The following is a 113,413-nucleotide window of genomic DNA, read 5'->3' as shown; positions in this document are numbered from 1 at the left end:
GCCCTTCTCGTTGATCGGGTACATGACGCGGAAACCGGCATAGCCCAGATCCTTGGTGGCTTCCTTGTCGACCTTCACGTCGCCGAAGTCGAAGCGCTCGGGGTCGTACTTGATTTCCTTGACACTGGTGGCGGTCACTTCGTTGATCTTCACCGGGGTCTCGAAGTGCATGCCCTGGTGGTAGAAGCTCAACTTGAAGGGCGTCTTGCCGTCGGCCCATTCGTACTTGTCTTCACGTGCCTTGATCTGCTGGTAATCCTTGAACGACAGGGTGCGCAGTTCGTTGGGCAGGTTGCTGGCGGGGGCGGCGTAAGGTTTGTCCAGCAAACCCTCGGCCTGCGAAGCCACGTCGTCGAGCGAAAAGGCCAGCGCATGAGCGCTGAACAGCGAGGTGGTACAGGCCAGGCACAGCGCAGCTGGCAGCATGCTGTGGCGGACAGATGCCTTGACGGTTTTGAGGATCACGGATCCCTCCAGAAAACAGTAAGAAACAGCGGCACGGTCGGCCGAACACCTCCTTCCGACCGTCGCTATTGCAGATGATTCCTGTGAATTTCCTTCCGTTTTTCTCAGCTTGTGCTACGCCGCACGGGCAACCACTTGAGCAGGCGTTTGCGGGTCGGCACCACGGCGTTCTCCTGGGCCCACACGCAGAGGATGACGGTCAGCAGCAAAAACAGCGGGTAGAAGACGATCGACAGTTCCTGCTCGCCAGCCTGTACGGCGCACTGCGCCCAGTTGGCGAAGCAGTCGCCGGAGGCCACGCCCAGCAGCTTTTCCGAGCGAGAGAACAGCGTGAATGCCGGCACGTGCAGCACGAACAGCGGCAGCGAGGCGGCGCCCAGGCGTTGTGACCAGCGCCTGACCGATTCGCTGCTTGGCGAGGCTGCCAGCGCACAGACGTAGATCAGCATGATCTGCGCCGGCAGCAGCAGGCCGTTGTGCAGCAGGTAGTACCAGAACTGCGGCCCTTCGATCAGCCAGGCGGTGCCGAGGAAACAGGCCAGCACCGCGGCGATCATCAGCCCGACGCCGCCAGCACCCGGCGTGCGGCCGGCGTCCTGCAGGTCGCGGAACAGCCCGTAGGCGAGAATGCCGGCGAGAAACTCGGGCAGGCGCACCAGCGGGTTGCGGTGCAGGATGCCGGTGAACGGCATGCCGTAGTCACCGTTGAGAATCACCAGCACCGGCGGAATCAGGTAGATCAGGGTGATGATGCCCAGCCACAGCACCTTGTGCTTCAAGCGTGCCAGGCGCGGCGCCACGAAGGGAAAGGTGAGGTAGAAGAAGAACAGCGTGGAGATCGACCACAGCGGCGCGTTGAAGGTCAGGTAGAAGGGGTTCCAGGCCTGCAGCATCAGCAATTGCAGCACGCTGTTGAAGGCCAGCTCGCCGTTGCTCATGAAGTGTTCGAGGGTGGCGCGCGAGATATCGGTCATGTCTTCGTTGGTGTCGTACACCACGAAGCGCACGCTGGCCTTGGTGTCGTCCGGCGGAATGCCCAGGTTGCTGATCACGAAGATCACCGAGATAGTCAGCAACAGCGAAAAGATATGCAGCGGGTAGAGGTTGGCGAAGCGGCGGCTCCAGAAACTCACCGCCGGTTCGCGCATCTGGCCGCGCTGGCAGTACACGTGGGCGAGCAGAAAGCCGGAGAGCACGAAGAAGGTACTGGTGGCGAAGAAGCCCGCGCCGCTGAGCTGCTTGATGATCGGCAGCTGCTGTTCGGGGTAGTTGTGCAGGGTGTGGAAGACCACGATGTACAGGCCGAGTATGAAGCGCAGCCACTCGAGCCCGATGAAGTGTTCCTTGTCGGTGCGGGGCATCCCCGTTCTCCTTATATCGACTATCGCCCCGGCACGGATCGACCTGCACAGGCGAGCCTCACGGCAGCCGGGTCAGGTTCTGACAGCAGCATTCGGGTTTCGATCTATCGAATTGCCAGCAGGGCGGCAGCGGAGCAATGACGGGCTACCAGGCCTGGCAACCCGTCATTGGGCGATCAGTCGAACAACACCTTGGCGACATCGCTGAAGCGTTTGGCGAAGTGCACGGTGATGCCCTGCTTGAGGTACTCCGGCAGCTCCTGGTAAGAGCCGCGGTTGGCCTCGGGCAGGATCAGCTCGTGAATCTTCTGCCGGCGCGCGGCGATCACCTTCTCGCGCACGCCACCGATGGCCAGCACCTGGCCGGTCAGGGTCAGCTCGCCGGTCATCGCCACGCCTTTCTTCGGCACCTGGTTGCGGGCCAGGGAGAGCAGGGCGCTGGCGATGGTGACGCCGGCGCTCGGGCCATCCTTGGGCGTGGCGCCTTCCGGCACGTGCATGTGCACGAAGGCCTGGTCGAAGAAGGTCGGGTCGCCCTTGTAGGTCTTCAGGTTGGAGCTGACATAGCTGTAGGCGATCTCCGCGGATTCCTTCATCACCTCACCAAGCTGGCCGGTGAGCTTGAAGCCGCGGTTGAGGGTGTGGATGCGCGTCGCTTCGATCGGCAACGTGGCGCCGCCCATGCTGGTCCAGGCCAGGCCGGTGATCACGCCGACGCCGGACAGCACCTGTTCGCTGCGAAACACCGGCATGCCCAGGTACCCTTCCAGGTCCTTGGCGGCGATCTTGACCTTGCTCTGCGGATCCTCCAGCAGTTGCACCACCGCCTTGCGCACCAGCTTGCCGAGCTGCTTTTCCAGTTGGCGCACGCCGGCTTCGCGGGCATAACCCTCGATCAGCGCACGCAGGGCGCTGTCGCTGATCGACAGCTGCTTGGTCGACACGCCGGCCTTGTCCAGTTGCTTGGGCCACAGGTGGCGCTTGGCGATGGCCAGTTTTTCCTCGGTGATGTAGCCGGACAGGCGAATCACCTCCATGCGGTCGAGCAGCGGGCCTGGGATCGAGTCCAGGGTATTGGCGGTACACACGAACAGCACCTTGGAGAGATCCAGGCGCAGATCCAGGTAGTGGTCGAGGAATTCGACGTTCTGCTCCGGGTCGAGGGTTTCCAGCAGCGCCGAGGCCGGGTCGCCCTGGAAGCTGCTACCCATCTTGTCGATCTCGTCGAGCATGATCACCGGGTTCATCACCTCGACGTCCTTGAGCGCCTGCACCAGCTTGCCGGGCAGGGCGCCGATGTAGGTACGACGGTGGCCCTTGATCTCCGCCTCGTCGCGCATGCCGCCGACCGAGAAGCGGTAGAACGGCCTGCCCAGGGATTCGGCGATGGACTTGCCGATGCTGGTCTTGCCCACGCCGGGCGGGCCGACCAGCAGCACGATGGAACCGGCGATCTCGCCCTTGAAGGCGCCGACGGCGAGGAACTCGGTGATGCGCTGCTTGATGTCGTCCATGCCGGCATGGTGATCGTCGAGTACCCTGCGGGCATGCTTGAGGTCGAGCTTGTCCTTGCCGACCACGCCCCAGGGCACGCTGGTGGCCCAGTCCAGATAGTTGCGGGTGACGGCGTATTCCGGCGAGCCGGTCTCCAGCACGGAGAGTTTGTTCATCTCCTCGTCGATGCGCTTGCGCGCCTGCTCGGGCAGGGTCTTGCCCTCCAGGCGCGCGCTGAACTGCTCGGCGTCGGCGCTGCGGTCGTCCTTGGTGATGCCCAGTTCCTGCTGGATGATCTTCAGCTGTTCCTTGAGGAAGAACTCGCGCTGATGCTCGCCTACCGAGCGGTTCACCTCGTCGGAGAGTTCGTTCTGCAGCCGCGCCACCTCGACTTCCTTGCGCAGCAGCGGCAGCACCTTTTCCATGCGCTTGAGAATCGGCACGGTGTCGAGCACTTCCTGCAGCACCTTCGATTGCGCGGTGGTCAGCGCCGCGGCGAAGTCGGTGAGCGGCGAGGGGTCGTTGGGGCTGAAGCGGTTGAGGTAGTTCTTCAGCTCCTCGTTGTACAGCGGGTTGAGCGGCAGCAGCTCGCGGATCACGTTGATCAGCGCCATGGCGTAGGCCTTGACCTCGTCACGCGAGTCATTGGCATTGCGCGGGTAGTCGACTTCGGCCAGGTAGGGCGGGCGATGATGCTTGAGCCAGCCGCGGATGCGCACCCGGGTCAGGCCCTGGGCGACGAACTGCAGCTTGCCGTCATCATTGCTGATGTGGTGAACGCGCACCACGGTGCCGTGCTCCGGCAGGCTCGAGGTGTCGAAGTGACGCGGGTCGGTAACCGGCTTGTCGACGTAGAACAGCGCCAGGGTCTTGTGCTCGGTCTTGCTGACCAGCTCCAGGGTTTCCGCCCAGTGTTCTTCGTTGACGATGACCGGAAGCACCTGGGCCGGGAAGAAGGGGCGGTTGTGGATCGGAATCACATAGAGTTTGTCCGGCAGGTTCTGGCCGGGCAGCATCAGGCTGTGGCTGGTCTGCTCCGAAGCGATCTCGATATCGTGCGGGTCGTTCATGCGGCACCTGTCCATTGACGTTGAGGGTTAGATGGGGCGTCGCCGGCTTTTTTCAACATTTATTCATGTGTCAGCAGGTGCCTGAGCGGACGATCTCGCCTCTGGTCGTGCCCCGTACAGTTTTTGTTGGCAACGCGGTAGAGTGCGCGCTGCGCCCACTGAGTTGCGAATCATGCTCAACGCCCGCCTCATGCGCCTGGACGATCAGGCCCACGAACATACCCACGACCACCATCAACTGGTGATGTCGGTGTCCGGGCGTGCCGAATTCGAGGTGGTAGGGCGCGGCGGGGAAGTGTGCCGCATGCGCGCCTGCCTGGTGCCGGGGGATGCCGACCACCAGTTCGCCGGTATTGGCGACAACCGCATGCTGATCGTCGACCTCAACGAGCAGGACATGAGCAGCGAAGACCTGCAACTGCTCTGCCACCTGTTCGACACCCCGCGCTACCCGCAGCTCGATGCCGACTTCCAGCACCTGCTCTGCTACGCCGGCGCCGAGCTGGAGCGCTACGGCAGCGATCCCATGCTCGCCCGTTCGCTGGGCGGCGTGCTGCTGCGCGCCCTGCACCTGCGTCTGTTCGGCGAACAGTCCGCACGGGGTCACGGCTCGCTGGACGTGCAGCGCATCGATGGCTACATCGCTGACAACCTGGCGCGGCGCATCAGCGTCGCCGAGCTGGCCCATGTCGCCTGCCTGAGCCCGAGCCACTTCCACGCCCAGTTCAAGGACAGCGTTGGCCTCACGCCCCATCAGTACCTGCTCAAGGCGCGGCTCGATCGCGCGACCCGCTTATTGCGTGGCAGCGGCCTGCCGCTGGTGCGCATCGCCGAGGAGTGTGGTTTCTCCAGCCAGAGCGCATTGACCACCGCCATGCGTCGCTACTTGGGGCTTACCCCCAAACGCCTGCGTGGCAGCGAGTAGGCCCGCGAAGGCCAGAGCCAGCAGCGATTTTCTGGTGTAGTGGCATTTTGCCTGCCTGCTTTGCCATAAAAGCTCGAACTTCTCGCGTAGGGCAGCTAATCTTTCTTCAGTCCTTGTTCACCTGCGCTGGAACCAGTAACGCGGCCAGCAGCCGGTCCGATCGACCTTTGACGAGCTCCCATGACCAAACCCTTGTTCCTCGCCCTACACCTGTATCTGCTCGGGTCGCTGTGCGTCGCCCAGGCCGCCAGCCTGCAAGGCGAAGTCGTGGATGCCGCAGGCGCGCCACTGGCCGATGCCGTGGTAACGCTGCGCGGTGCAGCGAGCACTGGCACGCCGCCGGGCACGGCGATCATGGACCAGCAGGACATGCGTTTCGTACCAGGTGTGCTGGCCGTACGCACCGGTACCGCGGTGACCTTTCCCAACCGCGACGATATCCGTCATCAGGTCTACTCCTTTTCGCCCGCCAAGCGCTTCGAGTTGCGCCTGTACCAGGGCACACCCAGTGCCCCGGTATTATTCGACCGGCCCGGCCTGGTGGTGTTGGGCTGCAACATCCATGACTGGATGGTGGGCTACATCTATGTCACCGATGACCCCTGGTTCGCCGTAAGCGATGCCCAGGGCAAGGTCAGCTTCGACAACCTGCCGGCCGGCGACTACCAGGTCACCCTGTGGCACTCGGCGCTGCCCGATATGCGCCCGCAGCAGGGCGAGGCGCTGAAGGTCGATAATGCCGGCAGGCAATGGCGCGTCGCCTTGCCGGTCCAGGCCTCCGCTGCAACCGAACCGCCTGGGGCACCACCCAGCACTTTCGGGGACGCATTCAAGAAAGCCGTGGAACATGGTTCGCACTAGTTTCCAGGCGCGTATCGCCAGTGTTCTGATCCTGCTGTTGCTGGTGGTGATCGGCGCGCTGTATTTCGCCGTGCAGGCGGCGACCAATGCGTCGATCCGCACCCAGGCGCGTGAGCAGCTCGAGGTGGGTACCGGTGTGTTCGGGCAACTGCTCGACGTGCACGCCCGGCAGCTGCGCGATGCCGTTCAGGTGCTGACCAGCGACTTCGGTTTTCGTGAAGCGGTGGCCAGTGGCGACCAGGCGACCATCCGCTCGGCACTGTTCAATCATGGCGCGCGGATCAACGCCAGCGTGGTGATGATGTTCGACATGGATGGCAAGTTGACCGCCAGCACCTTGGCGCCGCTTCCAGTGGCGCAGGCCGAGCAGATCAACCGGGAGCTGAGCCAGCATGGGCAGAGTCTGCTCATGCCTGTCGATGGCCGCATCTATCTGCTGGTGCAGGCCACCGTCAATGCGCCGGTACCGATTGCGCGGCTGGTGACGGGGTTCGCCATCGATCAGGATTTTGCCCGCGAACTCAATCAGCTGACTCACCTGGATTTGACCCTTACCGGCAGCATGGAAGGCCAGCCCGAGGTGCGCGTGAGCACCTTGCCGGACATGCCGATGATCGTCTTCGACGGTGACAGCGGCGAGGTTCTGCATGGCGACGAGCCATTCCTGGTGCAGCGCCTGGCGCTCGCCAGCGGTGACGGTTTCAGGGTTCAGGCTCTGCTGCAGCGCTCGCTCGAGCAGGCCCGCGGTTCGGTGGCGGCTCTCAACAGGCAGATTCTGCTGATCGCGGTGGCCGCGCTGGTGGCTTCACTGCTGGGCGCGCTGCTGCTGGCGCGCAACCTGTCGCGGCCCATTCGCCATCTGGCCGGTGCAGCCGAACGTGTCGGCCAGGGCGACTACGAGGTGCCGCTGGCGCTCGATCGTTCCGATGAGCTCGGCAGCCTGGCCAAGGCCTTTCAAAGCATGCAGCAGGGGATCGCCGAGCGTGAGCGCCAGCTGGCTCACAATGCACTGCATGACCCCATCACTGGCCTGCCCAATCGCAACCTGGCCCTCGAGCGCCTGAGCAGCGCGATCATGGCCGAACGGCATATCGCCTTGCTGTACCTGGGCATCGGCAACTTCCGCACGGTCAGTGAAAGCTGTGAGGGTGGCGGTGACCGGGTTATGCAGCAGCTGGCCGGTCGCCTGCAGGCTGCGCTGCGTCCGTCCGACAGCCTGGCGCGGCTGCACGGCGACGAGTTCGTGCTACTGCTCGAAGGCGCCGATGTGGACAGCGCGGTAGCCACCGCCGACCGCGTCCAGCAGCTGTCGATGAAGCCCTTTCGGCTCGACAACCTGGACGTCGCCCTGGATTGCCGCATCGGCATTGCCGGCTATCCCAGCGATGGCGTTACGCCTGAAGAGTTGCTGCGCCGCGCCAGCATCGCCATGCAGGACGCCGGCTACCTGGCAGGCCGCATCCAGGTCTATGAGAGTGGCCGCGATGCCGCCCAGCAGCGCCAGGTGCAACTGATCCGCGACCTGCGCCGCGCCGCCCAGCGTGAAGAGCTGTTGCTGCACTACCAACCCAAGCTGGATCTGCGCAACCCCGCGAGCATCCAGGCCGAAGGCCTGCTGCGCTGGCAGCATCCGCAGTTCGGCATGGTGTCACCGGGCGAGTTCATCCCCCTGGCCGAGCGCACCGGCAGCATCCAGATGCTGAGCGCCTGGGTGATCGAGGAGGGCATGCGCCAGCTGCAGGCATGGCGCCAGCGCGGGCAGGTGGTGCTGTTGTCGCTGAATATCTCCACCGAGGACCTGATGGACGTCGACTTGCCGGAGCGGGTGGGCCGGCTGCTGGCCCATTACCAGGTGCCGGCATCGCAGCTGATTTTCGAGATCACCGAGAGCGGCGTGATGCGCAATCCGGCGCAGGCCTTGCAGGTCTTGCAGGGGCTGCGTGAGCAGGGTATCGGCCTGTCGGTGGATGATTTCGGCACCGGCTACTCTTCTCTGGCACAGCTCAAGCGCATGCCGGTGCAGGAGCTGAAGATCGACCAGTCGTTCATCCGGGAACTGCACGAGACCAGCGAAGATGCGGTGATCGTCCGTTCGACCATCGAGATGAGCCATAGCCTGGGACTCAAGGTGGTGGCCGAGGGGGTCGAACTGCAGGATAGCCTGGACCTGCTCAAACGTTGGAACTGCGACAGCGTGCAGGGTTACCTGATCAGCCGGCCCCTGGCGGCGGCAGCTTTCGAGGCCTGGATGCAACGGCCGTTAAATTCCCCTGTTTCTTCGGTGCATTGACCATGTGGCTATCACAACTGACTGGCGCCCTGCTGCTCGGCATGCTCACTTCGGCTGCAGTGGCGGGCGAGGGTCGCCTGCTGGCCACAGGGGGCGCCAGTAGCCTGGAAGGTGCTGCCGGCGGCGGCATCACGCCCTGGGCCGTGCTGGCCGGTTATGGCGAGAAGGGCGAGTGGGGCGCCGACGTGTTCGCCACCCGGGTGGAAACCGGTGATTACCGCCTGGATGTGGCCGGCATGGCCGCGGCCTATGACAACCGCATCGAACTGTCCTACGCGCGCCAGCGCTTCGACCTGGGCAACCTGGCCCGAGGCCTGAGCCTGCCGGAGAACAGCCTCAGTCAGGACATTTTCGGCATCAAGGTGCGCCTGTTCGGCGATCTGATCTACGACCAGTTGCCCCAGGTTTCCCTTGGCATCCAGCACAAGCGCCAAAAGGACTTTCTCATCCCCAGCCTGGTCGGTGCCCAGCGTGACGAGGACACCGAAGGCTACCTGACCGCCAGCCGGCTGATTCTTGGCGGCGCCTTTGGCTACAACCTGCTGCTCAATGGCGGCGTGCGCTACAGCCGGGCCAACGAGCTTGGCCTGCTGGGCTTTGGCGGCGACCGCCGAGACCGTCGCTCGGTACTCAAGGAGGGCTCCCTGGCTGTGCTGCTCAACCGCCAGTGGGCGGTTGGCGTGGAGTACCGGGAAAAACCGGACAACCTCAACTTCGCCGGCGAGAGCGACTGGGCCGACCTGTTCGTCGGCTACTTCCCCAACAAACACCTGGCCATCGTGCTGGCCTACGCGCGCCTTGGCGAGATCGCCACGCTGGACAACCAGAATGGCGCCTACCTGTCCGTGCAGGGGAGCTTCTGAGCATGCTGCGTTCCCTGTGCATTGCCCTGCTGGCGCTGGTATTGATCGGCTGCGCACAGCAGCCGGCCAAGGACGACAGCCTGTACCGCGACCTGGGCGAGAAACCCGGCATCACCCGTATTGTCGAGGGCATGCTGCTCAATGTGGCAGGCGACCCGCGCATCGTGCAGTTCTTTACCAAGGTGGATATCGCCGGCCTGCGCGACAAGCTGGTCGACAAGTTCTGCGTGATCGCCGGCGGGCCCTGCGTCTACACCGGCGATTCACTCGAAGAGAGCCACAAGGGCCAGAACCTGACGCCCAGCCACTTCAATGCGCTGGTCGAGAACCTGCAGACCTCCATGGACAGCCAGGGCGTGCCGACGCCCGTGCAGAACCGCCTGCTGGCCCGCCTGGCCGCCCTGCGTGGGCAGGTGATCGAGAAGTAGAGGTGGCTGCCCTGGCATGACGAAAGCGGGCAAAGCGGGTAGAGTCGCCTGCCGTCCCCGAGTCTCCAGCCGCGAGCCGACCATGTCCGTCACCTGGCACTGCAAACACCACACCGAACTGACCAAGACCGAGCTGTACGCTGCCCTGGTGCTGCGAACCCAGGTGTTCGTGGTCGAGCAGAACTGCCCGTATCTGGAAGTCGATGGCCGCGACCTGGAGGGCGATACCTGCCACCTGCTGGGCTGGCATGGTGAGCAATTGGTCGCCTACCTGCGCCTGCTCGATCCGGCCCTCAATGACGGTGAGGTGGTCATCGGCCGCGTGGTCACCGCGCCCAGCGCGCGGGGCACCGGCCTTGGCCACACCATGATGGAACAGGCGCTGCTGGCCTGCGGGCTGCGCTGGCCGGGCCTGCCCATATATATGTCGGCCCAGGCACACCTGCAGGGTTATTACGGGCGCTATGGGTTCGTGGCAGCCACCGATGAGTATCTGGAAGACGATATTCCCCATATCGGTATGCGCCGCACGTTGTAAGCACTGTTACCCCAATCACCTGTGGGAGCGCGCCATGCGCTCGAAAGCTCACGGGCATGGCCCGTTCCCACAGGACTGTGTGTACGAGGCGTCCCCGCCCGTTCCCACGCCTTACGAAGTCACCACCAGGTAGGATGGGCGAAGCCCATCAAAACCGCCGACCGCTGCATCCCCACTCAGTGAAAATCCCGGCTACGCACATCCAGCCCCACTAGCCAGTCGGTCAGGTCGACCAGTCGCCCGGCGATCACGTGTTGCACGCCTTTGGTCGCTTCCAGGTGACCATCGATACGCAACAGCCGCGACTGCAGCAGCGTCTTGCGCTGGCGCTCGGCCAGCTCCAGGCGCACCAGCACGTTGATCATGCCGAACTCGTCTTCCAGGGTAACGAAGGTTATGCCGCTGGCGGTCTGTGGGCGCTGGCGGCCGATCACCAGGCCGGCCACGCTGACCATTCGCCCAGGCTCCACGGATTCCAGTTCACGGCGGCTGCGGCAGCGGGCGGCCCTGAGCTTGCTGCGCAGCAGCGCCAGCGGATGGGGGCCGAGGGTGGTACCCAGGGTCGCGTAGTCGGTCAGCAGGTTCTCGCCAACGCTGGGGCGCGGCAGGTTGATGGCGGCCTCCTGTTGTGCCGGCAGGCTGGCGAACAACGGCAGCTGCGGCTCGACGCCGGCGATGGCCCAGCGTGCCTGATGGCGATGGCCGGCCAGGGCCTGCAGGGCGCCGGCGTCGGCCAAGCGCGCCCGGGCATGATTGTCCAGGCGGGCGCGCTGGCAGAGGTCGGCGATATCGCTGAACGGTGCCTGTTCGCGGGCGGCGGCGATACGCAACGCCGCGTCCTCTCGAAGGCCCTTGACCAGGCACAGCCCCAGGCGAATGGCCGGTTGCGGCTTGCCGATATCTTCCAGGGTGCACTCCCAGGCACTGTGGCGCACATCCACCGGGTGGATGCGCAGGCCGTGGCGGCGGGCGTCCTGCAGCACCTGGTCGGGGTTGTAGAAGCCCATAGGCCAGCTGTTGATCAGGGCGCAGGCAAAGGCTGCCGGCTCGTGGCATTTGAGCCAGCAGCTGGCGTAGGTGAGCAGGGCGAAGCTGGAGGCATGGGACTCGGGAAAACCGTAGCTGCCAAAGCCCTTGATCTGTTCGAAGATGCGCGCGATGTAGGCGGGCTCGTAGCCCTTCTCGAGCATGCGCTTGGTCAGTCGCTCGCGGTGCGGCTCCAGGCCGCCATGACGCTTCCAGGCGGCCATGGCACGGCGCAGTTCGTCCGCTTCGCCGGGGCTGTAATCGGCGGCGATGATCGCCAGTTCCATCACCTGCTCCTGAAACAGCGGCACGCCCAGGGTGCGCTCGAATACAGGCACCAGTTCTTGGGAGGGGTAGGTGACTTCTTCTTCACCGGTGCGGCGGCGCAGGTAGGGGTGCACCATGTCGCCCTGGATCGGCCCCGGCCGCACGATGGCCACCTGGATCACCAGGTCGTAGAAGGTCTTTGGGCGCAGGCGCGGCAGCATGGCCATCTGCGCACGGGATTCGATCTGGAACACGCCCAGAGTGTCGGCGCGGCTGATCATCTGGTAGGTGGCCTGATCCTCGGCCGGCAGGCTGGCCAGTGTCCAGCGTTCGCCGCGGTAGGCGGCCAACAGGTCGAAGCAGCGGCGCAGGGCGCTGAGCATGCCGAGGGCCAGCACATCGACCTTGAGCAGCCCGACGGCGTCGAGGTCGTCCTTGTCCCACTGGATCACGGTGCGCTCGGCCATGCTGGCATTTTCCACCGGCACCAGGGTGTCGAGGGGCGTCTCGGAAATCACGAAGCCGCCGGGGTGCTGGGAGAGGTGGCGGGGAAAGCCGATCAGCTCGCCGGCCAGCACCAGCACGCGGTGCAGCACCTTGCTTTGCGGGTCGAAGCCGGCCTCACGCAGGCGCTCGGCATCCGGGATGCGATCGCTCCAGCGGCCGCAGCAACCGGCCAGGGCGTTGATCTGGTCGGGCGGCAAGCCCAGGGCCTTGGCCACGTCTCGGATCGCCCCGGCACCGTGGTAGGTGCTGACCACTGCGGTCAACGCCGCGCGCTCACGGCCATAGCGGCGGAACACGTACTGGATGACTTCCTCGCGGCGGTCGTGCTCGAAGTCCACGTCGATATCCGGCGGCTCGTTGCGCTCGCGGGACAGGAAACGTTCGAACAGCAGGCGGCTGCCCTTGGCCATCGGGTTCAGTTCGGTGATGCCCAGGGCGAAGCACACCGACGAGTTGGCCGCCGAGCCACGCCCCTGGCAGAGAATCGACTGCTCGCGGGCGAAGCGCACGATGTCGTGCACGGTGAGGAAATAGCTCTCGTAGTGCAGCTCGCAGATCAGCGCGAGCTCTTTGTCTAGCTGCTTGCGTACTTCCTCGGTAATGCCGTCAGGCCAACGCCAGCGGATACCGTCCTCGACCAGCTGGCGCAGCCAGGAACCGGCGTCATGGCCGGCTGGCACCAGCTCATTGGGGTATTGGTACTTGAGCTCGCTGAGGTCGAACCGACAACGCTCGGCGATGCGCAGGGTTTCGGCAAGCAGCTCGGGCGGATACAGCTCGGCCAATTCCTCATGGCGACGCAGGTGGCGCTCGCCATTGGCGAACAGGTGGGCACCGGCTTCGGCCACCGGAAGGTGGTGGCGGATGGCGGTCATGCAGTCCTGCAGGGCGCGGCGGCCACGGGCGTGCATGTGCACGTCGCCACAGGCCACGGCAGGGATGCCCAGTTGCCGGGCCAGGCCCAGGCCATGCTGCAACAGCGCTGCATCGTCGGCGCCGCGGTGCAGCTCCACACCCAGCCACAGGCGCTCGGCAAAGCGCTCGCGTAACCAGGCGCCGGCCATGGCGTCGTCGTCCGGCCCTGGCAGCCAGATGGCCAGCAGCCCGTCCGGCGCCTCGGGCAGGTCTTCTTCGAGCAGGATGTAGTTGCCCTTTTCCGCACGTCGCCGGGCGCGGGTGATCAGCGCACACAAACGCTGGTAACCAGCAAGGTTCTCGACCAGCACAACCAGCCGGGCGCCGTTCTGCAGCCTCAGCTCGCTGCCGACGATCAGCTTCACCTCATGCTCTTTGGCAGCCTGCCAGGCCCGCACGATGCCGGCCAGGGTGCATTCGTCGGTGATCGCCAGGGCGCGATAGCCAAGCAGCCTGGCGCGCTCGAACAGCTCGGCGGCGCTGGAGGCACCGCGCTGGAAACTGAAGTTCGACAGGCAGTGCAGCTCGGCGTAGCCCGGCAGGCTCATGCGAACCAGCCATGCAGCCACAACGGGCCGTCTTCACCGACGCTGCGAAAGGCCCAGCCGCGCTGGCCGCTGCGGGTCTCGATCAGGTAGTAGTCGCGGCGCACGTCCTCGCCATCCCACCAGCCGGACTCGATGCGCTCCGGGCCCCTGAGAATATGCAGCGGCTCGCGCAGCACCTGCGGCTCCGGCAGCAGCCAACTGGGCCGCACGCCGCTCGGGCGGGGCAGCGCAGCGCGGTTGATATCCGTGCGCCAGGCCTTCTCCGGGCGGTGATCGGCATGGGCGGCCAGGCCTTGCACGGCGTCGTCGCCCAGGCGTGCGCGCAGGCGTTCACGCAGCTGCTCCCAGCCCAGGGTTTGTTGCGGACGATCCTCGAACAGCGCCTGGTGCTGCGGCACGAAGGTCGGCAGGTCGCGGGCCACCAGGCGCAGCGCCAGCACCGGTGACGGCAATTGCAGCTGTTCCAGGCGGCCGCGGGTGAACTCCAGCAGCATGCCTGCTTCTCGCTCGGCACTGAGCAGGCCGACGGGCAGCAGGCTGTCTTCACCATCGCGGTGTTCCAGGTGCAGCACGAAGCGCTGTACGCCGCAGTCACGACCTGCCAGGTAAGCGGCCAGGTCCGCGGTCAGGCGGCGTAACGGAAACAGCAGGGCCTGGGTCGACTCCACCTCGAAATGCAACTCCAGCCGGCTGTCGAACACATCCGGCGGGCGGTAGTAATCGAGCGCCAGCGGGCGCAGGCCCATCAGGGTATCCAGGCCAGTCAGCAACTCGGGCGGGAAGCGCCGCGCCAGGCTGTCGCGGGGCAGTGCCTGCAGCTGGCGTACCTGGCGCAGGCCCATGCGCGCCAATGTCGTGGCCAGCTCCTCGGGCAGGCCGATGCGATCCAGCGGCATGGCCGCCAACCGCTCGCGCAGTGCCTGCTCGTCGCTGATCGCCAGGCCATCGTGCAGGTTGGCGAGCATGCGCGCTGCGGCCGGGTGATGCGCCAGGGTAATGCGATGGCGAAAGCCCAGCGCCGTCAGCTCTTCACGCAAGCGCGCCTCGAAGCGCGGCCAGGGGCCGAACAGGGAAAGGCTCGATTGCACTTCGAGCAGCAGGCAGCGCGGGTAGTGCAGGCTGACCTGGGAGCTGAAGCCGTAGGCCCAGGCGGCCAGGAAACTGCGCCAGCGTTCAATATCGGCGGGCTCGTACTCGGCGCTGGCGAACGCGCAGTTCAGGGATTGCGCCGCCGTCAGCGTCAGCCCCGGGCGCAGGCCAAGCGCTCGCGCGGCCGGGGTGACCGCCTGCAACACGCGTCGCTGGGGTGTCCCGCTGAGCAATACCAATGGTGCGTCGTGGTCCTCACGGCCACGCAGCACGCCGTCCATGGCCAGTTGCGGCAACAGGATGCATGCCCAGCGCATGTCAAAGGCCCCAGCCGCTCAAGGCAAAGGTGCGCGCCGGCGGTTGGCCACCTCGGCACTTGAGCACCCGTACCTGGGCAGGCTGCGCCTGGATGGTCAGGCGCAGGGCCGCCGGCGAAGGGTTACGCGCCTCAAACAGCGGGCGGTAGGCGAAGGCCAGGGTCTGCCCGGTTTCGGCGGCGATCTGCAGGCGGCGCAGGGCACGGTCATCGGCACGCTGCGGCCACAGCACCACCGCCCCGCAACTGCCCGAACGCAGGCACTGCTCGGCCGCCCACAAGGCATCCCGAGCGTTCGCCTGGATCAGCGTCAGCTGCTTCAGCTCCACACCAGCCGCCAGCCAGGCGCTGGGGTAGGGCAGGTAGGGCGGCGCGATCAGCACCACCCGCTCCCCGGCAGCACTCAGGCGCGCCAGCGTCGCCAGCAGCACCCGCAACTCGCCAATACCCGGCGCCTCGACCAGCAACTCGCTCAACGCCGCCTCTGGCCAGCCACCGCCTGGCAGCGAGGCATTCAGCGCCGCGTTGCCGGTGGGCTGGTGGCCATTGGGCGCGACAATGCCCTGGCCACGCCAGATACGGCGTTCATTGAGCAGATGATCGATGGCGACGACAGAGGACATGGCAAACGGATGGCAAGAAATATACTGTTTAAATGTACAGTAATTTGCCTTGCCGGCAATGCAGTATCCGCCGAGCGGATGGCGCCCGGTTCTGCCAGCGTTGCCCTAAGCCGACCGGCAAAGGTGCAGAACCCTTATGCCTCGGGCGGTGGAGCGCGGCATCCCGCGCGCCAATCAGTCAGTGGTAGCGCAGCGATCACCAGCAAATGAGCCAAGCGTTTGATAGCACGCGAAAAAAATTACGCGATGGGCTTCGCCAAACCGATTTCTGCTGATATCATGCGCGCCGCCTGGGAAGATGCCGGAGTGGCCGAACGGGACGGATTCGAAATCCGTTGTATCAGCGATGGTACCTAGGGTTCAAATCCCTATCTTCCCGCCATATCTCAAGCCTAAGCCCCTGAAATTCCTAGAGTTTCGGGGGCTTTTGCTATCTGCGGCATGCAAAGTGTCGAAGAAGTGTCGATTTTTTGGCCTGGCTCTATCAGCCATCGATAAGCTTGGTCTACCAAAATCAACTTTTTGCGGGGGGAAAATGTCGCGACTCAAAGGGGTCACAGAGAACTACTGGAATACTTTGCACGAGGACAAAAAATTCAGATGGAGATTTTTCTCCAGGGTAGTAATGCTGCTAGCAACATTTTCAGTGTCGAAAATTGGTGTTTGGTATCTGGATCTGCTATTGAGTCTACTTGTTTCTAGTGCTATTAATTTTATTATTGATTCGCAGCGCTCTTATACTAAGCACTCTCCGGTGTTTAGAAAAAATATTACAAGAATATTGGTTTTTCTTGGATCGTGGAGTGTGACTGTTGTAGGTGTTTTCTTTTTCGCTTTTATAGCAATACAGGCTTTGGTGTCTACGTTTTCAGAAATGACCTCGTCAAGGATTGACAGTGGATCTGAAAGCCGTGAATTGATTTTTATGGTCACGATTTTTTTAATGATGCTGATAGGGGTTTTGAAAGTTTTTCGAGACTTGAAATTCGAAGAGCTAATTCACGTAGTGCCAAAACAGCAGCTAAAAAGATTGTTGGTTTACAAAGAGTTTAGAGCTGACAGCTTTCCATTTTTTGCCTACTTCGAGATTGCAGTTGTCGCAGTGGCATGCATATATCTAAATGCTGCAACAACTATCCTTGCTATGTTGGTGTCAATATCTAATCTGTGGTTCTAGGTTTGGGCGAGGTGGGCCTAGGTTAATTGCATCTTGCAGGTGGTTTGGGGCTAAGTGTGCGTACCTCATTGTCATAGTTAGCGACTGGTGACCAAGAATCTTTTGCAGGGTAAGGATATTGCCGCCGTTGATGACAAAGTGGCTGGCGAACGTGTGCCGCAGAACGTGGGTAGCCTGAACAAAATCAAGTCGGCTATGGAGTGATAAGTTAGCGATTTTGTAAGAAATTGAAAATTTTATTTGCACAGGGATCAGTAATGAAAGCTAACAAGGAAGATGTTCCTGATTATTTGCGACAACGTAAAAAACAAGGCCCATGGCGTACGCTGGCAATCCTGGGTATTGGCTCCGCAATCTTTTGGAGCTTGGTCACCGTATTTGCAAGGCCCATCGTGATAGACGTGGCACAACTCAAGCAGGCTATCCGCTTTGGCGGTGAACCCATATTCAGCAAGCAGCCTGTACAGCCACAGCAACCACCAGCTGAAGCGCTACAAGGCAACGATCAAGACTGGATCAGATCCAGCCAAGCCCAACAGACAATCCAAGCCAACCGCGAGCTTGAAGAATGGTCACGCCAACGCGCGCAGGAAACTCAAGAGCGGCAGACTTCGTTTAACGATAGCAACTACAAACCGAAGCCAATCGCTAATACCTACGCAGCATCCACCTATCAAAGCCAACAAGTGAGCCAGCCACAACGGCAGCAGCGGAAACAAGTGCGCGAGGTAAGCAGAACCGGTTACTGGTCTTGGGAAAACGGCCACCAGAAAAAGAGGGTAGGCGGAGAGTTTTCGTGGACAGAACGAAACGGAGTAATTGACCACTCCAGCGTGTGCGAAAACTATCAGAAAGGCTCTTTGACTTACCGTGATTGCAGGAAGGGCGCTAAGATCGCATTCAAGAAGATGTGCGGAAGCTACGAACCCGCCTGCAATCCCGGTAATAACATGATGCCTTAAAGTAGCTTACTTGGTGCAATTGCATTCTTTTGCAATAAGCTGCAAGTCTTGTAGGTACTGATTTGTGGCTTTGTCGACGATGGGTTTGTTTGCATTTTGAAAGTGCAACGTGAATTTTTCTAATGCGCTTCGGCCAACCTGGATTTCCTTTTGAGCCAGAGGTGAGGAGTAAAAAGCGATAAGCTGATCGAGTTCCGACTCAGTGAATTCAGGGCCGTAATAATCACCCCAAACAGCCACCATGTCTTCAGCTGTCCAAGGAGTGACTACATTATTAAGGAATTTCTCGCCCGCGTCGTTGAATCGCTTCCTGAACTCCTCATTTGGGGTCAAGTTAGCTGTAACTTTCCCCATAATCTGCTGAGCCATTACATTGTTATATTCTCTACTGCTCTTAAGCTGCTGAGCCCAAGTGTCAACCAAGCCTTGGGCACGAAGCAAAGCCTCAATTTTTTGAGTCTTGGAATCAGCAAAAGCATGCGAGGCAATGAAAATAGAGATGGCTGCTATGAGATAGCGCATTTAGTGACCTTCCTTGGTGGGCGGCAAATTTTAGAGAGGCGATGGTAGCGTGGGGCAATGATCAGGGCCACAGGTAAGGTGTGAGATGTGTCGAAAAAGTGTCGAAAACACTGTGCCGCATAGCCACTAATCGACACGTTGAGGCCCTGTAAAATCACAGATTGGCACGCACTGTGACGCACTGAAACCGCTCAAAAACGGTTCAAATCCCTAGCTTCCCACCATGCCCAATATCACAAAGCCCCTGAATCCTTCGAAAATTTCAGAGGCTTTGTATGGGAAAAGGACTGGAAAAATGGTGCGGGTTATTTCCTAAGCCAAAAATTAAACATTTGTCCTCTTTTGCTGTATCCCCTTTCTGCCGCAGGGGGATCCCGGCTGCCGTGCCTGCTGATGTGCTCCGGCCACCGGGCCAGGGCTGGGGTAAAAGCGCCCGCCATTGCCTGGCAGTGGGTTGGTCTTGCCTCCGCCAATTGGTATCGCCTGGTCGATGCTCCATACTTGGCCATCGTTTCAGTTCGTGGAGTTCACCATGCAAAAGCCCGGGGGCGGTAGCCGAGCTGCTCAGGCCGACCGCACCCGCTCGGCCATTCTCAAGGCGGCGGTCAAGGTGTTCAGCCGGCAAGGCTACGCCGGCGCGCGTACCGAGCAGATCGCCAGCCAGGCGCAGTGCAACGAGCGGATGATCTATTACTACTTCGGCAGCAAGGACGAACTGTTCGTCAGCGTGCTGGAGCATATCTACGCCCAGTTCAACCGCGCTGAAGCACGCCAGCGCTTCGACCTGACGGATCCGCAGCAGGCGATCCGCGACCTGGTGGCCTTTACCTGGAACTACTACCTCAAGCACCCGGAATTCATCACCATCCTGGGCACCGAAAATCTGTTGCAAGGCACCCATGCCCGCAAGTCGAGCAACCTGCGGGCGCTATCCGGAACGGCGGTGGGCATGCTCGAACCCATCGTCAAGGCGGGGCAGCAGCAGGGGCTGTTTCGTGAGGATATCGATATCCGCCACGTGTATCTGATGATCGCCTCGCTCTGCTACTTCTATAACTCGAACCTGCACACCCTGAGCTGCTTTCTCGACGATGCGTTGGCGTCCCCCCAGGAGAAGCAGCACTGGCTGGAATTTATCAGCGACCTGGTGCTGCGCGGGTTGGCGCGAGGGGGCGAGGGCGCCTAGGGTCTGTACGAAAAGTTTCCGAGCGAAGGTCAGGCGAGGCAAAAATCGGTGAGGCCGCGGAGTTTACGAGCTGTAAATGAGCAGGCCGAACCGATTTTTAACGAAGCATCACCAAGCGCAGGTACTTTTCCTACAGAGCCTAACTCGCCTTCGCGTCGTCAGTGACTGCCCGGGTTGGCGCGCACGTGGGCGACCTTTTCCGGCAGGTTTTTCCAGGCCGGTTGCTCGCCGGCGAAACGCTGGCGCAGGTAGCCGGCCAGGTCCGCCACCTGGCGGTCGCTGAGGTGGTCCTTGAAGGCTGGCATGTAGCCCAGATCGGGCGTGGCGGGTTTGTCGATACCATGCAGAATGACGTTCAGCAGGTTGTCGGGGACGGCGCTGTGGACGTTGCTGTTGACCGCCATCGACGGGCTGACACCGAACAGCTGGGGACCGTTGCCGTCGCTGTGACACGCCTGGCAGGCACCTTCGAAGATCCGCTGGCCCCGCGTCAGCGAGAGCGTATCGACCTTATCGCTGACGGCGCTCTTGGCGGCGGGCGCCGTGTTGGTATCCAGTGACACCAGATAATGCGCGATGGCTTCGACGTCGCCCTTCGGCAGCATGGCCAGTTCGCTGACTACCGGCCCCATGGGCCCGGCTGCCACGCCATGCTGACTGGAGAAGCCGCTGCTCAGGTATTCGCTCAGTTCGGCTTCCGTCCAGGGCACGCCACTGCTGCTCAAGGCATTCAGGGCCGGCGCCTCCCAGCCGTCGACCACGCCGCCGGCCAGGAAGGATTTGCCGGTTTTCTCTGCACCCAGCAGGTTGCGCGGCGAGTGGCAGGCGGCGCAGTGGCCCAGGCCGTTGACCAGGTAGGCGCCGCGGTTCCACTGCTCGGAGCGACTGGTGTGGGCCTGGTATTCGCCGCGACCGAGAAACAACGCGTTCCAGCCGGCCATCAACGGGCGGATATTGAACGGGAAGCTCATCTGGTTGGCGGGGGCGGACTGCTTCACCGGTTCCTGGGACATCAGGTAGGCGTAGAGCGACTGCATGTCGGTGTCGCTGATATTGCGAAAGGCGGTGTAGGGAAAGGCTGGATAGAGATGGCGACCGTCGCGGCTGATGCCCTCGCGCATCGCGCGCTCGAAGGCGCCGAACGACCAGGTGCCGATACCGGTTTTCCGATCCGGGGTGATATTGGTGCTGTACAGGGTGCCGAACGGCGTCTCCATGGCCAGGCCGCCGGCGTTGGTCGCGCCCTCCGGCGCGGTATGGCACACCGCGCAATCGCCAGCCGCCGCCAGCAGGCGGCCGCGCTCCAGGGTTGCGGCAGACCAGGTGCCTGGTGCTGCGGGTGCCACCGGGGCGATCTCGGCGCGCCAGGGCATGGCCGTGGCGAGCAGCCCCAGGGCTGTGCCGAACACCCCTGCCAGGCCGCCGAGCCACCACTTGCTGCGTTTCTTGCCGGTTGGGGGGGCTGGCGCGTCTGCGTCGGGCGAGCCGCCGTTGAGGGCGGCGCGCACCCGTTCGGCGGTGATCGGTAATTCGCGAAAGCGCAGGCCGGTGGCGTCGTAGATTGCATTGGCGATGGCTGCGGCGCTGGGCACCGAGGCCGACTCGCCACTGCCCATGGGCGGTTCGCTCTGGCGCGGCATCATCATCACGTCGATGGCCGGCACCTCCGGGAAGGTGAGGATCGGGTAGGTACCCCATTCGCTGCTGGCGACCTTGGACTCCTCGAATTGCACCTGCTCCTTGAGCACCCGGCTGGTGGACTGCACCACGTTGCCGTGGATCTGATGGCGCACGCCGTCGGGGTTGATCATCATGCCGGCGTCGTGGCCGATCACCACGCGGGTCACCGCCACTTCGCCGGTGCGCTTGTCCACTGCCACGTCGGCGACCCAGGCCGCCCAGGCCGCGCCGAAGCCGGGGAACTTGCTGTGGATGTAGCGCGCGTAGGCGAAGCCGCGACCGCGCAACACGTCACCTTCGGGTGGAGTTTGCTGAGGCTGTGTGCGGGGTTGCCAGTCGGCACGCCTGGCCGTGGCTTCGATCAGCTCTTTGGCGCGGGGATCGTCCAGGTGCTGCAGGCGGTATTGCACTGGGTCGACGCCAGCGGCGAAGGCCAGCTCGTCGATGTACGACTCATGGGCGAAGCTGTTGGGCAGCGCCGAGACTCCGCGCATCCACGAGGCGCGCACCAGCGGTGCCATGTCGTTGATGGTCACGCGCATATGTTCGTAGTCGTAGGGCGGTATCGAGGTGCGGTCGCCCATCTCGAACATCATCGGCAGCGGCTCGACCCGACCGGTCAGCAGCAGGGCCAGGGTCGGCGCGCCGTTGGAGGGGTAGCTGGTCTGGAAGTCGTAGGCGCTGATGCTGCCATCGGCGTTCAGCCCGCCGTCCACTTCCATCAACTGCGCCGTGCCCTTGGGCTCCCACACATGTTCCTGTTCGCGGGTCAGCTGCACCCGTACCGGCTTGCCTACGGCACGCGACAGCAGCAGCGCGTCGGCACACACGTCGTCGGCGCAGTTGCGGCCGTAGCAGCCCGAGGCCTCCATGCGGATGATCTCGATATGACGCTCGTCGCACTCCAGCAGCCAGGCCAGGTCGGCGCGCAACAGGTGCGGGTTCTGCGTGCCGGACCAGACCCGCGAATGTTGTTCGCTGTAGTCGGCCACGGCGCAGGACGGGCCGATGGAGGCATGCAGCTGGTAGGGCCACAGGTAGGTGCGGGTCAGGCGTTGGTCGGCATCCTTCAGCGCCTGCTCGACGTCCCCCTTGTCGAGCACGGTGCGGGCGATGCGCGGGTTGTCGCGAATGGCCTGGGCGACATCACGCAGGTCGGGCAACTTCTGCTGCCAGGGTTTCCACTCGATGCGCAGTTGCTGGGCGGCGCGGATGGCTTGTTCCTCGCGCTCGGCGACCACGCCGACGAAGTCGCGGATCACCACCACGGCGACGATGCCGGGTAGGTCGGCGATGGAGCTTTCATCCACCGCGAGCAGGCTGTTGCCGACGAAGTCGCCACTGTCGTAACCGGCATAGGGCGGGCGAATGACGCGTCCGTGGAGCATGCCGGGCAGGCGCATGTCGTGGACGTAGGTGAGCTCGCCGGTGGCCTTGGCCGGAATGTCGACCCGGGCCGCGCCCTGGCCGACCAGGCGGTATTCGCTGGCCGGTTTGAGCGGCGCCTCGCCGCTGATTTGCAGGCGAACATGTCCGCCGGTGATCAGCTCACCGAAACCCAGCTGGCGGCCATCGGGATGGGTGAACACACCGCCCTCAAGGGTCAATTGTTCGCCTGGCGTTTGCCAGCGCTCGCTGGCCTGCTGCCGTAGATGGCGGCGGGCTTCGGCGGCGGCGTTGCGCAAGGGCACGGCGCTGATCTGGATGGTCGCGCTGGCGATGGTCGCGCCCTGGTTGGGCGCGCGCTCGGTATCGCCCAGCACCATCTCGACCTGGTCCAGCTGCAGGTAAAGCTCCTCGGCGACGATCTGTGCCAGGGAGGTGCGAATACCGGTGCCCAGGTCCACGTGCCCATTGAAGGCGTACACCTTGCCGGCTCCGGTGATGGCCAGGAACAGGCCCAGCTCCTTGGGCTTGAGCGTGGCGCTCTGGCCCTTGGGCATGGGGCCGGACGGCGGCTGGATGGTGTCGACGACCAGCAATACGTCGGGCTGGGCCAGCCATTGCTCGAGGGTCAGCTGCATGGGGTGTCTCCGTGCGGGGCGGCCGGGCGGCCAGCAGCGCGCAGGGCGGCGCGCATGATTTCGACGTGGGTGCCGCAGCGGCACAGGTTGGCCGACAGCTCGCGGCGCAGCTGTTCGTCGCTGGGGTTGGGCTCGCGCAGCAACAGGGCCTTGATGGTCATGATCATGCCGTTGAGGCAGTAGCCGCATTGCGCTGCCTGTTCGGTGATGAAGGCTTGCTGCACCGGATCAGGGCATTGCCGACTGCCGAGGCCTTCCAGCGTGGTCACGCTGCGGCCTATGGCGCCGCCGACGGGAAATACGCAGGAACGGGTGGCACGGCCATCGATGATTACCGTGCAGGCGCCACATTCACCGAGGCCGCAGCCGTACTTGGGGCCGTTGAGGGCCAGATCGTTGCGCAGGATGTACAGCAGTGGGGTCTGCGGTTCAGCGTTGAGCTGCACCGCCTGGCCATTCACCTGCAGGGTCAGGGTCTTTTCCATGGATGCCTTGCCGCCTTGTGTGCCTGCTCCCGGCGTTACCGCAATACTCAGGAAATCGGCTTTTTGTTCGTTAAGTGCTTACTTCATGAAAAGTGCTTTTTACTAGGCAAGGAATGGGCCAGGGTGGGCTGTGTAGATTGGGGAGAGGACGCAGCTATCTGCTGATAGCTATCGTGGAAGATGGGTGCGCAGTGGCTGCAAGGTACGGAGCGGTGGTCTGGCTCGCTTTTGTGGGAGTGCGCCATGCGCACGAATCGCGGGCATGGCCCGCTCCCACAGAAATTCGCTGTGTGGCCGCTTGCATATGTTGCCAGCTGTAGGGTGGGGCGGGCGGCGATCCGCTTCAGCCCACCAGAATCGAATGTTCGCTACCGACGCACTGTTTGTCGTAAGCAGGGTGCAGCAATCTGTTAACTACTCGCCGCTGTCGTTCATCTTGCGCAGCAGGTAGAGGATGGCGATGCGTTCGCCGGGGTTGAGGCTGCCCATGGTCAGTTCGCTGATCTGCTGGGCGCAGGGGATCATGTCGGCGAGCAGTGCGCTGCCGGCGGCGGTGAGTTCGACGATGACCTTGCGCTTGTCACTGGGATCCGGCGACAGGGCGACCAGGTCGCGCGCCTTGAGGCGCTCGACGATGCCGCGGATGGTGGCTTGGTCCACTGCCGTGGCCTTGATCAGCTCGGCTTGCGAGCTGGGGCCTTGGTCGCGCAGGGCGCACAGGGTGACGAACTGGATGGAGGTGAGCTGGGCGTCGCAGGCGTTCTGCTGAAAGATCGCGGTATGACGCTGGTAAGCCTTGCGCAGCAAGTGGCCGATCTGTTCGGTGACCTGATAGGTGTTGGCGGACGAGTCGTCGATCGACATGGGCAGGTTTCGCTTCCAGGCGCAGGGCGCCGATTATAACCGCGCAAGCCGGCGAGGTGTTCGCCGCGCCGGCTTGCGGGTATGGAGGATCGGCGGCTGGCGCTGCCTTGTGGTGTCGTCAGCTGGCCTTGGATTCCGGCGGGTAGACCACGTCGCCGGCCAGTACCACGGCCCTGTCATCGAGGTAGATGTCGCAGCCACGCAGCGGAATATCCAGGTGGCACGGCGTCTTGCGCGTGCCGCCGACTTCGGTGTTCGGCCCGGTGGAGAACAGGAAGTTGCCGTAGAAGGCACGGGCGTCCATGCACATGCCGTCGTTGCGGTCGTGCAGGCCCATGGCGGTCCATTGGGCGCGCGGCTGCAGGCCCCAACCGATATGGGAAATGCCGTAGACCTCGGGGTCCTTGAAGTACTTCAGGTAGTCACGCAGGTACTCGGCCTCGAAACCGCCGTGGATGCCGGTGATAAAGCCCTTGTCGATCTCCAGGGTGATGCGCTCGCGGCAGTAGTTCTTGAACGGCAGCACGATGTCGCCGACATCCAGCACCAGGGTGCCCTGGGCGGTTTCCTCGTTGGGCCAGCTGAACAGGAAGCCGCTGGGCCAGTGGTCCCAGCGACCCGGCTCGTCGGCAAAACCGTATTCGGTAACTGCCGGGTACTGCCCCAGCTCGGCGTGGAAGTCGCTGCCCGCCGCCGAGCGCACGTGCAGGCTGCGCGCCTGCTTGAGCAGTGCCTCGCTGGCCAGCACACGGCGCTTGTCGTCCTCGGTCGGCAGCATGCGTGCCAGCACTTCGGGCGGCTCCACGGCCAGCAGGATGCGCGTGCCGGTCTTGAGAATCTGCTCCTGCTCGGGCGAGTGCAGCAGCATCATGGTGTCGACCACCAGGTCGGCGGCTTCCAGCGCGCGCTGCGCCGCCAGATTGCCGGTCAGGGCGGTATCGCCGCAGTAGGCCGTCATGTCATTGCCCATCGCCCGCGGGTGATTGAAGGAGGGCAGCTCGACGGCATACACCTTGGCTTTCAGGCGTTGTGCGGCGTCCATCGCCGCACGCACGGTGCGTGGGTTCGAATAATGGCTCTTGAGAATGGCCACGCTCTGGGTCTCGTCGACCCGCGAGAGGGTCAGCACCTGTTCGAACATCTGGGTCAGTTCACTATCGCTTACCGGCATGGCAGGTCTCCTGATTGCGTTGCTCGCTGTGCGCACCATCGTGGGTCGGGCTGCTGGGTGTTGGTGCGTTTTTGTAGAGTGTTCGCTCTATTTGTTTTTAATAGAACCTCATGTTCAAACGCTTGGCAATCTTTCTGTAGAAGCGTTACCAATCTACACAAATGCCGTTTTATTTGGTTTTTATGAGGTTTTTAGTTCTTTTCAGGTCGTTGAAAAAATACTTTAAGAACCCTCTTCACATTCCAAAAATATAGTGCATACACTGTAATTGTCTTGCGGGCAGGGTCCCGCTTCGTAGCCAAGAAGAGGAGAGATGCCCATGGGCGCTCAGCAGAAAATCGCCATCGTCGGTGCCGGGCTAGGTGGGGCAGCCGCCGCTACCTTGCTGCAGCAGGCTGGCTTCGACGTGACCGTTTACGAGCAGTCGCCGGAGTTCTCACGTCTGGGGGCCGGTATCCATGTCGGCCCGAACGTGATGAAGGTCTTTCGGCGCATGGGCCTGGAGCAGCCGCTGGAGCAGATGGGCTCGCACCCGGATTTCTGGCACAGCCGCGACGGCCTCAGCGGCGACTACCTGTCGCGCATTCCCCTGGGTGAATTCGCGCGCCGCGAGTACGGCGCGGCCTATGTCACCGTGCACCGTGGTGACATGCACGACCTGCAGATCAACAGCATCGCGCCGGGTACGCTGCAGTTCGGCAAGAAGCTGGAAACCATCGTCGACGAGGGCGACCAGGTGCGCCTGACCTTCACAGACGGCAGCCAGGCCACGGCCGATATCGTGATCGGTGCCGACGGTATTCACTCGAAGATCCGCGAAGAGTTGCTGGGCGCCGAAGCGCCGATCTACAGCGGCTGGGTCGCGCACCGGGCGTTGATCCGTGGCGAGAATCTGGTACGCCATGCCGATGTGTTCGAGCCCTGCGTGAAGTGGTGGACCGATGACCGCCACATGATGGTCTATCACACCACCGCCAAGCGTGATGAGTACTACTTCGTCACCGGCGTGCCCCACGAGGCCTGGGATTTCCAGGGCAATTACGTGGACAGCAGCCAGGAAGAAATGCTGGCGGCGTTCGAGGGCTATCACCCGACGGTGCAGAAGCTGATCCGCTCCACCGAGGACATCACCAAGTGGCCGCTACGCAATCGCAACCCCTTGCCGCTGTGGAGCCGTGGCCGGCTGGTGCTGCTGGGCGACGCCTGCCACCCGATGAAGCCGCACATGGCCCAGGGCGCTGGCATGGCCATCGAAGACGCGGCGATGCTCACCCGCTGCCTGCAGGAAACCGGGCTGACCGACTACCGCACCGCGTTCGAACTCTACGAGGCCAACCGCAAGGAGCGGGCGTCGCGCGTGCAGGCAGTGTCCAACGCCAACACTTTCCTGCGTACCCAGGAGGACCCGGCCTGGGTCTACGGCTATGACGTCTATGCCCAGCCGCTGAAAAGCGGGGTAGCGGCATGAGCACGCTGATCGGCGGCGGCAACGTACAGGCCAACGGCATCCGCCAGCACTACCTGCGCTATGGCGGCAAGGGACCGGTGCTGCTGCTGGTGCCCGGCATCACCAGCCCGGCGATCACCTGGGGCTTCGTCGGCGAGGTGCTGGGCCGCCAGTTCGATACCTACATCCTCGATGTGCGCGGCCGTGGCCTGTCTTCCAGCGGGCCACAGCTGGCCTACGACACCGACACCTGCGCTGCGGACATCATCGCCTTCGCAGCCGCCCTGGGCTTCGAGCGCTACAGCCTGCTCGGCCACTCGATGGGCGCGCGTTTCGCCATTCGCGCCGCGGCAATGGGCGCCGCGGGGCTGGAGCGCCTGGTGCTGATCGATCCGCCCGTGTCCGGGCCGGGGCGCCGCGACTATCCGAGCAAGCTGCCCTGGTACGTCGACTCCATCCGCCAGGCGGAGCAGGGCATGGATGCCGAGGCGATGAAAGCCTTCTGCCCGACCTGGACGCCCGAGCAACTGCAGTTGCGCGCCGAGTGGCTGCACACCTGTTACGAGCCGGCCATCGTCCAGGCCTTCGAAGAGTTTCACAGCGTGAATATCCACCAGTACCTGCCAGCCGTGCAGCAGCCAGCGCTGCTGATGGTGGCCGGGCGCGGCGGGGTGATCGAGGCGGTCGACGAGGCCGAGCTGCGCGAACTCAAGGCGGATCTGCAGATCGCCCGGGTCAGCGATGCCGGGCACATGATTCCCTGGGATAACCTGGGCGGCTTCTTCGCTGCCTTCGGCGATTTCCTCGGGCAACCCATTCACCACGAGGTGCTGCCATGAACAGGCTCTATCGCATCGGCCAGATCGTGCCGAGCTCCAACACCACCATGGAAACCGAGATCCCGGCGATGCTCACCGCGCGCCAGGCCATCCGCCCGGAGCGCTTCACCTTTCACTCGGCGCGCATGCGCATGAAGCAGGTGAAGAAGGAAGAGCTGGCGGCCATGGATGCCGAGTCCGATCGCTGCGCGCTGGAGCTGTCCGACGCCAAGGTCGACGTGCTCGGCTATGCCTGCCTGGTGGCGATCATGGCCATGGGCCTGGGCTATCATCGCCAGTCCGAAAAGCGCCTGCGTCAGGTGACCGCCGACAACGACGCCAACTCGCCGGTGATCACCAGCGCCGGTGCCCTGGTCGAGGCGCTCAAGGTGATGAAGGCCAAGCGCATCGCCATCGTCGCGCCCTACATGAAGCCGCTCACCGAACTGGTGGTCGACTACATCCGCGAGGAAGGCTTCGAGGTGGTCGACTGGCGTGCCCTGGAAATCCCCGACAACTTGCAGGTGGCGCGCCACGACCCGGCCAACCTGCCGGATATCGTCGCCGGCATGAACCTGGAGGGCGTCGATGTGGTGGTGCTGTCGGCCTGCGTGCAGATGCAGTCGCTGCCGGCGGTGGCCAAGGTCGAGGCGCTGACCGGCAAGCCGGTGGTCACCGCGGCCATCGCCACCACCTATTGCATGCTCAAGGCATTGAACCTGGAGCCGATCGTGCCCGGTGCCGGTGCGCTGTTGTCCGGCGCTTACTGAGGAGGCGGCCATGAGCGGGCAGAGCCTTAGCGACAACTATCAGGGCGTCTGGGGGCAGCGTATCGGCTTCGGTGCGCGGCCGGCCCTGCTGATGATCGACTTCATGCAGGGCTACACCACGCCGGGCGCGCCGCTGTACGCGCCGGGTGTGGTCAGCGCGGTGGAGCAGTCGGTCGCGTTGCTGGAGACGGCGCGCCGGCTGGGCATCGCGCTGGTGCACAGCAATATCCGCTACCAGGCCGCCGATTGTGCCGACGGCGGCATGTGGGTGCGCAAGGCGCCGGTGATGAAGGACATGGTCGACGGCAACCCGCTGGCCGAGTTCTGTGTGCCGGTTTCGCCGTTGCCGGGGGAGCAGGTGGTCACCAAGCAGTACGCCAGCGTGTTCTTCGGTACCAGCCTGGCTGCACAGTTGCATGCCCAGGGGATCGATACCCTGATCCTGGCGGGCTGCTCGACCAGTGGCTGCATTCGCGCCAGTGCGGTGGATGGGGTGCAGCACGGTTTTCGCACCATCGTCGTGCGCGAGTGCGTCGGTGATCGCCACCAGGCGCCCCACGAGGCCAACCTGTTCGACATCGACAGCAAATACGGCGATGTCGTGAGCCTGGAGGAGACACTCGGTTATCTGCAGCGGATTGCCCGCTGATTCACCCATAAGGAGTTGGCGGTACGCTGCCTGTTCCACTGATCGCGCCGAAGAGGGCGATCGCCATGCATTGCATGGCACTGACGCTGCCTTGGGAAGTCGCCGTTGCGACGCTCAGCGCGTCGACGACTGCTGGCTTCAACAACAATCACAAGTCACCGCCAGGAGACAACGCAATGTCTTACGTACCCGCTACCAGCACCGCCATGGGCAGTGCTGCCGACAGCTCGAAGGAGCTGTACCGCAAAGTGACCTGGAAGCTCATCCCCTTCCTGTGCTTCTGCTACCTCGCGGCCTATCTGGATCGCATCAACGTCGGTTTCGCCAAACTGCAGATGCTCAGCGACCTGCAATTCAGCGAGGCGGCCTATGGCTTCGGAGCGGGGCTGTTCTTCGTCGGTTACATCCTCTTCGAAGTGCCCAGCAACCTGGTGCTGCAGAAGGTCGGTGCCAAGGTGTGGATCGCCCGCATCATGATCACCTGGGGCCTGCTGTCGGCCTGCACCATGTTCGTCACCACCACCACCGAGTTCTACATCATCCGTTTTCTGCTCGGCGCCGCCGAAGCCGGCTTCCTGCCCGGTGTGCTGTACTACCTGACCACCTGGTACCCGACCTACCGACGCGGGCGCATCATTGCGCTGTTCATGATCGGCCTGCCGCTGTCCAGCGTGATCGGCGGGCCGATCTCCGGGTGGATCATGAACCACTTCGACCAGGTCAACGGCCTGCGCGGCTGGCAGTGGCTGTTCCTGCTCGAGGCGATTCCCAGCGTGCTGCTCGGCATCCTCACCTTCTGGGCGTTGCCCAATCACTTCAATCAGGCGAAGTGGCTCAGTGCCGAGGAAAAGGCGCAACTGGCCAGTGACCTGGCGGCCGACGACGCGGAAGGCAAGGACAGCAAGCACAGCTTTCGTGACGGCTTCTTCAACCTCAAGGTGTGGATGCTCGGCGGCATCGACTTCTCGATCCTGCTCAGCGCCTACGCCATGGGCTTCTGGATGCCGACCTTCATCCGCAACACCGGGGTGACCGATACCTTTCATATCGGCCTGCTGACCGCCATTCCCAGCCTGGCGGCCCTGGCCGGCATGCTGCTGATCGGCGCCAGCTCGGATCGTCATCGCGAGCGGCGCTGGCACATCATCGTGCCCTTCATCGTCGGTGCCGCGGCCATGGCCAGCAGCACGCTGTTCAGCCACAACCTGGTGATGACCGTGACGCTGTTCGCCATCGCTTCGGCGGCGATCATCGGTGCCGTGCCGGTGTTCTTCAGCCTGCCGGCGACCTTTCTCAAGGGCACGGCTGCGGCAACCGGTTTTGCGCTGGCCTGCTCGCTAGCCAATATCGCCGGCCTGGTGAGCAACTCGCTGATGGGCCTGGTCACCGACCTGACCGGCACCAGCCACGCGGCGCTGTGGTTCTTCGCCGGGTGCCTGATCCTCAGCTGCCTGCTGGTGATCGCCCTGCCAGCCAAGCTGGTCAACCGCTAGGCCGAGGCGCCCCGCCTGGCCCTGTCGGGCGCGGCACTTCGGGGTTCGGCCCGTTACCACCCCACGACAAAACCAAGCCCCGATGCTGAACGGCATCGGGGCTTGTGTTTGTCCATCCTGCGCACGGCGTTTGCCGGCGTTATCAGCGTCTCAGGCGTTGTCCAGATCCGCCGCCTGATGCCGCTCGGGCACCTGCTCGGCTTCCTCGCCCCAGGTGCGGTTGACGCGGCGGCCGCGTTTTACCGCGTCACGCTCGGCGATCTCGTTGGCCCAGCGTTGTACGTGGGGGTATTCGTGGGCGGCGAGGAATTCGGCGGCGCCATAGACGTTGTTGCGCACCAGTTCGCCATACCAGGGCCACACGGCGATGTCGGCGGTGCTGTAGGTGTCGCCGGCCAGGTAGCGATTCTCCGCGAGGCGCTGGTTGAGCACATCCAGCTGGCGCTTGGCTTCCATGGTGAAGCGGTTGATGGCGTATTCGAACTTCTCCGGGGCGTAGGCGTAGAAGTGCCCGAAGCCGCCGCCCAGGTAGGGCGCCGAGCCCATCTGCCAGAACAGCCAGTTGAGGGTTTCGGTGCGGCCGGCCAGGTCCTTGGGCAGCAACTCGCCGAACTTCTCTGCCAGGTACAGCAGGATCGAGCCGGACTCGAACACGCGGATCGGCGTATCGCCACTGCGGTCGAGCAGGGCCGGAATCTTCGAGTTCGGGTTGACGCCCACGAAGCCGCTGGAGAACTGGTCGCCTTCGCCAATGCGGATCAGCCAGGCGTCGTATTCGGCGTCGCTGTGCCCCAGGGCCAGCAGCTCCTCGAGCAGGATGGTCACCTTCACGCCATTGGGCGTTGCCAGGGAGTAGAGCTGCAGCGGGTGCTGGCCGACCGGCAGTTCCTTGTCATGGGTCGCGCCGGCGGTGGGGCGGTTGATCTTGGAGAACTGGCCACCGGAAGCTTCAAGGTGCTGCCATACCTTTGGCGGAACATAGGTTGATTGGGTCATCGAATCCTCGCTATCGGCGTGATGGGGCAATGCATGTGAACGCGAGGCTAGCCCGATTACGCCGGCTATTCGAGAGGCTCTGGCGCATGGTGGCTATCGACCGGGTTGATAAAGGGGCCGACAAGCCGGCGGGCAAGGCCTGTGCAGAGACGGGCTGCAACGGTGAGCGCCTGGCTCGCCAGCCAATTGCGGCTGAAACCTCATGGGCCGGCAGCGCTCTGACATCAGGTAGGGCAGGTTGGGTAAATGTCGCTCTGGCGTTCCTGCCAGGGTGTGGCGGATGGGCGGGGAGGACATGCATGGCCGAAAAACGCATCAGCGCAGAGCAGCTCGGGCTTGCGGCCGGGCTCGAAAAGGCCGATAAAAAGGCGCTGTTCAAGTGGCTGCTGGCGAGCTTCGTGTTCGGCAAGCCGATCCAGCAGGCGGTGGCTGAACGGGCCTACCGGATCCTCGTCGAGCAGCGCGGGCTGGATACGCCCGCCAGGCTCGCCGGCTGCAGCCAGCAGGAGTTGGTGCGGCTGCTTGGCCAGGCCCGCTACGTGCGTTACGACATTTCCACTGCGGCGCGGCTGCATAAGCTCAGCCGCAAGTTGATGGCCGAATACGACGGCAGCGTCACCGCCATCCGCCGGCAAAGCCCCAGCCGGCATGACTTCGCGCAGCGCTTGCTGGCGTTCGAGGGCATCGGCCCGAAGACGGTGGAGATCTTCATGCGCGAGGCCGAGGCCGGGCTTTATGGAAGCACTGACTAACTAGCGGTCAGGCGCGCGCACCGCCACGGGCATTCTTCTTCTGCAAGATCTCCGAGGCCTGGTTGTAGGCCGTCTGGAAACTTTCGCCGCTGATCCACTGCACGGCGGCATCTTCGTCTTCGCCGTGGAACAGGCTGCGATAGACGATCAGCAGGCCCATCATGAAATCGGTCGCCGCTTGCGGGTCTTCCTCGGCGACCACCAGTTCGAGCACCGGGTACTGCAAGAACACCAGGCACAGGGCGAGCAGGCTGAGGGTTTCGGCCTTGTGCATGGCCTGGAACAGGTCATCGAAGTGCGCCGGGTCGAAGCCGTTTTCCTCGATGTCCTTGAAGTCGAAGGTGCTGAGGTCGATCTCCACGTCATCGAAGGGCTCGTCGATCTGCGGGTTGGCCAGCAGCGGATGCACGACATTGGCCTTGGGCTTGTCCATGCGGTTCTGCCTGGCCTTGGTCTTGGCCCGCTGGGCGCGTTTTTTCTGCTTGTCGGGAGAGGCCATGGCGGCTGGGTCCTTGTGGGGAGCTGAAAGCGGATGGGCATTGTATGCAGTCTTGGCCGCGTCGTTGCGGCAACTTTATGCAAAGCCATCGTGGGCTCGCTCGCCGTTATCAGCCGGGTAATGCGCCTGCCCCTTGGCAAAGCCCCCGCCTGGTTCTAGATTGCCCGCAGCGCAGCCCGCGCTCAGTAAAAGGATTTATCGATCATGCTCGTTCGCCCGACGCTCGCGTTGCTCGTGCTGTGCAGCCTTTCCACCCAGGCGCTGAGCCAGGTGTACAGCTGGGTGGACGGCAATGGCCGGAAGCATTTCGGCAGCCAGCCACCGGCGGCTCAGCAGCAGGTCGAGACGCTGACGATCAAGCCCGGCTACGCTGCTGAGACGCCAGCGCCTGCCGCCGTGGCGCCCGTTCAGGCCGCGACGCAGGAGCCTGCCGCCGGCAAGACCTCGAAACGCGATATGTGCCAGAGCGCCATGCGCTGGACGGTCATCGACCTCAAGAACCTGCGCGAGATTGCCCAGCAACGCCGGGATGCCGGCCGCATTACCGCCGCCGAATTCCAACAGGGCCAACAGAACCTGGCCGGCGCCGAGCAGCGGATCACCTTGCAGGATTGCCTCGGCAGTTCGGCCGATGACCAGCAGCGCTATGAATGCCTTTCCAGGGGCGCCGGTGTGCTGGCCTGCTCCGGGCTGCTGTCCGCCGCCATGCAGGAGGCCGAGCAGCAGGCCCGGAAGCGGATCAGCAAACCCTAGACTGCGCCCGCTGGCCTTTACCCAGGTGATATCCCCAATCATCCGGCTATTTAGACGGCTGGTTATCTAGCTGCAACATATCTGTCATGCAATCTTCATAAGCTCGCCGCACCTTCCTTCCCGTTCGAGAATTCCATGAGCTTTGGTCGTTCGCTGCGTGCCCAATTGGTATTGCTGATTGGCGGTGGCCTGGTGTTGATGTTGCTGATTGCGCTGGCTGGTTTTGCGTTGTTGTCGCGCCAATTGGATGGCTATGGAGCGCTACTGGGAGGCCCGCTGGAAGAAGCACGCCAGGTGGATGGCGCCAACCTGGCCTTCAAGATCCAGGTTCAGGAATGGAAGAACGTGCTCTTGCGCGGCGCTGACGAAGCGCAGCGCAACCGTTACTGGCAGCAGTTCCAGGATGAAGAGCAACGGGTGCAGACGCAGATCGGCACGCTGATCGAAACAGCGGACAGCGCCGAGCTGCGCCAGCGGCTGAGCGAGTTGCGCGCTGCCCACGCCGAGATGGGGCAGGCCTATCGCCGTGGTTATCAGGCCTTTGCCGCAGCAGGGTTTTCCGCCCAGGCTGGCGATGCCGCGGTAAAGGGCATCGACCGAGCCACTACCGAGCAGCTGTCGTTACTGGTCGACGAACTGCACACGCGTAGCCAGGCCAGCGCCGGGCAGTTGAGTGAAAACGCCCAGCGCAGCGTGTTGTTCGGCAGCCTGGCGATGCTCGGTCTCGGCGTGCTGCTGGCGCTGTTCAGCGCGTGGCTGGTCAACCGACGCATTACCACGCCGCTGCTGCAGGCCACCGGGCAGCTCGAACTGCTCAGCCGCGGACAGTTCGGCGAGCGCCTGAGCGAAGGTCGTGAGGATGAGGTCGGGCAGCTGGCCGAGGCCGCCAACCGCCTGCGCGAATTCATGCAGGCGCTGTCCCAGCAACTGCGCCGCGGCACCGGTGAGCTGGACGCCGCCACACAGGAACTGAGCAGCGTAGCCGGGCATATCGGCCAGGGAATTCGCGACCAGTTCACCCGCACCGATCAGGTGGCCACCGCCATGCACGAGATGAGCGCCACGGCCGAAGAGGTGGCGCGCCATGCAGCCAGTGCGGCGCGAGCCGCCGACCAGGCCGATCAGGCGGCCCAGGAGGGTGAAAGCACCATGGCCAGTACCATCGCCACCATCGAGCGCCTGCACGGGGAGATCACCCGCACCGCCGAGGTCATCACCCGGCTCGACAGCGACAGCGAGCGCATCGGCGGTGTGCTGGAAGTGATCCGCGGCATTGCCGACCAGACCAACCTGCTGGCCCTCAATGCCGCCATCGAGGCCGCGCGCGCCGGTGAGGCCGGCCGCGGCTTCGCGGTGGTGGCCGATGAAGTGCGCAACCTGTCTTCGCGCACCGCGAGTTCGATCAGCGAGATTCACCAGCTGATCGCCAATGTTCAGGGCGCCTCCAAGGAAGCCAGCGCGGCGATCGCTACCGGGGCGCAGCAGAGTGCGGCCGGTCGTGCCCAGGTCGGGGTGGCCGGCGAGCGCCTGCACAGCATCACCCAGGCGGTGGAAGCCATCCGTGACATGAACCGGCAGATCGCCACGGCGGCCGAGGAACAGACCTCGGTGGCCGAGGACATCGCCCGCAACCTGGCCGAGATCGTGTCCATCGCCCAAAGCAATGAAGCCGACCTGCAGCGCAGCGAATCGGCGAGCCGCGCCATGCAGGGGCTGTCCGGCGACCTGTCGACACTGGCGGCGCGCTTGCAGCACTGATCAGCCATCGGAAGGAGAGGGCGCTGATCGCCATCATGGGAGGCGCTACACCTTGAACTGATCCATCAGCTTCATTTGCTGGTTGGCCAGGGTGTTGAGCTGGCTGCTGACCTTCGCCGATTCGGTGGCCTGTTCGGTAAGGGTTTCGGTCACGCTGCGGATGGCGGCGACGTTGCGGTTGACCTCTTCGGCCACTGCGCTCTGTTGTTCCGCAGCGCTGGCGATCTGCAGGTTCATGTCGCTGATCACCGACACCGCGTCGCTGATCCGGCCCAGGGCCTGGGCGGCGTGCTGGATCTGCTCGACGTTGCCCTGCGCATGCTGCTGGCTGCTGTGCATGGTAGTGACCACGCCACGGGTGGCGCCCTGGATGCGTTCGATGACCTGGCGGATTTCCTCGACCGAATCCTGGGTGCGCCGGGCCAGATTGCGGACTTCGTCGGCGACTACTGCGAAACCGCGGCCGCTGTCGCCGGCGCGGGCTGCTTCGATGGCGGCGTTCAAGGCCAGCAGGTTGGTCTGCTCGGCGATGCTGCGAATCACTTCGAGCACCGAGCCGATCTGTTCGCTGTTGACCGCCAGGGCTTCGACCTCGGTCACTGCCTTGCTGATCTCATCGGCCAGGGTGCGAATGTCCTTGCTGCTGCGCTCGATGATGGTGCGGCTTTGCTGAGCCGATTCGTCGGCGCCAAGGGCGGCTTCGGCAGCCTTGGAGGCGCTGCTGGCGACTTCCTGGGCGGTGGCGCTCATTTCGTTGGACGCGGTGGCGACCTGATCGACTTCGCGGAACTGGATCTGCATGCCGTCGCTGGTCTGGCTGGCGATATGCGAAGACTGGTCGGCGGTGCTGCGCGCTTCGGTGATGCTCCGCTTGATCTGCGCGATGGTCGGCTGCAGCTTGTCGAGGAAGCGGTTGAACCAGCTCGCCAGCTCGCCCAGTTCGTCGCGCTTGTTATAGCGCAGGCGCTGGGTCAGGTCGCCTTCGCCGCTGGCAATGCCTTCGAGCATGCGGGCCACTTCGTTGATCGGCCGGGTGACGCCGGAGGCGGTCAGCCAGATCAACACCAGGCCCACCAGGCAAGCCACCAGCGCCACGGCCAGGGCCTTGAAGGTGCCGCTGGTCTGGGCCTGGTCGAGCAGGTTCTGCAGTTTTACCGCATCGGCCAGCAGGACCTTTTCGGGCAGGCCGATGGCCACGCCCCAGGGCTTGGTATCGGCGATGGGATTGACCGGGTAGACCGCGTGGATGAAGTCGCCCTGGCTGAACACGCTAGGCGTCTGGTTGCCCAGCGCGGCGAGTAGATTGCTGCCTTGTTCGCCCTGGGCTTCGCCGATGTTCTTGCCGATCTGCTTGTCGTCGGTGCTGTAGGCGGCCAGGGTGCCGCTTGGCGAGACGATCAGTACGCGACCGGCATTGTCGAACAGGCCGCGCTGGGCTTCGCTGGCAGCGGCCTGCAGGGCGGCTAGCTCGAGGTCGACCCCCACTGTGGCAATCACCTTGTCGCCGTCCATCAACGGAATCGACAGCGAAGTCATCATGAACCGGACGCCTTCCAGGGTATCGGCATAGGGCTCCAGCAGGCAGGCGCTCTTGCGCTCACGGGGGCAGGTATACCAGCTGTTGTAGGGCGTGCCGCTGATGCTCAGCTCGGTTTTGCCGAGGTCGCTTTCGGTGATCACGATGTTCACCTGTTGCGCTGTGCTGCGCGTCCAGCCACTGGAGAACCGGCCGCGTTCGTTGGAGCCATGGGCAAGGTCGTCGACGAATTCGGCATCGCGGCCATCCAGCGCATTGGGTTCGAACACCACCCAGACGCCCAGCACCTTGGTGTTGCGCTCGAAGACGGTCCTGACGCTCTGATTGAGCGCCGCGCGCAGCTCGCTGGCCGGCATGCCGACGCTGGTGGCCAGGGCGCGCAGGTCATTGACCTGGTCGGCCAGGCTCTGGGTCACCAGCAGGTTCTCGTTGAAGGTGCGTTGCAGCCTCACCGCCTGTTCGGCCGCCTGGGCCTCAAGCAGGCGCTCGACACTGGCGGTGAGCATCTGCTTGCTCGATGCACGGGTCAGCTGGTTGTTCTCGGCGCTCTGGTAGAGGTTCATGCCCACGATCAGGGCTGTCACACCCAGCAGGCACAGACCGGATAGCAGAACGATTTTCAGCCGGATGGACATCGAATTGAACATGGCGCTCTCTCTTGTTTTTAGCCGCAGTGCAGCAGGGTCTGCTGACTGCACTGCGCGGTGGAATACTGGTTCTATCGGCGCAAGGAGTTCTTCGTGGGGTACGGGTGTTGGAAATGGCGTCGCCAGGCATTCGCCGGTGCTGTCATCTAGGCACGGCCCAAGTTGCCTAGCAGCGTCATGGCGTCATTGGCGAGCCGCCTTGAGTTTCTGCCAGGTGCCATGGAGGGCCACCTTCTGGGCATCGCTCAGGGACTCCAGCAGGTAGCTGCCGCGCCGCTGGGCGGCGCTCATCACCTGCATCGGGTGCGCCTTGGCAAAGCCCTGCATGATCGGCGAGTCGCTCGGCAGTGGCGCGTAGAAGCGCGTGGCGCGAGCATTACGCACGGCGTTATCCGGGGCGATCATGAAGTCGATGAAGCGGTAGGCCAGCGCCGGGTTGGGCGCGTTGGCGGGGATGGCCAGGGTGTCGATGTACATCGCCGCGCCCTCGTCAGGGATCAGGTAGCTCAGCGCCGGGTTCTTCTCGATGGCCATCAGGGCATGGCCACTCCAGCTCATGGCCAGGCACAGCCGCCCCGTGGCCAGGGCGTCGATATAGCTCCAGTTGTTCAGCTCGGCGAACCGCGGCATCAGCGGCTCGAGCGGCTGCAGAGCCTTGCTGATCTGCCGCGGGCTGCTGACCGCCGGGTTGCGGCCCTTGTAGTTGAGCATCAGCGAGGACACTTCCTGGGGCGCGTCGGGCAGGCTCACACCGCAAGCGAACAGGCGCGCCACCTGCTGAGGCTCGAACAGCAGGCTCCAGCTCGACGGCAGTGGCCCCTGATAGGCGGCCTGAGCCTTGGCCCTGTCCACCGCGATACCGACCGAGCCCCACAGGTAGGGCACCACATGCTGCGTGGTTGCCTGCTGGCCGGCGAGCATCGACAGCAGCCAGGGGTCGAGTTGCTTGTAATGGGCCAGGCGGGCGGTGTCCAGCGTTGCCAGCTTGTCGCTGCTGATCAGCTCCTTGAGCATGAAGTGCGACGGCACGATCACGTCATAGGCCGTGCCTGACTGCATGGCCTGCATCAGTTCCTCGGCGGTGGTGAAGCCCTGATACTCGACGCGGATGCCGGTGCTCTGTTGAAAGTCCTCGATTACCGCCGGGTCGAAGTAGTCCTGCCAGCTCAGAAAGCGCAGCACAGGTTGGGCATGAGCGCTGTTGCAGGTGAGCAGGGCGAGAAGGCAGAGCAGGGCTTTCATGGCATCACTCCCGGGAGATCGCGGCGATGCAGCCACTGCTGCCGGCGAACACCGGGATCTCGCCCTGGATCCGTTCCACCACCCGCCGTATCAGGCTGCTGTGTTCGTCGAAGTCCAGGCCGGCGATTTCCCCCGGTGGGCCGGCAACCAGCAGCGCAGCCACCGCCCTCGTGCAGGTGAAGGTCGACCAGCCCGGCCAGGCCGCGGAGATCCACTTCGCCCGCGGCATCCATGGGGCGTGACGATGGCCGCAATGCGTCCCGGATCATGCTCGAGCCCTCGCAGGCCTATTGTTCTTATGGTGGGGCCGGGGCGGCGTGTCGTCACCGCTGTCCCCTCTGGGGGCGATGCTAGAAGCGCGCACCCCGCCGGCGTTATCCCAAATCGGCAGCCTCACGCCATGGCGCTATATGGCCGTGATCCATGTTGGCTACGGGGCGTTTTTTTGGCTGCCAATTTGGGCTAACACAGCGCAGGGGAACGGCCTAGGATCGATTTCGTCAGCGCATAACAACAGCGTTTCGGTCGGCCAGGCGGGCGCGTCGCCTTCTTCCGGCCCCTGAGCAACTGCCTCATAAAATAAGGTCAAGAGAATGAGCGTATCCATGAGTCCGCCCGCCGGCTCGAACGAGCTGCGGCGTGGCGCCCTGAGTGTCGGTTTCATCATCTTCTTCGTGGTCTCGGCAGCCAGTCCGCTGAGCGTGCTGGCCGGCGGTTTCCCGATCGGCATCATGCTCGGCAGCGGCGCCGGCACCCCGGCGCTGCTGGTGCTGGCCCTGCTGGTGCTGCTGTCGTTCGCGGTGGGTTACACCACCATGGCGCGGCATGTGACCAATGCCGGCGGTTTCTACGCCTTCTCCTCGCGGGGCCTGGGTGGGCTGGCGGGTGGGGCGGCCGGGGTGCTGGCGATGTTCGCCTACAACATCCTGCAGGTCGGCCTGTACGGCATGTTCGGCGGCGTGGTGGCCGGCACCATGTCCAGCGTGTTCGCCATCGACCTGCCGTGGTGGGCGTATTCGCTGCTGGCCATGGCCAGCGTGGCGATCCTCGGCTACCGCAATATCGACCTGTCGGCGCGGGTGCTGTCGTTGATCGTGATCGCCGAATACCTGGCGATCCTGGTGCTGGACATCGCCATCCTGCGCAGCGGTGGCGACAGCGGGGTGAATTTCGATTCCTTCAAGGCCGAGCACGTGTTCAGCGGCAATCCGTCGATCGGCCTGCTGTTCTGCTTCGCTGCATTCATCGGCTTCGAGGCGACCACCATCTACGGTGAAGAGGCGAAGAACCCGCAGCGTGCCATCCCCATCGCCACCTATGTGTCGGTGCTGCTGATCGGCTGCTTCTACGCCCTCTCGATCTGGTCGATGGTCATCGGCGTGGGCACCGACAAGATCGTGCCGACCCTGCAGGCGCTGACCGATCCGACCACCTTCATCTACGGCCTGTCCGACCATTACGTCGGCCCCCAGCTGACCCAGGTGATCCGCGTGCTGTTCGTGGTCAGCATCTACGCCGGCCTGCTGGCCTTCCACAACTCGGCGGCGCGCTACTTCTACGCCATCGGCCGTGACGGCATGCTGCCCAAGTCCCTGGGCCTGACCCACCGCATTCACCAGAGCCCGCACATGGGCTCGGCCCTGCAGAGCCTGATCGCCGCGGTGGTGGTGCTGATCTTCGCGGTGATGGAAGCCGACCCGATCCTGCAGCTGTTCGCCTGGTTCTCCAGCCTGGCCACGCTGTGCCTGCTGCTGCTGATGGCGCTGACCTCGGCGGCGGTGCTGATGTACTTCAAGCGCAACCCGCAATTGCAGCTGGGCGTGCTGCGGCGCCTGATCCTGCCGGCGTTCTCCTGCGTGGCCTTGAGCATCGTGCTGGTGATCGCGGTGATCCACTTCGATGTGTTGACCGGCTCCAGCAAGGCGATCTCCTACGCGCTCTGTGCAGTGATTCCGGCGGCCCTGATCGGCGGTGTGCTGCTGGCCATGCGCCTGCGCCGCAAATCGCCGGAATGCTTCGCCAAGCTGGGCAGCCACAAGCTGTAAGCACCGCCTTCCTATCATCGACACGAAACCCACCGTGCAGCGCTGCTGGCGGTGGTGCACGGGAGCTTTTCCATGAACGACTATCGCATGCTGATCGACGGTGCCCGCGTAGCGGGCGAGGGTGGCCACTTCGAGGTGCTCAACCCGGCCACCGAAACCGCCGTCGCCCAGTGCACGGCCGGCTCCCTGGCCCAGCTTGACCTGGCCGTGGCAGCGGCCCGCAGGGCGTTCGCCGGCTGGCAGCTGACAGGCCACGCCGAGCGCAGCGCCTGCCTGCAGCACATCGCCGATGCCATCGAGCAGGACGCCGAGCGCCTGGCACGGCTGATCGTCCGCGAGCAGGGCAAGCCGCTGGCGCTGGCATTTTCCGAGGTCATGGGCGGTGTCGCCTGGACCCGCTACGCGGCCGCCCAGGAAATTCCCGTCGAGCTGATCGAGGACAACGCCACCCAGCGCGTCGAACTGCACCGCAAACCGCTGGGCGTGGTGGCCTCGATCACGCCGTGGAACTGGCCGTTCATGATCGCCATCTGGCACATCATGCCGGCGCTGCGGGCGGGCAACTGCGTGATCAGCAAGCCGTCGAGCCTGACCCCGCTGAGCACCATCGCCCTGGTCGAGATCATCGCCCGGCACGTGCCCAACGGGGTGATCAACATCATCACCGGTGAGCGCGGCTTCGGCAGTGCGATTTCCAGCCACCCGGGCATCGACAAGATCGTCTTCACCGGCTCCACGGCAACCGGCCAGCGGGTCATGCAGGCGGCGGCCGGCAACCTCAAGCGTCTGACTCTGGAGCTGGGCGGCAACGATGCGGCCATCGTGCTGCCCGGCACCGCGGTCGAGGAAACGGCCGAGGCGATCTTCCAGGCCGCGTTCCTCAACATGGGCCAGACCTGCGCGGCGCTCAAGCGCCTGTATGTGCACGAGTCGCAGCAGCAGGCATTCGCCGACGCGCTGGTGGCCATCGCCGGGCGCCAGGTGATCGGCGACGGCCTGGAGGAGGGCGTGACCTTCGGCCCGGTGCAGAACAGCGAGCAACTGGCGCTGGTCACCGAGCTGGTGGAGGACGCCCGCGGCAAGGGCGCCCGGGTGCTGTGTGGTGGCGAGCGCCTGGCGCGCCCGGGGTTCTTCTACCCGCCGACCATCGTCAGCGGCGTGAACAACGGTGACCGCCTGGTGGACGAGGAACAGTTCGGCCCGGTGCTGCCCGTGATCGCCTACCGCGATGTCGAGGAGGTGCTACGCGCCGCCAACGACAGCGACATGGGCCTGGGCGGTTCGGTCTGGGGGCCGGATGCCGAGCAGGCGCTGGCGGTCGCCAAGCGCCTGGAGAGTGGTGTGGCCTGGGTCAACTGCCATGCGCAGATCCAGCCGAATACGCCGTTCGGCGGCAGCAAGATGTCCGGTTTCGGGGTCGAGTTCGGCCTCGAGGGGCTGCTCGAGTTCACCGGCCAGCAATTGCTCTACGTGCGCAAGCCGGGGGCGGCGTGACGCACCCGCGCGGCCCCCGGATCCAGTCGATTCAACGCCAACAACAATAATGCAAGCGAAGTGAAAGGAGCATCACCATGGAGCATCGCAACCGGGTCATCGGCCTTTGCAGCGGCGGCCTGGCCCTGAGCCTGGCCTTCGGGTTGGCGGCGCCAGCGGGTGCCGTGGAGCTGTACAGCGACGAAGACACCCACCTCAACGCCGACGTACTGGCCGTGTTGGGCATGATGAACAGCCGCAAGAACTACGACGGCACCCGCGGCGGCTCGACCTGGCGCGAGGGGTTCATCAAGTACGGCTTGAGCGGCGATCAGGGGCTGGCGGGTGCAGGCACCGCCTATGGCGCCTTCAGCCTGGTCAGCTCGGCGACCTGGGGCGATGGCGACGCCGGCGGCAATACCGATGGCTCCGAGCGCACCACCAAGATCGAGGAGGCCTACCTGGGTTGGCGCTCCGGCGACCTGTTTCCGGCCCTCGGCCAGGATGGCGTGGATTTCTCCGCCGGGCGCCAGGTGATCAAGCTGGGGCGCGGCTTCCTGATCAATGACGACGGCACCAACCTGGGCAACGGCCCCCAGGGGCCGAACGGCGGCAGCCTCAACCGCGGTGGCGCCTATTACGCCGCTGCGCGGCATGCCTTCGACCGTACTGCGGTGTTGCGCCTCGGTGGCCAGGAGGGCGTGCATGGCTCGGTGCTGTGGCTCAAGTCCGACAACCGCGTGCAGGCCGAGACCGAGCTGGCCGCCGGTACCCTGGACTACACCACCGACGCCGGCACCCTGGGCCTGACCTGGATCCATGGCCTGGACGTCAATAAACGCTGGGCCAACCCGATCCAGGCGCAGCGCGACAACATGAACCTGTACAGCATCCGTGGCGAAGGCAGCGCCGGCATCGACAATGCCAACTTCGCCTTCGAATATGCCTGGCAGGACGTCGATACCGGCGTGGAGAAAGGCTGGTACGCCGAGGCCGGTTACACCTTTGCCGATGCGCCCTGGGCGCCGAGCCTGACCTACCGCTACACGCGTTTCTCGGGCGGTTGGGATTCGCTGTTCACCGGCCTCAGCACCGGCTATGGCACCTGGTTCCAGGGCGAGGTGGCGGCCAACTATGCGGGCCCGTTCAACACCAACACCGGTATTCACCACGTGGGGTTGAAAGCCACGCCGATGGAAGGGCTGACCCTGGGCGCGCTGTACTTCGACTTCAGCACGCTGCACGACCGCGACACCATCAACCGCGACGCGCGCGAGCTCGACCTGTATGCCGAATGGGCGGTCAACGACCACCTGACCCTCTCGCCGCTGGTGGGCCTGTATCAGCCGAAGAAGAGTTCGGACAACGGTGGTATCGGCAGCCAGGTTGGCGGCAATGGCACCAACGTCTACAGCCAGCTGATGGTCATCGTGCCGTTCTAAGGACCTGTTCACGATCCCTCTAGGCATGGCGACGGGTAGCTAAAAGGCAGGAGCGGACGGTCGTGTTGCGATTTCAAACCTGCTCATATTGGTGGGCTGAAGCGGATCGCCGCCCGGCCCACCCTATGAGGCCGGCACGATCTGTAGGGTGGGCTTTAGCCCACCACTGCAAATGGCCGCTTTCGCCGCGTTGCAGCCAAATAGCTAAAGCCCAGCATGAAGATCGTGAACGATGCGCCACCCCAGCGGCGTTCACCTGACCCTCTTGGCGGCCTGCTCCACGCACTTGGTCGCACGACTGCCCGCTCGCGGGCAGTCGGTTTTTCCTTTCCCGCAATGACTTTCAGTCGCGTGCTTCAACCGTCGGTATCGAACGCTGCGCGTGCATGTTCTGGGCTATTTGCCTGGTGGTTTCGATCAGCATGTCGAGTACCGTCTCCTGGCGCAGCAGCCGGAAATTGGCCGTGGTGCCCACCGCCGAAATACTGCCTACCACCTCCTTCTCGTCGGCGCTGACGATTGGCGCGGCGATACCGGTGTGCCCGGTGTTGAGCTCGTCGTGGGTGATGCTGTAGCCATCCTTGCGGATTTTCTTGGCCATCCGCGCGAACTCCGACCAGCTGCAGGTGCTGTACGGGTTGCTTGGGTCGCGGGCGATCTCTTCATGGAGTTTCTGCAGGCGTTTGCCTTTCTGCGAGGCGACCAGCACCTTGGACTGCGCACCGCGAAACAGCGGCAGCGGGTGGCCGCGGCCGAAGGCGAAGTGCGAGGCGTCGTGGGATTCGGTGATGTAGGTGTTGATGATATGGCCGTCGTAGAACACGCTGGCGAACACCGCCAGGCCGGTCTTGTCGGCCAGCTCGTGCATCAGCTCGCGGCCGGCGCTGAGGATCGGGTCGTACTGGCGCATCATCCAGTCCAGCTCGATGATCCGCGGCCCCAGGCCGTAGCTGCCGGCGCCGACTCTCGTCAGCAGGCCGGCGTCGCAAAGGTCCTTCACGTAGCGGTACACGGTGGCCCTGGAGAGGCCCATGCGCGCGGCGATGGTCTCCGGGTCCACCTGCAGCTGCTCGGGGCCGAACAGGTCCAGCACACCCAGGGTCTTGCTCAAGCTGCTCATGTCACTCCTCGTGCAGCGGCTGCGTGCCGCCTTCCATTTGCCCAGTCTATCCGTTCAGCACCCTGAACAGCGGTGTGCCCAGGTGCGCGAAACGCGCAGGCGCGGGCAGAGAATCTCGCAGTCTGATATTTGATTGTCAAATTACCCTTAAAAATCTCATTTGTCTCGTATTTTGAGTAAAACAACAAAAATCACTTGTTGGGTTTTTTGTTTGATGGAATAAATCTCAAAACAAAAGATGCCTGCGAGGCCAGACGAATGAATGGTGCCGAATTACTGATCGAGGCCGCTGCCGCCAGCGGAGTCGAATACTGCTTTGCCAACCCTGGAACCACCGAGATTCCCCTGGTGGCGGCCATTGCAAAGCACCCTGCGCTGACGCTCAAACCCGTGCTGTCGCTGTTCGAGGGCGTATGTACCGGCGCCGCCGACGGTTACGGGCGCATCGCCGGCAAGCCGGCCATGACCCTGACCCACCTCGGCCCGGGCTTTGCCAACGGCATTGCAAATCTGCACAACGCCCGTCGCGGCAACACGCCGATCGTCAACGTGATTGGCGATCACGCCTCGTGGCACGTCAACTACGATCCACCCCTGGCCAGCGACATCGAAGCCCTGGCCGGTGCGGTATCCGGTTGGGTACGCACCTCGCGCAGCGCCGAGCGGGTGGGTGAGGATTTCCAGAGCGCCGTGCAGGCCGCCTGGCAGCCGCGCGGGCAGATCGCCAGCCTGATCCTGCCGATGGACCTGCAGGCCAATGCGGTGTCGGCTGCTGCCGCACGTTTCGCACCACTGCAGGCGCCGGTTCGCCGCCTGGCCGGTGACAAGGTCGAGCAGGTGGTGGCCGCCCTCAAGGCTGGCAAGCGCCTGGTGTTCATCGTCGGCGACAGCGGGCTGTCGGCCCAGGGGCTGGAGGCAGCTGGCCGCCTGGCTCAGCTGCCGGGCGTGCGCCTGTTCGCCGAAACCTTCCCGCGGGTCAGCCATCGCGGTGGCGGCCTGCCGGATCTCGACCGCCTGCCGTACTTCCCGGAAGTGGCCATCGAGATTCTCGACCAGTACGACCTGGTGGTGTGCGCCGGTGTGCCGGAGCCGATCAGCTACTTCGGCTACGAAGGCATCGCCTCGCGCCTGGCCGAGCGTGACCGCCTGTTGTCGCTGGCCGAGGTTGGTGACGATGTGGTCGGCGCCATCAGTGCGGTGGCCGATGCCCTGCAGGCGCCGGCTCACGTGCCTGCAGCACAAGGCATCGAGATGCCGCCGGCGGACGACGCACTGTCGCCGCAATCCATCGGCCGGGTGCTGTCCGCGGCGCTGACTCACGACTGCATCGTGTCCATCGAGGGCGGCACCTGCGGCTACCCGTTCTTCACCGCTTCGGCCGGTGCGGCGCGCCACCGGGTGCTGACCAACACTGGCGGCGCCATCGGCCAGGGCATTCCGGCCGGCTTCGGTGCAGCCCTGGCCGAGCGCGGCAACACGGTGTTCTGCCTGCAATCGGACGGCAGCGCCCAGTACACCATCCAGACGCTGTGGAGCATCGCCCGCGAGCAGCTGCCGGTGATCATCCTGATCGCCGCCAACCACCGCTACGCGATCCTGCAGAACGAGCTGCGCCGCTACGGCGTGACCGACTTCGGCCCGCAGGCTCTGGCCCTCACCGAGCTGGACCGCCCGCGGGTGGACTGGAAGGCCCTGGCCAAAGGCTACGGCGTACCGGCCAGCAGCGTGCGCACCAACCTCGAACTGCGTCAGGCCCTGGCGAGTGCCATCGCCAGTGCGGCGCCCTGCCTGATCGAAATGGAGCTCTGAGCCATGAGCGAGATTCAACTGCTACCCGCCGTCCGTGAGTTTCTTGCCACACCCAAGCGCCTGCTCATCGGCGGCCAGTGGGTGGACGCCGCCAGCGGCAAGCGCTTCGGCGTCGAAAACCCGGCCACCGCCACCAGGCTGTGCGAAGTCGCCGAGGGCGAGGAGGCCGATGTCGACGCTGCCGTCGCCGCCGCCCGTGCCGCCTTCGAAGGCCCGTGGCGCTGGGAAACCCCGGCCCGGCGTGGCTACCTGCTGTTCCGCCTGGCCGAGCTGATCGACGCCCACCGCGAGGAGCTGGCGCAACTGATCACCCTGGAGAACGGCAAGACCATCGCCGCCGCCCGTGGTGAAGCCACTGCTGCTGCCAACATCGTGCGCTACTTCGCCGGCTGGCCGACCAAGATCGAAGGCAGCACGCTGCCGGTATCGCCGGCCAGCGGCGCGCCGATGCTCAACTACACCCTGCGCGAGCCGGTGGGCGTGTGCGCCTTGATCGTGCCGTGGAATTTCCCGCTGAACATGTGCGTGTGGAAGCTCGGCCCGGCCCTGGCCACCGGCTGCACCGCGGTGCTCAAGCCCGCCGAGCAGACGCCGCTGGTGGCCGTGCGCCTGGTGCAACTGATCGAAGAGGCAGGCTTTCCCGCTGGCGTGGTCAACCTGCTCACCGGTTTCGGCGCCCGTACCGGTGCGCCGCTGTCCCAGCACGCCGATGTCGACAAGATCGCCTTCACCGGCTCGACCCAGGTCGGCCGGCTGATCGCCCAGGCTGCTACCAGCAACATGAAGAAGGTGTCCCTGGAGCTGGGCGGCAAGTCGCCGAACATCATCCTGCCGGACGCCGACATCGTGCGCGCTGCCAAGGGCGCTGCCGACGGCATCTTCTACAACCAGGGCCAGGTGTGCACCGCCGCCTCGCGCCTGTACGTGCATGAATCGGTGCTCGACCAGGTACTCGAGGAGCTGCGCAAGCACGCCGCCGCCCACGTCATCGGCTCCGGGCTGGACAGCCGCAGCACCCTCGGGCCGCTGGTTTCCGAGCGCCAGCTGAGCACCGTGAGCGGTTACCTGCAGCGCGGCGTGCAGGACGGCGCCGAGCTGATCTGCGGCGGCAAACGCCCGGCGCATCTGGAACAAGGCCACTTCATCGAACCCACGGTGTTCTTCGACCGCGCCGAGCAGGCCTGCGTGGCCCGTGAGGAAATCTTCGGCCCGGTGCTCACCGTGATGAGCTGGACGGATGTCGACGAACTCGCCCAGCGCGCCAACGACTCGCCTTACGGCCTGGCCGCCGGCCTGTGGACCCGCGACCTGCGCTCGGCGCATCGACTGGCGGCGCAGCTCAAGGCCGGCTCGGTATGGATCAACTGTTGGAACGTGGTCGACCCGGCCTCGCCCTTCGGTGGCTACAAGCAGTCCGGCTGGGGCCGGGAAATGAGCAAGAACGTGATCGACGCCTACACCGAGACCAAAAGCGTCTACGTCGATCTCGCCTGACCACACGCTAACAGGAGGAACAATCATGGATCTGCAACTGCAAGACCGCGTCGCCATCGTTACCGGCGGCGGCATGGGCATCGGCAAAGAAGTCGCGCGTTTCCTGTCCGAAGAGGGCTGCAAGGTGGTCATCTGTGCGCGCCGCATGGAGTTCCTGCGCGCCGCCGCCGAGGAAATCAGCGCGCAAACCGGCAATGAAGTGCTGCCGCTGTTCTGCGACACCAATGACATGCAGGCCGTGTCGACCATGGTGCAGCAGGCCAAGGATCACTTCGGCCGTATCGACATCCTGGTCAACGGCGCCGCCGCGCCATCCGGCGTGGTGCGCAACGACATCGAGCACGCCGGCGATGACGAGCTGTTGTCGGACCTCAACACCAAGGTGATCGGCTACTTCCGCTGCGCCAAGGCGGTGACGCCGCACATGAAGGCCGCCGGCTTCGGTCGCATCATCAACATCGGCGGCCTCACCGGGCGTGGCAGCAAGGTGCTGTCGGGCATGCGCAACCTGGCCATCAGCCACATGACCAAGACCCTGTCCGACCAGCTCGGCCCGTCGGGCATCACCGTCAACCTGATCCACCCCGGCGTGGTCGACACCCCGCACATCCACGAGCTGTACGAGCGTGAAGGCGTCAAGCAGGGCAAGACCCCGCAGCAGGTCGAGCAGGCCTATATCGACTCCACGCCGATCCGCCGCACCCTGCAGCCGATCGAAATGGGCTGGTTGATCGGCTTCCTGGCATCCCCCAAAGCGGCCGCCGTTACCGGTGAATCCATCGGTATCGATGGCGGCCTGACCCGCGGCATCTTCATCTGAGGAGGCAATCATGAGCAACGGAACCCTGTTGGTGGCCACCGTCGGCCAGGCGGTGATCCGCAGCGCCGATGACGGCAAGACCTGGCATCGCCTGGGCCTTGGCCAGGACATCGAGTTCGACGCCATCACCCGCTCGCTGAGCGTCAGCCCGCAAGCGCCGGAAGTGATCTACGCCGGCACCGATGTCGGCCTCTGCGTGAGTCACGACACCGGCGGCAAGTGGACGCGCGTCGACTCGCCGTTCAACGGCGAAACCGTGTGGAAGGTGGCGGTCGACCCCAAGGACGCCAAACGCATCTTCGTCGGCACCGGCGCGCCATCGCGGGCCGTGCTGTGGCGCACCCTGGATGCCGGCGCCAGCTGGTACCGCGTGCCGGTGGAGATTCCCGAGTTCTGCGAGGGCGTCAGCAAGCCACGCCTGCTGGCCTTCGCCTACGACCCGACCGACCGCAACCAGGTGTGGTTCGGCCTGGAAGAGGGCGGCCTGTTCCATAGCCGCGATGGCGGCGAAACCTTCACCCGCCTCGATGACCGCCTGCTGTGGGACTACAACTCCGATGTGCACAACATCGTGGTGCTGCCCAACCACGGCAAGAAGGTCATCGTGGTGGTCTGCGTCAACGCCGTGTATCGCAGCTTCGACGAGGGCGCGACCTGGACCGGGATCATCGGCGCCGAAGCCTTTGGCCTGTATTACGTGCGCGTGCTCAATGCACCGGTGGGCAGCGAAGACACCCTGTACCTGAGCATTTCCGATGGCACCCCGGGCACCACCAGCAAGGTGCTGGTCTCCCGCGACGCGGCCGCCACCTGGGAAGTGCTGCCGCTTTCGCAGCAGCCCAACTCCTGCGTCTGGGCCATCGCCTTCAACCCGGCCAACCCGCTGCAGATCGTCGCCGGCACCAAGTACGGCCACCTGTTCACCTCGGTGAACGGCGGCAACGGCTGGCAGAAGCAGTGGCGCGAATTCAGCGAGATCGCCGACGTGCTGTGGACGCCTGCGGTGGCGCAGATCAAGGCCGGGCACACGTCCGTCATCAAGAAGTGAGGGCCACGCGATGAAGATCGACATCCTGCGCACCCATATTTCGCTGTTCGTCACCGACCCGGACGCCTCGGCGCTCTGGTACGCCGATGTGCTGGGCATGCATGAAAGTGCCCGCGGCGAGGCCTGGGTGATGATGGCGTTCGGCAGCAAGCACCACGACATCGCGCTGATCAAGGCCGAGCCCGGTGCCCATCAGGGCGGCCTGGGCCTGCAGCACTACGGGCTGGAAGTGGCCGGAGACATGACCACCCTGCGCGAGCTGTACGGCATGTTGCTGAGCAAGGGCGTGGAGATCGTCAAGATCACCGACCACGAGATCGGCAACGGCCTGTACTTCCACGACCCGGACGGCAACCGCCTGGAATTCTTCTTCGAAACCGAACACGACGACGCGCTGGCCAAGGCGCGTTTCAAGGCGGCCGGGGCACCGAGCCGCAACTTCACCGTCGACCCCCTCTGAGCAAGGAACATGCAGATGAAAGCCAAGAATTTCGCCAGCTACCACATCCGCAAGTGGTACAGCTTCACCGAGGAAACCCATGCCAACGAAACCGGCAAACTGGCCGATGGCGAGCCGCTGTTCAAGTACGTGATCGCCGCGGCCATCCACAACCCCTATGCCGGGCGCTTCAGCGAGAGCCTCGATGAGCTGATCAACGATTCGCCGCTGCTGGGCCAGGAATTCGGCCGACGTATCAACGAACTGGTTGCCGGCCGCACCGTGATCAGCTACGGCAAGGCCTGCCTGGTGGGTAGCGCCAGCGAGTACGAGCACGGCAACGCCTTCCTGACCAACCCGGCCGCCGACCCGATCCGCGTCGCCCTGGGTGGTGGCAAATCGTGGGTGCCGTCGACCGGCAAGCGCGGCGCGCCGGGGGTGACCATCGACATTCCGCTGGCCCACAAGGATGCCCTCTACGTGCGCTCGCACTACGACACCGTGTCGGCCTCCTTTGGTGACGGCCCGGCACCGGACGAAGTGATCATCATCTGGGCCTTTGCCACCCGCGGGCGCCTGCATGCCCGTCTGGGCGGCCTGACCGCCGACGCCATCAAGGGCGATAACGGTCTGACCTGATCACGCCACGCTGGCCGGAGAACCGCCATGTCCACCAGTCACTTTTTCCATAACCGCTCGATGCTGCCGCTGCATTTTCTGCAGTGGGGCCAGCTGGACGCCACGCCGGTGATCCTGCTGCACGGCCTGCGCGCCTATGCGCAGACCTGGCAGTCGCTGGCCGAGTCCCTGGGCGACGAGTTCTGCTGCTATGCCCTCGACCAACGCGGACGCGGGCTGAGTGACTGGGCCGACAGCCGCACCTACCGCACCGAGCACTATGTGCGCGACCTGGAAGACCTGGTCGAGTACCTGCATCTCGGACGCTTCATGCTGGTCGGTCATTCCCTGGGCGGCGCCAATGCCCTGGAGTACGCCCGCCAGCATCCCGGGCGGCTGTCGGCCCTGGTGGTCGAGGACATCGGCCCGGGCTCGTCGAGCATGGGCGATGGGGCGGCGCGCATCCGCCGCGAGATGCAGGAAACACCGCTGTACTTTCCGGACTGGGAGCACGCGCGTGCCTTCTGGCAGCGCTCGCGCCCAGGCCTGTCGGCTGAGGGCCTGGCCTCGCGGCTGGCCCATTCGATGAAGCAAACCGAACAGGGCATCACCTGGCGCCATGACCAGCAGGGCATTGCCGAGGCGCGCCTGAGCATCACCCCGACCGATCTGTGGCCGGCGGTGCATGCACTGGACTGCCCGACGCTGTTCATTCGCGGTGGGCGCTCGGACTTCCTGCCCCTGCAAACCCTCGGCGCGCTGGAAAACGCCAACCGCAACATCGAGACGACCGTGATCGCCGACGCCAGCCACTACGTGCATGACGACCAGAGTGCGCTGTTCAACCAGGTCGTCGGCGACTACCTGCGGGCGCATCGCGCCTAGCCCGATCTACACCGAAACCTACAAGAAACAGGTGAAAGCATGAAACGCGAGACGACTCAGGTAGTCATCGTCGGCGGCGGCCCGAATGGTATCGCCATGGCCCACTACATGGGCCATCACGGCATCGAGTGCGTGGTGCTGGAGTTGGCCGAGGGCATCCTCCCGTACCCGCGTGCGGTGGGCATGGATGATGAGGCGCTGCGTGTGCTGCAGGGCATCGGCATCGCCGACATCGCCATCCGCGACATGATCTGCGACGTGCCGCTGCGCTACTACAACGCCCGTGGCGTGTGCTTCGCCGAGGTCAAACCGACGGTCGCCGAGTATGGCTGGCCGATGCGCAACATCTTCATGCAGCAGCTGCTCGAAGGCACCCTGCGTGAAGCGCTGCCGCGCCACACCAGCGTCGACCTGCGCCTGGGCCACGAGATGCTCGACCTCAGCCAGAACGAGGAGGGCGTGACCCTGCAGGTCAAGGGCGCCGATGGCGAACCCTACGAGCTGCACGCGCAATACGTGGTCGGCGCCGACGGCGGGCGTTCCTGCGTGCGCAAGAAGCTCGGTATCGAATTGCTGGGCATGACCCATCCGCGCAAGTGGGTGGTGGTCGATGTCACCAACGACTCCCTCGACGCCCCTTACACCGCGCTGCATGCCGACCCCGAGCGGCCGTTCGTGTGCATCTACCTGCCGTACCGCCAGCGCCGTTGGGAGTTCATGCTCAAGGAGGGCGAGGACGAGGCGAAGATGTGCGAGGAAGCCACCATTCGCAGACTGATTCGCGGGCATATCGGCGATGCGGTGGACGCGCTGGAGATCGTGCGCATCCGCGCCTACACCCACAACTCACGGGTGGCGGCACGCTTCGTCGAAGGGCGGGTGGCACTGGTCGGCGACGCCGCGCACATCTCACCGCCCTGGGCAGGCCAGGGCCTGAACTCAGGGCTGCGTGACGTCGCCAACCTGGCCTGGAAACTGGTCGCCGTGCTCAAGGGCCGCGCCGCGCCAGAGATCATCGCCAGCTACGACATCGAGCGCCGTGGCCACGCCACCGATCTGATCGGCCTGGCCGACAACATGGGCGCCGTGCTGGGCCTGACCAACCCGCTGATGGCGGGCGTGCGCGACTGGCTGTTCCAGGCAGTGAATACCGTCGACAACCTGCGCTCGCACCTTCTGGAGTTCAAGTTCAAACCCAAGGCCACCATCATCAAGGGGCTGGTCTACCACGAGCGCGAAGAGCTGCGCGAAGGCGATCTGGTCGGCCAGCTGTTCGTGCAGCCCTGTGTCGAAGATGCCGAGCGCAACAAGCGCCGACTCGACGAGGTGCTTGGCGATTCCTATGCGGTACTCGGTTACCGGGTCAACCCGACGGCCGAGCTCAGCGATGCGACCAAGGCCTACTGGGCGCGCTGGAACACCCGGTTCATCCAGGTCAACCGGTCGCGCAGTGGCAGCCGTAACCAGCCGCTCAGTGCTGACGGGGTGATCAGCGTGGAAGACGTCGATAACAAGCTCGGCAACTGGTTTGCCAAGGTGCGTGACTGCGTGGTGATCGTGCGGCCGGACCGTTTCGTCGCCGCGATCACCACGCCCGAGCGCCTGGAAAGCGTGCTGGCCAAGTTGCAGGGGCAGTTGTCATGAGCCAGGCCAATCTGGCCCAGCGCCTGTTGCAGGCCGAGCGCGAGCGCGTGGCATTGCCCAGGGAGCAGGGCGACGGCCTGGGCCTGGCTGCGGGCTATGAGCTGCAGCGCCTCGGCGTGCTGGTGCGCGAGGCGCGCCATGAGCGCCTGAGCGGCTGGAAGGTGGCCTTCGCCGGTACCGCAGCGCAGCGCCGCTTTGGCCTCAGCGAGCCGGTGTATGGCGCGCTGACCGACGCCATGGCGGTTGCCGAGGGCCAGACGGTCGACCTGGCCGGGTTGATCCAACCCAAGCTGGAAATCGAACTGGCAGTGGTAATGGGCCAGGATCTCAATCCCGGTTTCTACAGCGATGAGGAGTTGCTCGCGGCCATCGGCGAGGTGGCCGCCGCCTTCGAGATCGCCGATTGCCGCTGGCAAGGCTGGAGCTTCGAGGCGGGTGCCTTCGTGGCCGATAACTCGGCTGCTGCAGCCTATTGCCTGTCCGCCGGGCAACCCTTCGATGCGCGCCGTCATGCCCAGGTGGAGTATCGCCTGATGCATGACGGCCATGCGCTGGGCGGCGGGGTCAGCAGCCCGGGCGAGGAGTCGCCGCTGAGCAACGCCTGCTGGCTGATCCGCCGGCTGCTGGCCGACGGGCATCGGCTGGCTGCCGGGCAGGTGATCCTGTCGGGCGCCCTGCTGCCGCCGGTCGCCATCGAGCCGGGATGCTATCGGCTGAGCATGCTTGGCATGGAGTTGGCTTTGCAGTTTCAGGCGAGTCAGGGATCAGAGTCGCTGTAGTGGCATATAGCCTGATTTGAGCGGTGTACAAAAAAAACAAAGGCGGCCGGGAAGGGGGAAGCGCGCGTTTCGCTACAGCGCCTTTCACCGCCAGAGCCGCGTGTGGCGAAGCGTTACAGACAAGCCGTGGAGTGCAGCCATCATGTTTGCAGAAGTCCGATCGTTCAACGACCCACAACAGCACGCCGGCTCGATTCTCGGCTGGCGCCAGGTATACGACCAGCTCGGCCGTGGCAGCCTGAGCACGCAGTTGCAGCAAGTCTCGTCCGAGCGCTTCCAGATCTTCCAGGAAGTGCTCGACAAGCGTGTGGTGCAGCACGGCCACGCCCCCAAGGGGCGTCTGTGCCTGGCCCTGGTGCTCAGCTCGGCCTGCGCGCCAGTGGTGCAGAAACACGAGGTGGGTGCCCATAGCGTGGTGCTGTTGCGTGACGGCGAGGAGTTCCTGCTGCACGCCCCGGAGGGCACGCACTTCTTCGCCGTGACGGTGGACACCGTGCGCTTTGCCAGGCTTGCGGCCCTGGAACTGCCTCAGCAGCAGCTCGACCTGCTCAAGAGCGCCTCGCAGATCGACGTACCGGACGCCGCGCTCAAACGCTTCCAGCAACAGGTGTATCCGATGTTCCAGCACCTGCTGCAAGCCTCTGCTGGAATCAGCACGGCCGCCGAGCGGCTGCTCGAGGATGGGCTGATCGACGCGCTGCTGGATCTGTTTGGCAGTGCCCGGAGCGAATGCCGCGGGCGCCATGGCAACCTGGCGGTCAGCTCCTACCTGGTGAAGAAGAGCCAGGAGCTGGCCCTCGACTGCGTCGATGAGCCACTGAGCGTACTGGACCTGTGCGAGCGCCTGCGCGTCAGCCGCCGAACCCTGCAGAACAGCTTTCAGGTGGTGGCCGGCATTCCGCCGGTGGAATACCTGCGCAACCTGCGCCTCAACGCGGTGCGCCGACGCCTGGCCAGCACCACGACCGGGGCCTGTGGGGTGGGCGAAGCGGCGGCGCAGATGGGCTTCTATCACCTGAGCCACTTCTCGCGCAATTACCGCGGCCTGTTTGGCGAGTACCCGTCCGAAACCCGCCGGGCAGCCGGCTGACCGACCCCTTTTCGCCCACCGAGATCGTTCGAATGCCTTCGCAAACCCGGCCACGCTGGCTCGTGTGGCTGCTGGCCACGCTCGCCGCCTTTTCACCGTTGTCCATCGACACCTACCTGCCGAGCCTGCCGGATATCGCTCGGGAACTCGGCACCCGGGATGCCCAGGTGCAACTGACCATCGGCGTGTTCCTCGCCGGGCTGTGTTCGGGCATGCTGCTGTACGGGCCGCTGTCGGATCGCTACGGGCGGCGCCGGCTGCTGCTGGGCAGCCTGGTGCTGTACATCGTCGCGTCGGTGGGCTGCATCTGGGTGGCGAGCGTCGAGCAACTGATCGTGCTGCGCTTCCTGCAGGCGGTCGGCGGCGCCGGAGCGCTGGTGCTGGCTAGGACCGTGGTGCGTGATCTGTATCCGCTGAGCGAGGCGGCGCGGGTGCTGTCGCTGATGCATGTGATCGCCATGGTCGCCACGCTGCTGGCGCCTATCCTGGGCACTTATCTGGTGCTGCTCGGCAGCTGGCGCATCATCTTCGTCATGCTGTCGCTGCTCGGCACCGGCTGCCTGGTGGCGGTCGCGATAGCCCTGCAGGAGAGCTTGCCGGCTGAGGCACGCACCCGCTCGGTACTGGCCTCGTTTCGCCATTACGGCACCGTGCTGCGCGACCCCTTGGCGCTTTGCTACATCCTTGCCATGGGCCTGTCGGTGGGCGGCATGTTCGCCTTCATCACCGCCTCGCCGTTTCTGTTCATCCACCACTTCGGCTTTTCGCCGCGGTCCTTCAGCCTGCTGTTCGGGCTGAACATCGGCGGCATCATCCTGGCGACCGTCATCAATGCCCGCCTGGTTCGCCGTGTCGGCCCCTTGCAGATGCTCGGTTTCGGCAGCCTTGTCGCCGCCTGTGCCGGGGCACTGTTGATCGTCATCGGTCTGACGGGCTGGGGGCAGCCGTTTTCCATCACCGGCGGCGTGCTGCTGTTCATGGGCATCAGCGGCATGATCGGCTCCAACTGCATCGCCAGCCTGATGGGCCTGTTTCCCGGCAATGCCGGGGCTGCCGTGGGCCTGGCTATCTCCCTGCAATTCGCCTGCGGGGCGCTGTTCAGCTGGCTGGTCAGCGTATTGGCCGATGGCACGGCGCGGCCCATGTGCCTGGTGATCGGCTTCGCCGGCCTGGGCAGCCTGGCGTGCTATCGGGCCATCCGCCATCTGCTCGGCAAGCCGCCGCGCGCCAGCCTGTACCGGGCATTGAACGGCGAAGGACGCTGATCCTCAGCTCGCCAGCAACATGACCAGCATGGCTGCCGCCAGGGTGATCAGCACCAGGCCCGAGAGCCGCTCAAGCAGCGGCAGGGCGCGCTGGAAGCCGCCCAGCAGGCGACCGTTGCCGATGGCCAGCGCCACCAGCAGGTCCCAGCCGAGCACCACGGCAAACATCCAGAGGCCATAGAACGCCTTCCAGCCGGCGCTGCTCTGGGCGCCGAGCATGCTCGCCAGGCTGACGTAGAACAGTGCGTTCTTGGGGTTGAGGATGCCGGACAGAAATCCCATGCCGGCTGCCTGCAGCCAGGAGGCGCGCGCGCCTGGCGCCGCCTCGCCCGGGGTTTGCAGCACACTGCTGCCGGCATGGCGAATGAACAGTACGCCCAGGTACAGCAGGTACAGGCAGCCGACCAGTTGCAGGGTGATGAACGGCCAGCTGCCTGGCTGCAGCACCGACACCCCGGTAAACGCTGCGACGATAAACACCCCGTTGGCCAGGGCGATGCCCAGGCAGGCGCCGCTGGCGACTCGCCAACCCGCCGCCAGGGAGGTGCGGGCGACCAGGAAGAAATCCGGGCCGGGGGAAATCAGCGCCAGGAAGTGGGCGGCGGCAATGATCAGAAACTGCTGCATGGCGGGCATCGCTTGTCGAGAGAAGATGCCCGGCAGTCTGCCGCCGTGTGGGCGAGCGGTATTGAAGGAAATTGTCAGCCGTCAGGCCAGCACCGAAATGGCATCCGCAGGCGGCCGTGCCCTTGGGGATGCCAGGCTGGGCAGCACTGGCAAGGCCTGATCGAGACGCCGCCGATTGGTGCCGGGCTGGATGGGGTGCAGGCTGTACGGTTGGACGAAGCCTCAGGCGCGCCTGGCAACGGCGTGCAGCGCGGGGCAGCGCTGGCGAGGGGTCCGGCGGTGTTGGCGGGGGCGGTCAGGCAACGCCAGCAGGGAGCCTGCGGGCGTTGCTGGCAGTCACTTGCGGCGCCACTGGCCCTGCAACTGGATGTACTGGCCAGGCGGGGTCTTGTCGAGGGCCTTCTGACCGGCAATGGTTTCCACGTCGCTGAGCTGGATGCCGTTCTGCTGGGCCAGTTTCTGGTACTCGGCACGGCGGGCGGCGTTGATCTGCTTGGCGATTTCCTCGGCCTGGCCGCCGGACTTCACCACGCCCAGGTAGCCATTGGGCATTTCACCGAGCTGGCCGCTGGCCTTGGCATCGCCCAGGGCGGACATCGCCTCGTTGAGGCTCAGGGCATGGGCCGGCAGGCTCAGGCTGAACAGCAGCAACAGGCCGGCGAAGGGTTTGATCAGGTTCATGCGTGGCTCCTCAGAACAGTCCGCTGGATTCACTGAACATGCTGTCCAGCGCCTTATCCACCTTGATATAGATCTCGTGCTCGATCTTCACATTCAGGTTGATGTTGATCGGCTCGTTGGGCATCGCCAGTTGTACCGTGGGGGTACAGGCTGTGGTCAGTAGCCCCAGCAGCAGGGCGGTGATGCAACTACGCAAGCGCATGGCGCTTCTCCTCGTCAAGGCTCCTTGGGTGCGGTATTGCGCTGCAGCATTCGCTGCTGCACGCGCCGCGTGATGATGTCGTTGACCCGGTCGGTCAGCTGCAGGCTGGCGAGCAGGTTGGGGATGTCTTCCTCCAGGTTGATGTTGAAATGAATCGGCCGGCCGTTTTCGATGGCCGGGTTCTGGCCTTCCAGGCGCATCCCCAGGGTCAGTGTGCCGTGCTGATCATAGTCGACCGAGCTGTTCAGGGTGGTGAACCTGAAGTCCTCCAGGGACTGGGTTACCAGCTGCATCGCCGGGTTGCTGCGACCCAGGGCCTTGATCCGCTCCGAGCTGAACTGCAGGTAGCCGCCGGGTTGGCGGGCGGCGATATGACCGTTTTCGATCGCCACGCCGTGCTGGCCCAGGTCCACTGGCAGGTCGCCGTCCAGGGTGCCGCTGCCGGCCAGGCCTTCGGCCGGGTAGAGGGCAAACAACTGCTGGAGTTCCAGGCCGCGGATCTGGATTGGAAACCGTTGATTACCGGCGGCCAGATTCCATTGCCCCGGGGTGAGGGTGACCTGGGCACCCATCAGGGCGGTGCGCGCCAGATTCACCTCCAGTTGCCCCTGGCCGGCGCTGGCCAGGGGCGCAGCGTAGCGTACGCGCGCTTCCAGCGGGCCGATCGGCAGGCCGGGGTTGGCCTGCTGGATCTTCAGCTGCTGGACATACAGCTCGAAGCGCTGGCGCGCCAGCTGGAACTGCAAGAGGGTGTCCACGCCGCTGAGTTCCGTGCGGTCGTAGATGCCACCCAGGCCCTTGCCGGTCAGGTTCAGGTCGAGGCTCGGTGCGCTGCTGCCGGCGGCCAGCGCCAGGTTGGCACTGGCATTCAGGCGGCCGTTGTTGAGGTCGAGCAGCTCCGGCCACTGCACTAGGGTCTTGGCCAGCGGGTTGCCGGAGCGCAGGAACAGCTCGCCAAGGGTCGCCTTGAGCTGCAGGTTCTGTCGGGCGTCCAGGCCCGCATCCAGGTCCAATTGCAGCGCGCTGTCGTTACTGAGCTTGCCGAGCAGGGTGCCGGCCATGTCGGCGGCAACCACCCGGCCCTGCAAACGCCAGCCCTGGGGCTTGAGATTGGCCTGCTGCAAGCGTGTGGTGCTCAGGTTCAGCGGCCCCTGGAACTGCCAGCCATGCGGTTCGCCATCCTGCAGCGCCAGCCTCAGGGTGCTGCCGGCAATACCGAGCTGCACCGCCTGCGCGCTCAGCTCGACGCCTTTGAGGCCAGCCGCCCGCAGCTGAGAGCCTTGACCGAAACTGAGCTCGATTGCATTGCCATCGGCATGGCCGGCCAGCCTGAGGTCGCTGCTCAGCTCGGCGGCCTGCCAGCCGGCCTGGTTCAGCCTGGGCGTGTGGGTGGTCAGGCCCAGGTCGGCGAACTGCACCGCCCAGGGCGGCGAACTCGCCACCGCCAGGCGGCCCTGCAGGTCCAGACGGGTAGCGCCGCGCAGCGCAGCCGTGACCCGCAGGGGCAGGCTGCGTGCGGCCAAATCAGGGCGCAGGTCGGCCAATGGTGTATCCGCCTGCACCTGCAGGTGCAGGGACTCGCTGCGCAGCTGCGCGGGTAGCGCCGCCAGCCACTGCGGGTGGGGTTCGCTAAAGTGCAGGTCGGCCTCGACGTGGCGGGCGATCCACCCTTGGCCTTCATTGTGGGCCGCCAGGGCCAGTTGCCCCCGAAGCAGGCCTACACCGGGAACCGGCCAGGGCTCTGGCAGGTTGCCTTGCACATCGAGCTGGCCACGCGCCGCCAGCAGGTTGTCCACCGCCAGTTCGCGGCGCGGCAGGCTCAGTTGCCAGGTAGCTTCCAGGCTGGCATCGCCTGGGGCTGCCGGCCACCGGGTGCCTTCCGCCACAGCCCAGTCACTCAGCCAGCTCTGCAGGATCGCGGCCTGGTTAAGGGCATTGGCGTCGAGCTGGCCGGCCCAGCTCAGGCCATCGCCGCGTTGTTGCAAGTGGCTGGTGAGGCTCGCCTGGGGCTGTTGATCCACCGCCAGGGTCAGCGTCAGGTCGAGAGCGTCGTGGCCGGGCGCCAGCGCGAGTGCTGCACTCACCAGGTGCTCCTGGTGATCGAGGTTCAGGCGCAGCGCAATGCGCTCATCCTCGCTGCGCTGCAGATCCAGGCTGCCGGTGGCACGGCATTGCCCGCGGGCGCAAGGCAGGGAAGCGTCGAGGTGCGCGATCGTCAGGCTGCGCGGCATCAGCGCCAGCGGCGCCGCCAGTTGTTGCAGATCCAGGTCGCTCGGCAATGGGGAGGCGTGATCGTCTTTTGGGGTCGGCTGCCACGCGACCGACAAACGGTCGATATCCATATGCCGCCAGAACGGCAGACTGAAAGCGAAGTCGCGCCAGGCCAGGTCGACGTCCGCACCCTGCAGATCCAGGACGCCGGCATCGCTGCGTTGGCGCAGCACCAGGCTGTCGAGACGCAGGCCCGCACTCGAGAGTGAGGCGCCGCGCCAGTCGAGGGTTTCGACGCCGCTGCGCTGCAACAGGTAGCGGCCACCCAGATAAACGGCGACCACCAGCATCAGCAATAGTGCGAGTGTGACGGACAGTCGCAGCCAGATGCGGCGGCTGAGCATGGGCGAGGATCCAGCGATGGATGAATGGCTGACGGTAACCGAAGCGCTCGGGCATGCCAAACCCTATGCGCCTTGCCCGGTGGCTCACACTTTTATGGCACATGCGTGACACGAGATTAAATGGTGCGGGGTCTGCACGCCCCGTCCGTCGTGGCGTGGCACGATGTCAAGCCTGTTTTGGCCCTGAAAAGGGGCACATCGGCGGCCCTGTCGCGAGACTTGTGCACAATCGCGAGGCGGCTTGTCAAGCCGCATATTGCCTCTTGTCAAACGCTCGGCAATAGCGTAGGCACAAATATAAGTTTATGAAAAATATAGACTTTTTTGATGTGGTGAAAAAATGAGCAGTTTGAGCGGGAGCCCCATACCATCAGTGTTAGGAGGTATTTCGCCCACCATACCCACAAAGTTATCCACAGCTTCTGTGGATTGTCACACGCGGCCGCTCTGGGACGGGCCGGGCTTTACCTGTGGGTAAAAAAGAGTAGAGTGGCGCGCCTGTTCAAAAGCCCCGTTTTATCCCTATGCCCCGCGCTTTACCCCGTTGCGAGCTTCATGATCTTCCCGTACGTGCTCAGGTTCCGGTACGTGTCGCCACCTGGCTGCTGGACCGTCCGCGGCTGGGCGATACACCCAGCGTGAAACGCTTTGCCGGTCGCCTGCTCAAGCAGCCGGCGCGTCAGGGTGTGGTGCAGGCCCAGAGCCGCCTTGGCCAGATGCTCTGTCGCGACTGCGGCAACACCCGCGACCGGCGCATCGGTGTCGAGCTGCTGCGCCAGGCGGCGCGGGCCGGCGACGGCCATGCGCAACTGGAGTTGGGGCGTCTGTATTGTCAGCCGCGCACCCTTGAGCCCGAGCAGGCCAGGCACTGGCTGGAGCTGGCAGCGCTGCAGGGGCACGAAGAGGCCCGAGTGTTGTTGAAGCGCCTCTAACTCGCGCGGTTATACTGCCCGGCAGTCTTGCCTGGATGCCTTTATGCCTTTCGATCTGCTGACCCTGTTGCCGGCTTTTCTGGCCGGTGCGCTGCTGGCTGCCGTCCCTTTATGGCTGCGCATGGTGGCCGCATCACGCCAGGCCGAGGAGCTGCGCCTGCAGGCCGGGCTGGCCCAGGAGCGCATGAACGCGGCGCAGCTGGCCCAGGCCGGCCTCAGTGCACAGCTGGACAATTGCCGCGACGAGCTGGCCGAGATTCTCGAGATCAAGGCCGATCAGCAGGCCGAGCTGGCGGCCCTGCGCCGGGAAACCCACCTGCTGCAGAACGACCTGCAGCTGGCCCGCGAGCAGCTCGAGGGTGCCCAGGTGCTGCGCGAGCGCCAGGAGACCGAATTGCGCCGTCTGGCTGCCGAGCGGGCCGGGCTGGCCGCCGAGTTGCATGAGCAGCAGGAAAATCATCAGCAGCGCCTAGAAGACTTGCAGGGCGCCCGCGATGCCCTGCGCGCGCAGTTCGCCGAGCTGGCCGGCAAGATCTTCGACGAGCGTGAGCAGCGCTTCTCGGAAACCAGCCAGCAGCGCCTCGGCCAGTTGCTCGACCCGCTCAAGGAGCGCATCCAGTCGTTCGAGAAGCGCGTCGAGGAAAGCTACCAGCAGGAGGCGCGCGAGCGGTTCTCCCTGGGCAAGGAGCTGGAGCGCCTGCAGGGCCTCAACCAGCGCCTGAGCGAGGAGGCGATGAACCTGACCCAGGCGCTCAAGGGCCAGAAGACCCAGGGCAACTGGGGCGAACTGGTGCTCGAACGGGTGCTCGAACACGCCGGCCTGCAGAAGGGGCGCGAGTACCACACCCAGGTCAGCCTGAAGAGCGCCGAAGGCGAGCGCTTCCAGCCGGACGTGCTGATCCAGCTGCCGGGCGACAAGCAGGTGGTGGTCGATGCCAAGGTCAGCCTGACCGCCTACCAGCAGTGCGTGGCGGCCACCGACGAGCCCACGCGTCAGCTGGCCCTGAAGCAGCATGTTCTGTCCCTGCGCAGTCACCTCAAGGGCCTGTCGCTCAAGGATTATCAGCACCTAGACGGGCTGCACAGCCTGGATTTCGTGCTGCTCTTCGTGCCGATCGAAGCGGCGTTCGCAGCCGCGCTGCAGGCCGATCCCGGGTTGTTCCAGGAGGCCTTCGACCAGCATATCGTGATCGTCAGCCCAACCACGCTGCTGGCCACCCTGCGGGTGATCGACAGCCTCTGGCGTCAGGAACGACAAAGCCAGAACGCCCGGGAAATTGCCGAGCGGGCAGGGGCGCTGTACGACAAGTTCGTGGCCTTCATCCAGGATCTGGACGAGGTGGGCATGCGCCTGCAGCAGCTCGACAAGGCCTATTCAGGTGCGCGTAACAAGCTGGTCGACGGCCGCGGCAACCTGATCAGCCGCGCCGAAAACCTCAAGCTGCTAGGTGCGCGGGCCAGCAAGAGCCTGTCCCCCGAGCTGCTCGAGCGCGCTGCCGGCCTGCCTCTGGACGAGCCAGAGGACGACTGAATCCCTGTCTGATTGCTACCTCGCCCAGGGGGATTCAGTTTCCCGGCTGGACGTAGCAAAAATCTTGGCTATCTTGTCGGTTGTCATACTTCTTGTGGGTATGGCGATTTCGTTTGGTTGATTATTAAACCTGCTCGATGGCTTGGTTAATTTCAGCCAATTCAATAGATTGGCCATAACAAGGACAAGAATATGCCGCTCATCGAGAGCTCATCCGCATCAGCCGTGCAGGGCGCATGGCGCCAAAAAAAGCATGTTGTCATACCGCTTGCTTTGTTGTTCAGCGCTTCTGCGCTGGCCCTGGACGCGCCGCCCAAGGTTCAGGTGCCAACCCTGGCCTATGACGACAGCCAGATCATTCTGGTCTGGGAGAAGCCGGAGAATGCCGCCGGCATCGTCGACTATCACGTCTACATGGACGGCAAGAAGCTGGGCGGCGCCAACGCCAACAACGACCGGCATTCGCCGGCCAAAGCGTACATCGATAAGTTCTACAAGGCCGACACGGAAAACTTCCATCACCGGATTTCCATCCACAACTACACCGTAGATGGCCTGAAGCCCGAGACCGAATACCGGTTTACCGTGCGCTCGGTGGATGCCGAAGGTCACGAGTCAGGCGACAGCCCAGTGCTGGTGCAGCGCACCACCGCGACTGCCGAGGTGTTCAACGTCGAGGAGCAGGGCGCCAAAGGTGACGGCAGGACGCTCAACACCGCCGCTATCCAGAAGGCCATCGATGCCTGTTCGCTTAACTGCACCGTGCTGATTCCGGCCGGGGTGTTCAAGACCGGCGCTTTGTACCTGAAGAGCAACATGACCCTGGAAATCGCCGAGGGCGCGACATTGCTGGGCTCCGAGCGCAGCGAAGATTACCCACTGCAGGGCTATATCCAGTACCCATATTCGACCATGGTGCGGCCGGCGTCGCTGATCAACGCGCTGCCGCGCGATCCGCGTCAGCACCAGGCGTTCGAGAACATCCGCATCGTCGGCAAGGGCACCATCGACGGCAACGGCTGGAAGCGCAACGACGACAGCCAGGACGAGCTGGGCAAGCCGCTGCCGTTCTACCGGGCCAGTGACAATACCCGCTACATGGAAGACGGCATTCTCGCCAAGGATCAGGTCGAGAAGGCGGTGGCGCGCGGCATCATTGTCAAGGATGCCTACGGGCAGATGCGCTCGTCATTGATGACCCTGCGCAACGTCAAGAACCTGTTCTACGGCGGCTTCACCGTGCTCAACCCGGCCTACCACGGGATCATGAACCTGGAGACCGAGAACGTGGTGATGGCGGGCACCGTGCACAAGACCTACGACGCCAACAATGGCGATGGCATCGAATTCGCCAACAGCAAGGGCGCCATGGTCTTCAACAACTTCTTCGACACCGGCGACGACTGCGTCAACTTCGCCTCGGGCACTGGCGCCGACGCCACCAGGCAGCCGCCCCAGGAAGATGCCTGGATCTTCAACAACTACTTCCGCCGTGGCCACGGCATGGTGGTGGCCGGCAGCCACACCGGCGGCTGGATCCAGAACATCCTCGCCGAGGACAACGTGTCCGATGGCACCGACACCGGCCTGCGCATGAAGAGCACCAACTTCATGGGTGGCGGCGCACGCAACGTCACCTTTCGCGATTCGGCGATCCGCAACACGCTCAAGCAGGGGGTGATCATGACCCTGGATTACCACGACCCCAACGCCATCCTCGACTACAAGCGCTCGACCGTGCCGGGGCAGTTCCGTGATATCCGCGTGGCCAACGTGACCGTAGAAGATGCCGCCGGTGCGGCGATTCAGGTCAAGGGCGACAGCGCCCACGACGCCTTCCACGAGAACGTCGCCTTCGCGCAGGTGCGCTTCAAGGGCAGGGCGGGGGCGCAAATCGACGGCCTGCGTAATTCCAGCTTCACCGATGTCAGCTTTGCCGGCACCGAGGGCGATCCCTGGAACATCGAGGGCAGCGAAAACCTGCGCTTCGACCGCGTGGAACCGCAGCCAAGGCAGTAAGCGCCGGGCGCGGGGCGGCTCAGTCGTCCCGCGTCAGCACTTCCAGCAGCTCGATCTCAAAATTCAGGTTCGAATGGGGTGGGATCGCGCCCATCGAGCGCTCGCCGTAGGCCAGGTGCGCTGGCACGAACAGCCGACGCTTGCCGCCGACCTGCATGCCCATCAGGCCCTGGTCCCAACCCTTGATGACTCGCCCGGTGCCGATCACGCATTGGAAAGGCTTGCCGCGCGAATAGGACGAGTCGAACTCGGTGCCGTCCTCCAGCCAGCCGCGGTACTGGGTGGTGATCAGCGCGCCTTTGACCACCGCCTTGCCATCGCCCGGGTGGATATCTTCGATACGTAGTTCGTCGCTCATTGCTGGGGTTCCGAGAGTGCAGAAGGCCGCGTTTTTCGCAGGAAATGCGGGGCTTTGCAACAGCAGCGCGCGTCGTAGAGACGTGCAGCCTTGTAGGATGGGTGAAACCCATCGTTTATTGATGGGTTGCACCCATCCTACGCCCTACCACTACAGCTTTAGCCGCGAGCTCTCGCGTTGATAAAAAGCTCGGGGCTAAAGCCCCTCCCACGAGGTCGCTGGATGTCTGCTTTGGCCTCATTGCCGCGGCAAATGCCGGCTGATCAACGCCCGCAGCGCCGCCGGTTTTACCGGCTTGGGCAGAAAATCCAGGCCGGCGGCATGCACCTGGGCGATCAGTTCGGGGCGGCCGTCGGCGCTGATCACCACGCCGGGTACCGGTTCGCCCAGGCGGGTACGCAACCAGGCCATCAGCTCGGTGCCGGTATCGCCTTCGTCGAGGTGATAGTCGACCAGCGCCAGGTGTGGGCGCAGGTCATCATCGAGCAGTTGCTCACACTCGGCGCGGGTGCGGGCCGACCACACCTGGCAGCCCCAGCGCGACAGCAGACTGTGCATGCCGGTGAGGATGCTTTCCTCGTTGTCGATGCACAGCACCTGGGTGCCGGTGAGCAGTTGGCCGTTGCCTTCGGGGCGTGCCCGCGGGGCTGCCGGGGCCTGGCTGCGGGCGATCGGCACGGTGACGCTGAACACGCTGCCCTTGCCCGGCCAGGAGCGCACCTCCAGGCTGTGGCCGAGCACCCGGCACAGCCCGTCGGCGATGGCCAGGCCGAGGCCCAGGCCTTTCTCGGCGCGGGTCTGGTGGCTGTCCAGGCGTTTGAATTCCTCGAAGATGGTCTGCCGCTTGTCTTCGGGAATGCCCGGCCCGCGATCCCAGACTTCCAGGCGCAGCTGCCCGCCCTGGCGACGCACGCCGAGCAGCACGCGGCCCTTGGCGTAGCGGAAGGCGTTGGTAAGGAAGTTCTGCAGCACGCGGCGCAGCAGCTTGCTGTCGCTGTCGACCCTAAGCCTGCTGCCCTGCATGTGGAAGTCGACGCCATGCTCGGCGGCCAGCACCTTGAACTCGGCGCCCAGGGTATCGAACAGGCTGTTGAGAACGAAGGGGCTGCGATCCGGGGTGATGCGGCCGTTTTCCAGGCGCGAGATATCCAGCAGGTCGCTGATCAGGTCCTCGGCCGAGCGCAGCGAGCTGTCCAGGTGGCGCACCAGCTCCTGAGCCTCCTGAGGCAGTGCTTCTTCCTGGTGGGAGAGGGCAGCGGAGAACAGCCGGGCGGCGTTCAGCGGTTGCATCAGGTCGTGGCTGACCGCGGCGAGAAAGCGGGTCTTCGAGGCATTGGCCGCTTCGGCCACGCCGGTGGCGGCGGTCAGTGCCTGGTTCAGTTGCGACAGCTCATGGGTGCGCTCGGCAACGCGCTGCTCGAGGCCCTCGTTGGCGGCCTTGAGGGCGCGTTCGGCTTCGCGGAATTCGGTGATGTCGGTGAAGCTCATGACGAAGCCGCCGCCGGGCATGGGGTTGCCGATCAGCTCGATGACCCGGCCGTTGGGGAACACCCGCTCGTAGCTGTGGGCGGTGCCCTGGCGCATCCAGTACAGGCGCTTGGCGACGCTTTCCTCGACATCGGCGCTGCCGAGCATGCCGCGCTCGGCGTTGAAGCGGATGATCTCGGCGATCGGCCGGCCCACGCAGATCAGCCCCTCGGGGTACTCGAAGATTTCCAGGTAGCGCTGGTTCCAGGCCACCAGGCGCAGGGACTGGTCGACCACGCTGATGCCCTGGCTGATGTTCTCGATGGCGCCCTGCAGCAGGGCGCGGTTGAACTGCAGCACCTCGCTGGCCTCGTCGACGATGCGCACCACGTCCTCGACCTGCATGTCGCGGCCTTCGATGGCCGCCTTGACCACCGCGCGGGTCGACGAGGCGCCGAGTACCCCGGCGAGCAGGCGCTCGGTATGGGCGATCCACTCGCTGTTGGCCGGTTGCGCCGAGTTGAAGGCCTTGCCCTGGCGCCGGGCGAAGTGGCTGAAGCTGTCCAGCGCGCGCTCCTCACCGACGAAGCGGCCGGCGAGTAGCAACAGGTCGTTGACCTGCACCGCCAGGGCGCCGCGGCCACCCTGCTTGCTGCCGAAGTCATGGTTGACGAAGCGCCCGGCCTGCCAGTGCTCGGACACCCGGGTGCGCGAGAAGAACGACACCCAGGCGAACAGCGTCAGGTTGCCGGCCAGCGACAGCACCACGCCGCGGGTCAGGGCGTCCACCTCGAAACCGATCGGTGCGTAGAGCAGGGTGCGCAGGCCTGGGAAGATGTCCAGCGGCCAGCCGAGGCCACGGGCCAGCACCGGCAATACCAGGGTGTAGATCCACAAAGCGGCGCCGGTGATCAGCCCGGCGAACACGCCGCGGCGGTTGGCCTGCTTCCATACCAGGGCGCCGAACATGGCGGGTGCCAGCTGGCCGATGGCGGCGAAGGAAATCTGCCCGATGGTCGCCAGGCTGGCGTTGCTGCCGAGCAGGCGGTAGCACACGTAGGCCAGCAGCAGGATCAGCACGATGCTTACCCTTCGTGCCGTGAGCATCCAGTGGCGGAACGCCTCGAAGGGCCGCTCGGTGCTTTTGCGGTGCAGCAGCCAGGGCAGCAGCATGTCGTTGGAGATCATCGTCGACAGCGCCACCGAAGCGACGATCACCATGCCGGTGGCCGCCGAGGCGCCGCCGATAAAGGCCAGCAAGGCCAGCGCCGGGTGGGCTTCGGCGAGCGGCAGGCTGATCACGAAGGAGTCCGGGCTGACCCCGCCTGGCAGCAGCATCTGCCCGGCCAGGGCGATAGGGATAACGAACAGCGCGGCGAGCAGCAGGTACAGCGGGAACACCCAGCGCGCCAGGCGCAGGTCGCGCGGGTCGGTGTTTTCCACCACGGTGACGTGGAACTGCCGCGGCAGGCAGACGATGGCGATCATCGCCATGCCGGTCTGTACCAGCATCGCCGGCCAGTTCACGGCCTCGGCCCAATATGCCTCCAGCTCGGCGCTGCGTTGCGCCTGGCTGAACAGGTCGCCGAAGCCATTGAACAGCCCGTAGGTGACGAAGGCGCCCACCGCAATGAAGGCCAACAACTTGATCAGCGATTCGAAGGCGATCGCCAGCACCATGCCGCGGTGGTGCTCGGTGACGTCCAGGTTGCGGGTGCCGAACAGGATGGTGAACAGTGCCAGGATCACCGAGACGATCAGCGCGGTGTCCTGGGCGCGGGTGCCGTCGGGGTCGGTTTCCGAGCCGATCAGCAGGTTCACGCCGAGTACGATGCCCTTGAGCTGCAGGGCGATGTAGGGCAGCACGCCGACCAGGCAGATCAGCGCCACGACGATGGCCAGGGACTGCGACTTGCCGTAGCGCGCGGCGATGAAGTCGGCGATCGAGGTGATGTTTTCCTGCTTGCTGATCAGCACCATCTTCTCGATCACCCAGGGGGCGAACAGCAGTAGCAACATCGGCCCCAGGTAGATGGGCAGGAATGACCACAGCTGCTCGGCGGCCTGACCGACGGCGCCAAAGAAGGTCCAGCTGGTGCAGTACACCGCCAGCGAGAGGCTGTAGACCCAGGCGCGCACTTTCGGCGGCAGTGGTTTGCGGCGACGGTCGCCATAGAAGGCGATAGCGAACAGCACGGCCATGTAGAGCAGGGCGACTGCAGCGATAAGCCAACTGGACAGCGACATGCAGACTCCACGAAAACATGAGGACAATTTGCGCGAGCGTATCCTGCCACGGCCGCGACGCCAGGTACGCTTGCACGGTTTGTAGTGTCGCAGCAAAGCGCCGCAACGTCAGGCACGACCAAGGTCGCAAGGGCACGGGCAGGCATTTGCGGCACCCTGTACTTCCCGGGTTTTGGCAGACAGGTCGCTTGTTCGGTGAGAAACTGACGCGCCTGGCAGCGTTGCATGTGGAGAAAATACGATGTTCAAGCCGCAATTGATCACCCTGCAGCGCGGTGCCCTGCGCATCGAACCGTTGCTCGATGGCGATATTCCGGCGCTGGTCAGCCTGGCCGAAGCCAACCGCGAGGAGCTGCTCTACATGAGCGGCACCCAACGCCTGGATTGGTATCGCCTGGCTTTGCAGGAGCAGCGCGAGGAGCGCGCCTTGCCCTTCGTGATTCGCCTCGCCGATCAGGTGGTCGGCACCACGCGGTTCGCCGACTTCATGCCGACCCTGCCGGCGGTGGAAATTGGCTGGACCTGGCTGGACGCCGCCCAGCACGGCACGGGCCTCAATAACATGGTCAAGTACCTGATGCTGCGCCACGCCTTCGAAAGCTGGCAGATGGTTCGCGTGCAGTTGAAAACCGCGGCCAGCAACCTGCGCTCCCAGCGCGCCATCGAAAAGCTCGGCGCGGTTCGCGAAGGGCTGCTGCGCAACCATCGCCGCCTGGCCGACGGGCGCCTCGACGACACCGTGCTGTACAGCATCACCGATCAGGAATGGCCGCTGGTCAAGGCCGGACTGGAGGCACGCTTCGGCGTGTGAACCATGCCCACCGGTGAGCGCATCCGCTTCTGGGAAAGCCCCGCGCTGGCCGGTGTGGAGCTGCTGCAAGCGCGCTATATCAAGCAGCGCTTCACGCCCCACGTGCATGAAGGCTTCGTGTTCACCGTGATCGAAGGGGGCGCCCAGCGCTTTCGCCACCGCGGTGCGGAACACCTGGCGCCGATCGGCAGCATGGTACTGATCAACCCGGATGAGGTGCACACCGGCTCGTCGGCCCACGAGCAGGGCTGGTTGTACCGCGCCTTTTATCCGGCGCCGGACCAGGTAAACCGGGTGCTCGACGAGCTCGGGCTGGCGCAACGCGGCTTGCCGTCGTTCGCCGCCAGCGTGCTGCAGGATGTGCAGTTGCACCAGGCGTTCGGCCAGTTGCATCGCCTGCTCGACAGTGACGCCAGCGTGCTGCAGCAACAGACCGCCTGGCGCGAGACGCTGCTCATGCTGTTCCAGCGGTATGCCGGGGTCATGCAGGCGCCCATGCCCGGCCAGGAGCCCCGCGCCGTGCGCATGGCCAAGGAGCTCTTGGCCGCGCGCCTGGGCGAGCCGCCGTCACTTGAAGCGTTGGCGGCAGCGGTCAATCTCTCACCCTTTCATTTCGCCCGGGTATTTCGCCGCGCCACCGGCCTGCCGCCCCATGCCTGGCTGCAACAGCGCCGCCTGGAGCGGGCACGGACGCTGTTGCGTGATGGCTGCGCGCCGCTAAGTGTCGCCCTGCAGCTGGGCTTCGCCGACCAGAGCCACCTGACGCGGCAGTTCAAACAGGTGTATGGCGTGGGGCCTGGGGAGTACCGCAAGGCCTGCCATCACAGCCCTGTAGCCTGTGGTTGAGCGAAGCGATACCCAGGGCTGGGTAAAGGTCGCTGTCTCGGCTCCCACAGGTACAGCAGAGAATCCCGAGCATCGCGGAAACTGCGCAAGATCGTTCAAGACAGCCGAGGCGGGCTGGGCTAGCCTGATGCGCTCCTGATCGCCCACAGGCGGTCTTTCCAGCCAAGCGACGAGCCGATGTCCCGATACCAAGAATTCTTTCAGGGCCTGCGTGACATGCTGCCGATGCTGCTCGGCGCCATGCCGTTCGGCATCATCTACGGCAGCCTGGCCGGCGCGGCCGGGCTCGACGCCTGGCAGACCATCGGCATGTCGGTGCTGGTGTTCGCTGGGTCGGCGCAGTTCATCGCCGTCAGCCTGCTGACCGGTGGTGCCACCCTGGCGGTGTTGTGGTTGACCACCCTGGTAGTCAACCTGCGCCACGCGCTGTACAGCGCCACGCTGCAGCCCTTCGTGCGCCACCTGCCCAAGCGCTGGCGCGTGCCGCTGGCCTTCTGGCTGACCGATGAGGCCTTCGCCGTGGTGCAGCAGCGTTACGCGCGAAACGACGACTCACCACACAAGCACTGGTACTTCCTCGGTGCTGGTCTGGCCATGTACGGCAACTGGATCGGCTGCACGCTGATCGGCCTGCTGTTCGGCCAGTCGGTGCCGAACCTCGCCGCCTGGGGGCTGGATTTCGCGATGATCGCCACCTTCGTCGGCATTGTGGTGCCGATGCTGCGCAATCGCCCGCAGATCGCGGCGGCGCTGGTCGCGGCCGTCACGGCGCTGATCTTTCATGACCTGCCCTACAAACTCGGGCTGCTGGCAGCAGCCTTTGCCGGCATCGTCGTCGGCGTGGCGCTGGAGTGTCATCAACGGCCACTGCAGGAGGAGCTCTGCTGATGGAAAACTGGATCCTGATCTTCGGTATGCTGGCGATCACCTTCGCCACCCGCTACAGCCTGTTCGCCTTTCCCGACCTGCGCTTTCCCCAGGCGGTGCGCCAGGCCCTGCATTACGTGCCGACCGCGGTACTCACCGCCATCGTGGTGCCCGCCATGCTGCTGCCCGATGGCCGCAACTGGGCGCTGAGCTGGGACAACGCCTACCTGCTGGCCGGCCTGGCGACCATCGCCATCGCCGTGGTGACCCGCCATCTGCTGGCGACCATCGGCGGCGGGCTGCTGATCTTCTTCGGGCTGCGCTGGGCGATGGGTCAGTTGCCGATCTGATTGTTCCAGTTATCGCAATAAAGTAGTGCCCACAGCGCGTATTCCTCAAAACGCCACTTGGTCGCAAGCTGGTTGCACGGATCGGGACTTTTCCCGGCCCACCGTCAACCAGGAGCCGACCCATGAAAATCCATCACGTCCCCCTGTCCGGCCACGCCCATCGCGCCGTTCTGTTCGCCTCGCTGCTGGGCCTCAAGCCCGAACTGGTCGAGGTCGACCTGGCTGCCGGCGAACACAAACAGCCTGACTTCCTCGCGCTCAACCCGTTCGGCCAGGTACCGGTTCTGGAAGATGACGGCGTGGTGGTGCCTGACTCCAACGCCATCCTGGTTTATCTGGCCAAGAAAACCGGGCGTACAGACTGGCTGCCGGAAGACCCGGCCGGCGCCGCGGCGGTGCAGCGCTGGTTGTCCGTGGCGGCTGGCGAACTGGCTTACGGACCCTGTGCGGCGCGGCTGATCACCGTATTCGGTGCCGACTTCAATGCCGAGGAGGTGATTGCCCGCGCCCATGTGCTGCTTGCCCGCCTGGAGCGCCACCTGGCAGGGCGCCAGTGGCTGGCCGCCGACCACCCGACCATCGCCGACGTGGCGCTGTACAGCTACCTGGCCCGGGCGCCGGAAGGCAATGTCGACCTGTCGGCCTACGGACAGGTCCGCGCCTTTCTGGCACGCATCGAGGCGCTGCCCGGCTTCGTCGCCATTCCCGAGACAGCTGCCGGGCTGACCGCCAACGCCTGATCCTCCACGTCGCCGCCATCTGGAGACAGCCATGACCGATCTCGCGAATACGCCCGCCACCTGGCACCAGGGCGAAACCTTCATCCAGGAAAAACTCGGTGTCGCCGAACGGATGGCGGCGGTCGGCAAGCGCGTGGTGCGCGACTTCATGCCCGACCAGCACCGGGATTTCTACGCCCAGCTGCCGTTTATCGTGCTGGGCAGCGTGGATGGGCAGGGCGATGCCTGGGCCGGCGTGCTCGAGGGCCAGGCCGGTTTCATGGCCTCGCCGACGCCCACCACGCTGGACATTGCCGCCCGGCCCCAGGCCGACGACCCTGTCGCCCAAGGCATGGGCGAGGGCGCGGCACTGGGCCTGCTGGGTATCGAGCTGCACACCCGTCGGCGCAACCGCATGAATGGCGTGGTGGCGGCAGGGCGGCAGGGCCTGCGGGTGGCGGTCGAGCAGAGCTTCGGTAATTGCCCGCGTTATATTCAGCAGCGCGACTTCAGCTTTGCCCGTGATCCGGCGGCGCCGTTCGTTGGCGAGGTCGAGGAATTGCCAACCCTGGATGCTGCGGCGCGCAGGTTGGTCGAGGGGGCGGATACCTTCTTCGTGGCAACCTATGCCGATGTCGAAGGGCAGCGCCAGGTCGATGTCTCGCACCGTGGCGGCAACAGCGGCTTCGTGCGGGTCGACGCCGATGGCACCCTGACCATCCCCGACTTCAACGGCAACCTATTCTTTTCCACCCTGGGCAATATCGTGCTCAACGGCAAGGCCGGTCTGCTGTTCGTGGATTTCGCCACGGGTGATGTGCTGCAACTGAGCGGCGAGGCCGAGGTGATTTTCGATTCAGCGGAGATTGGCGCATTCCAGGGCGCCGAGCGGCTGTGGGCGTTCCGGGCCCGGCGTATCGTGCGTCGCCCTGGTGCCACGGCCCTGCGCTGGGCGCTACGTGAGGATGGTTGGGCGGACAGCTCGCTGCTCACCGGCAATTGGCAGCAGGCTGCTGACCGGTTGCGCGCCGCCCGGTACGCCACGCAATGGCGGCCGATGAAGATCGTGCGCATCGTTCAGGAAAGCCGGTCAATCCGCTCGCTGCACCTCGAACCCGTCGACGGCGCCGGGCTATTGCCGCATCTGGCCGGTCAGCACCTGCCGATTCGACTGCAAGTGGCCGCGGATGAAAAGCCGCTGATTCGTACCTACACCCTGTCCGTCGCGCCGTCCGATGGCCTTTACCGGATCAGCGTGAAGCGTGAAGGGCGGGTGTCGCAATTTATCCATGATCAACTGCGCGAAGGCGACCTGATCGAAGCCCGCGCACCGGCAGGGGCGTTCGTCCTCGATGCACAGCTGGAGCGCCCGCTGGTGCTGCTGGCCGGTGGTATCGGCATCACGCCGCTGCTGGCGATGCTGCGTCATGTGGTTTACGAAGGCTGGCGCCAGCAGCGGATCAGGCCGGTCACGCTGTTCTATGCCGCGCGCTCGAAAGCCGAGCGCGCCTTTGACCGTGAGCTGGCCGATCTGGTCGCCGCGGCCCAAGGCTCAGTGAGACTCGTGCGGGTGCTGAGCGACACCAGGGGCGCCGAGCCGGGCGTCGATTACGACACGGCAGGGCGTATCGATATGGCCCTGTTGACCCGCTACCTGGCCTTCGATGATTACGCCTTCTACCTGTGCGGACCACCGGCTTTCACCCAGGGGCTGTATGACGGGCTGCGCGGCTACAACATCGCCGACGGGCGTATTTATGCCGAGGGCTTCGGGCCGGCGTCCCTGGCTCGGCGTCCCGACCGGCCGGTGGTGGCCGCCGTGAAGCTGCCGCCCGCTACCGAGCCGGTGGCGGTGTTGTTCACCGAGTCCTTGAAGGAAGGGCGCTGGACGCCGGGCTCCGGCAGCTTGCTGGAGCTGGCCGAGGCTAGAGGCCTGGCGCCTGAATTCAGCTGCAGGGAAGGCTCCTGCGGCACCTGCAAGACCCGCCTGGTGAAAGGCGCGGTGAGTTACCTGAAAGAACCCGGCGCGCCGCACGGCGACGACGAAGTGCTTATCTGCTGCGCTGTACCGGCCCAACCGCAAGACACCGATCATCAGCGCCTGGAACTGGCGCTCTAAGTTCCACCCACAACCTATGTTCTCAACCCCAGCAAGGAGTTCCGCCATGTCCCGTCCACCGCTGCCGCCGTTCAATGAACAATCCGCCATCGAAAAGGTACGCCTGGCCGAAGATGGCTGGAACAGCCGCGATGCCGCCAAGGTGGCGCAGGCCTATACCCTCGATACCCGCTGGCGCAACCGTGTCGAATTCGTCAGCAACCGCGCCGACGCCGAAGCCTTCCTGACCCGCAAATGGAACCGCGAGCTCGACTATCGGCTGATCAAGGAGTTGTGGGCCTTCACCGGCAACCGCATCGCCGTGCGCTATGCCTACGAATACCGTGACGACAGCGGCCAGTGGTTCCGCGCCTACGGCAACGAGAACTGGGAGTTCGCCGAAGACGGTCTGATGCGCGCCCGCCACGCCAGCATCAACGAGCAGCCGATCAGCGAGGCCGAGCGCAAGTTTCACTGGCCGCTGGGGCGCCGGCCGGATGACCATCCGGGGCTTAGCAGTTTCGGGTTCTGATAGCCTGTTCACGCGCTTTATAAGCGTGTGAAGCTCGGCGCCGGTAGCAGGCAGGGATTGCGACAAGGCAAATGCGGCCGGCCGTACTGCGATTGCAAACCTGCTCATATTGGTGGGCTGAAGCGGATCGCCGCCCGGCCCACCCTACGAGGCTGGCACGATCTGTAGGGTGGGCTTCAGCCCACCACTGCAAATGGCCGCTCCTGCCACCTTCCTGCCACCGGTTTTGCTTTCCAGAATCAGCCTTGAGTGATCCTGAACGCGCTCTGCGTATGCAGTTGTGCACCCACTCGGCGCCATCAGATACGGCATACTCCCTTGGCTGCGCCACCAGCGCAGCCAGCGCTTGAACAGAGGAGTGGGCAGATGGATCGTTGGCAGGCGATGCGGGTATTCGTGAGGGTCGCGGAGACGGGCAGTTTCGCCAGCACCGCGCGGCAGATGCATATGAGTGCGCCGGCGGTGACGCGCATCGTCGCCGGCCTCGAGGATCTGATCGGCGCACGGCTGCTGGTGCGCACCACGCGCTCGGTAAAAACCACCGATGCCGGCAGCCGCTATCTGCAGGACTGTCGACGGATTCTCGGCGATATCGCCGAGGCGGAGCTGGCCGCCGCCGGTCATTACGCCGAGCCGTCCGGCACCCTGGCCGTCACCGCGGCGTCGATGTTCGGTCACCTGCACGTGCTGCCCCTGGTGCTCGATTACCTGGATGTCTACCCGGGCATGCATGCGCGCACCTTTTTCGTCGACCGCCCGGTGAACATCGTCGACGAGGGCATCGACGTGGCAATTCGTATCGGCCACCTGGCGGACTCGGGCTTCACCGCCATCCAGGTCGGCTCGGTGCGTCGGGTGATCTGTGCGGCGCCGTCCTACCTGGCGAAATATGGTGTACCGGCAACGCCCGCCGAGCTGAAACACCACCGTATCGTCGTTTCGCAAAGCGCCTGGGCCTCGCCGGAGTGGCGTTTTGCCGAGGGCCAGCGGGTGCTCGTCGATCCCGTGCTGCAATCCAACACCAACGAGTCGGCGATCGCCACGGCGCGCGCCGGCTGGGGGTTGACCCGGGTGCTCAGCTACCAGGCCGGCCCGTCGCTGCAGGAGGGCGCGCTGCAGATCGTGCTCGAGGCCTTCGAGGAGCCGCCGCTGCCGATTCACGTGTTGTACCCCGAAGGCCGGCAGGCGCCGGCCAAGGTGCGCGCCTTCGTCGACCTGGCGGTGGCGCGGCTGCGCGGCAACCCGCTGTTCAGCTGAAAAGGCGCCGCGGTCTACAAAAAACGGCACGGCTGTGGCTTTGCCCGGGCTGTTGCAGTCCAATGCTCATCGAATCCGCAAAGGGAAAGGTATCGATGAGTCAGCAATCGCAATTCGCTCTGCTGAAAAGCCGGCGCTTCCTGCCGTTCTTCGTGACGCAACTGCTCGGCGCATTCAACGACAATATCTTCAAGCAGTCGTTGATCCTGGCGATTCTTTTCAAGCTCAGCCTGGAGGCGGACCGCGACCTGCTGGTCAACGTCGCGGCCATGCTGTTCATCCTGCCGTTCTTCCTGTTTTCCGCCCTTGGCGGCCAGTTTGGCGAGAAGTTCGCCAAGGATCTGCTGATCCGCCGGCTCAAGTTCTTCGAGATTTTCATCATGGCCGTCGGCGCGGCTGGCGTGCTGCTCGGCAGCCTGCCGCTGATGCTCGCGGTGCTGTTCACCATGGGCCTGCAGTCGGCGCTGTTCGGCCCGGTGAAGTACTCGATTCTGCCCCAGGCGTTGAAACCCGAAGAGCTGGTCGGCGGCAACGCGCTGGTGGAAATGGGCACCTTTCTGGCGATCCTGGCGGGCACCATAGGCGCCGGCCTGATGCTCACCAGCGCCCACTACAGCGTGATCGTCGCCGCGTCGGTGGTGCTGGTCGCGGTGCTCGGCTACCTGTCGGCGCGGGGTATTCCACGGGCCAGTGCCGCGCTGCCCGATCTGGTGCTGGACTGGAACATCTTCCGGCAAACCTGGCTGACCCTGCGCATGGGCCTGACGCAACCCAAGGCGGTGTCGCGCTCGCTGGTCGGCAACTCGTGGTTCTGGTTTCTCGGCGCCGTGTACCTGACGCAGATTCCGGCGTACTCCAAGGAGTGGCTGCACGGCGACGAGAGCGTGGTCACCCTGATCCTCACCGTGTTCTCGGTGGGCATCGCCCTGGGCTCGATGCTTTGCGAGCGCATGAGCGGGCGCAAGGTGGAGATCGGCCTGGTGCCGTTTGGCTCCATCGGCCTGTCGCTGTTCGGCATTCTGCTGTGGGGGGCGTCGGGTGGTATTCCCGAAGCAGCGCAGCCCTATGACTGGCTGGCGCTGCTGGGCTTTGGCCATGCCTGGTGGGTGCTCGGTTCAATCCTCGGCATCGGCGTGTTCGGCGGCTTTTACATAGTGCCGCTGTATGCGCTGATCCAGTCGCGCACCGCCGAAGACGAGCGAGCCCGGGTGATCGCCGCCAACAACATCCTCAACGCGCTGTTCATGGTGGTATCGGCGCTGGTGTCGATCCTCTTTCTCAGCGTCGCCGGGCTGTCGATCCCGCAGCTGTTCCTGGTCATTTCGCTGATGAACGTGGCGGTGAACAGTTACATCTTCAAGATCGTCCCCGAATTCACCATGCGCTTTCTCATCTGGCTGCTCGGCCATTCGATGTACCGGGTGACGCACAAGGGCCTCGAAGCGATTCCGGAAGAGGGGCCGGCGGTGCTGGTGTGCAACCATGTATCGTTCGTCGATGCGCTGCTGATCGGTGGTGCGGTGCGCCGGCCGGTGCGCTTCGTGATGTATTACAAGATCTACAACCTGCCGGTGCTCAACTTCATCTTCCGCACCGCCGGTACGGTGCCGATTGCTGGGCGCAGCGAGGATCTGCTGGTGTTCGATGCGGCGTTCAAGCGCATCGGCGAATACCTGCGCGACGGCGAGCTGGTGTGCATCTTTCCTGAAGGCAAGCTGACAGCCGACGGGGAGATCGACGAATTCAAGGCCGGTGTCGAGCGCATCCTTCAGGACAACCCGGTGCCGGTGATTCCCATGGCGCTGGGCGGGCTGTGGGGCAGTTTCTTCAGCCGCGACCCGCAAAAGGGGCTGTTCCGCCGCTTCTGGTCGCGGATCGATCTCACCGCTGGTGCGCCCATCGAGGCCGCGGCAGCGACGCGGCAGGTATTGCAGGCCGAGGTGCAGAGGTTGCGTGGGGATAATCGCTGAGCTGGGCGATTGAACCCGGGGAAACAAAAGCCCGCCAATCGGCGGGCTTTTTCATGTCAGCCGTGGCTCATCTTCAGACCGACCAGACCACAGACGATCAGCGCCACACTGGCCAGGCGGATCAACGCCATGGACTCACCAAACAGGATGATGCCGGCGATTACCGTGCCCACCGCGCCGACGCCCGTCCAGATCGCGTAGGCGGTACCCAATGGCAACTCCTTCATGGCCAGGCCCAGTAGGCCCAGGCTGACCAGCATGGCGGCGATGGTCAGCACGGTCGGAAGAGGGCGGGTGAAACCGTCGGTGTATTTCAGGCCGACGGCCCAGCCAACCTCGAACAGGCCGGCGAAAAACAGAATGATCCAGGACATATGACCCTCACGGATAGCGGTGGGGTCGTCCCCGGTAGTCAGGCACTTGAACCCGGGGTCGTCCTCGGCGTGCCCCACTATTGTGCATGATGCAGTTGTCAGGGCAAGCCGGCTGGAAGCGAGGTGTTGCGATAAAGCAGATCGTCGTATCCAAGCGTGCAAGAGCACCCTGCCGTCAATTCATGACTGGCTGGTGGGCTGAAGCTGTAGGGTGGGCTTTAGCCCACCAGTTGCGGTTGCTGCTAACGCCAGCCTACTTGTCGCGGTCATCCTTGATGCGGCGCAGCACGGTGGCCAGCATCGCCCCGGAGAGGTTGTGCCAGACGCTGAACAGCGCGCTGGGCACCGCTGCCAATGGCGAGAAGTGGGCGCTGGCCAGGGCGGCGCCGAGCCCGGAATTCTGCATGCCGACCTCGATGGACAGGGTCTTGCGCTGCGCCAGCGGCATGCCGGTCAGCACGCCGGCCAGGTAACCGAGACCCAGGCCCAGGCTGTTATGCAGCACCACCACGGCCATGATCAGCAGGCCGGACTCGGCGATTTTCGCCTGGCTGGCCGCCACTACTGCAGCGACGATGGCGACGATTGAAACCACCGAGACCAGTGGCAGCACCTCGACGGCCAGCCTGACCCGCTCGCCCAGCAGGCGCTGGGCGACCAGGCCAAGGACGATCGGCAGCAGCACCATCTGCAGGATCGAGCTGAACATCGCCCAGAACGACACCGGCAGCCACTCGGAGGCCAGCAGCCAGATCAGTGCCGGGGTGACGATCGGCGCCAGCAAGGTGGTCACCGCGGTAATGCCGACCGACAGCGCCACGTCGCCCTTGGCGAACCAGGTAATAACGTTCGAGGCGGTGCCGCCTGGGCAGCAGCCCACCAGGATCACGCCAACGGCGATTTCCGGGGGTAGGGCGAACAACTGGCAGAGCAGCCAGGCCATGCCGGGCATGATGATGAACTGCGCCAGCACCCCGATCAGCACGCGCAGCGGGTGCCGGGCCACTTCACGAAAATCTTCGGTCTTGAGGGTCAGGCCCATGCCGAACATGATCAGCCCGAGCAGCGGCACGATAAACGCGGTCAACGGCAGAAACGCACTGGGGATCATGAACGCCAATACGGCGAACAGCAGAACCCAGATGGCGAAGGTGTTGCCGACGAAGCGGCTGAGGGCGATCAAGGCGGACATGGCGAGGTTTCCCTAAAGAGCGGTGGCAGGCTCCGGGGGGCAGAGCGCTGGCTGGCGGTCAGTTATTGTTGGGTGTGCAGGTGCGCAGAGGGCGCGGCAGGCGGGCAAGGATAGCAAGGTGGACGGAAAAAACGCCGGCTACGCGCCCCAATCCACCTTGCGGGTTCAACTCAGAGGCCTTGCGGAGTGTCTTCGCCGCCCAGGGCTTCGAACAATGCCGGCAGGAACTCGACCAGGGTCATCATCATCAGCGTGAAGCTGGCGTCCTGCTGGCTCAGGTCATCATCACCGCCATCCTGCTCGGCCTGCTCCTGCAGCAGGTCCTCGAACTTCAGGCGCTTGACCACCAGCTTGTCGTCGAGCACGAAGGACAGCTTGTCCTGCCAGGCCAGGGACAGCTGGGTGACCTGCTTGCCCGAGCTCATGTGCAGTTGCACTTCTTCGCCGGTCAGGTCCTGGCGCTTGCAGCGCACGATGCCGCCGTCTTCGTGGGTGTCGCGCAGCTCGCATTCGTCCAGCACGTGGAAATCGGCAGCCGCTTTCTGGGCCTTGACCCAGTCTGTCATGGTGGCGCTCGGGGCGATCTTCACGGTCAGCGGGCGCACCGGCAGCGAGCCGATGGCTTCACGCAGGGTGGAGAGCAGGTCCTCGGCGCGCTTGGGGCTCGAAGCGTTGACGATGATCAGGCCCTGGGCCGGTGCGATGGCGGCGAAGGTCGCCGACTTGCGAATGAAGGCACGGGGCAGGAAGGCCTGAACGATCTCGTCCTTGATCTGCTCGCGCTCCTTCTTGTAGACCTTGCGCATCTGCTCGTTTTCGATCTCGTCGACCTTTTCCTTCACGGCGTCCTTGACCACGCTGCCGGGCAGGATGCGTTCTTCCTTGCGTGCCGAAATCAGCAGGAAACCCTGGCTTTCATGCACCAGCGGCGCATCTTCGCCCTTGCCGAACGGGGCGACGAAGCCATAGGTGGCCAGTTCTTGACTGGCGCAGGGGCGGGCGGGCTTGGCAGCCAGCGCGGTTTGCAGCTTTTCGGTGTCGAAATCGACGTCCTGGGTAAGGCGGTAGACCAGCAGGTTGCGAAACCACATGAGCGGGGTGTCTCCAGTTAGCGGATGGGCGCCGCGGCGCACAAGAAATCATCAATTCGGGCGCAAGGCTGCTGCCGAGGTGGCAGAGCATGGGCAGTCTGGCGGCGGTGAGGACGCTCGCCGCGCGACGATCAGACCCGCGCGAGGGCGCATTATTCCTTTCACTGGGCGATTAGGCCAACCCTGTATCGAGGCGCGCGAATATTTGTGGGCTGAAACCATGATGATTCCTAAGCCTTTGGAACGCCGATAATTTTTTTTCGCCAGGGGGGTTGCCAAGGTGCAGGTCGCTCTCTAGAATGCGCCCCACTTCGAGAGTGAAGGGTGATTAGCTCAGCCGGGAGAGCATCTGCCTTACAAGCAGAGGGTCGGCGGTTCGATCCCGTCATCACCCACCAATCGAGGTATGCGCAGCGGTAGTTCAGTCGGTTAGAATACCGGCCTGTCACGCCGGGGGTCGCGGGTTCGAGTCCCGTCCGCTGCGCCATATATCGCTTCCAGGGCCCACTGAACACCCGGAAGCAACGCAAAAAAGCGCCCTAGGGCGCTTTTTTCGTTTCTGCGATTCACTGGTGGGGGACGCTGCACGCGGCAGCGGCCTCAGTGAATCAGATGGAGCCGGGACGGAAGGGCGGTTCGTCGTCCAGCTCGTCGAAGCCTGCTTCGATATTCGGAACATCGTAGGCCTGCGATTCGGGTTGCTCGGCAGGTTGCTGTCGGCGGCCGGCGCCCAGAAGACCTCCCACCGTGCCGAGTGCCAGGCCCGCTGCGGCAAAGGCCCAGGGACGTTGACGCACTGCCTGGCTCAAGGCACCAGCGCCTTGCTTGACCTGCGCGCTGGCGGCGCTCGCCCCGTCACTGAGGTCATGCAGCTTCTGCCTGAGCGCCTGGGTGCTGCGGTCCAGCGAGTGCTTGGCGTGATGTAGCGCGTCGGCAAGCGACTCGTGATCGGCAGGCCGTTCAGGCTCGGGCGCCATGTGGGCGTGCCTGCGGGTCTGCTCCAAGGCCAGCCACGCCAGGCCTATGGCGGTCATCGCCACGGGAACGGGGTTGGCCTTGAGGGTCTGGCCGAGGCGTTCGGCCATTTCCAGGCCACCGCTTTCACGCCCGTAAGCCAGGGCGCTGTCGATCAGCCGTTGCGGCGTCAAGCGGGCCTCGACCTCATCGATCAGGGCGTCGATACGGTTACGCTGCAGGTCGATTTCCTGTTCGAGAACTTCCGGCGGTTTGCGCGATTCGGCTGCGATGGTGCTGTGGGTGCTCATGACATTTGCCTCTGCACCGCTTCCTTGTCTTTCTGCAAGGAATCCAGGGTGCGCTCGGGGGTAAGTTCGGAGGAAGTGAATTTCTGCTGGCCGACCTTGAGCATCACCAGGCCGATGACCACCACCACGATGCCGACGATCAGCGCTGCCAGCCACGGCGGCAGCACTTCGCTCAGGCCATAGACGGCAGAGAGCAACAGCATCAGCAATCCACAAAGCAGCACGATGGCGCCGCCTGCGACAGCGGCGATGCCGGTCTTGGTAGCCTGCAGGGAAGCATTGAGCTCGACCTTGGCCAGCGCCAGTTCCTTGGTGAACAGTGTCTGTACTTCACCGGTCAGCTGGCGTAGCAGGCCGAGCAGGGAGGGCTCATGCTGAGGTTGCCGTGGTTCCTGGCTCATCACAGGGCTCCTTTGCGCGGATGTTCGTCGGTGCCGCGGCGACGCTGGCACAGCACCCGGCTCACGGCGAACCCCAGGGCCAAGCCGCCAGCCGCCAGCCACAGGGGGTGGGTGCGGGCAAAGCGGTCGACGCCTTGCACCGCCTGGCTGCGGTAGTCGTTGAGGGCATCGCGCAGCACGGCCAGTTGGCGGGCTGCCTCCTGCAGGCGATCGGGGGACTGGGGGGCGTCCGGGTTTTCCAGGTCGGCAATGGTGGAGCGGGCGATATGCGCCAGGGCCTCGAGGTCATCGGTATGCGACTGTTCGGCCTGAATACGCGCGCGCAACTGCTGCTCGGCGTCCTGTTGCCAGTGCCCGGCAATGACCTTGGCAGGGCGCTTGTGCGGGCGATCGTTGTTGTCGTTGTCCATATGACTACACCTGTTGATGCTGTGAAAGGCTGTTGCTTGCCTGCTTAGCGACTCTGCTCGCGGCTGGCGAGTTCATCGGCGATCGGCGTGACGATATCCACCGGCGCTACGGGTACCGGCGGTACGGGGGCGGAGCGGGTACGGTCGGCGACTTCCTCGGCCATCAGCACCAGCTCCTGCAGGCGCTGCACCCGGGCACGCAAATAGCGAATCTCGGCCAAGGGGTCATCCATCGCGCTTTTCACGCTGCAATGACCACTGAGCCCGCGCATCAACAGCAGACCGCCGACACCCAGCTGGCGCCGGCCTTGCTCGCCCTGTTTGCTCGCGCCCAGTATCGCCAGCAATACCCCACCGCCGAGGGACAGCAGGCGCTCCCAGCCTCTGACGTTCTGGCATGCCGGGCCTTGTGGTTCGGGTTGCGATTGCGGTTCGAAGGCGACCATGTATTCACTCCTGATGGTGGATGAACTAGCCGGTCACGCCCGTACAGACGGGGTCGGGCTGTGGCTTGTCCGGTAGCGCATCATTGTCGGGATCATGGGGCGGGCCCAGCGGAGAGGGTTCGACTGGCAAGTCGGGTGCCTGGCTCGGGTCGGGTATCTGCTGGGTCATGCCGCATCCCTCGGTTCGTTGCTATACGGGTTTGAGGGTCACCGGCGCTGCACGTTCGATCTTTTTGCCGGAGCAACCGTGCGCAGCGGTTGAGGCAGAAAACCTAAACCTCTGGGTTTGCGCTCCGGTCAAGATTGCTATCGGGCAGGCAAACTGTCTGGTCGAGCCGTCGCGCCACACAGCCGTCGCGTGGCAACTCCATCCATGTCGGCCCCGCTGCGGGCCTGAACTTCGAGCGAGTTTTCCATGAGCATGACAGTCGCAGACTTCATCGTTGAACGCCTTTATCAATGGGGCGTTCGGCGCATCTATGGCTATCCGGGAGATGGCATCAACGGCGTGTTCGGCGCGCTGGCCAGGGCCGAGGGCAAGATACGCTTCATTCAGGCCCGCCACGAGGAAATGGCCGCCTTCATGGCCGCGGCCGACGCCAAGTTCTCAGGTGACCTGGGCGTTTGCATCGCCACCTCCGGTCCCGGCGCGGCCCATTTGCTCACCGGCCTGTACGACGCACGCATGGATCATATGCCGGTGCTGGCGATTGTCGGGCAGCAGGCCCGTACCGCGCTGGGCGGGCATTACCAGCAGGAGGTGGATCTGCTGTCGATGTTCAAGGACGTGGCGGGCGCCTTCGTGCAGCAGGCCAGTGCGCCGTCCCAAGTAAGGCACCTGGTCGACCGCAGCATTCGCACCTCACTGGGCGATCGGCGGGTGACCGCGATCATCCTGCCCAACGACCTGCAGACCCTGCCTTACGAGGAACCGGCCCGGGAGCATGGCACCCTGCATTCCGGGGTCGGTTACAGCCGGCCGCGCGTGGTGCCCTATGAAGCTGACCTGCAGCGTGCGGCGGATGTGCTCAATGCCGGCAAGAAAGTGGCGATCCTGATCGGCGCCGGCGCCCTGGGGGCTGGCCGAGAGGTGACCGCGGTGGCTGATGTGCTCGGTGCCGGCGTGGCCAAGGCGTTGCTGGGCAAGGCAGCGCTGCCAGATGACCTGCCCTGGGTAACCGGTTCGATCGGCCTGTTGGGCACCAAACCCAGCTATCAGATGATGAACGAGTGCGACACCCTGTTGATGATCGGCTCGGGCTTCCCCTACGCCGAGTTCCTCCCTAAGGAAGGCCAGGCGCGCGCCGTGCAGATCGACATCCAGGCGGACATGCTCGGCTTGCGCTACCCCATGGAGGTCAACCTGCAGGGCGATGCGGCGGACACCCTGCAGGCCCTGCTGCCCTTGCTCGAACGCAAGACCTTGCGCACCTGGCGCAAGCGTATCGAGCGTTGGACGGCGCAGTGGCAGACCACCCTGAAGCGTCGTGCCATGGCCTCGGCCTCGCCGATCAATCCGCAGCGGGTCGCCTACGAGCTTTCGCCGCGCCTGCCCGATCGCGCGGTGGTGACCAGTGACTCCGGCTCCTGCGCCAACTGGTTCGCCCGTGACGTGAAAATGCGCGAGGACATGCTCTGCTCGCTGTCCGGCGGGCTGGCATCCATGGGCGCGGCGGTGCCCTATGCCATCGCCGCCAAGTTCGCCCATCCGGATCGCCCGGTGGTCGCACTGGTCGGCGATGGCGCGATGCAGATGAACAACATGGCCGAGCTGATCACGGTGGCCAAGTATTGGCACGAGTGGCAGGACAAGCGCTGGATCTGCGCGGTGTTCAACAACGAAGACCTCAACCAGGTTACCTGGGAGCAGCGGGTGATGGAGGGTGATCCGAAGTTTTCGGCGTCCCAGGACATTCCCAGCGTTGCCTATCACCAGTTCGCGGAGTCCATCGGCCTCAAGGGTATTTACGTGGACCGCGAAGAAGATGTTGCCGCCGCGTGGGAGCAGGCGTTCGCCGCCGATCGCCCGGTGCTGATCGAATTCAAAACTGATCCCGACGTGCCGCCACTGCCGCCACACATTACCCCGGCCCAGGCCAAGGCCTTCGCCGCCACCCTGTGGCAGGGCGATCCGAATCAGGGGGGTATTCTGCGCCAGGCGACCAAGCAGGTGCTGGGTTCGATCCTGCCGGGCAAGCGCTAGGGGTTATTGTGGCGACGCGAGCCGCGTCGCCACGATAAATCGTGCCACGCGGGCAGCTACCCGCAGCAGGAGGACGCAGGCAATGGACAAGCCTTGACCTGTTCCCTTGCCAGCTCCTCCAGCAACGCATGGCGAGATTTATCGCTCACCCCCAGGCACCGCGCGACCGAGCGAGGCACGCCGGCAGGCCGGGCGTCAGGCCCGGCTTTCAGCGAGCAGTTGAGCGTGTCGTTCCGGCAGGCGCAGCAGGGCGAAGCGCGCTGCGTCATCAAGAATCCTTGAGCGGTCGCCGTTGAAGTGCTCGGTGCTGGAAAACAATCGGATGGCGCCGTCTGGCAGCCGAAATGCCCAGGCGAAGCACAGGGTGCCGGCGGGGATCTCGCCCTGGGGTTCCGGTCCGGCCACCCCGGTGGTGGCCACTGCCACATTGGCCGGGCTGCCTTCGAGGGCGCCATTGGCCATGGCCCGGGCGACCTCTTCACTGGTCAGATTGAAGTTGTCGAGGGTGTGCTGGCTGACGCCGAGCAGACGCTTCTTGGCTGCCGGAGAATAGACCACGTGGCCGCTGTCCAGGCATTCGCCACTGCCGGGGTGCTTGGCGAGCAATGCCACCACCATGCCCGCGGTGCAGGATTCTGCGGTGGTCAGGTACAGCTTGTGGCGCTTCAGGTAGGCGAGCAGGCTTTCGATTTCTTGCATGGCGACGTTCCTCTACTGTCGATTCTTCTTTGATTGGCGACAGGGCAGGTAGGTGCTGGTGTGCTGATCGACGGCAGTGGGCTTTTACCTGAACTCCGCCGCTTGTCGGTCGGTCAGGTGTAGCAAGTCGAGACAGGGGAATCGCCATGCTCATCTCTCTGCAGTCACAGGTTGCGCTGGTCACCGGCGCCAGTTCGGGTATTGGCGCGGCCTCGGCCAAGGCGCTGGCGGACGCGGGTGCCGCGGTAGTGCTCAACTATCGATCCGGGCGTGAGGCCGCCGAGCGCCTTGCCGCAGAAATTGCTGATCAAGGCGGGCAGGCGATAGCCGTGAAGGCCGACGTTTCCAGCGAGCAGGAGGTCGAGGCGCTATTTGCGGAAACCCTCTCCACCTTCGGGCGCCTGGATATCCTGCTGGCCAACTCCGGCATGCAGCGCGATGCGCCCACCGTGGACATGAGCCTGGAGGAGTGGAACCAGGTGCTGCAGGTCAACCTCACCGGCCAGTTCCTTTGCGTACGTGCCGCCCTGCGGCAGTTCGCCAAACAGGGTATTCGAAAAGAGGTTTCCCGCGCTGCCGGCAAGATCATTCAGATGAGTTCGGTGCACCAGCTGATTCCCTGGGCTGGGCGTGCCAACTACGCCGCCTCCAAGGGCGGGCTCGACCTGCTGATGCGCAGCGTGGCGCAGGAGGTTGGCGAGCAGCGCATCCGCGTCAACGCCATTGCGCCGGGAGCGATCCGCACCGCGATCAATCGCGAGGCCACCGAGGGAGCGGCCGCCGACAAGCTGCTCGAGCTGATTCCCTATGGTCGCATTGGTGACGCCGAGGACATTGCCAATGCGGTGGTGTGGCTGGCCTCCGATGCCGCCGACTACGTCCACGGCACGACGCTGTTCATCGATGGCGGCATGAGCCTTTATCCGGAGTTTCGTGACAATGGCTGATATCCAGAACCAGCAGATGCCCATCGAAGCCCACGGCATCATTGGCGACATGCGCAGCGCGGCACTGGTGGCCGACAGCGGTTGCGTGGACTTTTTCTGCTGGCCGGATTTCGACAGCCCGTCGATCTTCAGCGCCTTGCTCGATACGCCAGAGGCGGGTGTCTTCCAATTGGCGCCGGATCTGCCAGGGGCGCGGCGCCAGCAACTCTATCTGCCCGATACCAACGTGCTGCAGACGCGCTGGCTGGACGAGCAGGCGGTGGTGGAATGTACCGACCTCATGCCGATCAACACCGATGTCGACGCCGCGCCGCGGCTGGTTCGCAATATTCGCGTGATATCCGGCAGCACCACCATTCGCCTGCGTTGTCGGGTGCGGCATGACTACAGCCGCGCCGAGACGGTCGCCGAGGTCGATGGCGAGGATGTGCTGTTCCATGCGCCCGGTCAGCCGAGCTTGCGGTTATCTGCAAGCCAGGCGCTGAGCGTCGATGATAACTGCGCCGTTGCCGAGTTCGAGTTACGCGAAGGCGAGCATGCCGAGTTCGTGCTGGGCGCGCCGGATGATCCGCTGGTCGCTGCCGGTGCCTGCGAGCATTGCCTGCAGGAAACCCTCCGGTACTGGCGGCGCTGGATGAAGCAGTCCAACTACCGTGGTCGCTGGCGCGAGATGGTGCATCGCTCGGCGCTGGCGCTCAAGCTGCTGACCTCGCGCAAGCACGGCGGCATCATCGCCGCCGCCACCTACGGACTGCCCGAGGCGCCAGGCGGCGAGCGCAACTGGGATTACCGCTACACCTGGATTCGCGACGCCTCGTTTACCGTCTATGCCTTCATGCGCCTGGGTTTTTCCGACGAGGCCAATGCCTTCATGCGCTGGGTGCGCGACCGTGTCGATGACTGCTCGGAAACGCCCGCGCACCTGCGCATTCTCTACAGCCTGCGCGGGCAGCACCAGTTGCCGGAAACTTCTCTCGATCACCTGGCCGGCCATGGCGGTGCGAGGCCGGTGCGCATCGGCAACGAGGCCCACGAGCAAACCCAGCTGGATATCTTCGGCGAGCTGCTGGACGCCGTGTACCTGGCCAACAAGTACGGCGAGGCGATCTCCCACGAGGGTTGGAAACATGTGGTGGGCATCGTCGACCAGGTCTGCGACAGCTGGCAGCAGAAGGACGTGGGCATCTGGGAGATCCGCGGCGAGGAACAGCACTTTCTACACTCGCGGCTGATGTGCTGGGTGGCCCTGGACCGTGCCATTCGACTGGCCCAGAAGCGCTCGCTGCCGGCACCTTTCGCACGCTGGAACGATGAGCGCCAGGCCATCCATGACGATATCTGGAACAACTTCTGGGACGACGACTGCGGCCATTTCGTGCAGCGCATCGGCTGCCAGGACGTCGACGGTTCCATGCTGCTGATGCCGCTGATGCGTTTCGTCGCTGCCACCGACCCGCGCTGGCTGGCGACCCTGGAGGCCATCGAGCAGCAGCTGGTGCGTGACGGCATGGTCTATCGCTATCGCACCGACGATGGGCTCGAGGGCGAAGAGGGCTCCTTTATTGCCTGCTCGTTCTGGTACGTGGAGTGCCTGGCGCGCGCCGGCAGGCTGGAAAAAGCCCATCTGGAGTTCGAGCAGTTGCTGCGTTACGCCAATCCCCTGGGCTTGTATGCCGAGGAGCTGGATCGGCGCGGCCACCACCTGGGCAATACGCCCCAGGCGTTGAGCCACCTGGCGCTGATCAGCGCGGCGAGCTTTCTAGACCACCGGCTCAGCGGCGAGCGCACCACCTGGCAGCCTTGATAGGGCTGCCATCCATGAGTCGCTAGCGCTTGCTGTGCAGCCCGGACCAGGCCACCGCGCCGAGAATCAGCGCACCGCCGAGCAGCATGCTGGCGGTCGGCACGGTGCCGAAGAGCAGCCAGGCACCAGCGATGGCGTAGATCGGCTCCATGGTGATCACTACCGCCGCCGTGTGAGCACGCACATGGCGCAGCGAGGCGATGAACAGGCTGTAAGCCAGCGCAGTACACAGCACGCCCAGCGCTGCCAGTTGCCACCAGTCCCGGATACTGATCGTCGGGATCTCCGGCAGGCACCAGAGCAGCAAGGCCAGGCTGATGGCCAGGCATTGCCACCAGCAGGACACCAGCCCGTCGACCTTGCCGGAGACATGCTTGTTGGCCACCGCGATCGCCGCATACACCGCGCCGGACAGCACGCCGTAGAGCAACCCGACAGTGGCGCCATCGCGCAGATCGAATGACGGCGTGATCAGCAGCAGCCCGATCGACACCAGCAGCAGAATCCAAAGATCGGCACGCCCAAGGCGCTGGCCGAACACCAGCCACTCGATCAGGGCGGTAAAGGCCGGGAACGATGCAAAGCCCAGGGTTGCCACGGCCACGCCGCCGGTCTGCACCGCCATGAAGAACAGCAACCAATGCGCGCCCAGCGTCACCCCCGTGGCCAGCAGGGTGGCGGCGGTGCGCGGATTCGCGGCGCGCCATGGGCGTTTGTTCAGGCACAGGCAGAAGAGGCTCAGGGCCAGCAGGGCGAAAGCCGAGCGGCCCAGTACGATCATGCTGGCGCTGACCTTCAACGACTCGCCGAACAGCGCCGAGACGCCGACCAGCAAGGCGGCCGCGTGGAGTTGCAGGTGGGCGGTGCGAGAGCTCATCGGGTAGAACGCCTGGGAAATGCAGCACAGTGCGGGAAGGTTTGCGTCGCACGCTAGAGCGCGCGGGCCGGCAGCCCTCTAAGGTGCCGGTTACCGCGCATGTTTAAAAGCGGTTTTGGTCTGCCACGCTCTCAGGAAGGGCCCCTTCGGCTCGACCTCAGCGCGTTAATAGTAAAAAAGGCGGGAGCGGACATTGGTGCATTACCTGTGGGAGTGGGCGGGGGCGCCTAGTCCATGCCCGCGAAAAATAACGGGCATGGACTAGGCGTTCCTGCCCGTCCCCCAAATTGAATCGCTGAGTGGCGACTTCTGCCTTGTCGCAGCCTCTTTACGTCGCCTGAAAGATCGTCACCAGGTTCTCAGGAAACGATCCGCACCGGCGCTTCCATCGCCTCGCGCTCTTCGGTCACCCGGGCTAGCGCCTGTTCCGGGGTGATCTGGCAGCGCGGGGTGAGCAGCGATACCAGCACGCCGGCTACGACTGCCGCGATAACCGCGGGAATGCTCGGGTTGCCCCAGTAGGCGCTCCAGCCGGCATGGCTGATGATCGCCAGCGAGGTGCTGGAGGCCGCGACCAGCGTGGCGATCGCGCCTTGCCAGTTATAGCGGCCCCAGAACTTGCCGAGGATGGAGCAGACGAACATGCCGGCCATGACCGTGGCGATCATCTTGGTGATGTAGCTGATGATGTTGTCCGAGGTGAGGGCGAAGGCCAGGGCCATGCCGATGGTGAACAGCAGGGCGAAGCGCGAATAGCGCACCACGCGCTCGGCCGGTGGGGTGTGGCCGGTGACCAGGATGTAGAGGTCACGCATCATGATCGACACACCCGCCAGGGCATCCGAGCTGGCACTGGACATGGTCGCGGAGAGGCCGGCGATCATCACCAGCAAGCCCAGCCAGAGCGGCAGCACCTGGGTGGCCAGGAACGGGAACGCGTAATTGCTGTTTTCCAGGTTAGGCGCCAGGGTGTGCGCGGCCATGCCGATGATCGCCGGAATGATGGAGAAGCCCAGGTACAGCACCCCGGTGACGATAAAGGATTGGCGGACGCTGGCCACCGAATCCGCCGAATAGATGCGCTGGCGGAAGGACGGCGTTGCCAGCACGCCGATGGCGACCACGGCGGCGAGGGAGATCGCCGGGATCGGCCCCAGGCTGCTTATGCCCAGAAAACCGCTGGTACTGATGTCCATGTTGTCAGCCAGGTGCTCGAAGCCGCCAATCTCGATCAGCGCGAACACCGCCATGGCGATGAAGCCGATGAACAGCAGAATGGCCTGGATGGTGTCGGTCCACACCACGGCCAGGTAGCCGCCGATGACGCAGTACAGACCAAAGCCGATGGCCACCACGAATTTGGCGGTATCCAGGTCGATATCGGTAATCCACGCCAGGTACATGCCGCCGCCGAGGATATGGGCGCCCAGCCAGCCGATACTGGCGATGTAGATCAGCAACGCCACCACGTTGCGCACGATGCGGCTGCCGCCCACGTAGTAGGCCAGCTCCTCGCTCATGGTCATGAAACGCAACTTGCGCACCGAAGCGAACAGCACGGCCAGCAGCAGAATCCCGATGGCCCCGCCAATCCCGTACAGCGCGCCGGCCCAGCCGTTGTTGTAGCCGAAACCCACCGCGCCCATGCTCGAGCCGGTGCCAACCATGGTCGCGATGGTTGTGCCGATGGTCAGAAACAGCGGAATGCTGCGCCCGCCGAGGAGAAAGTCGTCGCCGGTGGAGCGATGGTGGCGAGAAACCCACCAGCCCAGCGCGATCATGGCCAGGAGGTAGACGAAGAAACTGCCGAGAAAGATGTTGCTGTTCATACCTGACCTCAGATTGGAATGATTGTTGATGAGGTAGCTGTCAACGAGCCGGGCGGTGCGGCGCCGGCTCGGTCGTGCGGTGATGAAAGGGTGGTTCTCCTCCGGGCAGTAGGCTCAGGCGCGCGATGCCTTGAAGCACTTCACGTCGACCTCGACCTTGCAGTCGACCACCAGGTCCTGAACGCTGCAGATGCGCGCCGGCGGGTGGTCGCCGAAGATTTCCTTGAAGACCTTGTTGAACGAGCTGAAATAGCGCGCGTCGGTGAGCACGGTGGTCACATGCACCACGTCTTCGACGCCGTAGCCGGCCTCGGCCATGATGTCGAGGCAGTTCTGGAAGGCCAGTCGCGATTGTTCGATGATGCCGCCTTCGACCACCTCGCCATCCTTCATGGGCGTCTGGCCGGACACATAGAGCCAGCCACCGGCTTCCACCGCGCGTGAGAACGGCAGCTTCTGCCCGCCGGTTCCGGTTCCGCCTTCGGCGCCATAACGTTTGATGCTCATGGGTTTTCTCCTTGGATCATGATCAGGATTGGGGGGATTGAGTGGAGCGTTTGAGCAGGCGGCCGGCGCGCGCTTCGAGTTGTCCCTGGCGATAGGCCACAGCGCCGTTGACCAGTACCAGTTCGATGCCCTGCGCCGCCGCGATGGGGTCGGCGAAGGTGGCGCGGTCACGCACCTCGGCAAAGTCGAACAGCGTCAGGTCGGCAAAGGCGCCGACGCGAAGCTCGCCGCGATCGGCCAGGCCGAAATTGCGGGCGGACAGACCGGTCATCTTGTGAATGGCCTCGGGCAGGCTGAACAGGCCCTGGTCGCGGCAGAAATGCCCGATCACCCTTGGGAAGGCACCCCACAACCTGGGGTGCGGATGGGGATCGTTGGGCAGACCGTCGGAGCCGACCATGCTCAGCGGGTGCTGCAGGATGCGCCGCATGTCGTCTTCGGCCATGTTGTGATACACCGCGCCGGCCGGCTGCAGGCGCCGCGCAGCATCGAGCAGCGAGACGCCCCAGCTGGCCGCGATGGCTTGCAGGGTCTGGCGCGCCATCTGCGGGTGCGGGTCGGACCAGGTGATGAAGATCTCGAAGTCGTCGGTGACCTGGCCAAGATCCAGGGTCGAGGAGCCGGCGGTGTAGGGATAGCAGTCGCAGTGGCAACTATGCTGCCGCGCCGCCCACTCGAGTTTTTCCAGGGCCAGTGGTGCCGTGCCCCAGTTGCCCACGCCCGCGCATTTGAGGTGGGAGATCACCAGCGGCGCCTGGCCATGGCGGGCGGTGGCCACGGCCTCCTCCATGGCGTCGAGCAGCCCGGCGAACTCGTCGCGCAGGTGGGTGGTGTAGATACCGCCGGCCGCGCCGACCTCTTCGACCAGGGCGTGCATCTCCGCCGCGGGCGCATGCCGCGCATTCATGTAGGCCAGGCCCGAGCTCATGCCGATGGCGCCATCGGCCAGGGCCTGGCGCAGAGCGCTGCGCATCTGCTGGATTTCCTCGGCGCTGGCCGGGCGGTCGAAACGCTCCATGAAGTTGGCGCGCAATGCGGTATGCCCGACCAGCGCCGCGACGTTGACGCTTGGCTGCGCCGCGCCTACCGCTTCGGCATAGGCAGCGAAGCTCGGGTAGCGGAAATCCTCGAGCCGACCCAGCAGGTTCATCGGGTCGGGAACGTCGGGGCCGGGCAGGCGCACCGGCGACGCGCTGATCCCGCAGTTGCCGACGATGACCGTGGTGATGCCCTGGGTGAGCTTGGGCAGCATCTGCGGCATGCGGATGACGTTGCTGTCGTCATGGGTGTGCACGTCGATGAAGCCGGGAGACAGGCAGCGGCCGTGGCCCTCGATACAGCTGTCCGCCGACCAGTCGTGCAGATCGCCGAGGGCGACGATGCGCTCGCCGCGCACCGCCAGGTCACCCCGATAAGGCGCGGACCCGGTGCCATCGATGAGCTGAACGTCACGGATCAGCAGGTTGGCGTGCTGCGACATGACTCAATCTCCCAATGGCTGGCGGTTGTCGCCGCCACGGTGGCTGTCGAGGGTCAGCTTCAGGCGCCGCAGTTTGTCCCGTGAGCGCTGCCGGTGGCGCAACGCCAGGCTCATGGCGAGCACGTCGATGGCCGCCAGCATGGCGTAGCGCGATGACGAGGGGTGATAGATGAAGTCGGTCTCCCGGGCGGCGATCGGCAGGATCACGTTGGCCTGCTGCGCCAGGGGCGAGTCCGAGGCGGTCAGCGCCAGCACCTGGGCGTCGTAGCTGCGGGCGATGCGCGCCGCATCGACGATTTCCGGGGTGAAGCCGGTGACCGACAGCGCCACCACCAGATCGCTGGGGTCGAGCGTGGCGGCGACCATGCGCGGCATCAGCGCCTGGGAATAGGCGCTCACGGCATAACCCAGGCGCACCAGGCGGAACTGCATCTCCTGGGCGAGCACCACCGAGCCGCCACCGGCACCAAAGATGACGATCTGCCGGGCGCCGTCGAGCAGATCGAGGGCGCCTTCGATATCGGCGTTGGCGACCAGCTCGCGGTTGAGGTCAAGGGTCTGCTTGGCGATCTCGTATACCGCGCCGATGCCGTCTTCCTCGCTGGCTTCCTGGATGAAACGGCGGCCCACGGCCAGCGATTGCGCGAGGCGCAGCTTGAGTTCACGCACGTCCTGGCAGCCGATGGATTTGGCGAAGCGGGTGACGCTGGCATCGCTGACACCGGCACGGGCGGCGATGGTGGAGATATTGGCGCTGGTCACGAAGTCGATATCGTCGATGATCATGGCCGCGACCTTGCGCTCGGCCTCACGCAGGGTCGGATAGCGTTCGGTGATACGCGACAGGATGTCGATTTCCAGATTCACTTGTAAGGCTCCAAGGCTGACCCAGGCAAGGCTGAAAAGCCTTGCCTGGCTTCTGTTAATTTCTAACTTAAAAATTTTATTTGTGATAGTTATTTTCCGTGATTCAATCCAATCGACCCTGCAAGGCGCGCTTTCACGGCCGGACGCGCCCAGAAAACGAGAAGGATCCAGACATGAAACCTGCTGAACAGAACGACGTGCCGGCGAGCGGCGTTGAGAAAGCCGCGATCATCGGAACCGGGCGGGCCTTGCTGCGCGACATCAGCCTGCCGGCCGCCGTGGTGTATCAGCGCCCTCTGGCGCACAACATCGCCTGGATGCAATCCTTTGCCGAGCGCCATGGCGCGCGGCTGGCGCCCCATGGCAAAACCACCATGACCCCGGCCCTGTTCCGCCGCCAGCTCGAAGCCGGGGCCTGGGGCATCACCCTCGCCACTGCCACCCAGTGCATGGCGGCATTCGAGCACGGCGTAACGCGCCTGCTGATGGCCAACCAGCTGGTCGGCGCGGCGAACATGGCATTGGTGGCCGAGCTGATCACCAGGGGCGCCGAGTTCCACTGCGTGGTCGACAGCGTGGAAAACGTCCAGGCGCTGGATGGCTTCTTCGCTGCCCGCGGCCTGCGCTTGCAGGTGATGATCGAGCTGGGCGTCGAGGGCGGCCGCTGTGGTGTGCGCAACGATGGTGAGCTGGAAACGCTACTGGCGGCGCTGGAGCAGTCGAGCGCGCTGGTGCTGTCCGGCATCGAGGGCTACGAGGGCATCATTGGCGGGCAGACGCCCATCGCCGATGTGCGGGCTTATGGCGCGCGGCTGGTCGATACCCTGATGCGCCTGAAACGCAGCGCTGCGTTTAGCGCCGATAAACCGGTGGTCACCGCGTCCGGCTCCAAATGGTTCGATCTGATTGCCGAAGCCTTCGACCGCGCCGATCTGCGCGGCCAGTACATCCCGCTGCTGCGTCCCGGCTGCTACGTGGTGCATGACCACAAGCTGTACGCCGGTGCGATGGAAGAGGTCAAGGAGCGGCATGCGGATCTGCAGGGCGAGCTGTTGCCTGCCCTGGAAGTGTTCGCCCATGTGCAGTCGCTGCCCGAGCCGGGCCTGGCCATCGTCGCGCTCGGCAAGCGCGACATCGGCTGCGACCCCGACTTGCCGATGCCCCAGTGCTTGTACCGAGAGGGCCAGGCCCCGCAGGACGTGCGCGGCTGGGGCGTGCGCATGATCATGGATCAGCATCTGTTCCTGTCGGTGCCGGCTGGCGAGACGTTGGCGGTCGGCGACATTATCTCCTTCGGCACCTCGCACCCCTGTCTCACCTTCGACAAATGGCGGCAGGTGCTGCTGGTCGATGAGGCGCTGGACGTGGTGGAGGTGATGCCGACGCGTTTCTGACGACCGGCAGTTGGCCCATTCAATCCTGGTGCATGCGGATGCAGGAGCTTCCATGACGATTCCTTCCAATGAGATGGCCCCAGTGAGGGTCGGCCTGATCGGCGAATGCATGGTCGAGCTGCAACGGCAGGCTGACGGTGGTATGCGCCAGAGCTTCGGGGGCGACACCTTGAATACGGCGGTTTACCTCAGCCGCCTGTGCGGCGCCGAGGACATAGCGGTCGACTACCTCACCGCCCTCGGTGACGACCCCATGAGCCAGGCGATGCGCGCGCGCTGGCGTGAAGACGGCGTCGGTGATGGCCACGTGCGCGTGCTGGCGGATCGACTGCCGGGCCTCTACATGATCCAGACCGACGCCGAAGGCGAGCGGAGTTTTCTGTATTGGCGGGGCGAATCCGCTGCCCGCTACTGTTTCGATGGGCCGGGCGCCGAGCAGTTGCTCGCCACCCTTGGTGACTATCACACGCTCTATCTCAGTGGTATCAGCCTGGCTATCCTCACGGTCGAGGGGCGTGAGCGTCTGTTGGCAGCCTTGCGCCAGGCGCGCAGCAGGGGTACGCGCATCGTCTTCGACAACAATTACCGGCCGCGGCTGTGGCCAGGTGCGGCCGAGGCGCGAAAGCATTACGAAGCGCTGCTGGGCCTGGTGGACATCGCACTGGTCACCTGGGAGGACGATGTCGCCGTATTCGGTTTCGCCACCCCGCAGCAGCTCTTCAGTCATTACGCAGGCCTCGGCGTGGGCGAGGTGGTGATCAAGCGTGGCGCGGCCAGTTGCCTGCTGCAAAGCGCTGATGGCCGCGTCGAGGTGGCCCCCGAGCCGGTCGAACAGGTGGTCGACACCACGGCCGCTGGTGATTCCTTCAGCGCAGCCTACCTGGCCGCTCGCCTGCGTGGCGGCCGGCCCGAGGCGGCGGCACGCTGGGGGCACCGCCTGGCGGGCAGCGTGATCCAGCACCCGGGCGCGCTGATGCCCCTGGCGGCGATGCCGAGCATGCCGGCGCTCGGCTGACTGGCTGCATCGCACAGTGCCAGGGCTATCTGCGTCGTGGCCCTGGTGAGGCCAGTTGCGCTATCTTCCGGACTCCCTGATTAGGCTTCGTTGAGGATCGCCGTATGAGCTGCGCCGTTTTGGGTATCGACCTTCCGATCATTCAGGCACCCATGGCGGGCACCGCCACGCCGGCCCTGGCCGCGGCGGTCAGCAACGCGGGCGGGCTGGGCTCGATCTCCATCGCCGCGGTGCAGGCCGAGGCGGGGCGGCAGATGATCCGGGAGACGCGCGCGGGCACCCGCAAGCCTTTCAATATCAATGTGTTCTGCCATCGGCCCAGCGTTGCCGACCCCGCCGGGGAGCAGGCCTGGCTGACGCATCTGCAGCCTTATTTCGCCGAGTTCGGGGTGCCGGCGCCTGACTCGATCCGCGATATCTATTGCAGTTTCCAGAACGACGAGGGTCAGCTGGAGGTGTTGCTCGAAGAGCGGCCGCCGATCGTCAGCTTTCATCTGGGCTTGCCCTCGCAGGCGCGTATCGATGCACTGAAAAAGGCCGGCATCATTCTGCTGGCATCGGCGACCACGCTGGAGGAGGGCCTGCTGGCGCAGGAGGCGGGCATCGACATCATCGTCGCCCAGGGCATCGAAGCCGGTGGCCACCGCGGCGTGTTCGACCCGCAGCGTGGCGACCAGGGCATCGGCACCCTGGCCCTGGTGCGGGTGCTGGTCAAGCACCTGTCCCGCCCGGTGATCGCCGCCGGCGGCATCATGGACGGCGCCGGCATCGCCGCGGCCATGAGCCTGGGCGCCTGCGCCGCACAACTGGGCACCGCATTCATTCTCTGCCCCGAGTCGGCCGCTAATGACACCTACCGACGCATGCTGAGCAGCCAGCGGGCGCAGGTGACCCAGGTCACCACGGTAATTTCCGGGCGCCCGGCGCGCGGTATCGTCAATCGCTTCATGGCCGAGGTGGGCGCGCCCGGTCATCCTGAAGTGCCGGGTTTTGGTATCGCCTACGATGCCGGCAAGCAGCTGATCGCCGCGGCCGCCAAGGCCGGCAACGCCGAGTTCGCGGCCCATTGGGCTGGGCAGGGGGCGGCGCTGGCGCGAGCGATGCCGGCAGCCGAACTGCTGGATCTGTTGTGGCGCGAGTACCTGGAGGCACGTGCCTAAGGCCGTACGCAGTCGGTGGCGCTGTCAGGGAAAGGCGCATGGGCCGACGACGGCGTCGGCCCGGGGGGATGGGGTGCGGCTCAGGCCGAGTGCAGCTGCACTTCTTCGATGCTGTCCACACGGCTGGGCGCTTCGACGCCGGTCAATTCACTGATCAGCACCCATTGCTGATCCAGCTCGCGGCTCACCGAGCCGAGGCGGGTGATCATCTTCGAGGCGGCAGAGCGAACGCCGCTGTCATCGCTGCGCAGCAGATCGAAGGACAGGGCCGTCATGGCGGCGGTCATATGGGTGATGCTGCGTGAGGTGAGGGTGAGCAGTTCGGTCAGCTGTTGTTCTTTGGCGTTCATCTCTTGCTTCCTTGACTGGACGAGTCGATGCACAGCATTGAGGGAGATCTGTGTCAGGCCATCAGATCCTTGATGGGCCGGCAGTGTGGCGCTGTTCACGGTGCAGCGCCGAGCTGCGAGCAAAATGATATCACCGTCACGCCAGGGGCTGGCAATATGCTGCACAGCGCGAAATGAAAATATTTCCATGCTCGTGCTGCATCCGGCATGACTCGAAAGCTCCTGTGGTACCGATAAATGTTAGTCGACCCGTGCGCCAGAGCAGCCGCAACGTTTAAACTGCGCCTCGCCAGCCGACGGACGGGCTTCGTCCAGCCGCGGCCAGCAGCGCCCACTGTAAGAAGTTGTCGCATGCCGGCAAGGCCGGCCCATGAGCACCCCCTACAATCTTTCGCATCGCAGGTTCTGTCCGGCCTGCGTGTCTCGTCAGGAGAGTCCCGATGTCCGTTCAGCACGACCCGGTGCAACGCGCCGATTTCGACCAGGTGATGGTGCCCAGCTACGCGCCGGCTGCATTCGTGCCGGTTCGCGGCGCCGGTTCGCGCGTGTGGGACCAGAGCGGTCGCGAGCTGATCGACTTCTCCGGCGGGATCGCCGTCAACGCCCTGGGCCATGCCCACCCGGCGCTGGTCAAGGCGTTGACCGAGCAGGCCGGCAAGCTGTGGCACGTTTCCAACGTGTTCACCAACGAGCCGGCGCTGCGCCTGGCCAAGAAGCTGGTGGACGCCACCTTTGCCGAGCGGGTGTTTCTGTGCAACTCGGGCGCCGAAGCCAACGAGGCGGCCTTCAAGCTGGCGCGCCGCGTGGCCCACGACCGTTTCGGTGCCGACAAGTACGAGATCATCGCGGCCACCAACAGCTTTCACGGCCGTACCCTGTTCACCGTCAGCGTCGGTGGCCAGCCGAAGTACTCCGATGGCTTCGGGCCGAAGATCCAGGGCATCACCCACGTGCCCTACAACGACCTCGAGGCCCTGAAGGCGGCGATCAGCGACAAGACCTGCGCGGTGGTCATCGAGCCGATCCAGGGCGAGGGCGGCGTGCTGCCGGCGGACCTGGCGTACCTGCAGGGCGCGCGTGAGCTGTGCAACCAGCACAACGCGCTGCTGGTGTTCGACGAAGTGCAGAGCGGCGTCGGCCGCTCCGGCCATCTGTATGCCTACCAGCACTACGGCGTGACGCCAGACGTGCTGTCCAGCGCCAAGAGCCTGGGCGGCGGTTTCCCCATCGCCGCGATGCTGACCACCGAAGCCCTGGCCAGCCACCTGGCGGTCGGCACCCATGGCACCACCTATGGCGGCAACCCCTTGGGCTGTGCGGTCGCCGAGGCGCTGCTCGACGTGGTCAACACGCCCGAGGTACTGGCGGGCGTCAAGGCCAAGCATGAGCGCTTCAAGACCCGCCTGCTGCAGATCGGCGAGCGCTACGGAGTGTTCTCCGGGGTGCGCGGCATGGGCCTGTTGATCGGCGCGGTGCTGTCCGATGCCTGGAAAGGCAGGGCGCGTGAGTTCTTCGATGCGGCAGCCGGCGAGAATCTGATGATCCTCCAGGCCGGTCCGGACGTGGTGCGCTTCGCCCCCAGCCTGGTGATCGAGGATGCCGACATCGACGAGGGTCTGGATCGCTTCGAGCGTGCGGTGGCCAAGCTGGCCGGCGCCTGATTCTTTCATGGGCGGCTGGGTGCCGCCCGCTCAACTGGCTGCATCGGCCTTTGCCGGTCGGCTTCAGGGACGATGATTCTCGCTGCCAGGGCTGCCATGCCCGAGCCTTGCTGAAGGAGTGACACCATGCTGGTTATGCGCCCCGCGCGAATGACCGACCTTGCCGAAGTGCAGCGCCTGGCCGCGGACAGCCCGGTGGGCGTCACCTCGCTGCCCGACAACGCCGAGCGCCTGCGCGACAAGATCGCCGCCTCCGAGGCGTCGTTCGCCGCCGAGGTCAGCTTCAACGGCGAGGAGCGCTATTTCTTCGTGCTCGAAGACAGCGACTCCGGCCGCCTGGTCGGTTGTTCGGGCATCGTCGCTTCGGCGGGTTATTCCGAGCCGTTCTACAGCTTTCGCAACGAGACCTTCGTTCACAATTCCCGTGAGCTGAAGATCCACAACAAGATCCACGTGCTGTCGCTGTGTCACGACCTGACCGGCAACAGCCTGCTCACCAGCTTCTATGTGGAGCGCGCGCTGGTCGACAGCGTCTGGGCCGAGCTCAATTCCCGGGCGCGTCTGCTGTTCGCCGCCTGCCACCCGGAACGTTTCGCCGATGCCATGGTGGTGGAGATCGTCGGCGAGAGCGATGACGCCGGCGAGTCGCCGTTCTGGGACGCCGTGGGTCGCCACTTCTTTGGCATGAGCTACGGCGAGGCCGAGCGCCTGTGCGGGCTGCGCAGTCGCGCCTACCTGGCCGAGCTGATGCCTCATTATCCGATCTACGTGCCGCTGCTGCCGGATACCGCCCAGGAATCCATGGGCCTGGTGCACCCGCGTGCCCAGGTGTCCTTCGACATCCTGATGCGCGACGGCTTCGAAACCGATCATTACATCGACATCTTCGACGGCGGCCCGACCTTGCACGCGCGCACCTCGGGCATCCGCACCATCGCCCAGAGCGCGGTGGTACCGGTGGTGCTTGGCGCAGCCGGCGAGGGTGACCAGCCATATCTGGTCAGCAACGAGCAGCTGCAGGGTTTTCGCGCCGTGGTCGTTCAACTGAACTGGGCGCCCGGCCAGCCCGCAGTACTCGACCCGCAGACCGCGCAAGCCCTGGGTGTCGCCGAAGGCGGCCAGGTCAGGCTGGTGGTGGTATGAGCCTGCCCATCGTGAATGCCAGCCGTCTGGCCCGTCTTTACCCGGAGGCAGCATGATCGTTCGCTCCGTACGTGCCGGTGACCTGCCGGCACTGATCGACCTGGCGCGCAGCACCGGCACCGGCCTGACCACCCTGCCGGCCAATGAAGCGCGCCTGGCCTACCGGGTCGGCCGTGCCGAGAAGACCTTCAGCGGCGAAGCCGAGCGCGGCGATTGCGACTACATGTTCGTGCTCGAGGATGACGACGGCCGCGTGCTGGGCATTTCCGCCATTGCTGGCGGGGTGGGCCTGCGCGAGTCCTGGTACAACTACCGCGTCGGCCTGACCGTGTGCGCGTCCCAGGATCTGGGTATCCACCGTCAGGTGCCGACGTTGTTTCTGGCCAATGACCTGACCGGTCATTCCGAACTGTGCTCGCTGTTCCTGCATGCCGATCACCGCACCGGGTTGAACGGGCGCCTGTTGTCCAAGGCGCGACTGCTGTTCATCGCCGAGTTTCGCGAGCGCTTTGGCGACAAGATCATCGCCGAGATGCGCGGCGTGTCGGATGAGCAAGGGCGCTCGCCGTTCTGGGAATGCCTGGGCCGGCATTTCTTCCGCATGGAGTTCTCCCAGGCGGACTACCTCACCGGCGTCGGCAACAAGGCGTTCATCGCCGAATTGATGCCGCGCTTTCCGCTGTACACCTGCTTCCTGTCCGAAGATGCGCGCGAGGTGATCGGCAAGGTGCACCCGGATACCGAGCCGGCGCTGGCGATGCTCAAGTCCGAAGGCTTCAGCTACCAGGGCTACGTCGACATCTTCGACGCCGGCCCGGCCATCGAGGCGGAAACCGCAAAGATCCGTGCGGTCCGTGACAGCCAACTGCTGGTACTGGCCATCGGCACGCCGGGTGACGATGCGCCGGTGTACCTGGTGCACAACCGCAAGCATGAGGATTGCCGCATCACCGCGGCCCGTGCGCGGATGGCCGCCGGTACCCTGGTGGTCGACCCGCTGACCGCCAGGCGCCTGCGTCTGAATGTCGGTGATCAGGTGCGCGCAGTGGCCCTGGCCGTGCAGACCTGAACAATGCAGACCGGTATGTCGCCACAGAGCGGCAGCCGTTACAGGTAACAGGCCATCCCCCAGCGCTGGCCTGTGCAACCGTGAAGCCTGGAGTGACAGACCATGAGCACGCATTACATTGCAGGTCTCTGGCAGCTAGGACAGGGTAATCCCCTGCAATCCCTCAACCCGGTCAGCCAGCAGGTGCTCTGGGTGGGCCGCGAGGCCGACGCGGCACAGGTCGGGGCCGCCGTGCAGGCCGCCCGTGAGGCCTTTGCCGACTGGGCGGCCGCGCCCTTGAGCGAACGCATCGCAGTGCTCGAGCGTTTCGCCGCGGTATTGCAAGCCCGGCAGGACGAGCTTGCTCACGCCATCGGTGAAGAAACCGGCAAGCCGCTGTGGGAAGCGACTACCGAAGTCGCCAGCATGATCGCCAAGGTGGCCATCTCGATCCACAGCCACGCCGAGCGTACCGGCCAGCGCACGGGCGCCCAGGGTAGCGTGGTGCGCCACAAGGCCCACGGGGTGGTCGCCGTGTTCGGCCCGTACAACTTCCCGGGCCACTTGCCCAACGGCCATATCGTGCCGGCCCTGCTGGCTGGCAACACGGTGGTGTTCAAGCCCAGTGAGCAGACCCCGAAGGTCGCCGAGCTGACGCTGGGGTGCTGGATCGAAGCAGGGCTGCCGGCTGGCGTGCTCAACCTGGTGCAGGGCGCGCGGGAAACCGGCGCGGCGCTGGCGGCCCATCCGGGTATCGACGGCCTGTTCTTCACCGGTTCCAGCCGCACCGGCAACCTGTTGCACGCCCAGTTCGGCGGCCACCCGGAAACCATCCTGGCCCTGGAAATGGGCGGCAATAACGCATTGGTCGTCGACCAGCTCGCCGATATCGATGCGGCGGTGTACTGCATCATCCAGTCCGCGTTCATTTCCGCGGGCCAGCGTTGTACCTGCGCGCGCCGTTTGCTGGTGCCCGAGGGCGACTGGGGCGACGGGCTGCTGGCACGGCTGGTCAGTGTGGCCGCGAGCATCAAGGTTGGCGCCTTCGATGCCGAGCCGGCGCCGTTCATGGGCGCGGTGATCTCCCTGGACGCCGCCCAGCATCTGCTCAAGGTGCAGGAACGGTTGATCGACAAGGGCGCGCGGCCGCTGCTGGACATGAGCCAGCCCCTCGAAGGGGCGGCGCTGCTGACGCCGGGGATCATCGACGTCACCGCCGTGCAGCCGCGTGCCGATGAAGAAGTGTTCGGGCCCTTGCTGCAGGTGATCCGCTACGCCGACTTCGACGCGGCCATCGTCGAGGCCAACGCCACCCGGTTCGGGCTCGCGGCCGGCCTGCTGTCCGATTCGCGCGCGCGCTACGAGCAGTTCTGGCTGCATAGCCGCGCCGGTATCGTCAACTGGAACAAGCCGTTGACCGGCGCCGCCAGCAGCGCGCCGTTCGGCGGCATCGGCGCCTCGGGCAACCATCGCCCCAGCGCCTACTACGCGGCGGATTACTGCGCCTACCCGGTCGCTTCGCTGGAAAGCGAGCAATTGCTGCTACCCGACAGCCTGGCACCGGGAGTCAGCCTATGAGCCGACCAAGCATGCCTGCCTGCGAGCTGAACATCGACGGCCTGGTCGGCCCGACCCACAACTACGGCGGGTTGTCGCACGGCAACGTGGCCTCGCAGAGCAACTGCCAGGTCGCCTCCAACCCAAGGGAAGCGGCGCGCCAGGGCCTGGCCAAGATGAAGGCGCTGATGGACATGGGCTTCGCCCAGGCGGTGCTCGCTCCCCAGGAGCGACCCGACGTGCAGGCGCTGCGGGCCTGCGGTTTTACCGGCAACGATGCCCAGGTGATCGAGAAAGCGGCGCGCGAAGCCATGCCCCTGCTGGTCGCCAGTTGCTCGGCCTCGAGCATGTGGACGGCCAATGCGGCGACCGTCAGCCCCAGCGCCGACACGGCCGATGGGCGGGTGCATTTCACCGCCGCCAACCTCAATTGCAAGTTCCACCGCTCCATCGAGCATCCCACCACCAGCCGGGTGCTGGCAGCGATGTTCGCGGATGAGCGCCATTTCGCCCACCACGGCGCCTTGCCGGCGGTCAGCCAGTTCGGCGATGAGGGCGCGGCCAACCATAGCCGCTTCTGTCGCGACTATGGCGAGCGAGGGGTGGAGTTCTTCGTGTTCGGTCGCAGCGCCTTCGACCTGCGTTTGCCCGCGCCGCAGCGCTACCCGGCGCGCCAGACCCTGGAGGCTTCCCAGGCCGTAGCGCGCTTGCATGGCCTTGCCGACGACGCCGTGGTATTCGCCCAGCAGAACCCGGCGGTGGTCGATCAGGGGGTATTTCACAACGACGTGATCGCGGTGGGCAATGGCCAGGTGCTGTTCCACCACGAGGACGCCTTTCTCGACAGCGAGCGGGTGATCGGCGAGCTGAACGACAAGCTCATGCGCCTTGGCGGGCAGCTGCAGCCGGTATGCGTGCCGCGCCATGTACTGGGCGTCGAGGACGCGGTGCGCTCCTATCTGTTCAACAGTCAGCTGTTGACCCGTGCCGACGGGCGTATGCTGTTGGTGGTGCCGGAAGAGTGCCGTGGCAATGCGCGGGTCTGGGCCTACCTGCAGACCCTGCTGGGCAGCAACGGGCCGATCGCCGAGGTGCGCGCCTTTGACCTCAAGCAGAGCATGCAGAACGGTGGTGGCCCCGCCTGCTTGCGCTTGCGTGTAGCCTTGCAGGCAGAAGAGCTGGCGGCGATGAACCCGGGGGTGATGATGACGCCCGAACTCTATGAACGGCTGCTGCAGTGGGTCGACCGCCATTACCGCGACCGCCTGAGCGAGCATGACCTGGCCGACCCGCAGCTGCTCGACGAATGCCGCACGGCGCTGGATGAGTTGACGCAAATCCTCGATCTTGGCGACGTGTACCCCTTTCAATTCACTTGAAGCGGCTCACCTGCGAGCCACCATGACACACTGGAGTAAACATGAGCGACGCCCTGCAACTGATCCTCGAAGACGCCGACGGCACCCAACTGGAAACTTCGTGCACCCGCTTTGCCGTAATGTGGCAGGGCAAGGAAGTGTGGATTCAACAGGTCGGCAATGGCCAGCTGATGATTGGCGTGGATGTCGCCGAGGGTGATACCGAGTACGCCAATCTGCTGCTGCGCCCCCTGGCCACCAACCTGGTCAGCCTGGAGCTGGAAATGGAGCCGGCCGATGAAGGTGCCGACGACGACCATGTCCATGGCCCGGACTGCAATCACTGAGGAACGCCCATGCTCGCCCTCGGCAAACTGCTCGAACTGACCCTGGCTGGCCATGAGCCGGCTTCGAAGATCCAGTTGACGCCGCAGGGCACGCGCTTGCGCTGGCTGGCCGAGGGGGCACTCGAAATCACCCCGGCCTGCGGGCGCGACAACGGCATGGACCTGCTGCTGTCTGCCGGCATCCACGGCAACGAGACCGCGCCGATCGAGTTGCTCGACCGCCTGTTGCGGCGTATCGCCCGCAGCGAACTGCAACCCCGCGCGCGGGTGCTGCTGCTGTTCGGCAACCCCGCGGCGATGCGTCGTGGCGAGCGTTTCGTCGAGCAGGACATCAACCGTCTGTTCAGTGGGCGCCATGAGTTGAGCAGCGGTGGCGAGGCGATGCGTGCCTGCGAGCTCGAGCACCTGGTGTCGTCGTTCTTTATCGATTCCGGCCGCGAACGCCTGCACTACGACCTGCACACTGCAATCCGCGCTTCGCGCATCGAGCAGTTCGCCCTCTACCCCTGGGCCGAGGGGCGCCGCCAGTCACGCCGCGAGTGCGCGCGCCTGCAGGCTGCGGGCATCGACGCCGTGCTGCTGCAGAGCAAGCCTTCGACCACCTTCAGTGCCTATACCTATGCCGAGCTGGGCGCCGAAGCCTTTACCCTGGAACTGGGCAAGGCCAGGCCGTTCGGCCATAACGAACTGGTCAATCTGGATCGTCTCGAACTGCGCCTGCAGGCGCTTATCGAAGGCAACGAGCCGCCGATCGACGAGCAGGCCAGCCTGCACCTGCAACTGTTCGCCTTTGCCCGCGAGCTGATCAAGCACAGCGACGCTTTCACCCTGCACCTGCCGGCCGACGTGGAGAACTTCACCGAACTGGCGCCCGGTTACCTGCTCGCCGAAGACCTGGCCAACAGCCGCTGGATAGTGGAAGAGCAGGGCGCGCGCATCATCTTTCCCAATCCCAAGGTGCACAACGGCCAGCGCGCCGGCATTCTCATCGTGCCGGCCGAGGCTTCGCTGCTGGCGTGAGCGCCGAAACCCATCCCTCGCATGCACAGGAGTGCCCATGCCCATCATCGATCTGCGTAGCGACACCGTGACCCAACCCACCGCCGGCATGCGCGAGGCGATGCTGGCCGCCGAGCTGGGCGATGACGTGTACGGCGAAGACCCGACCGTCAACCGTCTCGAGCAGCGCCTGGCCCAGGATCTGGGGTTCGCGGCCGCGCTGTTCGTGCCGACCGGTACCATGAGTAACCTGCTCGGCTTGATGGCCCACTGCGAGCGTGGCGACGAATACATCGTTGGCCAGCAAGCACACACCTACAAATACGAAGGCGGTGGCGCCGCGGTACTTGGTTCGATCCAGCCCCAGCCGCTGGACATGGAACTCGATGGCTCTCTGGACCTGGCGCGGGTCGAGGCGGCGATCAAGCAGGACGACTTCCATTTCGCCCGTACCCGGCTGTTGGCCCTGGAAAACACCATGCAGGGCAAGGTGCTGCCCCTGGAGTACCTGGCCGACGCCCGTGCCTTCACCCGTGACAAAGGCCTGGCGCTGCACCTGGACGGCGCACGGCTGTACAACGCAGTGGTCAGGCTGGGCGTCGAGGCGCGGGAGATCACCCGGCATTTCGACTCGGTGTCCGTGTGCCTCTCCAAGGGCCTTGGCGCGCCAGTCGGTTCGGTGCTGTGCGGCAGCGAGGCGCTGATCGGCAAGGCCCGGCGCCTGCGCAAGATGGTCGGCGGCGGCATGCGCCAGGCCGGTGTGCTGGCGGCGGCCGGGCTATACGCCCTGGAGCATCAGGACGAACGCCTGGTCGAAGATCACGCCAATGCCGACTCCTTGGCCGCCGGCTTGCGTGAACTGGGTTATTCGGTTGAGCCGGTGCAGACCAACATGGTCTACGTGCAGGTCGGCGAGCGCGCCGCGGCGCTGAAAGCCTTCTGCGCCGAGCGCGGTATCCGCCTGAGCGCCGCGCCGCGCCTGCGTATGGTGACCCACCTGGATGTCGACGCCAGCGCCATGGCCCAGGTGATCGAGGCCTTTGCCGCATTCCGAGCCTGAGTCGACCGGCGTGCAGCGCCAGGTATTGCCTGGGCGCTGCAGCCCGGGTTTTCCGGCCATCGCGCCGCCTGCAAATAATTCAGCCCATGGCCTAGCCGCCGCGGACAAGCCCGATATAATGCGGGCTTTTGCCGGCTCTGCCGTGGCCGCCTGTTTTCCTGGAAATTGCCAATGAAAAGCGCAGAAATCCGTGAAGCTTTCCTGAGCTTCTTCGAAGAGAAGGGGCACACCCGTGTCGCTTCCAGCTCCCTGATTCCGAACAACGACCCCACGTTGCTGTTCACCAACGCCGGCATGAACCAGTTCAAGGACTGCTTCCTGGGCCTGGAAAAGCGCGCCTACACCCGCGCCGCCACCAGCCAGAAGTGCGTGCGCGCCGGTGGCAAGCACAACGACCTGGAAAACGTCGGGTACACCGCGCGCCACCACACCTTCTTCGAAATGCTCGGCAACTTCAGCTTTGGCGACTATTTCAAGCGCGACGCCATCCATTTCGCCTGGGAGTTCCTGACCGGGGAGAAGTGGCTGAAGCTGCCGAAGGAAAAACTCTGGGTCACGGTGTATGCCACCGATGACGAGGCCTATGACATCTGGACCAAGGAAGTGGGTGTGCCGGCCGAGCGGATGATCCGCATCGGCGACAACAAGGGCGCGCCATACGCTTCCGACAACTTCTGGACCATGGGCGATACCGGTCCATGCGGCCCGTGCACCGAGATCTTCTTCGACCATGGCGAGCACATCTGGGGCGGCCCACCCGGCAGCCCGGAAGAAGATGGCGACCGCTACATCGAGATATGGAACAACGTGTTCATGCAGTTCAACCGTACCGCGGACGGCGTGCTGCACCCACTGCCGGCGCCGAGCGTGGACACCGGCATGGGCCTGGAACGCATCAGCGCCGTGCTGCAGCACGTCAACTCGAACTACGAGATCGACCTGTTCCAGAGCCTGCTCGATGCCAGCGCTCAGGCCATCGGCTGCAGCAACAACGGTGATGCCTCGCTGAAAGTGGTGGCGGACCATATCCGCTCCTGCAGCTTCCTGATCGCCGACGGCGTCACGCCGTCCAACGAGGGTCGCGGCTACGTGCTGCGCCGCATCATTCGTCGCGCCTGCCGCCATGGCAACAAGCTGGGCGCCAAGGGCAGCTTCTTTCACAAGATCGTCGCGGCACTGGCCAGCGAGATGGGCGACGCCTTCCCCGAGCTGAAACAGCAGCAGGCGCATATCGAGCGCGTGCTGAAGACCGAAGAAGAGCAGTTCGCCAAGACCCTGGAGCAGGGCCTGAAGATCCTCGAGCAGGATCTGGCCGAGCTGCAAGGCTCCGTCATTCCCGGGGAAGTGATCTTCAAGCTGTATGACACCTACGGCTTCCCGATGGACCTGACCGGTGACATCGCCCGCGAGCGCGAGCTGACCCTCGACGAGGCCGGCTTCGAGCGCGAGATGGAAGCCCAGCGCGTGCGTGCCCGCTCCGCCAGCTCGTTCGGCATGGACTACAACAGCGTGGTCAAGGTCGACAGGGACACCCGTTTCCTCGGCTACAACGCCACTGTCGCCAGCGGCGAGCTGCTGGTGCTGCTGCGTGACGGCCAGTCCGTCGATACCCTGAACGAGGGCGAGGAGGGCGTGGTGGTGCTCGACCAGACGCCGTTCTACGCCGAGTCCGGTGGCCAGATCGGTGACTGCGGTTTCCTCGAAGGCCCGGGCGTGCGCTTTGACGTGCGCGACACCACCAAGGTCGGCGGCGCCTGGCTGCACCACGGCGTGGTCAGCAAGGGCAGCCTGAGCGTCGGCGCCACCATCAATGCCGAAGTAGACGCCTCGGTGCGCACCGCCACCGGCCTCAATCACTCGGCCACGCACCTGTTGCATGCCGCGCTGCGCCAGGTACTTGGCGAGCACGTGCAGCAGAAAGGCTCGCTGGTCGACAGTCAGCGCCTGCGCTTCGACTTCAGCCACTTCGAGGCCATCAAGCCCGAGCAGTTGAAAGAGCTGGAAGAGATCGTCAACCGCGAAGTGCGCCGCAACACCCCGGTGCAGACCGAGGAAATGGACATCGAAAGCGCCAAGGCCAAGGGCGCCATGGCGCTGTTCGGCGAGAAGTACGGCGACAGCGTGCGCGTGCTGACCATGGGCGATGGCTTCTCGGTCGAGCTGTGCGGTGGTATCCACGCCAACCGTACCGGCGATATCGGCGTGTTCAAGATCGTCAGCGAAGGTGGTGTGGCTGCCGGTGTACGGCGCATCGAGGCGGTCACTGGCGCAGCGGCATTCGCCTACCTGAACGGTGCCGAAGAGCAGTTGAAAGAGGCGGCGACCCTGGTCAAGGGCAGCCGCGACAACCTGATCGACAAGCTCGCGGCGGTGATCGACCGCAACCGTCAGCTGGAAAAGGAGCTGGAGCAGCTCAAGGCCAAGGCCGCCAGCGCGGCCGGTAGCGACCTGGCTGGCTCGGCCGTGGACATCAAGGGCGTCAAGACGCTCAGTGCCCGTATCGATGGCCTGGATGGCAAAGGCCTGCTGGCGCTGGTCGATCAACTGAAGAACAAGCTCGGCAGCGCGGTGATCCTGCTCGGCGGCGTGCAGGACGACAAGGTCGTGCTGGTGGCCGGTGTGACCCAGGACCTGACCGGCAAACTGAAGGCAGGCGACCTTATGAAGCAGGCGGCCGCTGCAGTCGGTGGCAAGGGTGGTGGTCGGCCGGACATGGCCCAGGGCGGTGGGGTCGATGCGGCCGCGCTCGATGGTGCGCTGGCGCTGGTCGGCCCGTTCGTCGAACAGGGCCTCTGAGGCCCTTAACTCAAGCGTGACCGCGCTGCCCGCCAAGCCCGGCGAGCAGCGTGGTGGTGTGCGGTGTTGTCTGTTTAATGGGCGCCCTTCACGGGCTGAGGCAGCTTTGAAATGGCTTTGATCGTACAGAAATTCGGCGGCACCTCCGTCGGCACCGTCGAGCGAATCGCGCAGGTCGCCGAGAAGGTGAAGAAATTCCGCGAGAAGGGCGACGACATCGTCGTCGTGGTATCCGCCATGAGCGGCGAGACCAATCGCCTTATCGACCTGGCCAAGCAGATCAGCGATGACCAGCCGGTAGCCCGCGAGCTCGACGTGATGGTCTCCACCGGTGAGCAGGTGACCATCGCCCTGCTGGCCATGGCGTTGATCAAGCGTGGCGTGCCGGCGGTGTCCTACACCGGCAGCCAAGTGCGCATTCTGACCGACAGCGCACACACCAAGGCGCGCATCCTGAGCATCGACGACAGCAACATTCGCGCTGACCTGAAGGCCGGCCGCGTGGTCGTGGTCGCGGGTTTCCAGGGTGTCGACGAGCAGGGCAACATCACCACCCTCGGCCGTGGCGGTTCCGATACCACCGGCGTGGCCCTGGCGGCGGCGCTGAAGGCCGATGAGTGCCAGATTTACACCGATGTCGATGGTGTCTATACCACCGACCCACGGGTGGTGCCCAAGGCCCAGCGTCTGGAGAAGATCACCTTCGAAGAGATGCTGGAAATGGCCAGCCTCGGTTCCAAAGTGCTGCAAATCCGCTCGGTTGAGTTCGCCGGCAAGTACAACGTCCCGCTGCGCGTTCTGCACAGCTTCCAGGAGGGCCCGGGCACCCTCATTACCCTTGATGAAGAGGAATCCATGGAACAGCCGATCATTTCCGGCATCGCCTTCAATCGCGATGAGGCCAAGCTGACCATTCGTGGCGTACCTGATCTGCCGGGCGTTGCGTTCAAGATTCTCGGCCCGATCAGCTCTGCCAATATCGAAGTCGACATGATCGTGCAGAATGTCGCGCACGATAACACCACCGATTTCACCTTTACCGTGCACCGCAACGATTACCAGAGCGCTCAGCAGGTGCTGGAAGCCACTGCGCGTGAGCTCGGTGCCCGCGAGGTGGTAGGTGACGTGAACATCGCCAAGGTATCCATCGTCGGCGTTGGCATGCGCTCTCATGCCGGTGTCGCCAGCCGCATGTTCGAAGCGCTGGCCAAGGAGAACATCAACATCCAGATGATTTCCACCTCCGAGATCAAGGTCTCGGTTGTCATCGAAGAGAAATATCTGGAATTGGCGGTGCGCGCCCTGCACACTGCGTTCGAACTCGATGCCCCGGCCCGTCAGGGCGATTGAGGCATCCGGCAAAAGGCGCGCTGATCCGCGCCTTTTGTTGTTTTGGTTGGTGTTGGTGGAACTTTACTTCCGTCCGTGCTGGTCAATACCTGAGTGCTTGCAGGTTCCTACGGGGGCTGGCTAGTGCTTTCTACGTTTGCAGACTTGTTGTCCGAAATTGAATCCGTAAGGAGAAAGGAATGCTGATTCTGACTCGCCGGGTCGGAGAGACCCTGATGGTGGGTGACGAAGTCACTGTCACCGTGTTGGGTGTGAAAGGTAATCAGGTGCGCATTGGCGTCAATGCGCCTAAGGAAGTCGCCGTTCACCGCGAAGAGATTTACCAGCGCATCCAGAAAGAGAAGGGCGAAGAACCAAACCACTAATTTTTCTCGAAATTTTGGTTTGCAAACGGGGAAAACATGTTTATCATGCGCCCCGTGTTGCGGAGAGGTGGCCGAGTGGCCGAAGGCGCTCCCCTGCTAAGGGAGTACACCTCAAAAGGGTGTCGGGGGTTCGAATCCCCCCTTCTCCGCCATTATTTGGCAAGCCGGGTTCTACCGGGCTGGCAAACAACCAGAGGTGATCTGGTCTAAAAACACCAACGGACTCATAGCTCAGCTGGATAGAGTACTCGGCTACGAACCGAGCGGTCGGAGGTTCGAATCCTCCTGAGTCCGCCATAT

Annotated in this window: 98 protein-coding genes, 5 tRNA genes and 1 pseudogene (1 of these 104 running past the window's edge); 65 read left to right on the top strand and 39 right to left on the bottom strand. The window is 64.6% G+C overall.

Annotation, left to right across the window (positions count from 1 at the left end):
- From BM154_RS03350 to lon, 3 genes are all read right to left on the bottom strand, one after another.
- On the bottom strand, positions 1-426 hold the start of the coding sequence (locus tag BM154_RS03350; protein WP_074882340.1) for a glucan biosynthesis protein G. It extends 1,119 nt beyond the left edge of the window; 426 of the gene's 1,545 nt are visible here — the first part of the coding sequence; the start codon lies at positions 424-426; the stop codon falls past the left edge of the window.
- 143 nt (positions 427-569) lie between these two features.
- Positions 570-1,826, bottom strand: a complete 1,257-nt coding sequence (locus BM154_RS03345) for an acyltransferase family protein (RefSeq protein ID WP_074880961.1) — start codon at positions 1,824-1,826, stop codon at positions 570-572.
- Positions 1,827-2,002: 176 nt separating this feature from the next.
- The gene (gene lon, locus BM154_RS03340) at positions 2,003-4,390 is read right to left on the bottom strand and encodes an endopeptidase La (RefSeq protein ID WP_074880960.1); all 2,388 of its coding nucleotides are present in this window, start codon (positions 4,388-4,390) and stop codon (positions 2,003-2,005) included.
- 172 nt (positions 4,391-4,562) lie between these two features.
- Here lon and BM154_RS03335 point away from each other — a divergent pair, with 172 nt between their 5' ends.
- From BM154_RS03335 to BM154_RS03310, 6 genes are all read left to right on the top strand, one after another.
- Positions 4,563-5,315 carry an AraC family transcriptional regulator gene (locus tag BM154_RS03335; protein ID WP_074880958.1) on the top strand — a complete coding sequence of 251 codons (753 nt, stop codon included), beginning with the start codon at positions 4,563-4,565 and terminating at the stop codon, positions 5,313-5,315.
- Positions 5,316-5,495: 180 nt separating this feature from the next.
- Complete coding sequence (locus BM154_RS03330; protein WP_074880956.1) at positions 5,496-6,176, top strand: methylamine utilization protein; 681 nt, start codon at positions 5,496-5,498, stop codon at positions 6,174-6,176.
- Positions 6,163-8,466: a putative bifunctional diguanylate cyclase/phosphodiesterase gene (locus BM154_RS03325; protein ID WP_074880954.1), complete on the top strand. Its 2,304-nt coding sequence runs from the start codon at positions 6,163-6,165 to the stop codon at positions 8,464-8,466. Before BM154_RS03330 ends, BM154_RS03325 begins: the two co-directional genes overlap by 14 nt.
- Before the next feature lie 2 nt (positions 8,467-8,468).
- Positions 8,469-9,329: a DUF3034 family protein gene (locus tag BM154_RS03320; RefSeq protein WP_074880951.1), complete on the top strand. Its 861-nt coding sequence runs from the start codon at positions 8,469-8,471 to the stop codon at positions 9,327-9,329.
- A 5-nt stretch (positions 9,330-9,334) separates the two neighbouring features.
- Complete coding sequence (locus tag BM154_RS03315; protein ID WP_074882339.1) at positions 9,335-9,757, top strand: group I truncated hemoglobin; 423 nt, start codon at positions 9,335-9,337, stop codon at positions 9,755-9,757.
- Positions 9,758-9,839: 82 nt separating this feature from the next.
- Positions 9,840-10,295: a GNAT family N-acetyltransferase gene (locus BM154_RS03310; RefSeq protein WP_074880950.1), complete on the top strand. Its 456-nt coding sequence runs from the start codon at positions 9,840-9,842 to the stop codon at positions 10,293-10,295.
- Positions 10,296-10,471: 176 nt separating this feature from the next.
- Here the strand turns inward: BM154_RS03310 and BM154_RS03305 are convergent, their stop codons facing one another.
- Genes BM154_RS03305 through imuA form a run of 3 tightly spaced genes read right to left on the bottom strand, consistent with a single transcriptional unit; the run spans position 10,472 to position 15,586 of the window.
- Positions 10,472-13,579, bottom strand: a complete 3,108-nt coding sequence (locus BM154_RS03305; protein WP_167364645.1) for an error-prone DNA polymerase — start codon at positions 13,577-13,579, stop codon at positions 10,472-10,474.
- The gene (locus BM154_RS03300) at positions 13,555-14,964 is read right to left on the bottom strand and encodes a Y-family DNA polymerase (RefSeq protein WP_074880947.1); all 1,410 of its coding nucleotides are present in this window, start codon (positions 14,962-14,964) and stop codon (positions 13,555-13,557) included. The genes BM154_RS03305 and BM154_RS03300 overlap by 25 nt, the downstream gene beginning before the upstream one ends.
- A 1-nt stretch (position 14,965) precedes the next feature.
- Positions 14,966-15,586 carry a translesion DNA synthesis-associated protein ImuA gene (imuA, locus tag BM154_RS03295; RefSeq protein WP_074880945.1) on the bottom strand — a complete coding sequence of 207 codons (621 nt, stop codon included), beginning with the start codon at positions 15,584-15,586 and terminating at the stop codon, positions 14,966-14,968.
- Between the two features lie 292 nt (positions 15,587-15,878).
- On the opposite strand from imuA, the gene BM154_RS03290 reads away from it, so the two are divergent.
- Both BM154_RS03290 and BM154_RS23690 read left to right on the top strand, forming a co-directional pair.
- A tRNA-Ser gene (locus tag BM154_RS03290) sits at positions 15,879-15,968 on the top strand.
- A 153-nt stretch (positions 15,969-16,121) separates the two neighbouring features.
- Positions 16,122-16,763, top strand: coding sequence for a hypothetical protein (locus BM154_RS23690; protein ID WP_139225376.1), 642 nt, complete (start codon positions 16,122-16,124; stop codon positions 16,761-16,763).
- Here BM154_RS23690 and BM154_RS03285 read toward each other — a convergent pair.
- Positions 16,740-16,940, bottom strand: a pseudogene (locus BM154_RS03285) (tyrosine-type recombinase/integrase); the annotation flags it as partial. The gene BM154_RS23690 and the pseudogene BM154_RS03285 overlap by 24 nt on opposite strands.
- Positions 16,941-17,020: 80 nt before the next feature.
- Between BM154_RS03285 and BM154_RS23685 the strand changes: the two are divergent.
- A complete protein-coding gene (locus BM154_RS23685) occupies positions 17,021-17,725 on the top strand; it encodes a hypothetical protein (protein WP_074880944.1) in 705 nt (234 codons plus the stop codon).
- 6 nt (positions 17,726-17,731) lie between these two features.
- On the opposite strand, the gene BM154_RS03275 is transcribed toward BM154_RS23685, so the two are convergent.
- The gene (locus tag BM154_RS03275; RefSeq protein WP_074880942.1) at positions 17,732-18,247 is read right to left on the bottom strand and encodes a DUF2059 domain-containing protein; all 516 of its coding nucleotides are present in this window, start codon (positions 18,245-18,247) and stop codon (positions 17,732-17,734) included.
- A gap of 532 nt (positions 18,248-18,779) precedes the next feature.
- Between BM154_RS03275 and BM154_RS03270 the strand changes: the two genes are divergently transcribed.
- The gene (locus BM154_RS03270) at positions 18,780-19,433 is read left to right on the top strand and encodes a TetR/AcrR family transcriptional regulator (protein WP_074880940.1); all 654 of its coding nucleotides are present in this window, start codon (positions 18,780-18,782) and stop codon (positions 19,431-19,433) included.
- Between the two features lie 158 nt (positions 19,434-19,591).
- Here the strand turns inward: BM154_RS03270 and BM154_RS03265 are convergent, their stop codons facing one another.
- The 4 genes from BM154_RS03265 to BM154_RS03250 all read right to left on the bottom strand — a co-directional run bounded on the left by BM154_RS03265 (position 19,592) and on the right by BM154_RS03250 (position 25,657).
- Positions 19,592-23,137, bottom strand: a complete 3,546-nt coding sequence (locus tag BM154_RS03265) for a molybdopterin cofactor-binding domain-containing protein (RefSeq protein ID WP_074880936.1) — start codon at positions 23,135-23,137, stop codon at positions 19,592-19,594.
- Complete coding sequence (locus BM154_RS03260) at positions 23,128-23,622, bottom strand: (2Fe-2S)-binding protein (protein WP_074880934.1); 495 nt, start codon at positions 23,620-23,622, stop codon at positions 23,128-23,130. Before BM154_RS03260 ends, BM154_RS03265 begins: the two co-directional genes overlap by 10 nt.
- A gap of 414 nt (positions 23,623-24,036) precedes the next feature.
- Positions 24,037-24,486, bottom strand: a complete 450-nt coding sequence (locus BM154_RS03255) for a MarR family winged helix-turn-helix transcriptional regulator (RefSeq protein WP_074880931.1) — start codon at positions 24,484-24,486, stop codon at positions 24,037-24,039.
- A 118-nt stretch (positions 24,487-24,604) separates the two neighbouring features.
- Positions 24,605-25,657 carry a 2,5-dihydroxypyridine 5,6-dioxygenase gene (locus BM154_RS03250; protein WP_074880929.1) on the bottom strand — a complete coding sequence of 351 codons (1,053 nt, stop codon included), beginning with the start codon at positions 25,655-25,657 and terminating at the stop codon, positions 24,605-24,607.
- Between the two features lie 319 nt (positions 25,658-25,976).
- Between BM154_RS03250 and BM154_RS03245 the strand changes: the two genes are divergently transcribed.
- From BM154_RS03245 to BM154_RS03225, 5 genes are all read left to right on the top strand, one after another.
- The gene (locus tag BM154_RS03245) at positions 25,977-27,125 is read left to right on the top strand and encodes an FAD-dependent monooxygenase (RefSeq protein ID WP_074880926.1); all 1,149 of its coding nucleotides are present in this window, start codon (positions 25,977-25,979) and stop codon (positions 27,123-27,125) included.
- A complete protein-coding gene (locus BM154_RS03240; RefSeq protein ID WP_074880924.1) occupies positions 27,122-27,943 on the top strand; it encodes an alpha/beta fold hydrolase in 822 nt (273 codons plus the stop codon). Before BM154_RS03245 ends, BM154_RS03240 begins: the two co-directional genes overlap by 4 nt.
- The gene (locus tag BM154_RS03235; protein WP_074880922.1) at positions 27,940-28,692 is read left to right on the top strand and encodes a maleate cis-trans isomerase family protein; all 753 of its coding nucleotides are present in this window, start codon (positions 27,940-27,942) and stop codon (positions 28,690-28,692) included. Before BM154_RS03240 ends, BM154_RS03235 begins: the two co-directional genes overlap by 4 nt.
- Before the next feature lie 10 nt (positions 28,693-28,702).
- Positions 28,703-29,341, top strand: a complete 639-nt coding sequence (locus tag BM154_RS03230; protein ID WP_074880920.1) for an N-carbamoylsarcosine amidohydrolase — start codon at positions 28,703-28,705, stop codon at positions 29,339-29,341.
- Between the two features lie 176 nt (positions 29,342-29,517).
- Positions 29,518-30,834: an MFS transporter gene (locus BM154_RS03225; RefSeq protein ID WP_074880917.1), complete on the top strand. Its 1,317-nt coding sequence runs from the start codon at positions 29,518-29,520 to the stop codon at positions 30,832-30,834.
- A 150-nt stretch (positions 30,835-30,984) separates the two neighbouring features.
- On the opposite strand, the gene yghU is transcribed toward BM154_RS03225, so the two are convergent.
- Positions 30,985-31,830: a glutathione-dependent disulfide-bond oxidoreductase gene (yghU, locus tag BM154_RS03220; protein WP_074880915.1), complete on the bottom strand. Its 846-nt coding sequence runs from the start codon at positions 31,828-31,830 to the stop codon at positions 30,985-30,987.
- Between the two features lie 299 nt (positions 31,831-32,129).
- On the opposite strand from yghU, the gene BM154_RS03215 reads away from it, so the two are divergent.
- Positions 32,130-32,582 carry an HhH-GDP family DNA glycosylase gene (locus BM154_RS03215; RefSeq protein ID WP_074880913.1) on the top strand — a complete coding sequence of 151 codons (453 nt, stop codon included), beginning with the start codon at positions 32,130-32,132 and terminating at the stop codon, positions 32,580-32,582.
- 7 nt (positions 32,583-32,589) lie between these two features.
- Here BM154_RS03215 and BM154_RS03210 read toward each other — a convergent pair whose 3' ends face one another.
- On the bottom strand, positions 32,590-33,081 hold the full coding sequence (locus BM154_RS03210) for a hypothetical protein (protein ID WP_074880911.1): 492 nt from the start codon (positions 33,079-33,081) through the stop codon (positions 32,590-32,592).
- Positions 33,082-33,285: 204 nt separating this feature from the next.
- On the opposite strand from BM154_RS03210, the gene BM154_RS03205 reads away from it, so the two are divergent.
- Entirely contained in the window at positions 33,286-33,834 is a 549-nt protein-coding gene (locus BM154_RS03205; protein WP_074880909.1) for a DUF4124 domain-containing protein, read from the top strand.
- A 135-nt stretch (positions 33,835-33,969) separates the two neighbouring features.
- Complete coding sequence (locus BM154_RS03200) at positions 33,970-35,592, top strand: methyl-accepting chemotaxis protein (RefSeq protein ID WP_074880907.1); 1,623 nt, start codon at positions 33,970-33,972, stop codon at positions 35,590-35,592.
- A 45-nt stretch (positions 35,593-35,637) separates the two neighbouring features.
- On the opposite strand, the gene BM154_RS03195 is transcribed toward BM154_RS03200, so the two are convergent.
- The 3 genes from BM154_RS03195 to BM154_RS23680 all read right to left on the bottom strand — a co-directional run bounded on the left by BM154_RS03195 (position 35,638) and on the right by BM154_RS23680 (position 39,247).
- Positions 35,638-37,776, bottom strand: coding sequence for a methyl-accepting chemotaxis protein (locus BM154_RS03195; RefSeq protein ID WP_074880905.1), 2,139 nt, complete (start codon positions 37,774-37,776; stop codon positions 35,638-35,640).
- A 183-nt stretch (positions 37,777-37,959) separates the two neighbouring features.
- The gene (locus tag BM154_RS03190) at positions 37,960-39,018 is read right to left on the bottom strand and encodes an extracellular solute-binding protein (protein ID WP_074880903.1); all 1,059 of its coding nucleotides are present in this window, start codon (positions 39,016-39,018) and stop codon (positions 37,960-37,962) included.
- A 4-nt stretch (positions 39,019-39,022) separates the two neighbouring features.
- Positions 39,023-39,247, bottom strand: coding sequence for a dihydrodipicolinate synthase family protein (locus BM154_RS23680; protein ID WP_139225375.1), 225 nt, complete (start codon positions 39,245-39,247; stop codon positions 39,023-39,025).
- A 364-nt stretch (positions 39,248-39,611) separates the two neighbouring features.
- Between BM154_RS23680 and BM154_RS03185 the strand changes: the two genes are divergently transcribed.
- From BM154_RS03185 to BM154_RS03175, 3 genes are all read left to right on the top strand, one after another.
- Positions 39,612-41,063, top strand: a complete 1,452-nt coding sequence (locus BM154_RS03185) for an APC family permease (protein ID WP_074880900.1) — start codon at positions 39,612-39,614, stop codon at positions 41,061-41,063.
- A gap of 72 nt (positions 41,064-41,135) precedes the next feature.
- Positions 41,136-42,557 carry an aldehyde dehydrogenase family protein gene (locus tag BM154_RS03180; protein WP_074880899.1) on the top strand — a complete coding sequence of 474 codons (1,422 nt, stop codon included), beginning with the start codon at positions 41,136-41,138 and terminating at the stop codon, positions 42,555-42,557.
- A 77-nt stretch (positions 42,558-42,634) separates the two neighbouring features.
- Entirely contained in the window at positions 42,635-43,978 is a 1,344-nt protein-coding gene (locus BM154_RS03175; protein WP_074880897.1) for an alginate export family protein, read from the top strand.
- Between the two features lie 343 nt (positions 43,979-44,321).
- Here BM154_RS03175 and BM154_RS03170 read toward each other — a convergent pair whose 3' ends face one another.
- Complete coding sequence (locus BM154_RS03170) at positions 44,322-45,098, bottom strand: IclR family transcriptional regulator (RefSeq protein WP_074880895.1); 777 nt, start codon at positions 45,096-45,098, stop codon at positions 44,322-44,324.
- Positions 45,099-45,356: 258 nt separating this feature from the next.
- On the opposite strand from BM154_RS03170, the gene BM154_RS03165 reads away from it, so the two are divergent.
- The 11 genes from BM154_RS03165 to BM154_RS03115 all read left to right on the top strand — a co-directional run bounded on the left by BM154_RS03165 (position 45,357) and on the right by BM154_RS03115 (position 56,989).
- Positions 45,357-46,907 (top strand): acetolactate synthase large subunit, encoded by a 1,551-nt coding sequence (locus BM154_RS03165; protein ID WP_074880893.1) that lies wholly within the window; start codon positions 45,357-45,359, stop codon positions 46,905-46,907.
- A 3-nt stretch (positions 46,908-46,910) separates the two neighbouring features.
- Complete coding sequence (locus BM154_RS03160; protein WP_074880891.1) at positions 46,911-48,401, top strand: aldehyde dehydrogenase family protein; 1,491 nt, start codon at positions 46,911-46,913, stop codon at positions 48,399-48,401.
- A gap of 25 nt (positions 48,402-48,426) precedes the next feature.
- Positions 48,427-49,221: an SDR family NAD(P)-dependent oxidoreductase gene (locus tag BM154_RS03155; RefSeq protein ID WP_074880889.1), complete on the top strand. Its 795-nt coding sequence runs from the start codon at positions 48,427-48,429 to the stop codon at positions 49,219-49,221.
- A gap of 10 nt (positions 49,222-49,231) precedes the next feature.
- Entirely contained in the window at positions 49,232-50,269 is a 1,038-nt protein-coding gene (locus BM154_RS03150) for a WD40/YVTN/BNR-like repeat-containing protein (RefSeq protein ID WP_074880888.1), read from the top strand.
- Between the two features lie 10 nt (positions 50,270-50,279).
- A complete protein-coding gene (locus BM154_RS03145) occupies positions 50,280-50,729 on the top strand; it encodes a VOC family protein (RefSeq protein WP_027906094.1) in 450 nt (149 codons plus the stop codon).
- Positions 50,730-50,744: 15 nt separating this feature from the next.
- A complete protein-coding gene (locus tag BM154_RS03140) occupies positions 50,745-51,347 on the top strand; it encodes an amino acid synthesis family protein (RefSeq protein ID WP_074880886.1) in 603 nt (200 codons plus the stop codon).
- Between the two features lie 27 nt (positions 51,348-51,374).
- Positions 51,375-52,211, top strand: a complete 837-nt coding sequence (locus BM154_RS03135) for an alpha/beta fold hydrolase (protein ID WP_074880885.1) — start codon at positions 51,375-51,377, stop codon at positions 52,209-52,211.
- A 39-nt stretch (positions 52,212-52,250) separates the two neighbouring features.
- Positions 52,251-53,855: a bifunctional 3-(3-hydroxy-phenyl)propionate/3-hydroxycinnamic acid hydroxylase gene (locus tag BM154_RS03130; protein ID WP_074880883.1), complete on the top strand. Its 1,605-nt coding sequence runs from the start codon at positions 52,251-52,253 to the stop codon at positions 53,853-53,855.
- Positions 53,852-54,634, top strand: coding sequence for a 2-keto-4-pentenoate hydratase (locus BM154_RS03125; protein WP_074880881.1), 783 nt, complete (start codon positions 53,852-53,854; stop codon positions 54,632-54,634). The genes BM154_RS03130 and BM154_RS03125 overlap by 4 nt, the downstream gene beginning before the upstream one ends.
- Positions 54,635-54,776: 142 nt before the next feature.
- Positions 54,777-55,724 carry a helix-turn-helix domain-containing protein gene (locus BM154_RS03120; protein WP_074880879.1) on the top strand — a complete coding sequence of 316 codons (948 nt, stop codon included), beginning with the start codon at positions 54,777-54,779 and terminating at the stop codon, positions 55,722-55,724.
- A 32-nt stretch (positions 55,725-55,756) separates the two neighbouring features.
- Entirely contained in the window at positions 55,757-56,989 is a 1,233-nt protein-coding gene (locus tag BM154_RS03115) for a Bcr/CflA family multidrug efflux MFS transporter (protein WP_074880878.1), read from the top strand.
- Positions 56,990-56,992: 3 nt separating this feature from the next.
- On the opposite strand, the gene BM154_RS03110 is transcribed toward BM154_RS03115, so the two are convergent.
- The 4 genes from BM154_RS03110 to BM154_RS03095 form a co-directional block, all read right to left on the bottom strand.
- Positions 56,993-57,616, bottom strand: coding sequence for a LysE family translocator (locus BM154_RS03110; protein ID WP_074880876.1), 624 nt, complete (start codon positions 57,614-57,616; stop codon positions 56,993-56,995).
- Positions 57,617-57,952: 336 nt separating this feature from the next.
- On the bottom strand, positions 57,953-58,297 hold the full coding sequence (locus BM154_RS03105) for a YdbL family probable chaperone protein (protein WP_074880874.1): 345 nt from the start codon (positions 58,295-58,297) through the stop codon (positions 57,953-57,955).
- A gap of 10 nt (positions 58,298-58,307) precedes the next feature.
- Positions 58,308-58,499 (bottom strand): YnbE family lipoprotein, encoded by a 192-nt coding sequence (locus BM154_RS03100; RefSeq protein ID WP_013792254.1) that lies wholly within the window; start codon positions 58,497-58,499, stop codon positions 58,308-58,310.
- A 14-nt stretch (positions 58,500-58,513) separates the two neighbouring features.
- The gene (locus BM154_RS03095) at positions 58,514-61,114 is read right to left on the bottom strand and encodes an intermembrane phospholipid transport YdbH family protein (protein WP_074880872.1); all 2,601 of its coding nucleotides are present in this window, start codon (positions 61,112-61,114) and stop codon (positions 58,514-58,516) included.
- Positions 61,115-61,638: 524 nt separating this feature from the next.
- Here BM154_RS03095 and BM154_RS03090 point away from each other — a divergent pair.
- The 3 genes from BM154_RS03090 to BM154_RS03080 all read left to right on the top strand — a co-directional run bounded on the left by BM154_RS03090 (position 61,639) and on the right by BM154_RS03080 (position 65,596).
- The gene (locus BM154_RS03090; protein WP_074880870.1) at positions 61,639-62,046 is read left to right on the top strand and encodes a tetratricopeptide repeat protein; all 408 of its coding nucleotides are present in this window, start codon (positions 61,639-61,641) and stop codon (positions 62,044-62,046) included.
- Positions 62,047-62,089: 43 nt separating this feature from the next.
- A complete protein-coding gene (locus BM154_RS03085) occupies positions 62,090-63,577 on the top strand; it encodes a DNA recombination protein RmuC (RefSeq protein WP_074880868.1) in 1,488 nt (495 codons plus the stop codon).
- A gap of 192 nt (positions 63,578-63,769) precedes the next feature.
- Entirely contained in the window at positions 63,770-65,596 is a 1,827-nt protein-coding gene (locus BM154_RS03080) for a glycosyl hydrolase family 28 protein (RefSeq protein WP_074880866.1), read from the top strand.
- Positions 65,597-65,615: 19 nt separating this feature from the next.
- Here the strand turns inward: BM154_RS03080 and BM154_RS03075 are convergent, their stop codons facing one another.
- Positions 65,616-65,954 carry an FKBP-type peptidyl-prolyl cis-trans isomerase gene (locus tag BM154_RS03075; protein ID WP_074880864.1) on the bottom strand — a complete coding sequence of 113 codons (339 nt, stop codon included), beginning with the start codon at positions 65,952-65,954 and terminating at the stop codon, positions 65,616-65,618.
- A gap of 237 nt (positions 65,955-66,191) precedes the next feature.
- Entirely contained in the window at positions 66,192-69,668 is a 3,477-nt protein-coding gene (locus BM154_RS03070; protein WP_074880861.1) for a hybrid sensor histidine kinase/response regulator, read from the bottom strand.
- Positions 69,669-69,909: 241 nt separating this feature from the next.
- On the opposite strand from BM154_RS03070, the gene BM154_RS03065 reads away from it, so the two are divergent.
- The 9 genes from BM154_RS03065 (at position 69,910) to BM154_RS03025 (ending at position 79,118) form a co-directional block, all read left to right on the top strand.
- Entirely contained in the window at positions 69,910-70,479 is a 570-nt protein-coding gene (locus BM154_RS03065; RefSeq protein ID WP_074880859.1) for a GNAT family N-acetyltransferase, read from the top strand.
- A 3-nt stretch (positions 70,480-70,482) separates the two neighbouring features.
- Entirely contained in the window at positions 70,483-71,325 is an 843-nt protein-coding gene (locus tag BM154_RS03060; protein WP_074880856.1) for an AraC family transcriptional regulator, read from the top strand.
- Between the two features lie 177 nt (positions 71,326-71,502).
- The gene (locus BM154_RS03055) at positions 71,503-72,213 is read left to right on the top strand and encodes an AzlC family ABC transporter permease (protein WP_074880854.1); all 711 of its coding nucleotides are present in this window, start codon (positions 71,503-71,505) and stop codon (positions 72,211-72,213) included.
- Positions 72,213-72,542 carry an AzlD domain-containing protein gene (locus tag BM154_RS03050; RefSeq protein ID WP_074880852.1) on the top strand — a complete coding sequence of 110 codons (330 nt, stop codon included), beginning with the start codon at positions 72,213-72,215 and terminating at the stop codon, positions 72,540-72,542. Before BM154_RS03055 ends, BM154_RS03050 begins: the two co-directional genes overlap by 1 nt.
- 122 nt (positions 72,543-72,664) lie before the next feature.
- The gene (locus BM154_RS03045; protein ID WP_074880848.1) at positions 72,665-73,282 is read left to right on the top strand and encodes a glutathione S-transferase family protein; all 618 of its coding nucleotides are present in this window, start codon (positions 72,665-72,667) and stop codon (positions 73,280-73,282) included.
- 31 nt (positions 73,283-73,313) lie between these two features.
- Complete coding sequence (locus BM154_RS03040; protein WP_074880844.1) at positions 73,314-75,380, top strand: 2Fe-2S iron-sulfur cluster-binding protein; 2,067 nt, start codon at positions 73,314-73,316, stop codon at positions 75,378-75,380.
- A gap of 46 nt (positions 75,381-75,426) precedes the next feature.
- The gene (locus BM154_RS03035; RefSeq protein ID WP_074880841.1) at positions 75,427-75,891 is read left to right on the top strand and encodes a nuclear transport factor 2 family protein; all 465 of its coding nucleotides are present in this window, start codon (positions 75,427-75,429) and stop codon (positions 75,889-75,891) included.
- Positions 75,892-76,257: 366 nt separating this feature from the next.
- Positions 76,258-77,148: a LysR family transcriptional regulator gene (locus BM154_RS03030; protein WP_074880838.1), complete on the top strand. Its 891-nt coding sequence runs from the start codon at positions 76,258-76,260 to the stop codon at positions 77,146-77,148.
- Between the two features lie 95 nt (positions 77,149-77,243).
- A complete protein-coding gene (locus BM154_RS03025) occupies positions 77,244-79,118 on the top strand; it encodes an MFS transporter (RefSeq protein ID WP_074880835.1) in 1,875 nt (624 codons plus the stop codon).
- A 56-nt stretch (positions 79,119-79,174) separates the two neighbouring features.
- On the opposite strand, the gene sugE is transcribed toward BM154_RS03025, so the two are convergent.
- The 3 genes from sugE to rdgC form a co-directional block, all read right to left on the bottom strand.
- On the bottom strand, positions 79,175-79,492 hold the full coding sequence (sugE, locus tag BM154_RS03020; RefSeq protein ID WP_074880832.1) for a quaternary ammonium compound efflux SMR transporter SugE: 318 nt from the start codon (positions 79,490-79,492) through the stop codon (positions 79,175-79,177).
- Positions 79,493-79,745: 253 nt separating this feature from the next.
- Positions 79,746-80,684, bottom strand: a complete 939-nt coding sequence (locus tag BM154_RS03015; RefSeq protein WP_074880830.1) for a bile acid:sodium symporter family protein — start codon at positions 80,682-80,684, stop codon at positions 79,746-79,748.
- Between the two features lie 170 nt (positions 80,685-80,854).
- The gene (rdgC, locus tag BM154_RS03010) at positions 80,855-81,775 is read right to left on the bottom strand and encodes a recombination-associated protein RdgC (RefSeq protein WP_074880827.1); all 921 of its coding nucleotides are present in this window, start codon (positions 81,773-81,775) and stop codon (positions 80,855-80,857) included.
- Between the two features lie 322 nt (positions 81,776-82,097).
- Between rdgC and BM154_RS03005 the strand changes: the two genes are divergently transcribed.
- Together BM154_RS03005 and BM154_RS03000 are read left to right on the top strand one after the other, a co-directional pair.
- Positions 82,098-82,173 (top strand) — tRNA-Val (locus tag BM154_RS03005).
- Between the two features lie 12 nt (positions 82,174-82,185).
- A tRNA-Asp gene (locus BM154_RS03000) sits at positions 82,186-82,262 on the top strand.
- 121 nt (positions 82,263-82,383) lie between these two features.
- Here the strand turns inward: BM154_RS03000 and BM154_RS02995 are convergent.
- From BM154_RS02995 to BM154_RS24260, 5 genes are read right to left on the bottom strand one after another with little or no spacing between them, the layout of a single operon-like run.
- Complete coding sequence (locus BM154_RS02995) at positions 82,384-83,040, bottom strand: DUF3618 domain-containing protein (RefSeq protein WP_074880825.1); 657 nt, start codon at positions 83,038-83,040, stop codon at positions 82,384-82,386.
- On the bottom strand, positions 83,037-83,441 hold the full coding sequence (locus BM154_RS02990) for a phage holin family protein (protein WP_074880822.1): 405 nt from the start codon (positions 83,439-83,441) through the stop codon (positions 83,037-83,039). Before BM154_RS02990 ends, BM154_RS02995 begins: the two co-directional genes overlap by 4 nt.
- Entirely contained in the window at positions 83,441-83,851 is a 411-nt protein-coding gene (locus tag BM154_RS02985) for a hypothetical protein (RefSeq protein ID WP_074880820.1), read from the bottom strand. The genes BM154_RS02990 and BM154_RS02985 overlap by 1 nt, the downstream gene beginning before the upstream one ends.
- A 44-nt stretch (positions 83,852-83,895) precedes the next feature.
- A complete protein-coding gene (locus tag BM154_RS02980; RefSeq protein WP_074880817.1) occupies positions 83,896-84,297 on the bottom strand; it encodes a YgaP-like transmembrane domain in 402 nt (133 codons plus the stop codon).
- Between the two features lie 25 nt (positions 84,298-84,322).
- On the bottom strand, positions 84,323-84,466 hold the full coding sequence (locus tag BM154_RS24260; protein ID WP_170286255.1) for a hypothetical protein: 144 nt from the start codon (positions 84,464-84,466) through the stop codon (positions 84,323-84,325).
- A gap of 246 nt (positions 84,467-84,712) precedes the next feature.
- On the opposite strand from BM154_RS24260, the gene BM154_RS02975 reads away from it, so the two are divergent.
- Positions 84,713-86,500, top strand: coding sequence for a thiamine pyrophosphate-requiring protein (locus BM154_RS02975; protein WP_074880814.1), 1,788 nt, complete (start codon positions 84,713-84,715; stop codon positions 86,498-86,500).
- A gap of 195 nt (positions 86,501-86,695) precedes the next feature.
- Here the strand turns inward: BM154_RS02975 and BM154_RS02970 are convergent, their stop codons facing one another.
- A complete protein-coding gene (locus BM154_RS02970) occupies positions 86,696-87,199 on the bottom strand; it encodes a CinA family protein (protein WP_074880810.1) in 504 nt (167 codons plus the stop codon).
- Positions 87,200-87,345: 146 nt separating this feature from the next.
- Here BM154_RS02970 and BM154_RS02965 point away from each other — a divergent pair, with 146 nt between their 5' ends.
- Both BM154_RS02965 and BM154_RS02960 read left to right on the top strand, forming a co-directional pair.
- On the top strand, positions 87,346-88,146 hold the full coding sequence (locus BM154_RS02965; RefSeq protein WP_074880807.1) for a glucose 1-dehydrogenase: 801 nt from the start codon (positions 87,346-87,348) through the stop codon (positions 88,144-88,146).
- Positions 88,139-89,950 (top strand): glycoside hydrolase family 15 protein, encoded by a 1,812-nt coding sequence (locus tag BM154_RS02960; RefSeq protein WP_074880803.1) that lies wholly within the window; start codon positions 88,139-88,141, stop codon positions 89,948-89,950. The genes BM154_RS02965 and BM154_RS02960 overlap by 8 nt, the downstream gene beginning before the upstream one ends.
- Positions 89,951-89,972: 22 nt before the next feature.
- On the opposite strand, the gene BM154_RS02955 is transcribed toward BM154_RS02960, so the two are convergent.
- The 5 genes from BM154_RS02955 to BM154_RS02935 all read right to left on the bottom strand — a co-directional run bounded on the left by BM154_RS02955 (position 89,973) and on the right by BM154_RS02935 (position 95,510).
- Positions 89,973-90,827 (bottom strand): DMT family transporter, encoded by an 855-nt coding sequence (locus BM154_RS02955; protein ID WP_074880801.1) that lies wholly within the window; start codon positions 90,825-90,827, stop codon positions 89,973-89,975.
- 359 nt (positions 90,828-91,186) lie between these two features.
- The gene (locus BM154_RS02950) at positions 91,187-92,656 is read right to left on the bottom strand and encodes a sodium:solute symporter family protein (protein WP_074880798.1); all 1,470 of its coding nucleotides are present in this window, start codon (positions 92,654-92,656) and stop codon (positions 91,187-91,189) included.
- Positions 92,657-92,770: 114 nt separating this feature from the next.
- Positions 92,771-93,163 (bottom strand): RidA family protein, encoded by a 393-nt coding sequence (locus BM154_RS02945; protein ID WP_070886682.1) that lies wholly within the window; start codon positions 93,161-93,163, stop codon positions 92,771-92,773.
- Positions 93,164-93,185: 22 nt separating this feature from the next.
- Positions 93,186-94,643: an N-acyl-D-amino-acid deacylase family protein gene (locus BM154_RS02940; protein ID WP_074880795.1), complete on the bottom strand. Its 1,458-nt coding sequence runs from the start codon at positions 94,641-94,643 to the stop codon at positions 93,186-93,188.
- Positions 94,644-94,646: 3 nt separating this feature from the next.
- Positions 94,647-95,510, bottom strand: a complete 864-nt coding sequence (locus BM154_RS02935) for a MurR/RpiR family transcriptional regulator (RefSeq protein WP_074880793.1) — start codon at positions 95,508-95,510, stop codon at positions 94,647-94,649.
- 173 nt (positions 95,511-95,683) lie between these two features.
- Here BM154_RS02935 and BM154_RS02930 point away from each other — a divergent pair, with 173 nt between their 5' ends.
- From BM154_RS02930 to BM154_RS02920, 3 genes are all read left to right on the top strand, one after another.
- The gene (locus BM154_RS02930; protein WP_074880791.1) at positions 95,684-96,904 is read left to right on the top strand and encodes an amino acid deaminase; all 1,221 of its coding nucleotides are present in this window, start codon (positions 95,684-95,686) and stop codon (positions 96,902-96,904) included.
- 73 nt (positions 96,905-96,977) lie between these two features.
- Complete coding sequence (gene kdgK, locus BM154_RS02925; RefSeq protein WP_074882335.1) at positions 96,978-97,919, top strand: 2-dehydro-3-deoxygluconokinase; 942 nt, start codon at positions 96,978-96,980, stop codon at positions 97,917-97,919.
- Positions 97,920-98,023: 104 nt separating this feature from the next.
- Complete coding sequence (locus BM154_RS02920; protein WP_074880788.1) at positions 98,024-99,079, top strand: NAD(P)H-dependent flavin oxidoreductase; 1,056 nt, start codon at positions 98,024-98,026, stop codon at positions 99,077-99,079.
- Positions 99,080-99,159: 80 nt separating this feature from the next.
- On the opposite strand, the gene BM154_RS02915 is transcribed toward BM154_RS02920, so the two are convergent.
- Complete coding sequence (locus BM154_RS02915) at positions 99,160-99,429, bottom strand: hypothetical protein (RefSeq protein ID WP_074880784.1); 270 nt, start codon at positions 99,427-99,429, stop codon at positions 99,160-99,162.
- A gap of 440 nt (positions 99,430-99,869) precedes the next feature.
- Here BM154_RS02915 and BM154_RS02910 point away from each other — a divergent pair, with 440 nt between their 5' ends.
- The 13 genes from BM154_RS02910 to BM154_RS02850 all read left to right on the top strand — a co-directional run bounded on the left by BM154_RS02910 (position 99,870) and on the right by BM154_RS02850 (position 113,410).
- Positions 99,870-101,090, top strand: coding sequence for an aspartate aminotransferase family protein (locus tag BM154_RS02910; RefSeq protein ID WP_074880782.1), 1,221 nt, complete (start codon positions 99,870-99,872; stop codon positions 101,088-101,090).
- Positions 101,091-101,216: 126 nt separating this feature from the next.
- Positions 101,217-102,233, top strand: coding sequence for an arginine/ornithine succinyltransferase subunit alpha (gene aruF / locus BM154_RS02905; protein ID WP_074880779.1), 1,017 nt, complete (start codon positions 101,217-101,219; stop codon positions 102,231-102,233).
- A gap of 52 nt (positions 102,234-102,285) precedes the next feature.
- Complete coding sequence (astA, locus tag BM154_RS02900) at positions 102,286-103,302, top strand: arginine N-succinyltransferase (RefSeq protein ID WP_074880777.1); 1,017 nt, start codon at positions 102,286-102,288, stop codon at positions 103,300-103,302.
- Positions 103,303-103,404: 102 nt separating this feature from the next.
- Positions 103,405-104,859: a succinylglutamate-semialdehyde dehydrogenase gene (astD, locus tag BM154_RS02895; RefSeq protein ID WP_074880774.1), complete on the top strand. Its 1,455-nt coding sequence runs from the start codon at positions 103,405-103,407 to the stop codon at positions 104,857-104,859.
- Between the two features lie 11 nt (positions 104,860-104,870).
- Positions 104,871-106,217 carry an N-succinylarginine dihydrolase gene (gene astB / locus BM154_RS02890; RefSeq protein ID WP_074880771.1) on the top strand — a complete coding sequence of 449 codons (1,347 nt, stop codon included), beginning with the start codon at positions 104,871-104,873 and terminating at the stop codon, positions 106,215-106,217.
- A gap of 41 nt (positions 106,218-106,258) precedes the next feature.
- The gene (locus tag BM154_RS02885; protein WP_074880768.1) at positions 106,259-106,543 is read left to right on the top strand and encodes a topoisomerase II; all 285 of its coding nucleotides are present in this window, start codon (positions 106,259-106,261) and stop codon (positions 106,541-106,543) included.
- 9 nt (positions 106,544-106,552) lie between these two features.
- Complete coding sequence (astE, locus tag BM154_RS02880; protein WP_074880767.1) at positions 106,553-107,563, top strand: succinylglutamate desuccinylase; 1,011 nt, start codon at positions 106,553-106,555, stop codon at positions 107,561-107,563.
- Between the two features lie 37 nt (positions 107,564-107,600).
- Positions 107,601-108,602, top strand: coding sequence for a low-specificity L-threonine aldolase (gene ltaE, locus BM154_RS02875; protein ID WP_074880764.1), 1,002 nt, complete (start codon positions 107,601-107,603; stop codon positions 108,600-108,602).
- 171 nt (positions 108,603-108,773) lie between these two features.
- Positions 108,774-111,398, top strand: a complete 2,625-nt coding sequence (gene alaS / locus BM154_RS02870; protein ID WP_074880762.1) for an alanine--tRNA ligase — start codon at positions 108,774-108,776, stop codon at positions 111,396-111,398.
- 111 nt (positions 111,399-111,509) lie between these two features.
- Complete coding sequence (locus BM154_RS02865) at positions 111,510-112,748, top strand: aspartate kinase (RefSeq protein WP_074880759.1); 1,239 nt, start codon at positions 111,510-111,512, stop codon at positions 112,746-112,748.
- A gap of 179 nt (positions 112,749-112,927) precedes the next feature.
- Positions 112,928-113,113 carry a carbon storage regulator CsrA gene (csrA, locus tag BM154_RS02860; protein ID WP_013792214.1) on the top strand — a complete coding sequence of 62 codons (186 nt, stop codon included), beginning with the start codon at positions 112,928-112,930 and terminating at the stop codon, positions 113,111-113,113.
- 61 nt (positions 113,114-113,174) lie between these two features.
- Positions 113,175-113,265: transfer RNA gene (locus tag BM154_RS02855), tRNA-Ser, on the top strand.
- A gap of 68 nt (positions 113,266-113,333) precedes the next feature.
- A tRNA-Arg gene (locus BM154_RS02850) sits at positions 113,334-113,410 on the top strand.
- Positions 113,411-113,413: the final 3 nt, after the last annotated feature.

Origin of the sequence: Phytopseudomonas argentinensis, from assembly GCF_900113905.1 — a bacterium.
Classification (GTDB): Bacteria; Pseudomonadota; Gammaproteobacteria; order Pseudomonadales; family Pseudomonadaceae; genus Aquipseudomonas; species Aquipseudomonas argentinensis.
The sequence above is the reverse complement of the archived record's forward strand: the minus strand, read 5'-3'. Positions and strand labels throughout refer to the sequence as shown.

Bases quoted from the DNA above. Each gene is read 5' to 3' on its own strand.
- BM154_RS03345 (WP_074880961.1), bottom strand. From the start codon at position 1,826: ATGCCCCGCACCGACAAGGAACACTTCATCGGGCTCGAGTGGCTGCGC.
- lon (WP_074880960.1), bottom strand. From the start codon at position 4,390: ATGAACGACCCGCACGATATCGAGATCGCTTCGGAGCAGACCAGCCAC.
- BM154_RS03335 (WP_074880958.1), top strand. From the start codon at position 4,563: ATGCTCAACGCCCGCCTCATGCGCCTGGACGATCAGGCCCACGAACAT.
- BM154_RS03330 (WP_074880956.1), top strand. From the start codon at position 5,496: ATGACCAAACCCTTGTTCCTCGCCCTACACCTGTATCTGCTCGGGTCG.
- BM154_RS03325 (WP_074880954.1), top strand. From the start codon at position 6,163: ATGGTTCGCACTAGTTTCCAGGCGCGTATCGCCAGTGTTCTGATCCTG.
- BM154_RS03320 (WP_074880951.1), top strand. From the start codon at position 8,469: ATGTGGCTATCACAACTGACTGGCGCCCTGCTGCTCGGCATGCTCACT.
- BM154_RS03310 (WP_074880950.1), top strand. From the start codon at position 9,840: ATGTCCGTCACCTGGCACTGCAAACACCACACCGAACTGACCAAGACC.
- BM154_RS03300 (WP_074880947.1), bottom strand. From the start codon at position 14,964: ATGCGCTGGGCATGCATCCTGTTGCCGCAACTGGCCATGGACGGCGTG.
- imuA (WP_074880945.1), bottom strand. From the start codon at position 15,586: ATGTCCTCTGTCGTCGCCATCGATCATCTGCTCAATGAACGCCGTATC.
- BM154_RS23690 (WP_139225376.1), top strand. From the start codon at position 16,122: ATGTCGCGACTCAAAGGGGTCACAGAGAACTACTGGAATACTTTGCAC.
- BM154_RS23685 (WP_074880944.1), top strand. From the start codon at position 17,021: ATGAAAGCTAACAAGGAAGATGTTCCTGATTATTTGCGACAACGTAAA.
- BM154_RS03275 (WP_074880942.1), bottom strand. From the start codon at position 18,247: ATGCGCTATCTCATAGCAGCCATCTCTATTTTCATTGCCTCGCATGCT.
- BM154_RS03270 (WP_074880940.1), top strand. From the start codon at position 18,780: ATGCAAAAGCCCGGGGGCGGTAGCCGAGCTGCTCAGGCCGACCGCACC.
- BM154_RS03265 (WP_074880936.1), bottom strand. From the start codon at position 23,137: ATGCAGCTGACCCTCGAGCAATGGCTGGCCCAGCCCGACGTATTGCTG.
- BM154_RS03260 (WP_074880934.1), bottom strand. From the start codon at position 23,622: ATGGAAAAGACCCTGACCCTGCAGGTGAATGGCCAGGCGGTGCAGCTC.
- BM154_RS03255 (WP_074880931.1), bottom strand. From the start codon at position 24,486: ATGTCGATCGACGACTCGTCCGCCAACACCTATCAGGTCACCGAACAG.
- BM154_RS03250 (WP_074880929.1), bottom strand. From the start codon at position 25,657: ATGCCGGTAAGCGATAGTGAACTGACCCAGATGTTCGAACAGGTGCTG.
- BM154_RS03245 (WP_074880926.1), top strand. From the start codon at position 25,977: ATGGGCGCTCAGCAGAAAATCGCCATCGTCGGTGCCGGGCTAGGTGGG.
- BM154_RS03240 (WP_074880924.1), top strand. From the start codon at position 27,122: ATGAGCACGCTGATCGGCGGCGGCAACGTACAGGCCAACGGCATCCGC.
- BM154_RS03235 (WP_074880922.1), top strand. From the start codon at position 27,940: ATGAACAGGCTCTATCGCATCGGCCAGATCGTGCCGAGCTCCAACACC.
- BM154_RS03230 (WP_074880920.1), top strand. From the start codon at position 28,703: ATGAGCGGGCAGAGCCTTAGCGACAACTATCAGGGCGTCTGGGGGCAG.
- BM154_RS03225 (WP_074880917.1), top strand. From the start codon at position 29,518: ATGTCTTACGTACCCGCTACCAGCACCGCCATGGGCAGTGCTGCCGAC.
- yghU (WP_074880915.1), bottom strand. From the start codon at position 31,830: ATGACCCAATCAACCTATGTTCCGCCAAAGGTATGGCAGCACCTTGAA.
- BM154_RS03215 (WP_074880913.1), top strand. From the start codon at position 32,130: ATGGCCGAAAAACGCATCAGCGCAGAGCAGCTCGGGCTTGCGGCCGGG.
- BM154_RS03210 (WP_074880911.1), bottom strand. From the start codon at position 33,081: ATGGCCTCTCCCGACAAGCAGAAAAAACGCGCCCAGCGGGCCAAGACC.
- BM154_RS03205 (WP_074880909.1), top strand. From the start codon at position 33,286: ATGCTCGTTCGCCCGACGCTCGCGTTGCTCGTGCTGTGCAGCCTTTCC.
- BM154_RS03200 (WP_074880907.1), top strand. From the start codon at position 33,970: ATGAGCTTTGGTCGTTCGCTGCGTGCCCAATTGGTATTGCTGATTGGC.
- BM154_RS03195 (WP_074880905.1), bottom strand. From the start codon at position 37,776: ATGTTCAATTCGATGTCCATCCGGCTGAAAATCGTTCTGCTATCCGGT.
- BM154_RS03190 (WP_074880903.1), bottom strand. From the start codon at position 39,018: ATGAAAGCCCTGCTCTGCCTTCTCGCCCTGCTCACCTGCAACAGCGCT.
- BM154_RS23680 (WP_139225375.1), bottom strand. From the start codon at position 39,247: ATGCCGCGGGCGAAGTGGATCTCCGCGGCCTGGCCGGGCTGGTCGACC.
- BM154_RS03185 (WP_074880900.1), top strand. From the start codon at position 39,612: ATGAGCGTATCCATGAGTCCGCCCGCCGGCTCGAACGAGCTGCGGCGT.
- BM154_RS03180 (WP_074880899.1), top strand. From the start codon at position 41,136: ATGAACGACTATCGCATGCTGATCGACGGTGCCCGCGTAGCGGGCGAG.
- BM154_RS03175 (WP_074880897.1), top strand. From the start codon at position 42,635: ATGGAGCATCGCAACCGGGTCATCGGCCTTTGCAGCGGCGGCCTGGCC.
- BM154_RS03170 (WP_074880895.1), bottom strand. From the start codon at position 45,098: ATGAGCAGCTTGAGCAAGACCCTGGGTGTGCTGGACCTGTTCGGCCCC.
- BM154_RS03165 (WP_074880893.1), top strand. From the start codon at position 45,357: ATGAATGGTGCCGAATTACTGATCGAGGCCGCTGCCGCCAGCGGAGTC.
- BM154_RS03160 (WP_074880891.1), top strand. From the start codon at position 46,911: ATGAGCGAGATTCAACTGCTACCCGCCGTCCGTGAGTTTCTTGCCACA.
- BM154_RS03155 (WP_074880889.1), top strand. From the start codon at position 48,427: ATGGATCTGCAACTGCAAGACCGCGTCGCCATCGTTACCGGCGGCGGC.
- BM154_RS03150 (WP_074880888.1), top strand. From the start codon at position 49,232: ATGAGCAACGGAACCCTGTTGGTGGCCACCGTCGGCCAGGCGGTGATC.
- BM154_RS03145 (WP_027906094.1), top strand. From the start codon at position 50,280: ATGAAGATCGACATCCTGCGCACCCATATTTCGCTGTTCGTCACCGAC.
- BM154_RS03140 (WP_074880886.1), top strand. From the start codon at position 50,745: ATGAAAGCCAAGAATTTCGCCAGCTACCACATCCGCAAGTGGTACAGC.
- BM154_RS03135 (WP_074880885.1), top strand. From the start codon at position 51,375: ATGTCCACCAGTCACTTTTTCCATAACCGCTCGATGCTGCCGCTGCAT.
- BM154_RS03130 (WP_074880883.1), top strand. From the start codon at position 52,251: ATGAAACGCGAGACGACTCAGGTAGTCATCGTCGGCGGCGGCCCGAAT.
- BM154_RS03125 (WP_074880881.1), top strand. From the start codon at position 53,852: ATGAGCCAGGCCAATCTGGCCCAGCGCCTGTTGCAGGCCGAGCGCGAG.
- BM154_RS03120 (WP_074880879.1), top strand. From the start codon at position 54,777: ATGTTTGCAGAAGTCCGATCGTTCAACGACCCACAACAGCACGCCGGC.
- BM154_RS03115 (WP_074880878.1), top strand. From the start codon at position 55,757: ATGCCTTCGCAAACCCGGCCACGCTGGCTCGTGTGGCTGCTGGCCACG.
- BM154_RS03110 (WP_074880876.1), bottom strand. From the start codon at position 57,616: ATGCAGCAGTTTCTGATCATTGCCGCCGCCCACTTCCTGGCGCTGATT.
- BM154_RS03105 (WP_074880874.1), bottom strand. From the start codon at position 58,297: ATGAACCTGATCAAACCCTTCGCCGGCCTGTTGCTGCTGTTCAGCCTG.
- BM154_RS03100 (WP_013792254.1), bottom strand. From the start codon at position 58,499: ATGCGCTTGCGTAGTTGCATCACCGCCCTGCTGCTGGGGCTACTGACC.
- BM154_RS03095 (WP_074880872.1), bottom strand. From the start codon at position 61,114: ATGCTCAGCCGCCGCATCTGGCTGCGACTGTCCGTCACACTCGCACTA.
- BM154_RS03090 (WP_074880870.1), top strand. From the start codon at position 61,639: ATGCCCCGCGCTTTACCCCGTTGCGAGCTTCATGATCTTCCCGTACGT.
- BM154_RS03085 (WP_074880868.1), top strand. From the start codon at position 62,090: ATGCCTTTCGATCTGCTGACCCTGTTGCCGGCTTTTCTGGCCGGTGCG.
- BM154_RS03080 (WP_074880866.1), top strand. From the start codon at position 63,770: ATGCCGCTCATCGAGAGCTCATCCGCATCAGCCGTGCAGGGCGCATGG.
- BM154_RS03075 (WP_074880864.1), bottom strand. From the start codon at position 65,954: ATGAGCGACGAACTACGTATCGAAGATATCCACCCGGGCGATGGCAAG.
- BM154_RS03070 (WP_074880861.1), bottom strand. From the start codon at position 69,668: ATGTCGCTGTCCAGTTGGCTTATCGCTGCAGTCGCCCTGCTCTACATG.
- BM154_RS03065 (WP_074880859.1), top strand. From the start codon at position 69,910: ATGTTCAAGCCGCAATTGATCACCCTGCAGCGCGGTGCCCTGCGCATC.
- BM154_RS03060 (WP_074880856.1), top strand. From the start codon at position 70,483: ATGCCCACCGGTGAGCGCATCCGCTTCTGGGAAAGCCCCGCGCTGGCC.
- BM154_RS03055 (WP_074880854.1), top strand. From the start codon at position 71,503: ATGTCCCGATACCAAGAATTCTTTCAGGGCCTGCGTGACATGCTGCCG.
- BM154_RS03050 (WP_074880852.1), top strand. From the start codon at position 72,213: ATGGAAAACTGGATCCTGATCTTCGGTATGCTGGCGATCACCTTCGCC.
- BM154_RS03045 (WP_074880848.1), top strand. From the start codon at position 72,665: ATGAAAATCCATCACGTCCCCCTGTCCGGCCACGCCCATCGCGCCGTT.
- BM154_RS03040 (WP_074880844.1), top strand. From the start codon at position 73,314: ATGACCGATCTCGCGAATACGCCCGCCACCTGGCACCAGGGCGAAACC.
- BM154_RS03035 (WP_074880841.1), top strand. From the start codon at position 75,427: ATGTCCCGTCCACCGCTGCCGCCGTTCAATGAACAATCCGCCATCGAA.
- BM154_RS03030 (WP_074880838.1), top strand. From the start codon at position 76,258: ATGGATCGTTGGCAGGCGATGCGGGTATTCGTGAGGGTCGCGGAGACG.
- BM154_RS03025 (WP_074880835.1), top strand. From the start codon at position 77,244: ATGAGTCAGCAATCGCAATTCGCTCTGCTGAAAAGCCGGCGCTTCCTG.
- sugE (WP_074880832.1), bottom strand. From the start codon at position 79,492: ATGTCCTGGATCATTCTGTTTTTCGCCGGCCTGTTCGAGGTTGGCTGG.
- BM154_RS03015 (WP_074880830.1), bottom strand. From the start codon at position 80,684: ATGTCCGCCTTGATCGCCCTCAGCCGCTTCGTCGGCAACACCTTCGCC.
- rdgC (WP_074880827.1), bottom strand. From the start codon at position 81,775: ATGTGGTTTCGCAACCTGCTGGTCTACCGCCTTACCCAGGACGTCGAT.
- BM154_RS02995 (WP_074880825.1), bottom strand. From the start codon at position 83,040: ATGAGCACCCACAGCACCATCGCAGCCGAATCGCGCAAACCGCCGGAA.
- BM154_RS02990 (WP_074880822.1), bottom strand. From the start codon at position 83,441: ATGAGCCAGGAACCACGGCAACCTCAGCATGAGCCCTCCCTGCTCGGC.
- BM154_RS02985 (WP_074880820.1), bottom strand. From the start codon at position 83,851: ATGGACAACGACAACAACGATCGCCCGCACAAGCGCCCTGCCAAGGTC.
- BM154_RS02980 (WP_074880817.1), bottom strand. From the start codon at position 84,297: ATGGTCGCCTTCGAACCGCAATCGCAACCCGAACCACAAGGCCCGGCA.
- BM154_RS24260 (WP_170286255.1), bottom strand. From the start codon at position 84,466: ATGACCCAGCAGATACCCGACCCGAGCCAGGCACCCGACTTGCCAGTC.
- BM154_RS02975 (WP_074880814.1), top strand. From the start codon at position 84,713: ATGAGCATGACAGTCGCAGACTTCATCGTTGAACGCCTTTATCAATGG.
- BM154_RS02970 (WP_074880810.1), bottom strand. From the start codon at position 87,199: ATGCAAGAAATCGAAAGCCTGCTCGCCTACCTGAAGCGCCACAAGCTG.
- BM154_RS02965 (WP_074880807.1), top strand. From the start codon at position 87,346: ATGCTCATCTCTCTGCAGTCACAGGTTGCGCTGGTCACCGGCGCCAGT.
- BM154_RS02960 (WP_074880803.1), top strand. From the start codon at position 88,139: ATGGCTGATATCCAGAACCAGCAGATGCCCATCGAAGCCCACGGCATC.
- BM154_RS02955 (WP_074880801.1), bottom strand. From the start codon at position 90,827: ATGAGCTCTCGCACCGCCCACCTGCAACTCCACGCGGCCGCCTTGCTG.
- BM154_RS02950 (WP_074880798.1), bottom strand. From the start codon at position 92,656: ATGAACAGCAACATCTTTCTCGGCAGTTTCTTCGTCTACCTCCTGGCC.
- BM154_RS02945 (WP_070886682.1), bottom strand. From the start codon at position 93,163: ATGAGCATCAAACGTTATGGCGCCGAAGGCGGAACCGGAACCGGCGGG.
- BM154_RS02940 (WP_074880795.1), bottom strand. From the start codon at position 94,643: ATGTCGCAGCACGCCAACCTGCTGATCCGTGACGTTCAGCTCATCGAT.
- BM154_RS02930 (WP_074880791.1), top strand. From the start codon at position 95,684: ATGAAACCTGCTGAACAGAACGACGTGCCGGCGAGCGGCGTTGAGAAA.
- kdgK (WP_074882335.1), top strand. From the start codon at position 96,978: ATGGCCCCAGTGAGGGTCGGCCTGATCGGCGAATGCATGGTCGAGCTG.
- BM154_RS02920 (WP_074880788.1), top strand. From the start codon at position 98,024: ATGAGCTGCGCCGTTTTGGGTATCGACCTTCCGATCATTCAGGCACCC.
- BM154_RS02915 (WP_074880784.1), bottom strand. From the start codon at position 99,429: ATGAACGCCAAAGAACAACAGCTGACCGAACTGCTCACCCTCACCTCA.
- BM154_RS02910 (WP_074880782.1), top strand. From the start codon at position 99,870: ATGTCCGTTCAGCACGACCCGGTGCAACGCGCCGATTTCGACCAGGTG.
- aruF (WP_074880779.1), top strand. From the start codon at position 101,217: ATGCTGGTTATGCGCCCCGCGCGAATGACCGACCTTGCCGAAGTGCAG.
- astA (WP_074880777.1), top strand. From the start codon at position 102,286: ATGATCGTTCGCTCCGTACGTGCCGGTGACCTGCCGGCACTGATCGAC.
- astD (WP_074880774.1), top strand. From the start codon at position 103,405: ATGAGCACGCATTACATTGCAGGTCTCTGGCAGCTAGGACAGGGTAAT.
- astB (WP_074880771.1), top strand. From the start codon at position 104,871: ATGCCTGCCTGCGAGCTGAACATCGACGGCCTGGTCGGCCCGACCCAC.
- BM154_RS02885 (WP_074880768.1), top strand. From the start codon at position 106,259: ATGAGCGACGCCCTGCAACTGATCCTCGAAGACGCCGACGGCACCCAA.
- astE (WP_074880767.1), top strand. From the start codon at position 106,553: ATGCTCGCCCTCGGCAAACTGCTCGAACTGACCCTGGCTGGCCATGAG.
- ltaE (WP_074880764.1), top strand. From the start codon at position 107,601: ATGCCCATCATCGATCTGCGTAGCGACACCGTGACCCAACCCACCGCC.
- alaS (WP_074880762.1), top strand. From the start codon at position 108,774: ATGAAAAGCGCAGAAATCCGTGAAGCTTTCCTGAGCTTCTTCGAAGAG.
- BM154_RS02865 (WP_074880759.1), top strand. From the start codon at position 111,510: ATGGCTTTGATCGTACAGAAATTCGGCGGCACCTCCGTCGGCACCGTC.
- csrA (WP_013792214.1), top strand. From the start codon at position 112,928: ATGCTGATTCTGACTCGCCGGGTCGGAGAGACCCTGATGGTGGGTGAC.